109 protein-coding genes and 2 pseudogenes (2 of these 111 cut by a window edge) are annotated in these 110,671 nt (G+C 72.3%); 54 read left to right on the top strand and 57 right to left on the bottom strand.

The genetic code is table 11. The annotated features are described in order from the left end of the window. Nucleotides 1-27 carry the start of a methyltransferase gene (locus ABZ459_RS11940; protein WP_357969155.1) on the bottom strand. It extends 792 nt beyond the left edge of the window, so 27 of the gene's 819 nt are visible here — the first part of the coding sequence; it begins with the start codon at nt 25-27; its stop codon lies off the left edge, out of view. Between the two features lie 160 nt (nt 28-187). On the opposite strand from ABZ459_RS11940, the gene ABZ459_RS11935 reads away from it, so the two are divergent. From ABZ459_RS11935 to ABZ459_RS11895, 9 genes are all read left to right on the top strand, one after another. After that, nucleotides 188-616, top strand: coding sequence for a YciI family protein (locus ABZ459_RS11935; protein WP_357969153.1), 429 nt, complete (start codon nt 188-190; stop codon nt 614-616). A gap of 45 nt (nt 617-661) precedes the next feature. Next, the gene (locus ABZ459_RS11930; protein ID WP_357969661.1) at nt 662-1,918 is read left to right on the top strand and encodes an RNA polymerase sigma factor; all 1,257 of its coding nucleotides are present in this window, start codon (nt 662-664) and stop codon (nt 1,916-1,918) included. Between the two features lie 511 nt (nt 1,919-2,429). Continuing rightward, on the top strand, nt 2,430-3,770 hold the full coding sequence (locus tag ABZ459_RS11925) for an extracellular solute-binding protein (RefSeq protein WP_357969150.1): 1,341 nt from the start codon (nt 2,430-2,432) through the stop codon (nt 3,768-3,770). Between the two features lie 55 nt (nt 3,771-3,825). Beyond that, entirely contained in the window at nt 3,826-4,782 is a 957-nt protein-coding gene (locus ABZ459_RS11920; protein ID WP_357969148.1) for a sugar ABC transporter permease, read from the top strand. Then, the gene (locus ABZ459_RS11915; RefSeq protein WP_357969145.1) at nt 4,779-5,609 is read left to right on the top strand and encodes a carbohydrate ABC transporter permease; all 831 of its coding nucleotides are present in this window, start codon (nt 4,779-4,781) and stop codon (nt 5,607-5,609) included. The genes ABZ459_RS11920 and ABZ459_RS11915 overlap by 4 nt, the downstream gene beginning before the upstream one ends. After that, a complete protein-coding gene (locus tag ABZ459_RS11910) occupies nt 5,606-7,015 on the top strand; it encodes a GH1 family beta-glucosidase (RefSeq protein ID WP_357969142.1) in 1,410 nt (469 codons plus the stop codon). Before ABZ459_RS11915 ends, ABZ459_RS11910 begins: the two co-directional genes overlap by 4 nt. Continuing rightward, complete coding sequence (locus ABZ459_RS11905) at nt 6,996-7,994, top strand: LacI family DNA-binding transcriptional regulator (RefSeq protein WP_357969139.1); 999 nt, start codon at nt 6,996-6,998, stop codon at nt 7,992-7,994. The genes ABZ459_RS11910 and ABZ459_RS11905 overlap by 20 nt, the downstream gene beginning before the upstream one ends. A 54-nt stretch (nt 7,995-8,048) precedes the next feature. After that, nucleotides 8,049-8,876 (top strand): aldose 1-epimerase family protein, encoded by an 828-nt coding sequence (locus ABZ459_RS11900; protein ID WP_357969136.1) that lies wholly within the window; start codon nt 8,049-8,051, stop codon nt 8,874-8,876. A gap of 18 nt (nt 8,877-8,894) precedes the next feature. Next, nucleotides 8,895-9,887, top strand: a complete 993-nt coding sequence (locus ABZ459_RS11895; protein ID WP_357969134.1) for an aminoglycoside phosphotransferase family protein — start codon at nt 8,895-8,897, stop codon at nt 9,885-9,887. Here ABZ459_RS11895 and ABZ459_RS11890 read toward each other — a convergent pair. Continuing rightward, nucleotides 9,834-12,077, bottom strand: coding sequence for a M64 family metallopeptidase (locus ABZ459_RS11890; protein ID WP_357969131.1), 2,244 nt, complete (start codon nt 12,075-12,077; stop codon nt 9,834-9,836). The genes ABZ459_RS11895 and ABZ459_RS11890 overlap by 54 nt on opposite strands. 77 nt (nt 12,078-12,154) lie before the next feature. Here ABZ459_RS11890 and ABZ459_RS11885 point away from each other — a divergent pair, with 77 nt between their 5' ends. From ABZ459_RS11885 to ABZ459_RS11870, 4 genes are all read left to right on the top strand, one after another. Beyond that, the gene (locus tag ABZ459_RS11885; protein WP_357969128.1) at nt 12,155-13,102 is read left to right on the top strand and encodes a LysR family transcriptional regulator; all 948 of its coding nucleotides are present in this window, start codon (nt 12,155-12,157) and stop codon (nt 13,100-13,102) included. 101 nt (nt 13,103-13,203) lie between these two features. Next, entirely contained in the window at nt 13,204-14,400 is a 1,197-nt protein-coding gene (locus tag ABZ459_RS11880; protein WP_357969126.1) for an FAD-dependent oxidoreductase, read from the top strand. A gap of 68 nt (nt 14,401-14,468) precedes the next feature. Next, a complete protein-coding gene (locus tag ABZ459_RS11875; protein ID WP_357969124.1) occupies nt 14,469-15,806 on the top strand; it encodes a class II 3-deoxy-7-phosphoheptulonate synthase in 1,338 nt (445 codons plus the stop codon). Between the two features lie 153 nt (nt 15,807-15,959). Then, nucleotides 15,960-16,727, top strand: a complete 768-nt coding sequence (locus tag ABZ459_RS11870) for an SAM-dependent methyltransferase (RefSeq protein ID WP_357969122.1) — start codon at nt 15,960-15,962, stop codon at nt 16,725-16,727. Between the two features lie 37 nt (nt 16,728-16,764). On the opposite strand, the gene ABZ459_RS11865 is transcribed toward ABZ459_RS11870, so the two are convergent. Then, the gene (locus ABZ459_RS11865) at nt 16,765-17,616 is read right to left on the bottom strand and encodes a LysR family transcriptional regulator (protein WP_357969119.1); all 852 of its coding nucleotides are present in this window, start codon (nt 17,614-17,616) and stop codon (nt 16,765-16,767) included. Nucleotides 17,617-17,642: 26 nt separating this feature from the next. On the opposite strand from ABZ459_RS11865, the gene ABZ459_RS11860 reads away from it, so the two are divergent. Continuing rightward, nucleotides 17,643-19,076: an MFS transporter gene (locus ABZ459_RS11860; RefSeq protein WP_357969116.1), complete on the top strand. Its 1,434-nt coding sequence runs from the start codon at nt 17,643-17,645 to the stop codon at nt 19,074-19,076. Here ABZ459_RS11860 and ABZ459_RS11855 read toward each other — a convergent pair. Together ABZ459_RS11855 and ABZ459_RS11850 are read right to left on the bottom strand one after the other, a co-directional pair. Then, nucleotides 19,042-19,416, bottom strand: a complete 375-nt coding sequence (locus ABZ459_RS11855) for a thioredoxin family protein (protein WP_357969115.1) — start codon at nt 19,414-19,416, stop codon at nt 19,042-19,044. The two genes, ABZ459_RS11860 and ABZ459_RS11855, sit on opposite strands and share 35 nt — an antisense overlap. Before the next feature lie 151 nt (nt 19,417-19,567). Further along, nucleotides 19,568-21,265 carry an ExeM/NucH family extracellular endonuclease gene (locus ABZ459_RS11850; RefSeq protein ID WP_357969112.1) on the bottom strand — a complete coding sequence of 566 codons (1,698 nt, stop codon included), beginning with the start codon at nt 21,263-21,265 and terminating at the stop codon, nt 19,568-19,570. Nucleotides 21,266-21,371: 106 nt separating this feature from the next. On the opposite strand from ABZ459_RS11850, the gene ABZ459_RS11845 reads away from it, so the two are divergent. After that, nucleotides 21,372-22,742 carry a pentapeptide repeat-containing protein gene (locus tag ABZ459_RS11845; protein WP_357969109.1) on the top strand — a complete coding sequence of 457 codons (1,371 nt, stop codon included), beginning with the start codon at nt 21,372-21,374 and terminating at the stop codon, nt 22,740-22,742. A 53-nt stretch (nt 22,743-22,795) separates the two neighbouring features. Continuing rightward, a complete protein-coding gene (locus tag ABZ459_RS11840) occupies nt 22,796-23,980 on the top strand; it encodes a hypothetical protein (RefSeq protein WP_357969106.1) in 1,185 nt (394 codons plus the stop codon). Between the two features lie 43 nt (nt 23,981-24,023). On the opposite strand, the gene ABZ459_RS11835 is transcribed toward ABZ459_RS11840, so the two are convergent. The 3 genes from ABZ459_RS11835 to ABZ459_RS11825 are packed head-to-tail and all read right to left on the bottom strand — an operon-like array spanning nt 24,024 to nt 25,124. Beyond that, nucleotides 24,024-24,455: an SRPBCC domain-containing protein gene (locus ABZ459_RS11835; RefSeq protein WP_357969103.1), complete on the bottom strand. Its 432-nt coding sequence runs from the start codon at nt 24,453-24,455 to the stop codon at nt 24,024-24,026. Beyond that, entirely contained in the window at nt 24,448-24,774 is a 327-nt protein-coding gene (locus tag ABZ459_RS11830; protein WP_352351750.1) for a metalloregulator ArsR/SmtB family transcription factor, read from the bottom strand. Before ABZ459_RS11830 ends, ABZ459_RS11835 begins: the two co-directional genes overlap by 8 nt. Beyond that, nucleotides 24,771-25,124 (bottom strand): VOC family protein, encoded by a 354-nt coding sequence (locus ABZ459_RS11825; protein WP_357969100.1) that lies wholly within the window; start codon nt 25,122-25,124, stop codon nt 24,771-24,773. The genes ABZ459_RS11830 and ABZ459_RS11825 overlap by 4 nt, the downstream gene beginning before the upstream one ends. A 105-nt stretch (nt 25,125-25,229) precedes the next feature. On the opposite strand from ABZ459_RS11825, the gene ABZ459_RS11820 reads away from it, so the two are divergent. Beyond that, nucleotides 25,230-25,913, top strand: coding sequence for a permease prefix domain 1-containing protein (locus ABZ459_RS11820; RefSeq protein WP_357969098.1), 684 nt, complete (start codon nt 25,230-25,232; stop codon nt 25,911-25,913). On the opposite strand, the gene ABZ459_RS11815 is transcribed toward ABZ459_RS11820, so the two are convergent. Continuing rightward, nucleotides 25,905-26,252, bottom strand: coding sequence for a helix-turn-helix transcriptional regulator (locus ABZ459_RS11815; RefSeq protein ID WP_357969095.1), 348 nt, complete (start codon nt 26,250-26,252; stop codon nt 25,905-25,907). The two genes, ABZ459_RS11820 and ABZ459_RS11815, sit on opposite strands and share 9 nt — an antisense overlap. An 89-nt stretch (nt 26,253-26,341) precedes the next feature. Between ABZ459_RS11815 and ABZ459_RS11810 the strand changes: the two genes are divergently transcribed. From ABZ459_RS11810 to ABZ459_RS11775, 8 genes are all read left to right on the top strand, one after another. After that, nucleotides 26,342-27,511 carry a cytochrome ubiquinol oxidase subunit I gene (locus ABZ459_RS11810; RefSeq protein WP_357969092.1) on the top strand — a complete coding sequence of 390 codons (1,170 nt, stop codon included), beginning with the start codon at nt 26,342-26,344 and terminating at the stop codon, nt 27,509-27,511. A gap of 10 nt (nt 27,512-27,521) precedes the next feature. Beyond that, entirely contained in the window at nt 27,522-28,286 is a 765-nt protein-coding gene (locus ABZ459_RS11805; protein ID WP_357969089.1) for a cytochrome d ubiquinol oxidase subunit II, read from the top strand. A 7-nt stretch (nt 28,287-28,293) separates the two neighbouring features. Then, on the top strand, nt 28,294-30,030 hold the full coding sequence (gene cydD / locus ABZ459_RS11800; RefSeq protein ID WP_357969087.1) for a thiol reductant ABC exporter subunit CydD: 1,737 nt from the start codon (nt 28,294-28,296) through the stop codon (nt 30,028-30,030). Further along, nucleotides 30,027-31,706: a thiol reductant ABC exporter subunit CydC gene (cydC, locus tag ABZ459_RS11795; protein WP_357969085.1), complete on the top strand. Its 1,680-nt coding sequence runs from the start codon at nt 30,027-30,029 to the stop codon at nt 31,704-31,706. Before cydD ends, cydC begins: the two co-directional genes overlap by 4 nt. Before the next feature lie 81 nt (nt 31,707-31,787). Beyond that, complete coding sequence (locus tag ABZ459_RS11790) at nt 31,788-32,408, top strand: hypothetical protein (protein ID WP_357969084.1); 621 nt, start codon at nt 31,788-31,790, stop codon at nt 32,406-32,408. Further along, nucleotides 32,405-32,728 carry a transcriptional regulator gene (locus ABZ459_RS11785; RefSeq protein WP_352328377.1) on the top strand — a complete coding sequence of 108 codons (324 nt, stop codon included), beginning with the start codon at nt 32,405-32,407 and terminating at the stop codon, nt 32,726-32,728. The genes ABZ459_RS11790 and ABZ459_RS11785 overlap by 4 nt, the downstream gene beginning before the upstream one ends. Then, complete coding sequence (locus ABZ459_RS11780) at nt 32,725-33,618, top strand: ABC transporter ATP-binding protein (protein WP_357969082.1); 894 nt, start codon at nt 32,725-32,727, stop codon at nt 33,616-33,618. The genes ABZ459_RS11785 and ABZ459_RS11780 overlap by 4 nt, the downstream gene beginning before the upstream one ends. Beyond that, nucleotides 33,611-34,351, top strand: coding sequence for an ABC transporter permease (locus ABZ459_RS11775; protein WP_357969079.1), 741 nt, complete (start codon nt 33,611-33,613; stop codon nt 34,349-34,351). Before ABZ459_RS11780 ends, ABZ459_RS11775 begins: the two co-directional genes overlap by 8 nt. 70 nt (nt 34,352-34,421) lie before the next feature. Here ABZ459_RS11775 and ABZ459_RS11770 read toward each other — a convergent pair whose 3' ends face one another. The 9 genes from ABZ459_RS11770 to ABZ459_RS11730 form a co-directional block, all read right to left on the bottom strand. After that, nucleotides 34,422-35,657, bottom strand: coding sequence for a trypsin-like peptidase domain-containing protein (locus ABZ459_RS11770; protein WP_357969076.1), 1,236 nt, complete (start codon nt 35,655-35,657; stop codon nt 34,422-34,424). A gap of 414 nt (nt 35,658-36,071) precedes the next feature. Continuing rightward, nucleotides 36,072-36,287 (bottom strand): hypothetical protein, encoded by a 216-nt coding sequence (locus ABZ459_RS11765; protein ID WP_357969074.1) that lies wholly within the window; start codon nt 36,285-36,287, stop codon nt 36,072-36,074. A 48-nt stretch (nt 36,288-36,335) separates the two neighbouring features. Beyond that, the gene (locus ABZ459_RS11760; protein WP_357969072.1) at nt 36,336-36,602 is read right to left on the bottom strand and encodes a hypothetical protein; all 267 of its coding nucleotides are present in this window, start codon (nt 36,600-36,602) and stop codon (nt 36,336-36,338) included. Between the two features lie 92 nt (nt 36,603-36,694). Further along, a complete protein-coding gene (locus ABZ459_RS11755) occupies nt 36,695-37,183 on the bottom strand; it encodes a DUF5946 family protein (protein WP_357969069.1) in 489 nt (162 codons plus the stop codon). 270 nt (nt 37,184-37,453) lie between these two features. Further along, a complete protein-coding gene (locus tag ABZ459_RS11750) occupies nt 37,454-38,989 on the bottom strand; it encodes an AMP-binding protein (protein WP_357969068.1) in 1,536 nt (511 codons plus the stop codon). A 101-nt stretch (nt 38,990-39,090) separates the two neighbouring features. Further along, a complete protein-coding gene (locus ABZ459_RS11745) occupies nt 39,091-39,918 on the bottom strand; it encodes a MetQ/NlpA family ABC transporter substrate-binding protein (RefSeq protein WP_357969065.1) in 828 nt (275 codons plus the stop codon). Nucleotides 39,919-39,928: 10 nt separating this feature from the next. Further along, a complete protein-coding gene (locus tag ABZ459_RS11740) occupies nt 39,929-40,585 on the bottom strand; it encodes a methionine ABC transporter permease (protein ID WP_357969063.1) in 657 nt (218 codons plus the stop codon). Then, the gene (locus ABZ459_RS11735) at nt 40,582-41,544 is read right to left on the bottom strand and encodes an ATP-binding cassette domain-containing protein (RefSeq protein WP_357969061.1); all 963 of its coding nucleotides are present in this window, start codon (nt 41,542-41,544) and stop codon (nt 40,582-40,584) included. The genes ABZ459_RS11740 and ABZ459_RS11735 overlap by 4 nt, the downstream gene beginning before the upstream one ends. A gap of 297 nt (nt 41,545-41,841) precedes the next feature. After that, nucleotides 41,842-42,654, bottom strand: coding sequence for an SAM-dependent methyltransferase (locus tag ABZ459_RS11730; RefSeq protein WP_357969058.1), 813 nt, complete (start codon nt 42,652-42,654; stop codon nt 41,842-41,844). Between the two features lie 39 nt (nt 42,655-42,693). Between ABZ459_RS11730 and ABZ459_RS11725 the strand changes: the two genes are divergently transcribed. Next, complete coding sequence (locus ABZ459_RS11725) at nt 42,694-43,113, top strand: helix-turn-helix domain-containing protein (protein ID WP_357969055.1); 420 nt, start codon at nt 42,694-42,696, stop codon at nt 43,111-43,113. A 103-nt stretch (nt 43,114-43,216) separates the two neighbouring features. Here ABZ459_RS11725 and lon read toward each other — a convergent pair whose 3' ends face one another. After that, entirely contained in the window at nt 43,217-45,577 is a 2,361-nt protein-coding gene (gene lon, locus ABZ459_RS11720; RefSeq protein ID WP_357969053.1) for an endopeptidase La, read from the bottom strand. A gap of 176 nt (nt 45,578-45,753) precedes the next feature. On the opposite strand from lon, the gene ABZ459_RS11715 reads away from it, so the two are divergent. From ABZ459_RS11715 to ABZ459_RS11705, 3 genes are all read left to right on the top strand, one after another. Next, on the top strand, nt 45,754-47,217 hold the full coding sequence (locus ABZ459_RS11715) for a sensor histidine kinase (protein ID WP_357969051.1): 1,464 nt from the start codon (nt 45,754-45,756) through the stop codon (nt 47,215-47,217). Then, a complete protein-coding gene (locus ABZ459_RS11710) occupies nt 47,214-47,870 on the top strand; it encodes a response regulator transcription factor (protein ID WP_357969048.1) in 657 nt (218 codons plus the stop codon). Before ABZ459_RS11715 ends, ABZ459_RS11710 begins: the two co-directional genes overlap by 4 nt. A 1,181-nt stretch (nt 47,871-49,051) precedes the next feature. Next, complete coding sequence (locus ABZ459_RS11705; RefSeq protein WP_357969045.1) at nt 49,052-50,413, top strand: phenylacetate--CoA ligase family protein; 1,362 nt, start codon at nt 49,052-49,054, stop codon at nt 50,411-50,413. A 17-nt stretch (nt 50,414-50,430) separates the two neighbouring features. Here ABZ459_RS11705 and ABZ459_RS11700 read toward each other — a convergent pair whose 3' ends face one another. From ABZ459_RS11700 to ABZ459_RS11675, 6 genes are read right to left on the bottom strand one after another with little or no spacing between them, the layout of a single operon-like run. Further along, nucleotides 50,431-52,023, bottom strand: a complete 1,593-nt coding sequence (locus ABZ459_RS11700; RefSeq protein ID WP_357969042.1) for a fused response regulator/phosphatase — start codon at nt 52,021-52,023, stop codon at nt 50,431-50,433. Continuing rightward, nucleotides 52,016-53,698 carry an ATP-binding protein gene (locus ABZ459_RS11695; protein ID WP_357969039.1) on the bottom strand — a complete coding sequence of 561 codons (1,683 nt, stop codon included), beginning with the start codon at nt 53,696-53,698 and terminating at the stop codon, nt 52,016-52,018. The genes ABZ459_RS11700 and ABZ459_RS11695 overlap by 8 nt, the downstream gene beginning before the upstream one ends. Beyond that, nucleotides 53,685-54,686, bottom strand: a complete 1,002-nt coding sequence (locus ABZ459_RS11690; RefSeq protein WP_357969036.1) for an ATP-binding SpoIIE family protein phosphatase — start codon at nt 54,684-54,686, stop codon at nt 53,685-53,687. Before ABZ459_RS11690 ends, ABZ459_RS11695 begins: the two co-directional genes overlap by 14 nt. After that, nucleotides 54,674-55,057 carry an anti-sigma regulatory factor gene (locus ABZ459_RS11685; protein ID WP_357969659.1) on the bottom strand — a complete coding sequence of 128 codons (384 nt, stop codon included), beginning with the start codon at nt 55,055-55,057 and terminating at the stop codon, nt 54,674-54,676. Before ABZ459_RS11685 ends, ABZ459_RS11690 begins: the two co-directional genes overlap by 13 nt. An 8-nt stretch (nt 55,058-55,065) precedes the next feature. Then, complete coding sequence (locus ABZ459_RS11680) at nt 55,066-55,431, bottom strand: STAS domain-containing protein (RefSeq protein WP_221762408.1); 366 nt, start codon at nt 55,429-55,431, stop codon at nt 55,066-55,068. Further along, a complete protein-coding gene (locus tag ABZ459_RS11675; protein ID WP_357969033.1) occupies nt 55,431-56,267 on the bottom strand; it encodes an STAS domain-containing protein in 837 nt (278 codons plus the stop codon). Before ABZ459_RS11675 ends, ABZ459_RS11680 begins: the two co-directional genes overlap by 1 nt. Nucleotides 56,268-56,523: 256 nt before the next feature. Between ABZ459_RS11675 and ABZ459_RS11670 the strand changes: the two genes are divergently transcribed. After that, on the top strand, nt 56,524-57,174 hold the full coding sequence (locus tag ABZ459_RS11670; RefSeq protein WP_357969031.1) for a biliverdin-producing heme oxygenase: 651 nt from the start codon (nt 56,524-56,526) through the stop codon (nt 57,172-57,174). Here the strand turns inward: ABZ459_RS11670 and ABZ459_RS11665 are convergent. The 5 genes and pseudogenes from ABZ459_RS11665 to ABZ459_RS11645 form a co-directional block, all read right to left on the bottom strand. Continuing rightward, nucleotides 57,158-59,167, bottom strand: coding sequence for an APC family permease (locus ABZ459_RS11665; RefSeq protein WP_357969028.1), 2,010 nt, complete (start codon nt 59,165-59,167; stop codon nt 57,158-57,160). The two genes, ABZ459_RS11670 and ABZ459_RS11665, sit on opposite strands and share 17 nt — an antisense overlap. Before the next feature lie 22 nt (nt 59,168-59,189). Then, the gene (locus ABZ459_RS11660) at nt 59,190-59,468 is read right to left on the bottom strand and encodes a CrcB family protein (protein ID WP_357969656.1); all 279 of its coding nucleotides are present in this window, start codon (nt 59,466-59,468) and stop codon (nt 59,190-59,192) included. Continuing rightward, a complete protein-coding gene (locus ABZ459_RS11655; protein WP_357969025.1) occupies nt 59,465-59,857 on the bottom strand; it encodes a CrcB family protein in 393 nt (130 codons plus the stop codon). The genes ABZ459_RS11660 and ABZ459_RS11655 overlap by 4 nt, the downstream gene beginning before the upstream one ends. Beyond that, nucleotides 59,857-59,985, bottom strand: coding sequence for a hypothetical protein (locus ABZ459_RS11650; protein WP_357969023.1), 129 nt, complete (start codon nt 59,983-59,985; stop codon nt 59,857-59,859). Before ABZ459_RS11650 ends, ABZ459_RS11655 begins: the two co-directional genes overlap by 1 nt. Before the next feature lie 161 nt (nt 59,986-60,146). Next, nucleotides 60,147-60,551 (bottom strand): annotated as a pseudogene (locus tag ABZ459_RS11645) (ammonia channel protein); the annotation flags it as partial. Between the two features lie 255 nt (nt 60,552-60,806). On the opposite strand from ABZ459_RS11645, the pseudogene ABZ459_RS11640 reads away from it, so the two are divergent. From ABZ459_RS11640 to ABZ459_RS11630, 3 genes and pseudogenes are all read left to right on the top strand, one after another. Further along, a pseudogene (locus tag ABZ459_RS11640) lies at nt 60,807-61,505 on the top strand (urea transporter); the annotation flags it as partial. Nucleotides 61,506-61,793: 288 nt separating this feature from the next. Beyond that, entirely contained in the window at nt 61,794-62,393 is a 600-nt protein-coding gene (locus ABZ459_RS11635; RefSeq protein ID WP_357969653.1) for a TetR/AcrR family transcriptional regulator, read from the top strand. Nucleotides 62,394-62,449: 56 nt separating this feature from the next. Beyond that, complete coding sequence (locus ABZ459_RS11630; RefSeq protein ID WP_357969020.1) at nt 62,450-63,856, top strand: MFS transporter; 1,407 nt, start codon at nt 62,450-62,452, stop codon at nt 63,854-63,856. Here ABZ459_RS11630 and ABZ459_RS11625 read toward each other — a convergent pair. Continuing rightward, the gene (locus ABZ459_RS11625; RefSeq protein WP_357969018.1) at nt 63,846-65,075 is read right to left on the bottom strand and encodes a cytochrome P450; all 1,230 of its coding nucleotides are present in this window, start codon (nt 65,073-65,075) and stop codon (nt 63,846-63,848) included. The genes ABZ459_RS11630 and ABZ459_RS11625 overlap by 11 nt on opposite strands. A 136-nt stretch (nt 65,076-65,211) precedes the next feature. Between ABZ459_RS11625 and ABZ459_RS11620 the strand changes: the two genes are divergently transcribed. Next, the gene (locus tag ABZ459_RS11620) at nt 65,212-66,600 is read left to right on the top strand and encodes an FG-GAP and VCBS repeat-containing protein (protein WP_357969015.1); all 1,389 of its coding nucleotides are present in this window, start codon (nt 65,212-65,214) and stop codon (nt 66,598-66,600) included. On the opposite strand, the gene ABZ459_RS11615 is transcribed toward ABZ459_RS11620, so the two are convergent. From ABZ459_RS11615 to ABZ459_RS11590, 6 genes are read right to left on the bottom strand one after another with little or no spacing between them, the layout of a single operon-like run. After that, nucleotides 66,585-68,063, bottom strand: coding sequence for a HAMP domain-containing sensor histidine kinase (locus ABZ459_RS11615; RefSeq protein WP_357969013.1), 1,479 nt, complete (start codon nt 68,061-68,063; stop codon nt 66,585-66,587). The genes ABZ459_RS11620 and ABZ459_RS11615 overlap by 16 nt on opposite strands. Beyond that, a complete protein-coding gene (locus ABZ459_RS11610; RefSeq protein WP_357969010.1) occupies nt 68,060-68,752 on the bottom strand; it encodes a response regulator transcription factor in 693 nt (230 codons plus the stop codon). The genes ABZ459_RS11615 and ABZ459_RS11610 overlap by 4 nt, the downstream gene beginning before the upstream one ends. Continuing rightward, nucleotides 68,749-69,303, bottom strand: coding sequence for a hypothetical protein (locus ABZ459_RS11605; RefSeq protein ID WP_357969007.1), 555 nt, complete (start codon nt 69,301-69,303; stop codon nt 68,749-68,751). The genes ABZ459_RS11610 and ABZ459_RS11605 overlap by 4 nt, the downstream gene beginning before the upstream one ends. 23 nt (nt 69,304-69,326) lie before the next feature. Beyond that, on the bottom strand, nt 69,327-70,583 hold the full coding sequence (locus ABZ459_RS11600; RefSeq protein ID WP_357969005.1) for an ABC transporter permease: 1,257 nt from the start codon (nt 70,581-70,583) through the stop codon (nt 69,327-69,329). Continuing rightward, nucleotides 70,570-71,325, bottom strand: coding sequence for an ABC transporter ATP-binding protein (locus ABZ459_RS11595; RefSeq protein WP_357969003.1), 756 nt, complete (start codon nt 71,323-71,325; stop codon nt 70,570-70,572). The genes ABZ459_RS11600 and ABZ459_RS11595 overlap by 14 nt, the downstream gene beginning before the upstream one ends. Further along, nucleotides 71,322-72,416, bottom strand: coding sequence for a biotin/lipoyl-binding protein (locus ABZ459_RS11590; RefSeq protein ID WP_357969001.1), 1,095 nt, complete (start codon nt 72,414-72,416; stop codon nt 71,322-71,324). Before ABZ459_RS11590 ends, ABZ459_RS11595 begins: the two co-directional genes overlap by 4 nt. A 176-nt stretch (nt 72,417-72,592) precedes the next feature. On the opposite strand from ABZ459_RS11590, the gene ABZ459_RS11585 reads away from it, so the two are divergent. Continuing rightward, nucleotides 72,593-74,467, top strand: a complete 1,875-nt coding sequence (locus ABZ459_RS11585) for an efflux RND transporter periplasmic adaptor subunit (RefSeq protein ID WP_357968998.1) — start codon at nt 72,593-72,595, stop codon at nt 74,465-74,467. A gap of 117 nt (nt 74,468-74,584) precedes the next feature. Here the strand turns inward: ABZ459_RS11585 and ABZ459_RS11580 are convergent, their stop codons facing one another. The 3 genes from ABZ459_RS11580 to ABZ459_RS11570 all read right to left on the bottom strand — a co-directional run bounded on the left by ABZ459_RS11580 (nt 74,585) and on the right by ABZ459_RS11570 (nt 77,644). After that, entirely contained in the window at nt 74,585-76,129 is a 1,545-nt protein-coding gene (locus tag ABZ459_RS11580) for an alkaline phosphatase D family protein (RefSeq protein WP_357968995.1), read from the bottom strand. 106 nt (nt 76,130-76,235) lie between these two features. Then, on the bottom strand, nt 76,236-76,826 hold the full coding sequence (locus ABZ459_RS11575; RefSeq protein WP_357968994.1) for an HAD family phosphatase: 591 nt from the start codon (nt 76,824-76,826) through the stop codon (nt 76,236-76,238). Then, entirely contained in the window at nt 76,823-77,644 is an 822-nt protein-coding gene (locus ABZ459_RS11570; RefSeq protein WP_357968993.1) for a hypothetical protein, read from the bottom strand. The genes ABZ459_RS11575 and ABZ459_RS11570 overlap by 4 nt, the downstream gene beginning before the upstream one ends. Nucleotides 77,645-77,799: 155 nt before the next feature. On the opposite strand from ABZ459_RS11570, the gene ABZ459_RS11565 reads away from it, so the two are divergent. Next, nucleotides 77,800-78,066, top strand: coding sequence for a helix-turn-helix transcriptional regulator (locus ABZ459_RS11565; RefSeq protein ID WP_357968990.1), 267 nt, complete (start codon nt 77,800-77,802; stop codon nt 78,064-78,066). A gap of 20 nt (nt 78,067-78,086) precedes the next feature. On the opposite strand, the gene ABZ459_RS11560 is transcribed toward ABZ459_RS11565, so the two are convergent. Beyond that, nucleotides 78,087-78,866: a hypothetical protein gene (locus tag ABZ459_RS11560; protein ID WP_357968987.1), complete on the bottom strand. Its 780-nt coding sequence runs from the start codon at nt 78,864-78,866 to the stop codon at nt 78,087-78,089. 145 nt (nt 78,867-79,011) lie between these two features. Between ABZ459_RS11560 and arfB the strand changes: the two genes are divergently transcribed. Then, entirely contained in the window at nt 79,012-79,422 is a 411-nt protein-coding gene (arfB, locus tag ABZ459_RS11555; protein ID WP_357968984.1) for an alternative ribosome rescue aminoacyl-tRNA hydrolase ArfB, read from the top strand. A gap of 24 nt (nt 79,423-79,446) precedes the next feature. Here the strand turns inward: arfB and ABZ459_RS11550 are convergent, their stop codons facing one another. The 5 genes from ABZ459_RS11550 to ABZ459_RS11530 form a co-directional block, all read right to left on the bottom strand. Continuing rightward, nucleotides 79,447-79,980 (bottom strand): NAD(P)H-dependent oxidoreductase, encoded by a 534-nt coding sequence (locus ABZ459_RS11550; protein WP_357968981.1) that lies wholly within the window; start codon nt 79,978-79,980, stop codon nt 79,447-79,449. A gap of 96 nt (nt 79,981-80,076) precedes the next feature. After that, nucleotides 80,077-82,044, bottom strand: coding sequence for an AarF/UbiB family protein (locus ABZ459_RS11545; protein WP_357968979.1), 1,968 nt, complete (start codon nt 82,042-82,044; stop codon nt 80,077-80,079). A 44-nt stretch (nt 82,045-82,088) separates the two neighbouring features. After that, on the bottom strand, nt 82,089-83,012 hold the full coding sequence (locus ABZ459_RS11540; protein WP_357968977.1) for an acyl-ACP desaturase: 924 nt from the start codon (nt 83,010-83,012) through the stop codon (nt 82,089-82,091). Between the two features lie 85 nt (nt 83,013-83,097). Then, entirely contained in the window at nt 83,098-83,280 is a 183-nt protein-coding gene (locus tag ABZ459_RS11535; RefSeq protein WP_357968976.1) for a hypothetical protein, read from the bottom strand. 167 nt (nt 83,281-83,447) lie between these two features. After that, a complete protein-coding gene (locus ABZ459_RS11530) occupies nt 83,448-84,188 on the bottom strand; it encodes an HAD-IIA family hydrolase (RefSeq protein WP_357969651.1) in 741 nt (246 codons plus the stop codon). Nucleotides 84,189-84,288: 100 nt separating this feature from the next. Here ABZ459_RS11530 and ABZ459_RS11525 point away from each other — a divergent pair, with 100 nt between their 5' ends. The 8 genes from ABZ459_RS11525 (at nt 84,289) to ABZ459_RS11490 (ending at nt 93,214) form a co-directional block, all read left to right on the top strand. Further along, complete coding sequence (locus tag ABZ459_RS11525; protein ID WP_357968973.1) at nt 84,289-85,482, top strand: M20 family metallopeptidase; 1,194 nt, start codon at nt 84,289-84,291, stop codon at nt 85,480-85,482. Then, complete coding sequence (locus tag ABZ459_RS11520) at nt 85,482-86,447, top strand: zinc-dependent alcohol dehydrogenase family protein (RefSeq protein WP_357968970.1); 966 nt, start codon at nt 85,482-85,484, stop codon at nt 86,445-86,447. The genes ABZ459_RS11525 and ABZ459_RS11520 overlap by 1 nt, the downstream gene beginning before the upstream one ends. A gap of 170 nt (nt 86,448-86,617) precedes the next feature. After that, nucleotides 86,618-88,450 carry an ABC transporter substrate-binding protein gene (locus ABZ459_RS11515; protein ID WP_357968967.1) on the top strand — a complete coding sequence of 611 codons (1,833 nt, stop codon included), beginning with the start codon at nt 86,618-86,620 and terminating at the stop codon, nt 88,448-88,450. 3 nt (nt 88,451-88,453) lie between these two features. Further along, the gene (locus ABZ459_RS11510) at nt 88,454-89,461 is read left to right on the top strand and encodes an ABC transporter permease (protein ID WP_357968965.1); all 1,008 of its coding nucleotides are present in this window, start codon (nt 88,454-88,456) and stop codon (nt 89,459-89,461) included. Next, nucleotides 89,458-90,363 carry an ABC transporter permease gene (locus tag ABZ459_RS11505; RefSeq protein ID WP_357968963.1) on the top strand — a complete coding sequence of 302 codons (906 nt, stop codon included), beginning with the start codon at nt 89,458-89,460 and terminating at the stop codon, nt 90,361-90,363. Before ABZ459_RS11510 ends, ABZ459_RS11505 begins: the two co-directional genes overlap by 4 nt. A gap of 3 nt (nt 90,364-90,366) precedes the next feature. Continuing rightward, nucleotides 90,367-91,353 carry an ABC transporter ATP-binding protein gene (locus tag ABZ459_RS11500; RefSeq protein WP_357968961.1) on the top strand — a complete coding sequence of 329 codons (987 nt, stop codon included), beginning with the start codon at nt 90,367-90,369 and terminating at the stop codon, nt 91,351-91,353. Further along, nucleotides 91,350-92,360, top strand: a complete 1,011-nt coding sequence (locus ABZ459_RS11495; protein WP_357968959.1) for an ABC transporter ATP-binding protein — start codon at nt 91,350-91,352, stop codon at nt 92,358-92,360. The genes ABZ459_RS11500 and ABZ459_RS11495 overlap by 4 nt, the downstream gene beginning before the upstream one ends. Next, nucleotides 92,360-93,214, top strand: coding sequence for a GNAT family N-acetyltransferase (locus ABZ459_RS11490; protein WP_357968956.1), 855 nt, complete (start codon nt 92,360-92,362; stop codon nt 93,212-93,214). Before ABZ459_RS11495 ends, ABZ459_RS11490 begins: the two co-directional genes overlap by 1 nt. A 2-nt stretch (nt 93,215-93,216) precedes the next feature. Here the strand turns inward: ABZ459_RS11490 and ABZ459_RS11485 are convergent, their stop codons facing one another. Continuing rightward, a complete protein-coding gene (locus tag ABZ459_RS11485) occupies nt 93,217-94,329 on the bottom strand; it encodes a DUF1343 domain-containing protein (protein WP_357968953.1) in 1,113 nt (370 codons plus the stop codon). Nucleotides 94,330-94,386: 57 nt separating this feature from the next. Here ABZ459_RS11485 and murQ point away from each other — a divergent pair, with 57 nt between their 5' ends. The 3 genes from murQ to ABZ459_RS11470 are packed head-to-tail and all read left to right on the top strand — an operon-like array spanning nt 94,387 to nt 96,843. Beyond that, complete coding sequence (gene murQ, locus ABZ459_RS11480) at nt 94,387-95,286, top strand: N-acetylmuramic acid 6-phosphate etherase (protein ID WP_357968950.1); 900 nt, start codon at nt 94,387-94,389, stop codon at nt 95,284-95,286. Nucleotides 95,287-95,342: 56 nt separating this feature from the next. Beyond that, entirely contained in the window at nt 95,343-96,461 is a 1,119-nt protein-coding gene (locus ABZ459_RS11475) for a serine hydrolase domain-containing protein (RefSeq protein WP_357968948.1), read from the top strand. 4 nt (nt 96,462-96,465) lie between these two features. Continuing rightward, nucleotides 96,466-96,843 carry a VOC family protein gene (locus ABZ459_RS11470; RefSeq protein WP_357968945.1) on the top strand — a complete coding sequence of 126 codons (378 nt, stop codon included), beginning with the start codon at nt 96,466-96,468 and terminating at the stop codon, nt 96,841-96,843. Here ABZ459_RS11470 and ABZ459_RS11465 read toward each other — a convergent pair. Then, nucleotides 96,840-97,736 carry a TIGR03619 family F420-dependent LLM class oxidoreductase gene (locus tag ABZ459_RS11465; RefSeq protein ID WP_357968942.1) on the bottom strand — a complete coding sequence of 299 codons (897 nt, stop codon included), beginning with the start codon at nt 97,734-97,736 and terminating at the stop codon, nt 96,840-96,842. The two genes, ABZ459_RS11470 and ABZ459_RS11465, sit on opposite strands and share 4 nt — an antisense overlap. A 149-nt stretch (nt 97,737-97,885) precedes the next feature. Between ABZ459_RS11465 and ABZ459_RS11460 the strand changes: the two genes are divergently transcribed. Next, entirely contained in the window at nt 97,886-98,125 is a 240-nt protein-coding gene (locus ABZ459_RS11460) for a hypothetical protein (RefSeq protein ID WP_357968940.1), read from the top strand. A 67-nt stretch (nt 98,126-98,192) separates the two neighbouring features. Here the strand turns inward: ABZ459_RS11460 and ABZ459_RS11455 are convergent, their stop codons facing one another. Continuing rightward, entirely contained in the window at nt 98,193-98,507 is a 315-nt protein-coding gene (locus ABZ459_RS11455; RefSeq protein ID WP_357968937.1) for a hypothetical protein, read from the bottom strand. A gap of 43 nt (nt 98,508-98,550) precedes the next feature. Here ABZ459_RS11455 and ABZ459_RS11450 point away from each other — a divergent pair, with 43 nt between their 5' ends. Further along, entirely contained in the window at nt 98,551-99,405 is an 855-nt protein-coding gene (locus ABZ459_RS11450; RefSeq protein ID WP_357968936.1) for a phosphotransferase, read from the top strand. 59 nt (nt 99,406-99,464) lie between these two features. After that, on the top strand, nt 99,465-99,725 hold the full coding sequence (locus tag ABZ459_RS11445) for a zf-TFIIB domain-containing protein (protein ID WP_357968934.1): 261 nt from the start codon (nt 99,465-99,467) through the stop codon (nt 99,723-99,725). A 73-nt stretch (nt 99,726-99,798) separates the two neighbouring features. On the opposite strand, the gene ABZ459_RS11440 is transcribed toward ABZ459_RS11445, so the two are convergent. From ABZ459_RS11440 to ABZ459_RS11430, 3 genes are all read right to left on the bottom strand, one after another. Further along, nucleotides 99,799-100,788, bottom strand: coding sequence for a hypothetical protein (locus ABZ459_RS11440; protein WP_357968932.1), 990 nt, complete (start codon nt 100,786-100,788; stop codon nt 99,799-99,801). A 37-nt stretch (nt 100,789-100,825) separates the two neighbouring features. Next, nucleotides 100,826-102,445, bottom strand: coding sequence for an ABC-F family ATP-binding cassette domain-containing protein (locus ABZ459_RS11435; protein ID WP_357968931.1), 1,620 nt, complete (start codon nt 102,443-102,445; stop codon nt 100,826-100,828). A gap of 233 nt (nt 102,446-102,678) precedes the next feature. Continuing rightward, complete coding sequence (locus ABZ459_RS11430) at nt 102,679-103,206, bottom strand: CGNR zinc finger domain-containing protein (RefSeq protein ID WP_357968927.1); 528 nt, start codon at nt 103,204-103,206, stop codon at nt 102,679-102,681. Nucleotides 103,207-103,231: 25 nt separating this feature from the next. Between ABZ459_RS11430 and ABZ459_RS11425 the strand changes: the two genes are divergently transcribed. Further along, nucleotides 103,232-103,414, top strand: a complete 183-nt coding sequence (locus ABZ459_RS11425; protein WP_357968925.1) for a hypothetical protein — start codon at nt 103,232-103,234, stop codon at nt 103,412-103,414. 50 nt (nt 103,415-103,464) lie between these two features. Further along, nucleotides 103,465-105,222 carry a long-chain fatty acid--CoA ligase gene (locus tag ABZ459_RS11420; protein WP_357968922.1) on the top strand — a complete coding sequence of 586 codons (1,758 nt, stop codon included), beginning with the start codon at nt 103,465-103,467 and terminating at the stop codon, nt 105,220-105,222. Nucleotides 105,223-105,333: 111 nt separating this feature from the next. Here the strand turns inward: ABZ459_RS11420 and ABZ459_RS11415 are convergent, their stop codons facing one another. Then, on the bottom strand, nt 105,334-106,200 hold the full coding sequence (locus ABZ459_RS11415; protein WP_357968920.1) for an NAD(P)-binding domain-containing protein: 867 nt from the start codon (nt 106,198-106,200) through the stop codon (nt 105,334-105,336). Between the two features lie 111 nt (nt 106,201-106,311). Here ABZ459_RS11415 and ABZ459_RS11410 point away from each other — a divergent pair, with 111 nt between their 5' ends. Further along, on the top strand, nt 106,312-106,713 hold the full coding sequence (locus ABZ459_RS11410) for a MerR family transcriptional regulator (protein ID WP_357968918.1): 402 nt from the start codon (nt 106,312-106,314) through the stop codon (nt 106,711-106,713). 19 nt (nt 106,714-106,732) lie between these two features. Here ABZ459_RS11410 and ABZ459_RS11405 read toward each other — a convergent pair whose 3' ends face one another. From ABZ459_RS11405 to ABZ459_RS11390, 4 genes are all read right to left on the bottom strand, one after another. Further along, nucleotides 106,733-107,797: a glycoside hydrolase family 19 protein gene (locus ABZ459_RS11405; protein ID WP_357968915.1), complete on the bottom strand. Its 1,065-nt coding sequence runs from the start codon at nt 107,795-107,797 to the stop codon at nt 106,733-106,735. Between the two features lie 105 nt (nt 107,798-107,902). After that, nucleotides 107,903-108,964: an acyltransferase gene (locus ABZ459_RS11400; RefSeq protein WP_357968913.1), complete on the bottom strand. Its 1,062-nt coding sequence runs from the start codon at nt 108,962-108,964 to the stop codon at nt 107,903-107,905. Continuing rightward, entirely contained in the window at nt 108,961-109,581 is a 621-nt protein-coding gene (locus ABZ459_RS11395; RefSeq protein ID WP_357968911.1) for a TetR/AcrR family transcriptional regulator, read from the bottom strand. The genes ABZ459_RS11400 and ABZ459_RS11395 overlap by 4 nt, the downstream gene beginning before the upstream one ends. Nucleotides 109,582-109,691: 110 nt before the next feature. Then, nucleotides 109,692-110,671 carry the final stretch of a CehA/McbA family metallohydrolase gene (locus ABZ459_RS11390; protein ID WP_357968909.1) on the bottom strand. 1,183 nt of this gene lie beyond the right edge of the window, so 980 of the gene's 2,163 nt are visible here — the last part of the coding sequence; its start codon lies off the right edge, out of view — the gene reads right to left on this strand; its stop codon occupies nt 109,692-109,694.

Raw genomic sequence — 110,671 nt, 5'->3', positions numbered from 1 at the left:
GGGGGCGTCTTGTGCGGGTCGGGGCATGGGGCGAGGATGGCACATCGGCCAGGCGGCCGCACGACCGGTACGGTGCCCTGGGAACGGACGGGTCCGCGTGTCGATCCGGCCGGCGCCCGTTCGACGCTTCAGCGAGGCCGGCTCCGCCCGGGGGCCGCGGACGGAAGGGACGTGCAGGATGAAATTCATGATCGTCGGCAGGGGCAACGCGGAGACCGAGGCCGGGGCGCTGCCCAGCCAGGAGCTCGTCGACAACATGCACGCCTACAACGAGGCGCTGGCCAAGGCGGGGGTGCTGCTGGCCGCCGAGGGGCTCTACCCGAGCTCGCAGGGCGCGCAGATCGCCTACAGCGGCGGCCGGGCCACGGTGATCGACGGCCCGTTCGCCGAGGCCAAGGAGCTGATCGCGGGGTTCTGGCTGATCCAGGTGAAGTCCAGGGAGGAAGCCCTGGAATGGGCCATGCGGGTGCCCGTCCCCGAGGGCCACGACGGGACCGGGCTGCACGTGTGGCGGGTGTACGACGCCTCCGACGCGCCCGACGCGGCCTCGTCCGACCCGGCGGAGATCGAGCGGGAGAAGGCCATGCGCCGGCGCCTGGGCGGGCAGGAGAGCTGACCCCGGCTTGCGGACCGCGGACGGTGCTGGTGTCATGACCCGGTGATGGCTTCCGACACCCACCGGGCGATCGAGGCGGTCTGGCGGATCGAGGCGCCGCGGCTCATCGCCAGCCTGGCCGGGCTGGTCCGCGACGTCGGCCTGGCCGAGGAGCTGGCCCAGGACGCGCTGGTCGCGGCCCTGGAGCAGTGGCCGGGGTCGGGCGTGCCACGCAACCCGGGCGCCTGGCTGATGACGGTGTCCAAGCGCCGCGCCGTCGACCTGATCCGCAGGAACGAGCGGATGTCCCGCAACCTGGCCGAGCTGGGTCACCGGCTGGAGACCGCCGGGGAGCCGCCCGAGCCCGACGAGATCGAGGACGACCTGCTGCGGCTGGTCTTCACCGCCTGCCATCCGGCGCTGTCGATGGAGGCGCGGGTGGCCCTGACACTGCGGGTGCTCGGCGGCCTGAGCACCGACGAGATCGCCCGCGCGTTCCTGGTGCCCGAGCCGACCGCCGCCCAGCGCATCGTGCGGGCCAAGCGCACCCTGGCCGACCGGAAGGTCCCGTTCGAGGTGCCGCAGGGCGCCGAGCTGGCCGGACGCCTGTCGTCCGTGCTGGAGGTCATCTACCTGATCTTCAACGAGGGGTACTCGGCGACGGCGGGCGACGACTGGATGCGGCCCGGCCTGTGCGAGGACGCGCTGCGGCTGGGCCGGGTGCTGGCGGGGCTGATGCCCGCCGAACCCGAGGTGCACGGGCTGGTCGCGCTCATGGAGATCCAGGCGTCCAGGGCGGCGGCCCGGGTGGGGCCGTCCGGCGAGCCGGTGCTGCTGCTGGAGCAGGACCGCACCCGGTGGGACCGGCTGCTCATCGGGCGCGGGCTGGCGGCGCTGGCCCTGGCCGAGAGACTGGCCGAGGAGCGGGCCGAGGAGCCGGCAGGCGCGGCGGGGCCGTACACGCTGCAGGCCGCGATCGCGGCCTGCCACGCCCGTGCGTTCGACCCCGGCGACACCGACTGGGTGCGCATCGCGAGCCTGTACGAGTCGCTGGCCCGGCTGGCCCGCTCCCCCGTCGTCGAGCTCAACCGCGCGGTGGCGCTGTCGATGGCCTACGGCCCGGCCGTGGGCCTTGAGCTGCTCGACCAGATCGTGGACGAGCCGTCACTCAAGGGCTACCACCTGCTGCCGAGCGTCCGCGGCGACCTGCTGTTCCGGCTGGGCCGGCGCGGCGAGGCGCGGGCCGAGTTCGAACGGGCGGCCTCGATGACCCGCAACTCCCGCGAGCGCGCCCTGCTGCACGAGCGCGCCGCCGCCTGCTGAGCACCCCCTCCCCATCGACCGCGCGCCGCGCCCGGCCCAGGGCCGAGCACTGGGCCGGACACAGGGCCGAACGCCGCGCTGCGCGCTGTGCTGGGTGTGGGGCTGGGTGTGAGGGCTGAGCGTGGGGGCCGGGCGTGGGGGGCCGGGCGTCGGGGCCGAGCGTGGGACCGAGCGTGGGGGCGGTGCTGGAACGTGCCAAGCAGCCGTCACGCTGCGTGACAGACGGGCCTGACCGGGAGCAAGCCCGGAGGGTCCGGGCGACATGCCCTTGATGCGGCACGAAAGATGTCTCTTGAGGTGGGAGCGCTCCCAAACAGCCCTTCACGCCCTTTATCCCCTTAAATCCCGATCCAGGGCGGCAAAACGCACGATTGGTAACGGTTCCGTTTCGGCGGATTGACGGACACAGCCGGTAAGTGCACCCTTTGTGGGAGCGCTCCCAAAGACTCCCACCGCGGCGGAGCGCGTGCCGCGGTGCACCTCCCATCAGTCACCCGAGAAGGGGTCCCCCATGATGATCAGCAAGCGTCGCGGTCTGGCCGCGGCCTCAGCCCTGGCCGCGGCGGCGCTGACCGTCGCGTCGTGCGGCAGCGGCGACACGCCGACCGCCGGCAACAGCCCCGCCTCCTCCGCGGCGGCGGCCGAGCCCGTCACCATCCGGGTGCAGACCTTCGGCGGCGGCTCCAACTTCGGCTACAAGAACGCCATCGAGAAGTGGAACGCCGAGCACAAGGACATCCAGATCAAGGAAGAGCACCTGACCGACCAGTTCGAGCAGCAGTACTGGCCGCAGATGATCCAGTGGCTGCAGTCCGGCAACGGCGCGGGCGACGTCGTCGGCATCGACGAGGGCGGCATGGGCCTGGCCAAGGCGCACCCCGAGTGGTGGGCCGACCTGAAGGAGTACGGCCTTGAGGGCCGCAAGGCCGACTACCCCGCCTGGAAGTGGGAGAACGGCGTGACGGCCGACGGCAAGATCTTCGGCCTCGGCACCGACATCGGCGGCATGAGCCTGTGCTACCGCGCGGACCTGTTCAAGAAGGCCGGGCTGCCCACGGACCGCGAGAAGGTCGCCGCCCTGTGGCCGACCTGGGACGACTTCATGAAGGTCGGCCAGCAGTTCCAGGCGAAGGTGAAGGACACCAAGTTCACCGACGGCACCAACACGCTCTACAACGTGGTGCTGTACCAGGAGGCGGCCAAGAACGGCAACGTCGCCTACTTCGACAAGGAGAACAACCTCATCGTCGACAAGAACCCGGCGGTGAAGGCGGGCTTCGACTTCGCCTCCAAGCTCAGCCAGTCCGGCCTGACGGCCAAGCTGCGCAACTTCACCGACGAGTGGGCGGCGGGCACCCAGAAGGGCGCCTTCGCCACGGTCGGCTGCCCGTCCTGGATGCTCGGCGTGGTCTCGGGCAACGCCGGCGACGGCATGAAGGGCAAGTGGGACGTCGCCTCGGTGCCCGGCGGCGGCGGCAACTGGGGCGGCTCGTGGGTGGCCGTGCCCAAGCAGTCCAAGCACCCGAAGGAGGCCGCGCAGGTCGCCGACTACCTGACCAGCGCGCAGACCGAGGCGAGCATCTTCACCGACTTCGGCAACATGCCGAGCAACAGCAAGGCCCAGGCCGACACCGCCGTGCAGGGCGCGAAGAACGAGTTCTTCAGCGACGCCCCGATCGGTGAGATCTTCGCCAAGTCCGCGGAGAGCCTGCAGCCGGTCTTCCTCGGGGTGAAGCACGCGCAGGTCAAGAACGCGGTCGAGTCGGTCATCCAGGGCATGGACGACGGCTCGGTGGCCTACGACAAGGCCTGGCAGCAGCTGGTCGACGACGCGGTGAAGGCCGCGGGCTGATCTTCCCCCGCCCGGCCCGCGCCAGCGGGCCGGGCTTGCCGCTGAAAGGTCTGTTATGAGCCTCGACACCCTTCCGCGGGCGGCGCGGAACAACCATCGCCGCGACCGCCCGCCCGGCCGCCTCTGGCGTTCTCGACTCGACGTCAAGGCCATGCCGTACGCCCTGGTGTCCCCGTACTTCCTGCTGTTCGCCGCCTTCGGGCTGTTCCCGCTGGCCTTCACGCTCTACTACTCGCTCTACGACTACGACCTGGCCGGCGACACCAAGTGGGCCGGGCTGGGCAACTACGCCGCGCTGCTGGCCGACGAGGACTTCTGGAACGCCGTCACCAACACCGTCGGCATCTTCCTGCTCGCCACGGTCCCGCAGATGCTGATGGCCCTGTTCCTGGCCAACGCGCTGAACAAGAAGCTGCGCTGGCGGCTGCCGATCCGCATGAGCGTGCTGCTGCCGCTGGTCACCTCGGTGGTCGCGGTCGCGGTGGTGTTCACGCAGCTGTTCGCGCGCGACTGGGGCCTGGTCAACTGGGTCCTGGGCTGGTTCGGCGGGGACAAGATCAACTGGCGGGCCGAGCGCCTCCCGTCCTGGCTGGCCATCGCGGCGATGGTCGACTGGCGCTGGACGGGCTACAACGCCATCATCTTCCTGGCCGGCATGCAGACGATCCCCAAGGACCTGTACGAGGCGGCCGCCATCGACGGCGCGTCCCGGCGGCGCCAGTTCTGGCAGATCACGCTGCCGATGCTGCGCCCGACCATGATCTTCGTGGTGCTCAACTCCACGATCGGCGGCCTGACGCTGTTCTCCGAGCCGACCACCTTCTACAACGGCAACGTGGACGGCGGCTCCCAGGGCCAGTTCCAGACGGTGGCGATGTTCGTCGTCAAGCAGGGCTTCCGCGAGTTCGACTACGGCTATGCCGCGGCGGCCGCCTGGCTGCTGTTCCTGCTGATCCTCATCGGCGCGGCCGTCAACTTCCTGTTCGTCCGGCGGATCGGAGGCGCCAAGTGACCGGCTGGAAACCGACCGTCATGACGCGGGTCATGCTCGGGGTGGCCATCTTCCTGTCGGCGTTCCCGCTGTACTGGATGCTCGTCATCGCCTCGCGCACGAACTCCGACGCCGTGTCGGTGCCGCCGAAGTTCCTGCCCGGTGGCAACCTCGGCGAGAACATCGTCGCGGTGCTGGAGAACGAGGACGCGCACTTCCTGCTCGGCCTGACCAACTCCTTCGTCAGCGCGGCGATCGTCACCGTGTCCGTGGTGATCATCTCCACCCTGGCCGGGTTCGCCTTCGCCAGCCTGCAGTTCAAGGGCCGCAACATCCTGCTGCTGCTCGTGCTGCTGACGATGGCGGTGCCGCTGCAGCAGATGGGCGTGGTCCCGCTCTACCGCATGATGGTGAGCCTGGAGTGGACCGGCACGCTGAAGGCCATCATCCTGCCGTACCTGCTCAACGGGTTCGGCGTGTTCCTGATGACGCAGTACACGCGCCAGGCCGTGCCGAACGAACTGGTCGAGGCGGCCAGGGTCGACGGCGCGGCGACGCTGCGGATCTGGTGGAACGTCGTGCTGCCGGCCGTGCGTCCCGGCATGGCGGTGCTCGGCATCAACACCTTCATGCTCATGTGGAACGACTACATGTGGCCGCTGATCGTGCTGACCCCGGACAACCCGACCGTGCAGATCGCCATCAACTCGCTCAACGCGCGCTACTCGACCAGCTACTCGCTGATCTTCGCGGGTACCGCGCTGTCCATCATTCCGCTCATCGCGGTATTCGTCGCATTCGGCCGCCAGATCGTCGGCGGACTCATGGAAGGTGCGGTCAAGGCGTGACGACACAAGAGGAACAGATCCGTCCTGGGCTGCGCTTCCCTCCCGGTTTCGCGTTCGGCGCGGCCACCTCGGCGTACCAGATCGAGGGCGCGGTCACCGAGGACGGGCGCGGCCCGTCCATCTGGGACACCTTCACCAAGACCCCGGGGCGGGTGCTCAACGGGCACCACGGGGACGTGGCCATGGACCACTACCACCGCTACCGGCAGGACGTCGCCATCATGGCGGACCTGGGCCTGACGGCCTACCGCTTCTCGGTGTCCTGGCCGCGGATCCAGCCGACCGGCTCGGGCGCGGTCAACCAGAAGGGCCTGGACTTCTACAAGCGGCTCACGGACGAGCTCCGGCAGAACGGCATCGACCCCTGGCTGACCCTCTACCACTGGGACCTGCCGCAGGAACTGGAGGACAAGGGCGGCTGGCCCAATCGCGACACGGCCTACCGCTTCGCCGAGTACGCCACGATCGTGCACGAGGCGCTGAAGGACCACGTCCACACCTTCAGCACGGTCAACGAGCCGTGGTGCGCCGCGTTCCTCGGCTACGCCTCGGGCGAGCACGCCCCGGGCCGGCGTGAGCCGCGCAACGCGATCAGGGGCGCGCATCACCTCAACCTCGCCCACGGTTTGGCCGTCCAGGCGATGGACGCGCGCCGCGCCGGCGGCTGCGTCAACCTGTACGCGATCTCCCCCGAGACCGGCAGCGAGGCCGACCTGGACGCGGCCCGCCGCATCGACGGCCTGCAGAACCGGTTCTTCCTGGACGCGCTGCTGACCGGCCGCTACCCCGAGGACGTCCTGAACGACATCCCGATCGACGACGACCTGGTGCGGCCGGGCGACATGAAGATCATCAACGCGCCGATCGACGTGCTGCTGGTGAACTACTACAGCCGCTTCACGGTCTCCGGCGCGCCCGGCGGCAGGGCGTCGGCGGCGGCGGCCCCCACGGACACGGCCTCGCCGTGGGTGGGCAGCGAGCACGTCTCGTTCGTCAACGGCGGCCGGCCGGTCACCGCGATGGGCTGGGAGATCGACGAGGACGGCCTGGTGGAGGTCCTCACCCGGGTGGCGCGGGACTACCCGCCGATCCCGATGGTGGTCTCCGAGAACGGCGCCGCCTTCGACGACGTGCTGGCCGACGGCCGGATCCACGACGCGCAGCGGCAGGCGTACGTGGAGGCGCACCTCGGCGCGTGCCGGCAGGCGATCGACGCGGGCGTGCCCCTGCAGGGCTACTTCGCCTGGTCGCTGATGGACAACTTCGAATGGGCCTGGGGCTACGGCAAGCGTTTCGGCCTGGTCCACGTCGACTTCGACACCCAGGAGCGGCTGCTGAAGGACAGCGCGCACTGGTACTCGGAGATCATCCGGCACAATAGGCGACATGAACCGACCGACTCTTGAGGCAGTCGCGGCTCGGGCCGGTGTGGGCCGGGGCACGGTGTCGAGAGTCATCAACGGCTCGCCGAACGTCAGCGCCAAGGCCCGCGAGGCCGTCGAGCTGGCCATCCGCGAGCTGGGCTACGTGCCCAACAGGGCGGCGCGTGCCCTCGTCACGCGCCGCACGGACACCGTCGCCCTGGTGGTGTCGGAGTCCCAGTTCCGGGTCTTCGACGAGCCGTACTTCGCCGGCACCATCCGCGGCATCGGCTCGGCGCTGGCCGAGACCGGGCTGCAGCTGATCCTGGCGATGGCGCGCTCCCCCGAGGAGCACGAGCGGCTGGAGACCTACCTGACGGGGCAGCACGTCGACGGCGTGCTGCTGCTGTCGCTGCACGGCGCCGACCCGCTGCCGGGCAGGCTGGAGGAGATGGGCGTGCCGACCGTGCTCGGCGGCAGGCCCGTCGGCCTCGACCCCTACAGCTTCGTGGACATGGACAACAGGGCGGGCGCCCGGCAGGCGGTCAAACACCTGCTGGGCCTCGGCCGGGGCGCGATCGCCACGATCGCCGGCTCCCAGGACATGGGCGTGGGCGTCGACCGTCTGGCCGGCTACCGCGACGCGCTGCTGCCCTCGGGCCTGCCGGAGATCGTGGCCTTCGGCGACTTCTCCGAGGAGAGCGGCGCCACCGCCATGCAGGAGCTGCTGGAGAGCCATCCCGATCTCGACGCGGTCTTCGCCGCCTCCGACCCGATGGCCCTGGGCGCGATGCGCGTGCTCAAGGCCGCGGGCAAGGCGATCCCGCGCGACGTCGCCGTGATCGGGTTCGACGACTCCAAGGCCGCGCTGCACGCCGATCCGCCGCTGACCACCGTCCACCAGCCCACGGAGGCCATGGGCCGCCAGATGGCCGAGCTCCTCGTGGCCCGCATCAACGGCGAGGAGCTGCGCCAGCCCGTGGTGATCCTCGACACGCACCTGGTTCGCCGAGAGTCTGCCTGACCAGGCGTTATCCTGGCCCGGCTGCTCGCACGCCCGACGAAAGGACCTTCTCCCGTGCCCCAGCTCGAAGGCGGCGGCTACACCGCGCAGATCAGCCCGCGCGGCGCCGCGCTCAGGACGCTCAGGCACGGCGGGCGCGACCTGGTGACGACCTGGCCCGAGCAGGGCCCGGTCCCCTACTTCGCGGGCACCGTCCTCGCTCCCTGGCCCAACCGGGTGGGCGGCGCCCGCTACACCTTCCAGGGCCGCTCCCACCGGCTGGAGGTGACCGAGCCCGACCGCGGTCACGCGCTGCACGGCCTGGTCGCCGTGGTCGACTGGAAGGTGGCCGAGGCCGAGGCCGATCGGGCGCGCCTGACGTACGAGCTGGCCGAGGCGCCCGGTTACCCGTTCGCGCTGGCGTTGTCGGCCGAGCACCGGCTCGACGCCGGCGGCCTGACCACGACGGTCACGGCCCGCAACACCGGCGAGGCCGACGCCCCCTACGGCTGCGGGCCCCACCCGTGGCTGCTGGGCGAGGAGCTGGAGCTGCCCGCCGCCCGCTACCTGACGACCGACGACCGGCTGCTGCCGGCCGGCCTGGCCGACGTCGCCGGCACCCCGTACGACTTCAGGAAGCCGCGCCCGGTCGGCGACACCGTGATCGACCACGCCTTCACCGGGCTCGACCGCGGCGAGGTGCGGGTGGGCGCGGTGCGCGTCGGCTGGGACCCGGCGGTGCTGCCGTGGGTGCAGGTCTGCACGAGCCGGCAGCTCGGCTACGAGGGCGTCGCGGTCGAGCCGATGACGTGCCCGCCCGACGCCTTCAACTCCGGCACCGACCTGGTCGTGCTGCGGCCGGGCGACGAACACGTGGCGAGCTGGACGATCAGCGTCGCCTGAACCCGGAAGGGGCCTTGCGTGGACAGCAGGACCAAGCGCCGCTTATCGCCCGCCGAGCTCGACGCGCTGGCCAGGCGGGCCGTGGGGGCGGGCGTCTTCACGGCCACCGAGCTGACCGACGGCTACGCCAACGCCGTGTGGCGGCTGACCCTGGAGGACGGCCGCGAGGTGGTGCTCAAGCTCTCCCCCTCGCCCGACCTCGACCAGCTCAGCTACGAGCGCAACCTGCTGCGCATGGAGGCCGCCGCCTACGAGCTGGCCGCCGCGGCGGGCGTGCCGATGGCCGAGCTGCTGGTGGCCGGGTTCGACGACCCGGTGCTCGGCGGCGACTACCTGATGCTGACCGCGCTCGACGGCGTCTCCTGGAACGACGTCAAGCCCGAGGGCGAGCAGGCGCTGCGCCGGGAGCTCGGCCGCCACCTGGCCGCCTTCAACGCGGTGACCGGCGAGGTGTTCGGCTACCCGCACGCCGGGATCGTCGGCTCGACCTGGCGGGTGGCGTTCCTGGCCATGGTGGGCGCGCTGCTGGCCGACACCGAGCGCTACCCGGCGCCGCTGCCCCGCCCGGCCACCGAGATCATGGCGGTCTTCGAGCGGGCCGCGCCGGTGCTGGACGAGGTGACCACGCCGTGCCTGGTGCACTTCGACGTGTGGGCCGGGAACGTGTTCCTCGACCTGACCGGCGAGCCGCGCATCCAGGCGATCATCGACCACGAGCGGGCGTTCTGGGGCGACCCGATCGCCGAGTTCGTCACCCCGACGATCTTCGACGAGCTGCGCGAGGACGACCCGCTGCTGGCCGGCTACCGCGAGGTGACGCCGCTGGAGCTGACCTCCTCGGCCCGCGTCCGGCTCGACCTGTACCGCGCCTACCTCTACCTGATCCTGCTGGTGGAGAACGGACCCCGGCAGTACCCGGAGTCCGAGTACGCCAGGGTCCGCGATCTGGCCGTCAGCTCACTGGCGGACGTCCTGGACCGCCTCGTACGGCTTCCCCTTGACGCCCGCTGACAGCTTGCCGCACTGACCGCCGCCCGCGCCGTTCACCTGGTTCGGCACGCCGAGGTCGGCCGGCCCGGGGGTGTTGCCGGTGCAGGCGAGGGCGCCCTTGACCGTGGCGCCCGACAGGATCGGCGCGGTGTTGCCGGTGAGCACGGCCGCGCCGCGCAGCTCGGCGCCCACGACCGTGAGCCGGGCCGCGCCGGTGACGCTGAGCGCGCCGTCCACGCGAGTCCTGATCAGGTGCACGGCGGCGGGCCTGGCGGCGGTGAGCGTGCCGCTGATCCGGCCGCCGTCGGTCACCAGCGAGGCGCCTGCCTTGACCGTGACCGGGCCGGTGACCTGGGCGTCCTTCAGGCAGGTGACGCCGTCGGCCACGGTGAGCGGGCCCCGGTGCGCGCCGGTGACCGTGCGGTCGCAGGCGGGCGGCGGGGCGATGGTGGTGACGGTGAAGCTCCTGGCCTGCCCGTAGTTGCCGGCGGCGTCGATCGAGCGGTACTCGACGGTGTGCCGGCCGCGCGGCAGCTTGCCGTAGACCAGGGAGTCGATGACGGTGCCCTCCTCGGTGAACGTCCAGGGCAGCGCGGAGGAGGTGGGCCAGCCGAAGTAGTTGAACCAGCCGTCGCCGTCCACCCGGGACTCCGAGACCACGTAGCCGTCGCGGTCGTCGTCGCCGGTGAGCTTCATCGTGAACGGGCCGTTGTAGACGTAGGTGTCGCCGGAGCGGGCGAGCGGCTCGGACAGCTCGTACCCGGTGGTGGGCGCGGAAGCGTCGACCTGCCAGGTCAGCGTGGTGCCGCCGAGGGCGGCGGTGAGGGTGTGGGCGCCGGGCGCCAGATCGGCCGCGCCCAGGTCGAACTCGGTGCCGGTGCCCGCCTGCCGGCCGTCCAGCGTCCAGGTGACGGCGGGGACGGACGCCGCCGGGTGGGTGGTCTCGACGTACACGACGGCGTCGCGTCCGGCCGGGCGGTCCGTCGGCGTGGACGACACGATTGCGGCCTGGACGCCGTCGGGCGGCGTGGTGAGCGTGGTGTCCACGGTCCAGGTGCGGGTCCTGCTCATGGCGGTCCGGATCGCCGGGTCCCGGACGAACTCCGTGGGGTCGGCGACCGTGGCCGTGACCGTGTGCGTGCCCGCGGCCAGGCCCAGCGTGCGCAGGTCGAGGACGTCGCCGTCGCCGGGCAGGTTCTTGCCGTCCACGGCCCAGGTGGTGGTCAGCGAGTGCCCGGCCGGGCGCATCGGCTCGATCCAGAGCACCCGGTCGGCCCCGACGGGCGCGGCGGTGGGCGTGGAGTCCTGGATCAGCATGGTCTTGGCGGTGATGCGCTGGGTCATGACCTCGCGGCTGACCTGGTCGAAGTAGTAGCCGAGGGTCTTCATCATGGAGTGCCTGCTCGGCCGCCACACGCCGCTCGTGTAGTACATGCCGCCCTCGTAGCGGGCGATCGGGCCGCCGGACTCGCTGTCCTCGCCCAGCCACCGCCACCACTTCCGGCGCTGGTCGAGCATCTGCTGCTCGGTCAGCAGGCTGTGGTGCGCGCTGGAGGGCTCGGAACCGCCGTAGGTCCCGCCGGGGACGCCGCGCTGGTAGTAGTCGTACTCGTCCTGGAGGCCGCCGAGGGAGTGGCCGAGCTCGTGCGGGCTGATCAGGGCGGACATGGAGTTGCTGCCCGAGGCGGTGGCGTAGCTGCCGCCCGCGCCGCCGTAGGTGCCGCTGTTGGCCAGGGCGAGGATCTGCCGGTTGCCGGACGTCGTCCCGGTGACCAGGTTCGCGAACCGGGTGGCGGCGGAGTTGTCCATGGTGATCAGTCGCTGCACGCTGCCGGGGTTGCAGCCGCCCCAGAAGCCCATGCTCAGCGGGGTGGTACGGCGGGGCGCGTCCAGGCCGGGGTCGCAGCTCACGCCGGACTCGCCGGAGACGATGTCGATCCGGTAGACGTTGATGTAGTCGCGGTAGGTCTTGAACGGCTCGATCGACCACATCACGTTGAGGTGCCGGTCCACGTCGGCCCGGAACTTCGCCTGCTCGGCCTCGGTGTAGCCGTCGCCCATGACGATCAGGTTGAACCGCTTGGCCGGGGCGCCGGTGACCTGGACCGGCACGACCGTGGCCGCGCCGGGCCCGTCGGCGGCCGCCGACGCATGGGCGGATGGGACATATAGGACGGCGGCGGCCAGTACCAGGGCCGCGAATCTACGCATGTCATGCACTATCGGCCCGATGGATGCGGCAGTCTCATCCCATAAGGGCATAACTCCGGAGTGATAGCTTCTGCGGGATGCAGCTCGAACTGAGACATCTCAGGACGCTGCGCGCCATCGCCGACCACGGCAGTGTGACCAGGGCCGCGGCGGCGCTCGGCGTCTCCCAGCCCGCGCTCACCGCCCAGCTCGGACGGATCGAGCGCCTGCTCGGCGGGGCGGTCTTCACCCGCGACCACCGCGGCGTGGCGGCCACCGCGTTCGGGGAGTTCGTGCTGGCCAGGGCGCGGGTGGTGCTCGCCGGGGTGGACGACCTGCTGGCGGCGGGGCCGTACGAGCTGGCCGGGCAGGCGATCCGGGTGGGCGGCTTCGAGAACCCCGTCGTCGTGCCCCTCGTCGCGAACCTGGCCGGCGCGCTGCCCGAGGCGCGGATCACGCTGCAGACCGAGCACTACGTCCGGGTGCTGGTGGACATGGTGGCCAACGGGCGGCTCGACGTGGCGCTGGTGGCCGACTACCCCGACCACGAGCTGCGGCTCGGCCCTGCCATGGGGATGGGCGTGGTGGCGGTCGAGCCGGTGTTCGTGGCGCTGCCCGCCGCCCATCCGCTGGCCGGGCGTACCGAGGTGGAGCTGGCCGAGCTGGCGGGCGAGCCGTGGGTGCTGCCGCCGCCCGACGGGATGGGCTGGCCCGAGCACCTGCTGGAGGCGTGCCGGCGGGCCGGGTTCACGCCGCGGGGGCGGTACCAGCTCGTGGAGGCCGGGGTGCGGCGGGAGCTGATCGCGGCCGGGCACGCGGTGTCGGCCTGCCAGGCGCTCTACGACCCGGGCGAGCGGGTGTCGGTGCTGCCGCTGCGCGGGAACCCGCTGTGGATGCGTCAGGTGCTCATCTGGCGGTCGTCGTTCGCCGCGCACGCGCCGGCGCTGCTGGAGAGCGCCCGCGCGGCCCACGCCGCCGTGGCGGCCCGCAGCCCGGTCTACACCTCCTGGACCGCCCGCTACGGCCGCCCGCCCCTGCCCTCCTGACCCTCGCCCCCCACGGCTGCGACGCCTCTCCGGCATGCCGGAGAGGCGCGGGGGCTTGCTCATTTCCGGGGACGTGACACAATCTCATTGGGTGATGAATTATGACTTGTGTGATAGCCGGAGGCGGCCCCGCCGGGGCCGTGCTCGGACTGCTGCTGGCCAGGGCCGGCGTCGAGGTCACGCTGCTGGAGAAGCACGCCGACTTCCTGCGTGACTTCCGCGGCGACACGATCCACCCCTCCACCCTGCGCGTGCTGGCCGAACTCGGCCTGGTGGAGGACTTCCTGAAGCTGCCCCACCGCAAGGCCCACGAGCTGCGGCTGGTGACCGACACCGGCGACATCAGGCTCGCCAGCCTGCGCGGCCTGCCGGGCGGCTACGACTACATCGCGTTCGTGCCCCAGTGGGACTTCCTCAAGCTGGTCACCTCGGCCGCGAGCGCGTACCCGAACTTCCGGCTGCTGATGAACGCCGAGGCCCACGACCTGATCCGGGAGGGCGGCGCCGTGCGCGGGGTGCGGTACCGCGACCCGTCCGGCGAGCACGAGCTGCGGGCCACGCTGACCGTGGCGGCCGACGGACGGCACTCGGCGCTGCGCGCCCGCGCCGGCCTGGTCCCCCAGGACCTGCACGCGCCGATGGACGTCGTCTGGTTCCGGCTGCCCCGGCACGACGACGACCCCGACGACACGTTCCTGCGCATCTCCAGCGGCCACATGATGGTCGCCATCAACCGGGAGACCTACTGGCAGCTCGCCTACCTGATCCCCAAGGACGGCTTCGGGCGGCTGACCGAGCAGGGCATCGACGCCCTCAGGCGGCCGGTGGCCACGCTGCTGCCGTACCTGGCCGACCGGGTCGGGCAGATCGAGGGCTTCGACGACGTCAGCGTGCTCACGGTCGCGCTCAACCGGCTGCGCCGCTGGCACCGCCCGGGGTTCCTGTGCATCGGCGACGCGGCGCACGCCATGTCGCCGGTCTTCGGGGTGGGCATCAACCTGGCCGTCCAGGACGCGGTGGCCGCCGCCAACCTGCTGGCCGCGCCGCTCGCCGCGGGCCGGCCGATCCCGGAGTCCACCCTGCACCGGCTGCAGCGGCGGCGCATGCTGCCCACGCGGGTCACGCAGGCGGCCCAGCGGCTGGTGCAGAACCAGGTGATCACGCCGGCGCTGGGGCGGCGGTTCGACGCGTCCAGGATGCCGCGCGACGTGACCAGGATTCCGCTGCTCAACCGGCTGCCGCGGCGTTTCATCGGCCTCGGGGTGCTGCCTGAGCATGTGAAGTCTCCCGAAAGCTGATAAATGCATTCTCACAACGTGGACAAGGGGGTCGGTGGGGCCGGGTCAGTGGAATACCCTCGTATCTCGTGAGCAGCAATCTCGTGGATCTCGATTCCTGGCGAGCCCTTCCCGCGGCCCAGCAGCCCGACTGGCCCGATCGCGGTGAGCTCGACAAGGTCGTCGCCGAGCTCGGCGGCCTGCCCCCGCTCGTCTTCGCCGGCGAGTGCGACCAGCTCAAGAGGCAGCTGGCGGCCGTCTCGCGCGGGGAGGCGTTCGTCCTGCAGGGCGGCGACTGCGCCGAGACCTTCTCCGGCGCGACCGCCGACAACGTGCGCAACAAGCTCAAGACGTTGCTGCAGATGGCGATCGTGCTGACCTACGCGGCGAAGGTGCCGGTCGTGAAGATCGGCCGGGTGGCGGGCCAGTTCGCCAAGCCGCGGTCGAAGGGCACCGAAATCCGCGACGGCGTGGAGCTGCCGGCCTACCGGGGCGACATGGTCAACGGGTTCGAGTTCACCCCCGAGTCGCGCGAGCCCGACCCGTGGCGGCTGCTCAAGGCCTACCACTCCTCGGCGGTGACGCTCAACCTCGCGCGCGCCTTCACCAAGGGCGGCTACGCCGACCTGCGCCAGGTCCACGCCTGGAACCAGGACTTCGTGGCCGAGTCGCCCGCCGGGCGCCGCTACGAGCAGCTGGCCCGCGAGATCGACCAGGCGCTGGCCTTCATGCGGGCCTGCGGGGCCGAGCCCGAGGAGTTCCACACGGTCGAGTTCTACTCCTCCCACGAGGCGCTCATCCTCGACTACGACCGGGCGCTCACCCGCATCGACTCGCGCACCGGCCTGCCCTACGACGTCTCGGCGCACATGGTCTGGATCGGCGAGCGCACCCGCCAGCTCGACGGCGCGCACGTCGACTTCTTCGCCGGCATCCGCAACCCGATCGGCGTCAAGCTCGGGCCGACGACCTCGCCGGAGGAGGCGCTCGCGCTGATCCAGAAGCTCAACCCGGACAACGAGCCCGGCCGGCTCACGTTCATCACCCGGATGGGCGCGTCCAAGATCCGCGAGCACCTGCCCACCCTGGTCAAGGAGGTCACGGCCTCCGGCGCCCAGGTGGCCTGGATCTGCGACCCGATGCACGGCAACACCTTCGAGGCGCCGAGCGGGCACAAGACCCGCCACTTCGACGACGTGCTCGACGAGGTGGCCGGGTTCTTCGAGGTGCACCGCGCGCTCGGCACCCACCCGGGCGGCATCCACATCGAGTTCACCGGCGACGACGTCACCGAGTGCGTGGGCGGCGGCCACGAGATCGTCGAGGGCGACCTCGGCACCCGTTACGAGACGGCCTGCGACCCGCGGCTCAACCGCGGCCAGTCGCTCGACCTCGCCTTCCGCGTGGCCGAGCTGTACCGGGGCTGAGCCGTACCGCTGAGCGCGGCGTCCTTCCAGGGTGAGCCGGTTCCGCGCGGCGCGTGTTCGTGACGCGCCGCGCGGGCAACCGAACCGAATTCCGGTACGGGTGGGGACAGCGAGGCTATGATCACCCGAAGGACCGAAATTTCGGGAGAAATCGTGGACAGTGCCCCTGAGGGGGTCGACCCCAACGTCCCCAACGTCGCGCGGATGTACGACTACTACCTCGACGGCAAGGACAACTTCGCGGCCGACCGCGCCGCGGCGGAGCAGATCCTCAAGGTGTTCCCCAACACCAAGGAGGCCGCCCGCGCCAACCGGGCGTTCCTGCAGCGGGCCGTGCGGCATCTGGTGGACTCGGGGGTACGGCAGATCGTCGACCTGGGCGCCGGGCTGCCGACGCAGGGCAACACGCACGAGATCGCGCCCGAGGCCCGCGTGGTCTACGTCGACTACGACTCGGTGGTGTGCGTCCACGGCCGGGCGCTGCTGGCCCGTACGGACAACGTCGACATCCTGCAGGCCGACATCCGCGAGGTGGACGTCCTGCTGGACAAACTGGGCGCGCTGGTCGACTTCGACCAGCCGGTGGCCTTCCTCATGCTGGCGATCCTGCACTTCATCCCCGACGAGCAGGCCCACCCGATCGTGGCCCGGCTGCGCGAGGTCAGCGCCCCCGGCAGCCACCTGGTGATCAGCCACGCCATCGACGCCAGGCCCGACACCACCCCGCAGGCCGTGAAGGTCTACAACCAGGCCACGGCCGCGCTGAGCCTGCGGACCGACAAGGAGATCCTGGCCTTCTTCGAGGGCTACGAGCTGGCCGACCCCGGTCTGGTCTTCCCCCAGGACTGGCGTCCCACCGAGCCGGCCGCCCTGACGAACGGCACCGACGTCGGCTACGTCGGCGTCGCCCGCAAGCCCTGACGGACGGCCCGATCACGGCCTGCGGTAGGGGCCCCGGTCAGGGCAGGGCCGCCAGGAGCTGCCGCACCCGGGCCGTCGGCGGTCCGGCCGGCACGGCGAGGTAGGTGCGCACCTCGGGCTCGTCCAGGCCGGCGTAGGCCACGCCGCGGATCGGCGGCAGCTCGTCGAAGACCGGGTAGAACAGCGTCCACGACGGCGGGCCCGAGGCCAGGTCGATGAGCGTGTCGTGCAGGCCGGTGAAGGCCGGGCCGCGCGGCGGGTCCACGCCCGCCCCCGCCAGGGCCCCGGTGACCAGGTCATGGAAGGGCGGGTTGCGCTCGCGGGGGGCGAGCCGTACGGGCAGGTCGCCCAGTTGGGCGAGGCTGAGCGTGCCGGAGCCGGCCAGTGGATGGCCGGCGGGCAGCGCCACGACCAGCGGCTCGGTCCAGGCGGGGAAGAACTCCAGGCCGGGCGCGGCGTCCACGAGACGCACCAGGGCGGCGTCCAGGTCGCCGGAGCGCACCGCCGCCAGCCGCTCGGCCAGCCCCTGCTTGCTGAGCCGGACCCGCAGGCCGGGGTCGAGCCGGTCGAGCATCGGGTACAGGCGGGTGCCGGGCGCGGCCGACACGCCGAGCCGCAGGGTGGCCTCGGCCAGGTGGCCGGTGACCGCCCGGCGGGCCCGTTCGGCCGCGGCGAGCACCTCGCGGGCCTCGGGCAGCAGCCGCTCCCCCGCCTCCGTCAGCCGTACGTGCCGGGTCGACCGGTCGAACAGGCGCGCGCCCAGCTCGCGTTCCAGCCTGCTCACCTGCTGGCTGACCGCGGGCTGGACGATGTGCAGCCGCTCGGCGGCCCGGCCGAAGCCGCCCTCGTCGGCGACGGCGACGAAGTAGGCGAGCTGCCGCAACTCCACTGTGTCTCCATTCATCATGATCTGTGATGACTGTCCAGGAGAACGTCTCCTGGTTCGCCCGCTCTTCCCGCGATGGACTGACCCGCATGAACGGGAGTGGATCGATCGGGATCAGGCTGGGCGCGCTCTTCGGCCCGGCCGTGTTCGGCGTCACGGCGGCCGGGGTCGCCCTGCCGGACGTCGCCGCCGCCTTGGGGGCACGTCCTGGCGCGGTGGTGTGGGTGCTGACCGCGCACGCGCTGGCGCTGGGCATCGGGACGGCGCTGTTCGGGCGCCTGTCGGACGCGTGGGGGGTGCGCCGCACGCTGCTGCTCGGCTCGGCGGTGCTGGCGTCGGGCGCGCTGGCCTGCCTGGTGGCGCCGTCGCTGGGCGCGCTCGTGGCGGCGCGGGCGGTGCTGGCGGCCGGGTCGGGCGCGCTGTCGGCGGTCGCGCTGAACCTGGCGGCCACGGCCGAGCCGGAGCGGCGCCAGGCGGTGCTGGCCTGGTTCGGCAGCGCGATGGCGGTCTTCTCGGCGGGCGCGACGCTGGCCGGCGGGCTGGTCACCCAGGCGTTGTCGTGGCGGCTCACGCTCGCGCTGCCCGCGCTGGCGCTGGTGGCGGTGCCGTTCTGCCTGCCGGTGGCGCGGCGGGCGGGGTCGGGCGGCCGGGTGGACGTCGTCGGCGCGGGGCTGCTGGCGGCGGGGGTGTCGGCCTTCCTCGTGCTCGTCCAGTCGGCCAACCTGGGGCTGACCTGGCCGGTCGCGGCGCTGGCCGGGGTGGTGACGGTGCTCGCGGGGGCCGCGCTGGTCCGGCGCACCCGTACGGTCGCGGGCGGGTTCGTCCCCCGGGACCTGCCGGCCGACCGCGTCTTCCGCGGGGCCGCCCTGATCGGCGTCGGCGTGTACGGCGGCCTGTTCGCCACCATGTGGGCCGCTCCGCAGCTCCTGGCCGGCGTGCACGGGTGGAGCGTGCTGACGATCGGCGCCTGGCTGCTGCCGGGCGCGCTGGTGGGCGTGGTGCTGGCCAGGATCGCGGGCACCCGGTCGTGGCTGCTGCCCGCCGTGGCCGCGGCGTTCGCGCTCTGCCTGGTCGCGGCGGGGCTCGCCGGAGCGCTCACCGGCGGGCCGGGCGCGCCGGCGGCGTGGGCCGCGGTGCTGCTGGTGGTGGCCGCCTCGCTCGGGTTCCCGGCGTTCTCGCTGGCCCAGGTGGTGATCACGGCCCGGATGTCGGCGAGCTATCCGGTGGAGCGGCGCGGCGGCGCGATGGGCCTGCTGAACCTGACGTTCTTCGTCGGCGGCGGGATCGGGCTGGGCGTGGCGGGCGCGCTGTCACGCCTGGCCGGGCTGCCCGGCACACTCATGGTGATCGCGCTGTTCCCGCTGGCCGCCGCCCTCGCGCGGGCCGGGGGACGCGAGGGCCCCACCGTGCAGGCGGGGCCCGCCGGGGTCAGTTCTGCTCGGCGTTCTTCAGCTCCTCGCTGAGCTCGGCCCTGATCGCGTCCATGTCGAGGGCGCGGACCTGGCGGATGAGGTCGTCCAGGGCCGGGGCCGGGATCGCGCCGGCCTGGGCGAAGACCACGATGCCGTCGCGGATCGCCATCAGCGTGGGGATCGAGGTGATGTCGAAGCCCTGGGCGAGCGCCTGCTCCGCATCAGTGTCGATCTTGCCGAAGGTGATGTCGTCGTGCTTGTCGGAGGCCGCCTCGAAGATCGGCCCGAACTTCTTGCACGGCGGGCACCACGTCGCCCAGAAGTCGAGCAGCACGATGCCCTTGTCGGCGATGTCGTTGAAGTTCTTCTCTGTTACTTCGATGGTCGCCACAAGTGGCTCCTCGCTCCTCGGTGAAATTGCAACCGTGTCAACCACGTACCCCCCACCAGCATTCCATGCCCCTGGAGGCCCGCAAGCCCGCTGCGGCGGGCGATCCGGAACGCCGGAAGGCGCGGCCCGCGGGCCGCGCCTTCCGCGGGGGTCAGTGGCCGCCGGGCAGGGTCAGGCCGATCACCAGGGGGTCGTGGTCGGAGGAGCGGTAGGCGTCCGGCTGGTAGAGGCCGGGCGGGTTGAACTCGGTGTTGTAGTCGCGGATGCGCGGCTCGTCGGAGTTGATGTGCCAGATCGTGGTGCTGGTCACCCGCTTGAGCAGCTGCTTGCCGGCGAAGGCGTGGTCGAGCTCGCCGGCCAGGCCGTCGAACAGGTAGCTGTAGCGCTGCGCCTCGGGCACGAACCGCTTGGTGAGGCTGCTCAGGCCGCCGGCCTCCAGCGTGTCGATCGGGTCCTCCTCGCCGTAGGCGTTGAGGTCGCCGAGCACGAGCGGGTTGGGCAGGTCCTGGTCGCCGATGATCCCGAGCAGCGCCTGAGCCTGCTTGACGCGGGTGGGGTTCCAGCAGCTCTGACCGTCGCCCTGGTCGGCGTCGGGGCCGTCGGCCGGGCAGCTGCCCTTGGACTTGAGGTGGTTGACGATCATGGTGAACGGCTGGCCGCCGCCCTTCCTGCGGAAGGTCTGGATCAGCGGCGGACGGCTGAAGACGGGGTCCTCCGAGGCCCTGGTCTCGCCGACCGGGGTGAGCTTGCCCGGCTTGTAGATCAGGCCGACCTGGATGAGGTCCGTGCCGGGGTGGGGGTGGCTGAGCGCCGCGTACGTGCCGGCGCCGACCTCGGCGTTGACGGCGTCCACGAGCGCCTGCAGCGCGGTCTGGCCGTTGTTCTCGACCTCCATGAGGGCGACCGCGTCGGCGTCCAGGCCCTTCAGCGCGGCCACCAGCTTGGCGAGCTGGCGCTGCTGCTCGTTGGCGTTGCTCGCGCCGCGCGAGCCGATGGTGGTGAACCAGTTGAGGGTGTTGAACGAGGCCACCTTCACGTTGCCCACCACCGGGAAGGGGCGCGGCGTGCGCGGGTTGGCGTTCAGGTAGGCGATCGGCTTGGTGGGCTGGAGGCGGTACTCGCCGAAGCCGTACCCGAGCACGCCGGTGACGCCGGCGGCCACGGTGCCCGCCCGCGTGACGGGCGGCAGCGTCGCCGGGTTCTCCCGGTTGGAGCCGTCGTCGATGAGCAGCGAGCGGCGCGTGTCGGCGGCGGGGTCCACGCCGGGCCGGTCGGTGGGCTGGTACAGCCGGCCGTGCGCCGACACCGTGACCTCGCCGAAGCGGCCCAGGTTGTAGTTGTCGTCCACGGTGAGCGGCTGCGGGAAGGTGAGCAGCATGTTCTCGACGGCCTCCAGGCCGTCCGCGGCCGGGGGCAGCGTGTACGGCTGCGCCGCCACGCTGCCGGTGCCGCAGACGTCCACGGCGGTGACCGGGGACAGCTCGGTCCAGCCGTTGAACTCGGTGGCCTTGCCGGTGACCAGGACGCGGTCGCCGGTCTTGACGTCCTTGAAGGACTCGCGGGCGAAGACGAACAGGCCCTCGGAGGTCCTCGGGTCGGCGTCCGGCCGCGGGTCCTGGAGGAAGAAGCCGCTGAGCTGGTCGGTCCGCTGGAAGTCGCCGGTCACGACGCCTTCGACCCGTACGGTCTGGCCGGTCAGGGGGCCGGTGTCGCCGCTGCCCTGCACCTCGGCGACGCGGCGGTCGGCCGGGGTGTCACAGGGCGCCGCCGCCGTCTCGGCGAGGGCCGGGGTGGCGGTCAGGGCGCCCGCCACGAGGGCAGCGAGTACTGCTCGGGATAAAACGCGCATGACCGGCACTTTAGAGGGATTATTGCCCGCATATTTCCACACAAAAGTGGATAGAACATTAAATCATCGAACCTTGACATTGGCGGCACGCGGGTATGACCAGTGCATGGACTGGGTCACCTGCGCGTTTTCTGCTGCCTGCCCCGGAATCGCCCAACAGCCGTCCGGCCTGTGCCTGGCGCATCTGCCGGCCGAGGACCTGCCCGCCGTCCTCGCCCGGTTGTCCCCCGGCAGGCTGCTCGACCTCCGCGGCACCACCGTCGACGGCGACCTGCTGGCGCGGGTCCTGGAGGCGACGAGTTGCAGACCGGGCCGCGCCCGGCTCGACCGGGCCAGGTTCACCGGCGACGTCAGGCTGTCGGGCGTGACGTTCGCCGGGGACGTGTCGCTCGACGGGGCCAGGTTCGAGCGGCTCGCCTCCTTCTTCGGAGCTCGATTCGAGGGGAACGTGTCGCTGGCGGCGGCCAGGTTCACGCGCGAGCTGTCCTTCCACGGCGTACGCGTCCGGGGGCACGTCTCGCTCGACCGGGCCGTGATGTCCCGCGACGCGCTGTTCGGCCAGGCCGTCTTCGAGCACGGGCTCTCCTGCGAGGGCGCCCGGTTCGACGGGTACGCCACCTTCGACGACGCCCGTCTGGGCACCGGCGCCACGTTCCGCGGGGCCAGGTTCGGCCGGACCCTGTCCTTCCGCAAGGTGCGCGGGCAGGCGGGGTTCGACTACGCCCACTTCGCCGGGGACGCCTACCTGTCGGCCTCCGGCAGGCTCTCGGCCGCGCGGGCCCGCGCCGACGGCCTGCTCGACGTGACGGTCGCACGCTGCGGGGTGGACCTGCGGCGGGCCGAGGTCTTCGGGGCCGCCACCGTGCGGCTGACCGACTCCAGCGCCGACCTGGAGGGCGCCGTGCTGCACGGGCCCGCCTCGGTGACCGGCAAGGGCCTGTCGATGCTGAGCTCGCTGCGCCAGGTGGACGCCGCCAGCCTCACGCTGACCGGCCTCGACCTGTCGGGATGCGGCTTCGCCGGGCTCACGCACCCGTCCGGGGTGCGGGTCAGGAACTGCACGTTCGCGCTCACGCCGCGCGGCGTGCGGGTCAGCCTGCGCCGTCCGATGCTGCGCTGGATCTCGCGGCGCAGCGCGCTGGCCGACGAGCACGCCCTGCGCGGCTGGGACGCCTCCGGCGGCTCGCCCACCACCCCCGACCTGCTGGCCGCACTGTACGCCGGGCTGCGCGGCCGGATCGAGGACCGCGACACCTCGGCGGACTTCGCCTTCGCCGCCATGGAGATGCGCCGCCAGGCCGGTGAGCACTGGTGGCTGTCGCTGTCGTGGCTGCTGTGGGGGTACGGCATGCGGCTCGGACGCGCGGTGGCCTGGTGCACGCTGCTCGCGGCGCTGACGGCGGCGGCGGTGTTGTGGAGCTCCACCTCGCACGCGGCCCGCCAGGCGGTCCACCACAACCCGGTCGTGCACCAGTAGCCGGGCCGAAATGCGGTGGCAGGGGGCGGACCGGGCTCGCTAGGGTCGCGCCGGTGAGTACCGATCCGCTGCCGCTGCTCTGGTTGACCGGCCCCACGGGCGCCGGGAAGTCCTCGGCCGGGTGGGAGATCTTCGCCCGGCTCGGCCGGAGCGGCGTCAGGGCGGCGTTCCTCGACGCCGACCAGATCGGCCTGTGCCATCCGGCGCCGGAGGGCGGCACGCATCGCCTGCGGGCGCGCAACCTGGCGGCCCTGTGGCCCGGGTTCCGGCGGGCGGGGATGCGCTGCCTGGTGCTGGCCGGTTTCGTGGACACGCCCGAGGAGGTCGGCGAGTACACCGCGCTGCTGCCCGGCGCGGCGTTCACCGTGTGCCGGTTGCGGGTGCCCCACGCGGTGCTGAGGGAGCGGTTCCTGGGGCGGGGCTGGCGTCCCGACCTGGTGGAGGACGCCGTGGCCGAGGCGGTCGCGCAGGACCGCAGCCGCTACGCCGACCTGTGCGTGGACACCGGCGGCCGGACGGTGGCCGAGACGGCCCGGCTGGTGCTCGACCGGCTGGGCGGATGGCCGCCGGCCGCCCCCGGGCCGGTATCCGTGTCGCCACCCGTCCCGGCCGTTCCGGGCGCGTGGGACGACGGTGTCGCGTCCGGTGTGCCGGTTCCCCTGTTGTGGTTCTCGGGGGCGACGGCGGCCGGGAAGTCGACGGTCGGCTACGAGGTCTTCGGCCGCGTCCACCGGTCGGGCGTACGGGCGGCCTACGTCGATCTCCGGCAGATCGCCGCGCTGCGCCCGTCCACCGAGGAGGAGGGCCGCCGGCTCAGGGCACACGGCCTGGCCGCGCTGTGGGACGGGTACCGGGCAGCCGGGGCCGGATGCCTGGTCGTCTCCGGCGGGGCGGACTCCGACGAGACCGTCCGCGCCTGCACCCGTCTGCTTCCCGGCCTGACGCCGACCGTGTTCCGGCTGCACGCCTCCCCCGCCACGCTGCTGGAACGGGTGCTGCTGCGCGGCCGGGGGGGGCGGCCCGGCGACGCCCGGCGACGAGCTGCGGGGGCTCGGCCCGGCCGCGCTGCGGGCCGTGGCCGGACGGGCGGCGCGGGAGGCCGCCGCCCTCGACCGGGCGGGTGCGGGCGACGTGCGCCTGGACACCGACGGCCGCCCGCCGGACGAGGTGGCCGCGCAGGTCATGGCCCACCTCCGGCTTCCGTCGTAGTGGCCCCGCACATTCACTCAACCGCCTGAAGTTCCCGACCCCGACGCCACCCGGCACGGCCAGGAGCCCAGCTCAGAGGGTGGCGGCCAGGTCGTCGATGACGGTGAAGTGCCGGGGCCAGCCGCCGCCCATGATCCGGCGGGAGAGCTGCTGGGTCGGGTCGTCGGGGTCGAAGCCCTCGTGGTCGAGGAACAGCCGGGTGCCCCGGCCCTCCGGCACCAGCCGCCAGGTGACCGTCCAGTCGGCCTGCTTGCGGTCGCTCCAGCTGATCCGCAGCAGCTTCTCCGCCTCGAACTCCAGCACCTGGCAGTGGACCGTCCCGTCGAACCCCACCGCCTTCCTCGGCTGGGTGGTGAACGTGAACCGGTGGCCCACCTCCAGCCGGAAGTCGTTGGGCATCAGCCAGCGGGCCATCAGCTCGGGATCGGTCAGCGCCCGCCACACCTTGGCCGGCGGGTGCTTGAGGAACTCGTCCAGCCTGATCGCGGTCCGGTCTTCAGCCATCGTCCTCTTCCATCTCGTCGAGCAGTGCGGAGAGGCCGGTCAGCTTCTCGCGCCAGAACCTCTCGTACGGGGTCAGCCAGTCGCGGATCTCCATGAGCGGCTCCGCCTCCAGCTGGTAGTGCCGTTCCCGCCCCTTGCGGGCCTCGGCCACGAGCCCGGCGTCCTTGAGCACCTTGAGATGCTCCGAGACGCTGGGCCGGCTCATGTCGAAGCGCTCGGCCAGCCGCCCGGCGGGCTGGGGGCCCTCCTGGAGCAGCAGGCGCAGCAGCTCGCGCCTGGCCGGGCTGGCCAGCGCGGTGAAGACGTGGTCGGCGGTCATGCCTGGCTGACCACGAACCCGTTGCCGAACGGGTCCTGGAAGAGGAGCTGGCGTCCCCACGCCTGCTCGCTCGGCCCCTCGAAGGCGACGTCGTTCGCGGCGAGCCGGGCGGCCAGGGCGTCGAGGTCGGGCGCGGCCACCACGAGCCCGCCGACCGGGGCCATGTCAGGGAACCAGGAGGCCAGCAGGAGCGCGGTCGCCGCGCCCTTGGGCGCGACGGTGAGCCAGCGGCCCATCGGGAACGGGTTGTCGGTGCGTACCTCGAAGTCGAGCACGCCGGTGTAGAAGTCGAGCGCCCGCGCCTGGTCGACGACGGGCAGGGTGACGGTGAGGATCCCGGAAATCAGCATGTCGAACACTATACGTAGGATTTTTCCGACATATCAAGTCGCGGGGCGAAATATCGGGGACTTCCCTGATAGGCCATCGGTGGCGCACTCCGTAAACTGGGGATCATGCGGATCGACGACTACGTGGCCGACCTCGATCGCGCGCTCTCCGGCCCGTCCGGCGCGAAGCGCGACCTGGTCGTCGAGGCCCGCGACAGCCTGTCCGACACCGCCGACGCCCTGGAGGCCGACGGCCTCGACCGCGCCGAGGCCGAGCGGCTGGCGGTCGCGGAGTTCGGCCCGGTCACCGAGATCGCGCCCGGCTACCAGAGCGAGCTGACCGCCGTGGCCGGGCGGCGGCTGGGCCTGCTGCTGTTCATCAGCGTCCCGCTGACCGCGCTCATGTGGTCGATGGTGTGGCGCACCTACCCCGCCGATCCGGCGCTGTGGGTGGGCCGTCCGGCCTGGTACCACCTGGTCTCGAAGCTGCTCGACATCTGCCAGCTCGCCACCGGCCTGTACGGCGGCATCGCCCTGCTGGCGCTGGGCCGGGGCGCGCGCTGGATCCGCCGCCCGCACCTGGTGACCAGGTCGCTGGGCATCGTCGTGTGGGGCATGCTGCCGGTCGGGGGCGCCATGAGCCTCGTGCTGTCCTACAGCGCCCCCGGGCCGGGCACGATGACCGGCTACCTGCCCGCGTTCCTGGCGAACCTGGTCACGACCGCGTTCTGGGGCCTGCAGATCTACGGCGCGACGCGCTGCCTGCGGGTCAGCCGCACCCGCCGGCCCGCCACGGCCGCGTCAGCCTGAGGCCCGCGTGTCGGCCCGCGCGTCGGCCTGGAGCACGCCGCCGATCACGCTGGTGAACTCCCGCCAGGCCGACCGCTCCCCCTCGAGTTGCTTCCTGCCCGAGTCGGTCAGCCGGTACGTGCGCCGCTTGCGCCCGCCCACCGTGGCCCACTCGCTGGCCAGGTAGCCGACCCGCTCCAGCCGCCGCAGCGCCGGATAGACGGTGCCGGTGGGCACGCTCAGCGCGCCCCCGCTGCGCTCCTGGAGCGCCTCGATGATCGCGTAGCCGTGCAGCGGCTCCCGCTCCAGCACCGAGAGCAGCAACGCGTCCATGTGTCCGCGCAGCGCGTCTGGATTCATGTTCCAGATCCTAGACAACCGTTCGCCATGTAGCCAGTCTACATGTAGGCTGCCTATATGTAGATAGACACAACAACGGAGTCGATCGAATGGACGTACTCGAACTCGCCCGCACGCAGTTCGCCGTGACGGGAAGCCTGCACTTCCTGTTCGTCGTGCTCACGCTCGGGCTGGCGCCGGTCGTGGCGCTCATGCACACCCGCCACGTGCTCTCCGGCAGCGCGCTGCACGGCGGCATGACGCGGTTCTGGGGGCAGATCTACGTCATCAACTACGCCCTGGGCATCGTCACCGGCCTGGTGATGGAGTTCCAGTTCGGGCTGTCGTGGAGCGGGCTGTCCCACTACGCCGGAGACGTGTTCGGCGCGCCGCTGGCCATGGAGACGCTGGTGGCCTTCTTCCTGGAGTCCACCTTCCTCGGGTTGTGGATCTTCGGGTGGGGGCGGCTGCCCAAATGGCTGCACCTGGCCTGCATCTGGCTGGTGACGCTGACCGCGTACGCCAGCGCGTTCTTCATCATGGTCGCCAACTCCTTCCTGCAGAACCCGGCCGGCTCGGTGGTCAGGAACGGCCGGCTGGAGCTGGTCGACTTCGGCGCCCTGCTCACCAACAAGACGCTGGTCTTCTCCTTCCCCCACGTCATCGGCGCCGGGCTGCTGACCGGCGGCCTGGTGCTGGCCGGGGCCAGCGCGTACCAGCTGCGGCGGCGCACCCGCGAGACGCTGTTCTTCGCCAAGTCGCTGCGCACGGGGGTCGGCGTGGCGGCGGTCGGCGCCTTCCTGGCCCTGGGCTTCGGGTACGCGCAGTTCGGCGGCATCCAGGAGGGCAAGTTCGACGGCGACACGGGCGCCGGGGTGCCGCTCGGGCTCATGATCGAGATCGGCCAGCTCCTGGGGTTCGTGCTGCTGTTCCTGCTCCTGCCGCTCATTTACTGGCTGCCGCGCTGGCGGTGGACGCACCCCGTGCTGATCGTGATGACCCCGGTGCCGTTCGTGCTGGCGATCCTGGGCTGGATGGCCAGGGAGATCGGCCGCCAGCCGTGGATGGTCTGGCACAAGCTCACCGTGGCCGACGCCCTGACGCCCGGCCTGACCTCGGGCATGGTCACGGCCTCGCTGATCGGGTTCGCCGGCGTGCTGGGGCTGCTGGCGGTCGTCGACTACGTCCTCATCGCCCGGGTCGTCCGGCGCGGCCCGCGCGACCTCGACCTCGGGGCGCTCCCCGCCGGCGCCGAGCCCGCCCCCGCGATGAGCTACTAGGAGTGCTGACATGGAAGTGATCTGGTTCCTGTTCTTCACGGTGCTGCTGGCCGGGTACTTCGCCCTGGAGGGCTTCGACCTCGGCGTCGGCCTGCTGCTGCCGGTGCTGGGCAGGACGCGCGGCAACCGCGACCGCATGGTGGCCGCGATGGCGCCGGTCGTGCTGGCCAACGAGGTGTGGCTGGTGGCGGTGGCCGGGACGCTGTTCGGGGTGTACCCGCGCCTGGAGGGCGAGGTGCTGTTCGGGCTGTACCCGCTGGTGGTGGCCATGCTGCTGAGCTGGATCGTGCGCGACGCCGGGCTGTGGTTCCGGCGGCGGCTGGACGGCGCGAGGTGGCGCGGCTTCTGGGACGCGATGATCGCGTTCGGGTCGCTGGGGCTGTCGTTCGGGTGGGGCATGGCGCTGCACGCCGCCGCCACCGGGTTCGCCTCCTCGCCGGTGCATCCGGTCGGGGTGCTGCTGGGCGTGCTGGTGACCCTGCTGTTCGCCTTCCACGGCTGGACGTTCCTGGCCTGGCGGGAGCCGGGCGCGTTCGGGGCCGTGCGGTCGGGGCGGGCGCTGCTGCTCTCCGGGCTGGTGGCCGCGCTGCCCGCGATCGGCCTGCTGGCGGGGGCGATGCCGTACTTGCTGGAGCACAGCGCGCCGGCGGCTACGTTGAATGTGCTCAGTGTCATGGCGTTGCCGTTCGCGCCGATCATGTTGGGCGCGCAAGTATGGGTATGGCGGACTTTCCGGCCAGGTAAGGGCGCCGTCCCACTCCCCTCGTTCTTCTGAAGGCCACGTGCACAAGGATCTTCTGCGGCTCATGCGGGCCGAGCGCTCGGTGCGCCGCCACCTGACCGTCACCATGGTCGCGGCCGTGCTGGCCGGGCTGCTCGTGCTCGCGCAGGCCGAGCTGCTGGCCGGCGTGCTGTCGGGCCGGTTCACCGCCGCCGCGCTGGGGGCGCTCGCTGCCGTCGTGGGCGTACGGGCGCTGCTGGCCTGGACGCAGGGCGTCTTCGCCGGGCGCACCGCGACGGGCGTGAAGTCCGCGCTGCGCCACCGGCTGCTGGCCCGCCTGGGCGAGCTGGGCCCGTCCAGGCTGACCGGCCACCGGTCGGGCGAGCTGGTCACGCTGACCGGCCGGGGCCTGGACGGCCTCGACGCCTACCTGACCGGCTACCTGCCCTCGATCGCGGTGGCGGCCGTGGTGCCGGTGGCCGTGCTGGTCCGGCTGTTCACCGCCGACCTGGGCAGCGCGGTGATCGTCCTGGTCACGCTGCCGCTGATCCCGGTCTTCGGCGCGCTGGTCGGCATGACGACCAAGGCGGTCACCGAGCGGCAGTTCCACGCCCTGTCGCGGCTCGGCGGGCACTTCCTCGACGTGGTGCGCGGGCTGCCCACGCTGCGCGCCTTCGGGCGGGCCCGCTACCAGGCGACGGTCATCCGGCAGGTCGCCGACGCCCACCGGAGCGCGACCATGCGCACGTTGCGGGTGGCGTTCCTGTCGTCGCTGGTGCTGGAGCTGTGCGCGTCGCTGTCGCTGGCGCTGGTGGCGGTCCCGATCGGGCTGCGGCTGCTCGGCGGCTCGCTGGACCTGACGACGGCGCTGCTGGTGCTGCTGCTGGCGCCGGAGGCGTACCTGCCGCTGCGGGCCATGGGGACCCGCTTCCACGCCTCGATGGAGGGGGTGGCCGCCGCCGACGCGGCCTTCGCCGTCCTTGACGAGGCCGCCGGCGACCCGCCCGGCCCGGCCCGCCCGTACGACGGGCACGGCGCGCCGGAGATCCGCCTGGAGAACGTGACCGTCCGCTACCCCGGCAGGGACGAACCCGCCCTGGAGAACGTGACGCTCACCATCGCGCCCGGCGAGCGGGTGGCGCTGGTCGGCGAGAGCGGCGGCGGCAAGAGCACGCTGCTCCACCTGGTCCTGGGCTTCCTGCGCCCGTCCGAGGGGCGCGTCCTGGTCGACGGCGCCGACCTGCGCGAGCTGGACCTGGACAGCTGGCGGGCGGCCCTGGCGTACGTGCCGCAGCGGCCCCACCTGTTCACCACCTCCGTGGCCGACAACATCCGGCTCGGCGCGCCCGGCGCCACCCTGGAGGACGTCCGGCGGGCGGCCGCCGCCGCGCACGCCGACTTCGTGGACGACCTGCCCCAGGGGTTCGACACCGTGGTCGGCGAGCGCGGCGCGAACCTGTCGGCCGGCCAGCGGCAGCGCGTGGCGCTGGCCCGGGGCTTCTGCCGCCCGGACGCCACGGCGCTGCTGCTCGACGAGCCCACCGCCCGTCTCGACGGCCGCAGCGAGGCCGCCGTCGTGGCCGCCACCGCGCAGCTGGCGCGGGGGCGCACCGCCGTCATCGTCGCCCATCGGCCGGCGATGATCGACCTCGCCGACCGGATCGTGCGGGTGCACGAGGGCCGCGTCGTCTCCGACACCACCCGCGACCGGCCGGCCCGTCCGGACGGCGGCCACGACGGCGACGGTCACCGGGAGCCGCAGAGCGTGGCCTCCCTTCCCGAGGGGAGCACGCGATGAACCGGCGCATGGGCACCCGGCTGGCCTGGGCCGTGCTGGCCGGGGCGGCCGCCGACCTGGCCGGGCTGGGGCTGATCGCGGCCGCCGCCTGGCTGATCACCCGGGCGGCGCAGCAGCCGTCCCTGGCCGCGCTGTCCGTGGCCATCGTGGCGACCAGGGCGTTCGCGACCGGCAAGGGCGTCTTCCGCTACGCCGAACGGCTCACCGGCCACGACGTGGCCCTGCGCGCCCAGGCCGGCACCCGCGAACGGCTGTACCAGGCGCTCGTCCCGCCCCAGCGCCCCCGCCACGGCGGCGCCGACCTGCTCAGCCGCATGGTGGACGACACCGAGGCCGTCCAGGACCTGCTGGTCCGCGCGCTGCTCCCGGCCGCCGCCGCGCTACTGACCGGGCTGGCCGCGGTCGCCATCGGGCTGTTCGTGCTGCCGCTGACCGCGCTGGTGCTGGTGGCCGGGCTCGTGGTGGCGGGCGTGCTGCTGCCCGCCGCGACCGCCGCCGCCGCGCGCCGCTGGTCGGCCCGGATCGCCCCGGCCAGGGCCGCGCTGGCGGCCCGCGTGGCCGACCTCGTGCACGGTTCGGCCGACCTGGCCGCCTACGGCGCGGGCGAGCGGGCGCTGTCCGGCGCGCTGGCCGCCGACGAGGCGCTGGCCGCGCTGGAGCGCCGCCAGTCGCGCGTGCACGCCGCCGCCCTGGCGGTCGGCACGCTGGCCCAGGGGCTGACGGTGGCCGCCATCGTGCTGCTCGCCCAGGGGGCGGGCGCCGGCTCCGTCGCCACGGCGGTGCTCGCGCTGACCGCGCTGGTGTCGTTCGAGCCGGTGCTGCCGCTGGCGGCGGCGGGCGAGCGCATGGCCGGGATCACCGCCGCGATCCGGCGGCTGCGCGAGGTCCGCGCCGCGGCGCCGGCCGTCACCGAGCCCGCCGCGCCCGCGCCCGTGCCGTCGGCTCCCCTGACGGTCGAGGTCGACGACCTCGTCGTCCGCCACCCCGGCGCCGCCAGGCCCGCCCTCGACGGCGTCTCGCTGCGCCTGACCCCCGGCCGCCGGGTGGCGATCGTGGGCCCGAGCGGCGCGGGCAAGAGCACGCTGCTGGCCGCGCTGATGCGGCTGGCCGAGCCCGAGTCGGGAAGCGTGCGCGTCAACGGGACCGACCTTCGCGACCTGTCCGGCGACGACGTCCGCACGCTGATGACCGGCCTCACCCAGGACCCGTACATCTTCCGCACCACCCTGCGGGACAACCTGCGCCTGGCCGGGCCGGACGCCGGCGACGAGCGGCTGGCGGCGGCCGTGCGGGAGGCCAGGCTCGGCCCGTGGGTCGAGCGCACCGGCTGGGACGCCGAGCTCGGCGAGGACGGCAGGACCGTCTCCGGCGGCCAGCTCCAGCGCCTGGCCCTGGCCAGGGCGCTGCTGTACGACCCGCCCGTGCTGCTGCTGGACGAGCCCGCCGAGGCGCTCGACGAGGAGACCGCCGACCGCCTGATGGCCGACCTGCTGGACGTCATCCGCGACCGCACCACCGTGCTGGTGACCCACCGGCTCAAGGGCCTGGAGTCGGTGGACGAGGTCGTGGTGCTCGACGAGGGCCGCGTCGTCCAGCGCGGGCGGCACGACGAGCTGGTGGCGGTGCCCGGCTACTACCGCGACCTGTGGGAGTCCGAGGCGCTGACCAGGCGCTAGCCGATCCTTTCGCCCTCGTGTTGAGTTTGCGTCGCCATCAGGTTTATGATGCAAACCTGTTTGCAGGTAAGAGGAGTTGGCATGGTGGACGACGATCGAGCGCGCACTCCCGAGGAGACGCTGCGGCTGATCGAGCAGCAGCGCACCGCCACGGTCCGGCGCCTGCACGGCGACCCGGTGCTGCTCTACGTGCCCTGGGGCGTGGCCTGGCTGCTCGGCTTCACGGCGCTGTTCCTGCACTACGGCCTCGACGGCGTCCCCTACGCGCCGATCTCCCACCCGCAGGCGGTCACGGTGCTGTTCGCGGGCATGTCGCTGGCCGGGGCGATCGCGATCTTCGGCATGGTGAAGATGGGGGCGCAGGTCCGCGGCGAGACCTCGGCCAAGGGCATGATGTACGGCTACGCCTGGATGGCCGGCCTGGTCTCCATGACGGTGCTCGCCATCCGCTTCAGCCCCCAGCTCCCCGCCACCGAGAGCGGCCTGCTGTGGGGCGGCGGATTCATGATGCTCGTCGCGCTGCTCTACATGGCCGGCGGCGCGATCTGGACGTACTGGCCGATGTTCTTCGTCGGCGTGTGGACGGCGGTCGTCAACGGGGTGGGCGTCATGCTCGGCGCCGGCTGGCACGCGCTGCTGACGGCCGTGCTGACCGGCGGCGGCTACATCGCGGCCGGCGTCGTGCTGCGGCGGCGGATGTGAGCCCCGACGGGGCCGTCCCCGAGCTCGACCCGGTGATCCACGCGCAGGCCAGGCTGCGGGTGGTCGCCACGCTCAACACCCTCGGCGGGCGCGACGAGATCGCGTTCCCCTCGCTGAAGGACCTGCTCGGGATGACGGCCGGCAACCTCTCGGTGCACCTGACCAAGCTGGAGGACGCCGGCTACGTCCGCATCACCAAGACCCACAAGGGCCGCACCCCCGTCACGTACGTCGCGCTCACCCAGCGCGGACGGCTGGCCTTCGAGGACTACACCAAGGCGATCCGCGCCTTGCTCGACAACGCTGGAGGAACCCCATGACGGCCCTGGCCAGAACGGTGGAGGTCACCCGCCGCTACGGGGACGTGCTCGCGCTCGACCGCGTCTCGCTCGACATCCGGGCGGGCGAGCTGGTCGGCCTGCTCGGCCCGAACGGCGCGGGCAAGTCCACCCTGATCAACCTGTTCGTCGGGCTGCGCCGCCCGACCTCCGGCACGGTCGAGCTGTTCGGCGGCTCGCCCCAGGACCCCGTGACGCGCCGGGGCATCGGCGTCACCCCGCAGGAGACCGGCCTGCCCGAGTCGCTGCGGGTCGGCGAGATCACCGACTTCGTGCGCGCCCACTTCCCCGACGCGCTCGGCAAGGACGAACTGCTCGACCGCTTCGGCCTGAGCGACCTGGTCAAGCGGCAGGTGGGCGGGCTGTCCGGCGGGCAGAAGCGGCGCCTGGCCGTGGCGCTGGCCTTCGCCGGCCGCCCGCGCCTGGTGTTCCTGGACGAGCCGACGACCGGCCTCGACGTCGAGGCCAGGCGCACCCTCTGGGACGGCATCCAGGCCTTCCACGCCGAAGGCGGCACGGTCGTCCTGACCAGCCACTACCTGGAGGAGATCGAGGCGCTGGCCGAGCGCGTGGTCGTCGTCGGCCAGGGACGCGTCCTGGCCGACGACACCGTACGGGCCGTGCGCGACATGGTGGGGGTGCGGCGCGTCTCGCTCGACGCCGAGGACCTGCCCGAGCTGCCCGGCGTGCTCAGCACCGAACGCCAGGACGGCCGCGTCAGCCTGCTGACCACCGACCCCGACCGGCTGGTGGTCGAGCTGGTGCGCAGCGGCACCCCGTTCTCGGGGCTGGAGGTCAGGCCGACCACGCTGGAGGAGGCCTTCCTCACCATCACCTCGACCTCGCCCCCCAAGGAGAGCGCGCATGTCTAGCCTGATCGTGGCCCACACCCGGCTGCAGCTCGTCGAGCAGTTCAGGGTGCCCATCGGGATCCTGGCCAGCTCCATGTTCCCGGCCATCTCGATGCTGGCGTTCGTGGTGCCGTTCGCGGGCGGCGACCCGGCGGCGGCGACGTCGGCGACGGGGGCGCTGATGTTCTTCGGCGCCATGTCCTCGGCGGTGATCGGGCTCAGCGCGTCGGTCTCGCAGGATCGCGAGCAGCCCTGGGACCCCTACACCCGCACGCTGCCCGCCGGACCGTTCCCGCGCCTGGCCGGGCGGATGGTCTCGACGGTGGTCCTCATGCTGCTGTCGGTGGTGCCGGTGCTGGTGGTCGCGGCCCTGCTGACCGAGGCGGTCATCACGCCGGTCCGGCTGGCCCTGGGGCTGGCCGCGCTGGTCGCCGGAGGGGTGCCGTTCATGCTGATCGGCCTGTTCCTCGGCCTGACGCTGCCGTCGAAGGCGGCGCTCGCGGTGGCGCAGATCGTCTTCTTCCCCGTGGCCATCGTGGGCGGACTGATCCTGCCGCCGCAGATCCTGCCGGACATCGTGGAGGCCGTCTCGCCGTACGTTCCGTCCAGGGGCGCGGCCGAGCTGATCTGGGCGGCCATCTCGGGGGCCCGCCCGGACGGGATCGCGCTGATCATGCTGGGCGTCTGGACGGTGATCGCGGCGGCCGCCGCGACGTGGGCCTACCGCCGCGACGAGGGCCGGCGTTTCGCCTGATGGGGGGGTGTGCCGCCGAGTCCGCAGCGATCTCAACGGCACACCCGTCTCCGGGAGGGGGTCCTTGTGTTTACTTCTTCTCTTGGAGGGTGACGGTGGCCTCCGCGGACCGACCGTCCCTCATATATGTGATCTTGACCTGTTGGCCCGGTTTGAAACCTCTGACCTGTCCAACAACCGTATCGCCTGAGTCAACAGGTGTGTCCCCAATCTTGGTGATCAGGTCGCCCTCCTGCAGCCCGGCCTTGGCCGCCGGGCTGTCCGCGGTCACCTGCCGGATCAGCGCGCCTGGCACGTCGCCGGTGGCGTCGGTGACGCTCACGCCGAGGAAGGCGTGGCTGACCTTGCCGCTCTTGATGAGCTGCTCGGCGACCTGCTTGGCGGTGTTGACCGGGATCGCGAAGCCGACGCCGCCGCCGGCCGCGTCGGAGGCGATGGCGGTGTTGATGCCGACGAGCGCGCCCGCCGCGTTCACCAGCGCGCCGCCGGAGTTCCCGGGGTTGATCGCGGCGTCGGTCTGGATGACGTCGCCGATGGTGGTGCCCTCCACCGGGCTCTGCTGCTGCTCGCCGCCGAAACCGGGCGGGAGCTGCTGACGCTGCTCGCCGCCCAGCTTGAGCGTACGGTTCAGGGCGCTGACGATGCCCCTGCTGACCGACCCGTCCAGGCCGAGAGGGCTGCCGATGGCCAGCACGTCGTCGCCGACCTTGAGCTGGTCGCTGTCGCCCAGCGTGGCCTTGGTCAGCCCCGAGACGTCCTCGGCCTTGATGACCGCGAGGTCGGTGGCCGGGTCGGTGCCCACGACCTTGGCCTTGGCCGTCTTCCCGTCACTGAACTTGACCGTCATCTGACCCCCGCCCTGCGAGGCGCCGACGACCACGTGGTTGTTGGTGAGGATGAGGCCGTCCTCGGAGAGCACGACCCCCGACCCCTCGCCCGTCTGCCCCTGGATCATGACCACCGACGGCTGCACCCGCTCGGCCACCTCAGCGGTGGACAGCTGGTTGGAGGCGGCCCTGAGCACCGGGCTCGGCGCGCTGACCACCTGCTGCGGCTCGGGCTGGAACGCGGTCGCGACGGCGGCTCCCACGACACCGCCGCCGATGGCCATCGCGGCGAGCGCGAGCCCGGCGACGGCCTTCTGCCCGGCGTTGAGCCGCGCCTTGACGGGGGTGGACGGCGGAGGAGGAGGCGGCTGCTCCATGACGATCGTGTCCCGCCGGGGGAAGCCCCCGGCGGCCGGCGGGGTGGCGCCGAACTGGCTCCACCCACCGGTGCCCTGCTCGCGAGGCTCGTTCGCGTTCATCTGTCATCTCCCTCAAGTCCCTATGGCTCAAGGGTGCCAAGAGGGGCGTAAGAGCTGGTTAAGGCGCTGATCGGAACTCTGTGAGACGACTCACTCACACCTTATCTGCGCTGCTCACGGGCCGGACTTATCTGCCCAAAAGGAGAAAAGAATCTACAAACCACTTGCCTCGCGACCACGGACCGCCAACCCGCAGGAGCGGCTGAGCTGGAATCGACCGGGCACCGCTTGGGCGCACCCCCTCAGGAGGGGGTGGGTTCACCGGCGGCCGCGGTTGAGCAGCCTCACCGCGGCGACCACGATCCCTCCCACGACCAGCGCCACCACGACGAGGACGACCAGCAGCGCGAGGATCACGGTGGGGCCGAAATGCATGACCGACTCCTGGTTGGGCAAGCGGACGGTGTCCTACGGCTACAACGGCGGGATGACGCCGAGTGCCCGCAGGGCTCCTACCGCCATGGCGACGGGGATAATCATCATCATCGCGACGAAACGGATCTTCCGGTACAGGCGCGCCATCCTGCGCACCTCACGCCACTCCCGCTCGCGAGCCCGCCGAGCCCGTAACTCCGCGATCTGCCTCCTGCTGGTGACCTTGAGCCTGCTCCGGTCGATCTCCTGGCGCATGACCCCATTCTGGGGTTCTCCGCGGTCTTCGTACACCGGCAGGTCCGGTCAGCGGCGGGCGCGGACGGCCGCTTCGATGCGCAGGGCGAAGCCGCCCAGGGCGATCACCAGATAGACGAGCAGCCACGCGGTGGGCTCGTCCTGCCACGGCCTGACGATGGTGAGCACCGCCAGCACCAGGCCCAGGCAGACGGCGACGGTGCCGGTCGTCCGTACCGCCGAGGCGGGGTCGCCGTCGCCCGCGTCGGACGCCTTGAGTACAGGGACTTGGACGGGGACACGGTCGTCGGCGTGCTCGCCTGCTGAAGAGGTCACGGGTCGAGAGGCTGCCATCCCGAGATCAAGATCCGACAGCGATCGGGTCCACGATCCGTTAACGGGCGTCACGGCCTCCGCCTGGTACGGGGTCAGGTCTGGAGGGATCTCCAGGACTCCACCGTGGCTTCGGCGATCGTCTCGATGCGGTGGCCGTAGGCCTGATGGCCGTCGGACACGAAGCTGCCGTCCCGGAACGGGAGGTCGCGGAAGGTGGCGCGGAAGTGCCGGGGCGGCCCACCCGGCGGAAGCGGCGCGTACGCCGACAACGGCTCCAGGTCGTGGACCGGCCGCCTCCCGTGCCTGTTCCCGGCCACCTGGCGGGCTCCCACGCGAAGCAGCGCGTCCAGGCCCCGGTCCAGGCAGAGCTGCAACTGGCGGAACTGGCCGTCGAGGTACTTCGGGTGCGCCCCGGACGGATGCTGCAGGAAGTACGCGCAGACCACCAGCGCGTGCCACCTGTACATGCCGGGATCGGCCTGCTCCTCGGACAGGACGGCGTGGTAGTAGTCCGCGCAGGTGCCCAGCGGTCCGGCGGCCGCCCCGCACTCACACCGGCCCACGGCCGAGCGGTCCGTCATGCCCCGCACCCTAGGCGGCCGGAGCCGCGTTGTCGAGGAGGCGTCCCGCGCCGGGGCTACCGCCGGCCGCGGTTGGCGAGCCGCACCGCCACGAACACGATGCCTCCTAAGATCAACGCCCCGAGGGCGAGGATCACCAGAAGAGCGAGGATCTCGGGCACTCCGATATTGGTCATGCTCGTCTCCCGTCCAGCTCGGTGAGGGGCCGGCACGTCCGCCCCCGGCCCGCGGCAGGGCCGGGGGCACCACCAAGCCTCCCCCATCGATTGGTCAGGTGCGGGCGGGCCAGTATTCGTCCCTCAGGAGGCGTTTGTAGAGTTTGCCGGTCGGGTGGCGCGGGAGCTCGTCACGAAAGTCGACCGACTTCGGGCACTTGTAGTGGGCCAGGTGCTCCCGGCAGTACGCGATCAGCTCCGCCTCCAGCGCCGGCCCCGCCTCCGCCGCCGTCATCGCCTGGACCACGGCCTTGACCTGCTCCCCCATCTCCTCGTCCGGTACGCCGAACACGGCCACGTCGGCCACCTTGGGATGGACCGCCAGCACGTTCTCGGCCTCCTGCGGGTAGATGTTCACCCCACCCGAGATGATCATGTACGAGCGGCGGTCCGTGAGGTACAGGAAACCGTCGGCGTCGAGGTAGCCGATGTCGCCGAGGGTGGTCCAGCCCCGGCCCTTCGGGTCCTGCACCGAGCGGGTCTTGTCGGGGTCGCCGTGGTACTCGAAGCGGGCGCCGTTCTCGAAGTAGACCGTGCCGTGCTCGCCCGGCGGCAGGTCCTCGCCCTCCTCGTCGCAGATGTGCACGACGCCGAGCAGCGAGCGGCCGACCGTGCCCTTGTGCTCCAGCCAGTCCTGGGAGCCGACGTAGAGGAAGCCGTTGCCCTCGGTGCCCGCGTAGTACTCGTGGATCACCGGCCCCCACCAGGAGATCATCTGCTCCTTGACCGGCACGGGACACGGCGCAGCCGCGTGGATGGCGCAGACCAGCGACGACAGGTCGTACTTCTTCCGGGTCTCTTCCGGCAGTTTCAGCATCTTGATGAACATCGTCGGCACGAGCTGCGAGTGCGTCACCCCGTACCGTTCGACCAGCCGCAGGTACTCCTCGGGGTCGAAGCGTTCCATCACCACCACCGTGGCGCCGAGCCGCTGGAAGGACAGGCAGTAGCGCAGCGGCGCGGCGTGGTACAGCGGCGCGGGCGAGAGGTAGACGCTGTCGGCCGACGGCGCGAACAGCGCCTGGATGAGCCGGACCAGCGTGTTCGACTCGGCCAGCGGCGCCAGCGAGGCGGCCACCTTGACGCCCTTCGGACGGCCGGTCGTGCCCGAGGAGTAGAGCATGTCGGCGCCCTGGCACTCGTCGGCGATCGGGGTGACCGGGCAGCCGGCCACCGTCTCCTCGTAGGAGGCGAAGCCCTCGGCGACGCCGTCGAGCATGAGCCGCAGCTCCACGCGCGGCGTGGCGTCGGTGATCGAGGTGGCTACCTCGGACAGGTTCGCGCTGGAGATGAAGACCCGGGCGCCGCAGTTGTCCACGATGTAGGCGAGTTCGTCGGTCTGCAGGCGGGAGCTGATCGGCGTGTAGTACAGGCCGGCGCGGTGCGCGGCCCAGGCGATGGCCAGGAAGAGCGGGTGGTTGGCGAGCATGAAGGCGACGTGGTCGCCGGGCTTGAGCCCGGCCGCGCGGAAGGCGTGGGCCAGGCGGTTGGACTCCTCTTCGAGCTCGCGGTAGGTGAGGACCAGCCCGGAGCCCGCCATGATCACAGCGGGCTTGTCGGGGGTGACGGCTGCGATGGCTCCCGGGTACATATTAGAACAGTATTCGGTCGCTCGGCGGCGGCGCTAGGGCGCGCCGAAGCCGCGGCTCCCCGGATGGAGGGCCGCGGCTTCGGCGTCGATCGACGCCGGGGTCACTCGGCGGGGATCACCGAGCCCTCGTACTTCTGCTTGATGAAGTCCTTGACCTTCGGGTCCTGGAGCAGCTTGCCGAGGGTGACGATGTTGGCGTCCTTCTCGTGGCCGGCCTGGACGACGAGCCCGTTGACGTACGGGTTGCCCTCGGTCTTCTCCAGCACCAGCGCCTGGCTCGCGGGCTTGAGCCCGGCCTCGATGGCGTAGTTGCCGTTGATCACCGCGGCGTCCACGTCGTCGAGCGAGCGCGGGAGCTGGGCCGCCTCAAGGGGCTTGAACTGCAGCTTCTTGGGGTTGTCCGTGACGTCGCGCTCGGTGGCCGCGGTGCCCGCGCCGTCCTTGAGCTTGACCAGGCCGTTGTCGGCGAGCAGCTTGAGCGAGCGGCCGAGGTTCGTGGCGTCGTTGGGGACGGCCACGGTGGCCCCGTCCGCCAGCGCCGACAGCGAGGTGATCTTCTTGGAGTACAGACCGAGCGGCTCCAGGTGCACCGGGGTGACGAAGCTCAGCTTGGTGCCCTTGGAGGAGTTGAAGTCGTCCAGGTAGGGCTTGTGCTGGAAGAAGTTGGCGTTCAGCTGGCCCTCGTCGAGCTGCACGTTCGGCTGGACGTAGTCGGTGAACTCGACGATCTCCAGCTTCAGCCCGGCGGCCGGGGCCAGGTTGTCCTTGACGAACTTCAGGATCTCGCCGTGCGGGACGGGGCTCGCGCCCACCTTCAGCACCGTGTCGGCCGACTCGGCGGCAGGAGTGGTGGTCGCGGACTGCGACGTACCGCATGCGGCGAGCAACAGGGACAGCGCAGCAGCACCCAATATCGAGCGAATCTTCATGATTTTTCCCTTACTTATGTGAAATGCGCCGAGCGACCCAGTCGCCCAGACTCTGCAGAATTTGCACGATGACGATGAGCAGGACGACGGTCACGATCATCACGAGCGTCTCGAACCGCTGGTAGCCGTAGCGCACGGCCAGGTCGCCGAGCCCGCCGCCGCCGACGGTGCCCGCCATGGCCGAGTACCCGATGAGCGCGACGATCGTGACGGTCAGCCCCGACACCAGGCCCGGCAGCGCCTCGGGCAGCAGGACCTTGCGCACGATGGCGGTCCGGCCGGCCCCCATGGCCTGCGCGGCCTGGACGACGTCGGTGCCGACCTCGCGCAGCGCCGTCTCGACCAGCCGGGCGAAGAACGGCACGGCCCCCACGGTCAGCGGCACCACCACGGCCGCGGTGCCGATCGTGGTCCCGATGACGAGCCGGGTGAACGGGATGATGGCGATCATCAGCACGATGAACGGCAGCGACCGCCCGATGTTGACGACGATCCCCAGCACGGACTTCAGCGCCGGCAGCGGGCGCAGCCCGTCCCGGTCGAAGGCCACCAGCGCCACGCCGAGCGGCAGCCCGAACAGCACGGTGAACAGCGTGGCCCACCCCACCATCTGGGCGGTCTCCCACGTGGCCGGCCACAGCAGCGGCGCGATCTCTTCCCAGGTCATGCGGCCTCCCCCGCGACTTCGACGAGCAGCCCCGACTCCCGCAGGAACGACAGCGCCGAGGACGACTCCGCGCCGGTCAGCGCCACGCGCAGGCGGCCGACCGAGCCGCCGGCCAGGTCCTCGATCGAGCCGCCGAGGATGTTGACGTCCACGTCGAACTTGCGCGCCATCTCCGAGACCAGCGGCCGGCCCGGGTCGCCGGTGAAGGTGAGCGTGACGGAACCGGCCGGAGCGGGCTCGGGCAGCGGGAAGATCTCTCTGGTCAGGCGGGATCCGGGGGTCCTGATGAGGTCGGCGATCGCCCCCGACTCCTCGATGCGGCCTCCGGTCATGATGGCGACCGAGTCGCAGACGCTCTTGACGACGTTCATCTCGTGGGTGATGAGCAGGATCGTCAGGCCCAGCTCGGCGTTGAGCCGCTTGAGCAGGGCCAGGATCGACTGGGTGGTGGCCGGGTCCAGCGCGGAGGTGGCCTCGTCCGACAGCAGCACCGACGGGTTGCCCGCCAGCGCCCTGGCGATGCCGACGCGCTGCTTCTGGCCGCCGGAGAGCTGGTGGGGGCGGTCGCCGCCGCGTCCCTGGAGGCCGACGAGGTCGAGCAGCTCGGCCACGCGCCGCTGCCGTTCGGCCCTGGGCACGCCCATGACCTCCAGCGGGAAGGCGACGTTGCCGGCCACCGTGCGCGAGGACAGCAGCGCGAAGTGCTGGTGGATCATGCCGATGCGCTGCCTGGCGCGGTTGAGCTCGCGGCCGGGCAGGGCGGTCAGGTCCTGCCCGGCGACGGTGACCGTGCCCGCGGTGGGGCGTTCGAGCAGGTTGACGCAGCGCAGCAGCGTGCTCTTGCCGGCGCCGCTCTGGCCGAGCACGCCGTAGATCTCGCCCTCGCGCACATGCAGGTCGACGCCGTCGAGCGCGACGGTCTGGCCGTACTGCTTGCGCAGGCCGGAAGCCTGGATCACGAAATTTCCCCACGACTGAGAGCGGCCGGATGGCGGGCCGCTTCCTTACACGAACATCACCGTCGGAGCGGTGGGATCTAGTGGCTGCCCGGAGGGAACGGCAGGTGACTCAGCCTGCGCAGCACGAAGCAGAAAGTGTGGATCATGGTGACCTTCGAGGAGAACGGGCGGGATCTGGTCTCTAACGGGCCGGCATTCGCCCCATACGCATGCGACAACACATGGCGTCCCGGTGGGCGCGGTGGTCGTTCGCGTATGCCTCGTTCACGCCGGTGCTAACGCCGCCTTTACATACTCCTATTCCGGGGAATTGCGGTGATCTGCGTCACTCAGCACCGCGGTGAGGAATCCGCCGCGGGGGGCGGGGCGGCCGTACCGGGTGGCGAGGGTGGAGGCATCGACCGTACGCACCCGCCAGCCGCGGGCCGTGAGCCGGGCGACGGCGTCCTCTCCCGGGCCGCCCTTCCAGAGCGTGGCGATCCGCCGCAGCTCGGGCATCGTGCGCGCCCGCTCGGCGAGCAGGGCGGCCGCGGCCGGGTCGTACTCGAAGGCGAGCCTGCTGCGCGCCGCCGACAGCGCGCGGACGCCGTCGAGGAGCCGCCCGGCCTCGGCCGGGCTCAGGTAGATCAGCAGGCCCTCGATCAGCCAGGCCGTCGGCCGCGCCGGGTCGAACCCGGCCGCGCGCAGGCTGCCCGGCCAGTCCTCGCGCAGGTCCACCGGCACCGGGACGCGCTCGCACCTTGCCGTCGCGGCCAGCCCGCGCAGCACGCCGTCCTTGAACGCCAGCAGCTCGGGCAGGTCGAGCTCGAACAGCCGCACGCCCGGCGGCCAGTCGAGCCGGAAGGCGCGGGCGTCGAGCCCGGCGGCCAGCAGGACGACCTGGTCGCAGCCGGAACCGCTCAGGTGGTCGTCGAAGAACCTGGTCCTGAACACCAGGTGGTCGCTGAAGAGATCACCGGCCCCGCTCCCCAGCCCGGCATCCGGCGGCCCGGCGTCCGCCGCCGCCACGAAGGCGCCCGCGTACGGGTCCTCGAACAGCCGGTCGGGCCGCTCGCTCTCGCGCGCCCGTAACCAGGCCGCGCCCACCGCCGTCCTCGCCACCCCATTCATATCGCTGACGATACATCTCCAGCGATACAATCGGCCACCATGAACGTGGCACGACTGCGAAGGCTCGGACGACGGCTGGTGGAGCTGTCGAAGACGGCGGCCGGCGAGACCAAGGGCCCGCCCCTCACCCCCGGCGAGGAGGCCGTCTTCGAGGACGTGCTGCGCCACCCGGGCGGCACCGTCGGCGAGATCCAGGCCAGGACGGGCTTCGTCCAGAGCCACGTGTCGGCCTCGGTGGCCCGGATGCGCGAGCGCGGCCTCGTCAGGACCGAGCCCGACCCCGCCGACGGCCGGCGCACCCTGGTCACGCTGACCGAGCCGGCGCTGGCCGCGGTCCACCGCCGGGCGGCCAGGCCGGTGGAGGAGGCGGTGCGCGCGGCGGTGGGCGACGACCCCGAGCGCGCGGCCCGGGTCGTGGCGCTGCTGGAGGAGCTGGAGGCGCTGCTGGTCACCGGCTGACCCCGGCGCGGGCCTGGCACGCCGGTTCGTTCAAACCCTCGCACACGAAGCCGCCCCGCCGCGTCCGGAAGGCCGGGTGCGGCGGGGCGGTGCCGGGCGCGGGTCAGGCCGCGACCGTGGAGGCGACCTCGGCCGGCGTCAGCGCGATGTCGAGGACCTCGCGCACGTCGCTGACCGCGTGGATGGTCAGCTCGTTGCGCACCTCCGCGGGCACGTCGTCCAGGTCGGGCTCGTTGCGGGCCGGGATGAGCACCGTGGTGATGCCCGCCCGGTGGGCGGCCAGCAGCTTCTGCTTGACGCCGCCGATCGGCAGGACCCGCCCGGTCAGCGAGATCTCACCGGTCATGGCCACGTCGGCGCGGACCTGGCGGCCCGACAGGAGCGAGGCCAGCGCGGTCGTCAGCGTCACGCCCGCCGAGGGACCGTCCTTGGGGACGGCGCCCGCGGGGAAGTGCACGTGGACCGAGCGGTCCTTCAGCGCGGTGACCGGCAGCTCCAGCTCCGCGCCGTGCGAGCGCAGGTAGGACAGCGCGATCCGGGCCGACTCCTTCATCACGTCGCCGAGCTGGCCGGTCAGGGTCAGGCCGGTCTCGCCGGTCTCCGGGTCGGCCAGCGACGCCTCCACGTAGAGCACGTCGCCGCCGGCCCCGGTCACCGCCAGGCCCGTGGCCACGCCCGGCACGGAGGTGCGCTGGGTGGACTCGGGCAGCGACGACTCCGGCACGAACCGCGGCCTGCCGATGTAGCCGACCAGGTCGTCCGGGCCGACCGTGACGGGCAGCTCGTCCTTGGCCGCCACCTTGCGCAGGATCCTGGCGACCGCCCGCTCCAGCGAGCGCACCCCCGCCTCGCGGGTGTACTCGCCGGCCAGCCGCCGCAGCGCGCCGTCGTCGACCTTGACCTCCTCGGAGGTCAGCCCGGCGAGCTCCAGCTGCCTGGGCAGCAGGTGGTCGCGGGCGATGGCGACCTTCTCGTCCTCGGTGTAGCCGTCGAGGGTGACGACCTCCATGCGGTCGAGCAGCGGGCCGGGGATGGCCTCCAGCACGTTGGCCGTGGCCAGGAACAGCACGTCGGACAGGTCGAGCTCGACCTCGAGGTAGTGGTCGCGGAAGGTGTGGTTCTGGGCCGGGTCGAGGACCTCCAGCAGCGCCGCCGTGGGGTCGCCGCGGTAGTCGGCGCCGACCTTGTCGACCTCGTCGAGCAGGACGACCGGGTTCATCGAGCCGGCCTCGCGGATGGCCCGGACGACGCGGCCCGGCAGGGCGCCGACGTAGGTGCGCCGGTGGCCGCGGATCTCGGCCTCGTCGCGTACGCCGCCGAGCGCGACCCGGACGAACTTGCGGCCCATCGCGCGGGCCACCGACTCGCCCAGGGACGTCTTGCCGACCCCGGGAGGCCCGGCGAGGGCCAGGACGGCGCCGCTGCGCCGGCCGCCCACCACGCCGACGCCCTTGTCCTGGCGGCGCTTACGCACGGCCAGGTGCTCGATGATGCGGTCCTTGACGTCGTCGAGGCCCGTGTGGTCGGCGTCGAGCACGGCCCGCGCACCCGCGATGTCGTAGTTGTCCTCGGTACGCTCGTTCCACGGGATGTCGAGCACCGTGTCGAGCCAGGTGCGGATCCAGCCGCCCTCCGGGGACTGGTCGGAGGTGCGCTCCAGCTTGTCGACCTCCTTGAGCGCGGCCTCGCGCACCTTCTCCGGCAGGTCGGCGGCCTCGACGCGGGCCCGGTAGTCCTCCTCCTCGCTCTCGGCGGTGTCGCCGTTGAGCTCCTTCAGCTCCTTGCGGACCGCGGCGAGCTGCTGGCGCAGCAGGAACTCACGCTGCTGCTTCTCCATGCCCTCCTGGACGTCCTTGCGGATCGTCTCGGCGACGTCGAGCTCGGCGAGGTGCTCGCGGGACCACTCGATGAGCCTGGCCAGGCGGTCGGCCGGGTCGGCGGCCTCCAGCAGCTCGACCTTCTGGGCGGTGGTCAGCCACGGGGTGTAGCCGGAGCTGTCGGCCAGCACCGAGGGGTCGTCGATCTGGTTGACCTGGTCGACGACCTGCCAGGCGCCGCGCTTCTGCAGGATGGTGGTGGCCAGGGCCTTGTACTCCTTGGCCAGCTCCTGGGCGCGCTCGCCGGCCGGAACCGTGTCGATCGTGTCGGCCTCGACCCACAGTGCGGCGCCGGGGCCGGTGGTGCCGGTGCCCACGCGGACGCGGTTGACACCGCGGACCACGGCGGCGGGCTCACCGCCGGGCAACCTTCCGACCTGCTCGATCACGGCCTGCACGCCGACGGCGCCGTAACGGCCGTCGATCCGGGGAACGAGGAGGACCCGCGGCTTGTTACCACCGGACGCGCGGGCCGCGTCGATCGCAGCACGCACCTCGGAGTCGGACAGGTCCAGCGGAACCACCATGCCCGGCAGGACGACCTCGTCGTCGAGCGGCAGGACCGGGAGGATCAAGCTCTCACTCATGCGAACTCCAAAGGGTTGAGTTATACCGACTCAATTCATTGGAGCGCGCCGTTGTTCCCAACCTTGCCGATGTTCGCTCACGGCGATCGTAATGTTGTAAGTGATACCTGAGGGTGACATCAGGATCAGACCTTGGTCTGACGCCCGGCCGCCCGCCCTTCCGTATCCTTGACCAGGTGAATCACCGTGCCCGGCGCTCCGCGCCCCTCGCCTCCCAAGGCGACGCGCGCACCGGCCGTCCGGAGTCGTCCGGAGGAGCGGCCGGGCGGTTCGCCGTGGCGCTGTGGCGGGCCTTGCTGGCCGTGCTGCGGCCCTTCACGCTCGCGTTGCTGACGGGCAGCGCCGAGCCCCCATCCCGGCCGCGTTCCCGGTGGCTGCGGATGCCGGTGCCCGGATGGCTGGCGGCGCTGGTCCCGGTCAGGACGTTCAGCCTGTTGCAGATCGCCGAGCTCCTGCTGGGCGTGGAGCTGTTCGGCGTGACGCTGTCCACGACCCAGGAGTGGAACGAGCAGGCCGCCGCCACGCCCGGCGATCCCGCGCCGCTCTGGGGCGGCGTCGTCGTCCTCGGGGCCCTGGCCGCCGGCCTGCCCGTGGTGCTGCGCAACCGGTGGCCGCTGGCGGCCTGGCGGGCGGCGGCCGTGCTGACCCCCGTCGCCGTCTTCGTCAACCTCACGATCGGGCGCGACGAGGGCTACGCGCCCTACCCGGTCGCGGTGGGGGTGGCGTACCTGCTGGCGCTCTATTCCGTGGGCGTGCGCTGCGAGCGGCGGATCACGCTGGGGGCCGGGATCCTCACGGTCCTGGTGTGCCTGGCCGTCGACGTCGACTCGACGCCGGTGGTGGCGGGCGTGGCCGTGGTCGTCCTGCTGTTCGGCTACAACGTGCGCGCCCGGCGCAACGCCACGGCCATGCTCATCGAGGAGGAGCGGCGCACCCGGCAGGCCGAGGGCGCGCAGGCGGTGCTGGAGGAGCGCGCCCGCATCGCCCGCGAGCTGCACGACGTGGTGGCCCACCACATGTCGGTGATCGCCATCCAGGCGGAGGCGGTGCCGCTCAGGGCCGCGGGCGACGCGTCCCAGCTGGAGGCGGGGCTGGCCGAGATCCGCGCGTTGTCCCTGGAGGCCATCAACGAGCTGCGCCAGGTCCTCGGCGTGCTGCGCGATCCCGAGGGCCGTACCGACACCGCGCCGCAGCCCGGCCTCGACCGGCTGGAGGAGCTGGTGGCCAACGCCCGCAACGCGGGGCTGACCGTGGCGGTCGACCGGCGGCCGGTCGGGCGGCTGTCGCCCGCGGTGGGGTTGTCGGCGTACCGGATCGTGCAGGAGTCGCTCAGCAACGCGATGCGGCACGCGCCGGGGTCGAGCGTCGCCGTGGACATCACCGCTGACGCCGGCACGCTGCGCCTGCGCGTCGCCAACGGCCCCGGCCGGTCCCCCGCGGCGGCGCCCGGCGCGGGGCAGGGGCTGGTGGGCATGCGGGAACGCGCGGCGCTGCTCGGCGGCACGCTCGACGCCGGGCCCACGCGGGGCGGCGGCTACCAGGTGAGCGCCGCGTTGCCGGTGGAACCTCAGGAGCCGGCAACCGGATCGACGATCGGGTCGCCGATCGAGGAGATCGAGGAGAGGGAGGGCGCCGCGTGATCCGCGTGCTGATCGCCGACGACCAGGGGATGGTCCGCACGGGGTTCACCGTGTTCCTGAGCGGCCAGCCGGACATCGAGGTCGTGGGCGAGGCGGCCGACGGCCGTGAGGCGGTGACGCGGGCCGTCGCGCTGAGCCCCGACGTGGTGCTGATGGACGTGCGCATGCCGGTCATGAACGGGCTGGAGGCGACCCGTGAGGTGCTGGCGGCGTGCCCGGCGTCGAAGGTGCTCATCCTGACCACGTTCGACCTCGACGACTACGTCTACGAGGCGCTGCGGGCGGGGGCGAGCGGGTTCCTGCTCAAGGACGCCTCGGCGGCCCAGCTCGCCGAGGCCGTCCGCGTGGTCGCCGCCGGCGACGCGCTCATCGCGCCGGCCGTCACGAAGCGGCTGATCCACGAGTTCGCCCGGCTGGGCGGTCCGCGTCCGCCGTCGGGGAGGCGTCCGGAGGAGCTGACCGAGCGCGAGACGGAGGTGCTCATCCTGGTCGCCCAGGCCATGTCCAACCAGGAGATCGCCCAGAAACTGTTCGTGGCCGAGCAGACGGTCAAGACCCATGTGGGCCGCGTGCTGACCAAACTCGGGCTGCGCGACCGTGCCCAGGCCATCGTCTTCGCCTACGAAACCGGCCTCGTCCGCCCCGGCGAGTAACCCCACCCCCGAACCCTCCGCCCCCGGGGCAAGAGAGGCGGAGACAAGGCCGGGGCAGCACCGAGCGCCACAGGACGACGCCACAAGAGCCCAGCGTACGAGTACGGTGCCGCCAAGCTCCGGGGAATCTCTGGGGACGGCGTAGCCGCCGGACAGGGCGAGCCTGCAAGCACCTGGGACGCCGCCCCCACCGGGACGAGAAGTACGGCGGTACGGCGACGACCAGGTCCCGCAGGCGCAGGAAGACGGCGGGACGAGGGCACCACGAGGACGGCGCAGCCGAGAGGCACAGCCCGCCGAAAGGCCCCTGGCACACCACGCTCACCAGGACGGGCGTACGGCGGTACAGCAGCGACCAAGCCCAGGGACCTGGGGGCACAAGCTTGCTGCGGAATGAGCGACACCACGGGGCCGGCATAGCGGAGGGGCACAGCCCCCGAAACCCCGGGAACACCGCACTCACAGCCACGGGACGTACAGCGATACAGCAACGACCAGGCAGGCAGGAGGCACGGCAGGACGAGGGGGACGGACACAGGGACGGCATCGAGACGCCAGCGGAACGGCGTAGCCGAGGGTCACAGCGAACCCTCAAGCACCTGGGCCGCGGCGCTCCCCGGACGGGAAGTACGCGGTACGGCGGGAACCAGGTCGGCGCGCACGGGAACGGCACGCAGGGAGGTACGGCAGGCATAGGGGACGACGCGGCCAGCGGCACGAGGGGGCCAGGGACGCCAGCGGGTAAGACAGATCCCCGGCACGCCAGCCGGTAGACAGGTCCGCGGAACACCAGCGGGGCAGGAGCGCAGTGGTAGCGCGGGGTAGGGGGCGGCGGGGCGTGTAGCGCGCTTACGGGACAGGGCGCTACACATTGCACCGGCACGGCGGCGGAGACGCTCTGCGCGGCACAGGGCGAATGGCCCCTACGGGACAGGGCGCTCCACACGGCACCGCCACGACGCACGCAGACGCTCTGCACAGAACCGGCGAATGGCAGGACCGGCGGGCGCTTCATACGGCATCGGCGCGGCGCGGCGCGTGGAGATGGTCTGGGTCGGGAGGGGTGGCGGGGATGGGGGGTGGTGTCACCATGGGGGCTGGAGACGATCAATTCTTGGAGGGAGGAGGCGTGGGGGCCGGTCCGGGGCTGAGGGCTGCGGGCGGTCGGCCGCGCGTACCCCATGGATCCCCTTGAGCTCTTCCATCAGGTGGCCGCCACCGTGCCCGCCTACCGTTCGTTCCTGGCCGAGCACGGTGTCGAGCCGGCGAGCGTCACCAGTCTGGAGCGCTTCAGCCGGCTGCCGATGACGTCCAAGGACACCTACATCCGCCGTCACCCGCTTCCCGACCTCTGCCGGGACGGCGTGATCGGGGACATGATCGCCGTGTCCTCGGGATCGACGGGGACGCCGTCGTTCTGGCCGCGTACGGTGGCGGACGAGCGGGTGATCGCCGCCCGCTTCGAGGAGGTCTTCCGGGACTCCTTCGGGGCCCGCGAACGCCGTACGCTGGCCGTGGTCTGTTTCGCCCTGGGCACCTGGGTCGGCGGCCTGTTCACCATCGAGTGCTGTCGTCACCTGGCCGAACGCGGCTACCCGATCACCGTCGTCGCGCCGGGCACCGACCGCAGGGAGATCGCGCGGGTGCTGCCGGAGCTGGCGCCGCACTTCGACCAGGTGGTCCTGCTGGGCTATCCGCCGTTCCTGAAGAACGTCATCGACACCGAGCCGCTCCCCTGGGCCGACTGGAACGTCAAGCTGGTCACGGCGGGCGAGGTGTTCAGCGAGGAGTGGCGCACGCTGGTGGCCGAGCGGGCCGGGATCGCCGACCCGGTGCGCGGTATCGCCTCCCTGTACGGCACCGCGGACGCCGGGGTGCTGGGCAACGAGACGCCGCTCTCGGTCGAGCTGCGCCGTTTCCTGTCCGGCCGCCCGGACACGGCCAGGGAGCTGTTCGGGGAGTCCCGGTTGCCGACCTTGGTGCAGTACGACCCGCGGGTGCGCTTCTTCGAGGAGCACGAGGGCACGCTGCTGTTCTCCGGCGACAACGGTGTACCTCTGATCCGGTACCACATCGCCGACGAGGGCGGGGTGATCCCGTACGAGCGCATGCTGGGGTTCGCCGAGCGGCACGGTTTCCGGACGGACGTCGCCGGCCCACGCCATCCGTTCGTCTACGTGTTCGGCCGCAGCCATTTCACGCTGTCCTACTACGGCGCGAACGTCTACCCGGAGAACATCGCGGTGGGGCTGGAGCAGCCGGAGGTCAGCGGATCGGTGACGGGCAAGTTCGTGATGGAGGCGGCGGAGGACGCCGACCACGACCGGCACCTGACGGTCACGGTGGAGCTGATGCCCGGCGAGAAGCCCACCGACGAGGTCGCCCAGGCGGTGGGCGCGTCGATCCTGGCCCAGCTCCTGCGGCTGAACAGCGAGTTCGCGAACTATGTTCCGGTGGCGCAGCAGATGCCGTTCATCCGGTTGCGCGAGGCCGGGGACCCCGAGTACTTCCCGCCCGGGGCCAAGCACCGCTACACCCGCTGAGGCCCAGGTACGCCCGTTCAGGCGCCGGCGGAGTCCGCGTCGAGGGTGCGGCGGACGACGACGAGCGCCACGTCGTCCTCGCGCGCCCCGAACGCCCCCAGCATGCGTTCGGCGAACTCCTCCAGGTCGTCCTCGACGGTCTCGGCGAGCTGCCTGGCCTTCTCCATGCTGTCGTCGAGCAGGATGTGCCGGTCCTCCAGCAGGCCGTCGGTGAACAACATCATCGTGCCGCCGGGCGGCAGCTTGAGCCGGTCGACCTGGTACCGCTCGGGCACCGCGCCGAGCAGCAGGTTGCCCAGCGTGTGGTACGAGCTGCCGGGCCCGGCGAACAGCGGCGGCATGTGCCCGGCGTTGGCCAGCTCGATCTCGCCGGTGGCCGGGTCGATGAGCATCAGGCACACGGTGGCGGTCAGGCCCCGGTGGTAGCGCCGCATCATCTGGTTGAGCAGGTCGAGGGAGGCGCTCAGGTCCACCTGGGCGATGAGCGAGGCGCGCAGGGCGTGGCGCACCTCGGCCATGACGGTCGCGGCGTGCAGGGAATGGCCCTCCACGTCGCCGACGGCGACCAGGACGCGTCCGTCGACCTGCAGCACCTCGTAGAAGTCGCCGCCGACCTCGACGTTGTCCACGGCGGGCTGGTAGCGCAGCGCGACCTGCAGGCCCGGCACCTCGGGGATGCGGCTGGGCAGCAGGCTGCGCTGCAGGGTCAGCGCGATGTCGTGCTCCTCGGTGTAGGCGCGCAGCGCGCCCAGCGCCAGGGCCAGCTCCTGGCCGAGCTGGCGCAGCAGGTTCACCTCGTCGGCGTCGAGCGGCGAGACCGCCTCGACGCCCAGGTAGACCGGCGACGGGGAGTTCTTGGTACGGCAGAGCACGCCGGTGGTGGAGTGCTCGGCGCGCACGTCGGGCAGCAGGCCCGCCCACTCGCTGGTGGCCAGGGTGAACACCCGGGCCCTGGCGGCGTCCTTCAGCGTCCGCTCGGACAGGCGTTCCAGCACGTCGGAGGCGGCGGGCTGGGCGCCGCCGGCCGGCTCGCCGGGACGGGCGCGGAAGCGCCGGACCCGCCCGTCGGGCAGCATGGCGAGCGTGCCGCTGTAGCGGCCGAGCACCTCGGCGGTGCCCTCGACGGCCACGGTCAGCAGCTCGTCGAACGTCTCGGCCTCGTTCATCCGCAACGTCACCTCGGCGAGCTTGGCCAGGCGCTCGGCCATCAGCTCGGCCCGCCAGCGCGCCCGGTAGTAGCGCAACATGGCCTCGACGGTCGCGGCGAACTCGGTGGGCTCGATGGGCTCGCTCAGGTAGGCGTCGGCGCCGCGTTCCAGCCCCTCGGTGCGGTCGGCGGGGGTGATCGCGTTGGCCGACACCTGGATGACGGGGATGGAGGCGGTGGCCGGATTGGCCTTGATCAGCTCGCAGACCTCGTAGCCGTTGATGTCGGGCAGGCGGACGTCGAGGACGACCAGGTCGACCTGGTTGGCGGCGAGCATGCCGAGGGCCTCCTCGCCGCCCCTGGCCTCCAGCACCTGGTGCCCGGCCCGTCGTAGCCAGCTCGACAGGATGTAGCGCTTGGTGGGGGTGTCGTCCACCACCAGCACGCGTGCGGACTCAGACATCCTGGTCCTCTCCAGCACCGCCGTTCTCGCCCTGGCGGGCGCTGCGGATGGCCTGCAGGAGTTGTTCCCTGCGCAGCCCGTGCTTGGACAGTACCGGCCGGTTGCCGGGGGCGTGTTGCGGGGCGATGGTCACGATGACGACCGGGATGTCGCTCAGCCGCTCGTCCTCGGCCATCTGGTGCAGCAGCACGTGGCCGTCCACGCGGGGCATGAGCAGGTCGACCAGGATCACGTCGGGCGGGGAGGCGGCCATGACCTCGAGCGCGGCGGCGCCGTCGGCGGCCTCGTCCACGTGGACGGTGAAGCCGTAGAGCATGCGGCGGGCGCTGGCGCGGAAGACCTCGTCGTCGTCGGCGATCAGCACGCGCTGCACCTCGGGCGTGCCGCTCTGGTGCGGCAGCCGCAGCGTGGCGGTGGTGCCGTCGCCCGGCGTGCTGGTCAGCTCCAGCGTGCCGCCCAGCGCCTCGGCGAGCCTGCGCGCGTACGGCAGGCCGAGGCCGGTGCCCCTCGCCCTGACCTGCAGCGAGCCGGGAACCTGGTAGAAGTCCTCGAACACGCGACTCAAGTGTTCCTCCGAGATGCCGATGCCGCTGTCCGTGACCGTGATGACGATCTCGCTCTTGGCTTCGTCGGCATGCGCGGCCAGCACTACCTGCCCGCTTTGAGTGAATTTGAGCGCGTTCGACAGCAAATTGCGGAGAATTCGCAGCAACATGCTCTCGTCGGCGTACAGCTCGGTGGCCTCCGGCGTGATCTCGTGGCTCAGCGTCACGCCGGCGCGCTCGCTGGTCGGCCGCATCGTGACGTGCAGCTGCCCGGCCATCCGCGCCAGGTTGACCAGCGTGGGCTGCGGGTCCAGGCGGCCGGACTCGGCCTTGGCCATGTCGAGCAGCTCGCTGACGAGTTCGAGCAGCGTCTGCGCCGAGTCGCCGATCAGCCCGATCTGGTGGGCCTGCTCCTCGGTCAGCGGCTCGCCGCCCTGGCCGGTCAGCAGCCGGACCAGGCCGATGACGGAGTTCAGCGGGGTGCGCAGCTCGTGGCTGACGGTGGCCCAGAAGCGGTTGCGGGCCTCGATCGTCTCGCGGAGCTGGGCGGACTTCTCGTCCAGCTCGGCGTACAAGGCGACGACTCCCCTGTTGGTCTCCTCCAGCTCGGCCGAAAGCTGGTTGTACATGGCCAGCACGCCGGTGTTGGTCTCCTGCAGCTCGGAGTTGAGCCGCAGCACGTCCTCCAGGGTCTCGGCCAGTTCCCTGTTCTGCTCGCGCAGCTCCTCCAGCGCGCTGATCGGGGCCAGCTTGGCGAGGTCGGCGCGGATGGCCTCCAGCGGGACGGCGCTCACCCGCGGCCGCAGCCGCTTGGTGATCGTGATGTGGCCGTCGCCGTGGGCGATGTCGTCGACGAGCCGGCCGGCCAGCGTCACGCCTTCGGAGCGGTCCAAACCGGACGGCCTGGTGTGGCGGATGGTGATCAGCAGCACGTCGTGGCCGAGGGTGATCACGGCGGCGGCGCCCTTGCCGAAGGCCTCCCTGCCCACCTCGCTGAGGGCGGTGGCGACCCTGATCTGGTCCTGGGACTCCAGCCCGACCAGCTCGGCGGCGGCCCGGCCGAGGCGGCGCAGGACGAAGACGTCCTGGTCGGTGTCGAGCCTGACCCTGATGAGCTCAGTCGCCGCCATTGCCGGGCCTCACCGTCACCACGCAGGCGTCGTCACGCCTGCTGCCCGCCTCGCGCAGCAGGCCCGCGGCGATGACCGCGGGGGTGCGCGCGAACAGCCCCGGCACGTTCCCGGGGTCCCATCGGTCGGTCAGGCCGTCGGAGTGCATCACGACGGTGGCGTACGGGGGGATCTTGTACTCGTACTGGCGGAGGGTGCGTCCCTGGTGGCCGGCGATGCCGGGCAGCGAGATCATGCCCTGCCGGCCGCCGGCGTCGGCGACCCAGCCGGAGACGTTGCCCAGCCCGGCGTAGGTGACGGTGTCCCGGCCGACCCGGGCGACCGCGACGGCGCCGCCGCGGGTGCCGCTCAGCCCCCGGTGCAGGTGTTCCAGGATCGACAGCGGCTCCTGGTCCTGGACCTGCGCGAACAGCTCGACGGCGGTCTGCGCGGCGATGGCGGCGATGTGGCCGTGGCCGAGGCCGTCGCACAGCAGCACCGTGGTGCTCTCGCCGTTCTCGGCGATGGCGTAGCCGTCACCGCAGCTCACCTCGTCGCCGATCGGCCGGGTCAGGCCGCTGGCGCGCAGCGCGGGACCGGGCGTGTTCTCGGCGGTGAAATGCATGACGAGCACAGTGCCCATGCCGGGCACCGAGTGAACGTCGTATCCGGTGGCGATGCGGGCGATGGCCCCCATCCCGATGCCGAGCGTGCCGGAGGTGGAGTAGCCGTCGCGCAGGGCGCGGGCCACGTCGGCCATGCCGGGGCCCTTGTCCACCGCGACGAGCTCCACGCTGGCCGGGGCCTCGGGGTGCGGCCGGACCAGGACGACGCCCTCCACGGCATGCTTGACCAGGTTGGAGACGGCCTCGCTGACGGCCACGGCCGTCTGCCCGGTGCGGGTGGTGTCGAAGCCGGCCGCCTCGGCCAGCTCGACCGCCCGCCGCCGGACGGCGCCGACGGCGCTCGGGTCCTCGGCGCGCACCCAGGCCGGGCTCACCTCGCCCATTTGGTCACCGTCACGGTCGTGCCCTTCCCGGGGGCGGAGAGCAGGTCGAACTCGTCGACCAGCCGGCGGGAGCCGCCGAGGCCGAGGCCCATGCCGCCACCGGTGGTGAAGCCGTCGGTGAGCGCCTTGTCGAGGTCGGGGATGCCGGGGCCCTCGTCGCTGAAGACCAGCTTCAGGCCCCGCTTCCTGCCGTTCTCCACGAGATCGATGCGCACGTCCCCGCCACCGGCGTAGACGAGCGCGTTGCGGGCCAGCTCGCTGGCCGCCGTGACGATCTTGGTCTGGTCCACGAGGGAGAGCCCGGCCTCGATCGCGAGGGTCCGCACGATCTGCCGGACCACCACGACGTCCGCACTGCCCGCGATCGTCATCGTCTCGGTCACGTGGCGGCGCCCCTGACGTGGTCGAGGAGCGCCACTCCCTTCTCCAGGTTCAGCGCCGTGCGCACGCCGCCCAGCGACAGGCCCAGCTCCACCAGGGTGATCGCCACCGCGGGACGCATGCCGACGACCACGGTCTGGGCGTCCAGCATGCGGCACATGGTGGCGATGGTGGCCAGCATGCGGCCGATGAAGGAGTCGACGATCTCCACCGCGGTGATGTCGATGATCACGCCTCTGGCCCCGGTGGCGACGACCCGCTCGGCCAGGTCCTCCTGGAGGGCCAGCACGCTCTGGTCCTCCAGGTCGATCTGGATGGACACGATCAGGATGTCGCCGAGCTTGAGTACGGGCACCCGGTCCATCAGGCGCCCTCCGCCCGGACGGCGATGCGGGCGTGCTTCGCCTGGCTCACCTGCACGCCGCTGCGCCTGAAGGCGTGGGCGAGGGCGTCGGCCAGCGACGCCTTGGTGACGATGTCGCCGAACTCGATGCCGAGCGTGACGATGGTGTGCGCGATCTGCGGGCGGATGCCGGAGATGACGCACTCGGCGCCCATCAGCCTGGCGGCCACCACGGTCTTGAGGAGGTGCTGGGCCACCTGGGTGTCCACGGCGGGCACGCCGGTGATGTCGATCACAGCGTGCTCGGCGCCGGTGTCGACCAGGGTCTGCAGCAGCTTCTCCATCACGACCTGGGTCCTGGCGGAGTCGAGGGTGCCGATCAGCGGCACGGCGACGATGCCCTCCCAGAGCTTGACCACCGGGGTGGACAGTTCGAGCAGCTGCTCGGCCTGGTCCAGGATGATCTTCTCGCGGGCGTCGGAGAACGTCTCGAAGGTGAGCAGGCCCAGGTCGTCGATGAGCCGGGAGAACCAGATGAAGCCGCGCAGGGCCTCAGGCTCGCCATCGGCCTCCACGAGCTCGTACAGGGCCTCCTTGAGACCGAAGACGGCGCGGGCGGTGTCGGCGGGCGCGTGGCCCGCGCGGGCGCGGGTGCGGGAGAGCTCGGTGAGCAGGCCCCTGACGTCGGCGAGGTCTCCCATGCCCTGATCGAGCGCGGACCGCAGGGCCCGGTAAATGTCGAGGAGCTCTCCCGACGGGGCCTTGGCGAGCTGCACCCAACGGGCGAGGACCTGCTCCTCGTGCTCACGGAGCAGCTCTTCGATGCGTCGCCTGGCGACGTCGGCATGGACGGTCAAGGATCACTCCTGGGTTGACTGGCGAGTGACGGTGTCAACGTATGTTAGAGCGATTTTTCCAGGTAGCGGACCGTTTGACGTCCACCACAGTGCGCGACGGACGTCCCCGCCAGGCATGCCCCCTTGAGTCCCGCCTTCCTGGGTAGATGAACGGCGGAGGCGAGTTTTGCTGACATGCTGTCGCCATCGCCTTGACGGAGCCTCCCCAGGGTTGTGACACTGTGTCAGAAACATTCGCACGAGTTGGGGAAGTGCTGTGACGACGTCGTTCTCCGAGACCTTGAGGGCCGCCACCTGGGGCGACCACGAGTCGGCCGAGTCCGAGGGCTACCTCGCCGAGCTGATGGGCGGCCGGTTGAACGAGCACGAGTACGGCGAGATGGTCGCCCAGCACTACTTCGCCTACCTCGCGCTCGACGGCGTCTCCAAGGAGCTGGCCGCCCACCCGGTCGCCGGCCGTTTCGTCTTCCCCGAGCTGTACCGCGAGCCCGCCCTGGAACGCGACCTGGCCACCATCTACGGCCCCGCCTGGCGCGAGCGCGTCGCCCCCTCCAAGGCCACCCGGACCCTCCAGGCCCGCATCCACCAGATGACCGACTGGCCCGGCGGCTACGTCGCCCACCACTACACCCGTTACCTCGGCGACCTGTCGGGCGGCCAGTTCATCCGCATGGAACTGCAGAAGATCTTCGGCTACCAGGCCGGCGGCGGCGTCGACTTCTACATCTTCGACGAGGTGGGCAGCCTGCCGCGGTTCAAGACCGAGTACCGCGCCCGGCTCGACGCCCTCGGCGCGCAGCTCGACGAGCGCGAGCGCCAGCGGATCATCGGCGAGGTGCGGCTGGCCTACCAGCTCAACACCGAGGTCCTGGCCGAGCTCATGCACGTCGTCAGGGCCGCGGCGTAGCCGCCTGCGCCCGGTCGTCGTCGCCGTCCGGCCGCCGGGCCAGGACGGCCAGGCGCGTGGGCAGCCGCGGCGGGCGCTCGGCGCGTTCTTCGCCCGAGGCCAGCCGGTAGGGCACCAGGGTGACCATGACGCCGGGGAGCAGCAGCAGCCGGTCCCGCAGCCGGGCGGTCAGCCGGTTGTGCAGGGCCGGCTCCCACCAGCGGCCGGTGACGTAGTCGACGATGTAGACGGTCACGATCTGGTCGGGGTGCAGGGCCAGCCGGTCGCGTACGTGCCGCAGGATCGGGCCTACGGCGGTCCGGTAGGGCGCCTCGATCATCCTCAGCGGCACGGAGGAGGGGGCGTAGTGCTCCCAGCCCTCGCGCAGTTCGCGGGTCGTCTCCTCGTCGGTGCACACGTGCACGGCCTCCAGACCGGCCGGGCGGGTGGCCGCGGCGTAGGCGACCGCCTGGAGCGCGGGGCTGCCCAGCCGGGAGACCAGCACCATGGCATGGGCGCCGCCGGGCAGCTCGACGGGCGTGTCCGGTGTGGTGGCCGCCCGTACCTGGTCGTAGTGCCGTCTGATGCCCTTCATGAGCGCGAACAGCCCCGGGATGGCCAGGCAGACCAGCCAGGCGCCGTTCGCGAACTTGGTGACCAGCACGATCACCAGGACGGCGGCGGTCACCGTCGCGCCGATCGCGTTGACGGCCTGGCGCCGCCGCACGCCGGGCGAGCGCGGGACGGTCCGCTGCCAGTGCCGCACCATGCCGGCCTGGCTCAGCGTGAAGGAGATGAAGACGCCGATGATGTAGAGCTGGATGAGCCGTGAGCTGTTGGCGTCGAAGACGACGAGCAGCACGGCCGCGGCCGTCGCGAGCAGCAGGATGCCGTTGCTGAAGACCAGCCGGTCGCCGCGCTTGTGCAGCTGCCTGGACAGGTAGGAGTCGGCGGACAGGATCGAGGCCAGCATGGGGAAGCCGTTGTAGGCGGTGTTGGCCGCCATGATCAGGATCGCCGCGGTGCTGGCCTGGAGGAAGGCGTACAGGACGCCGCGGCCGAGGACGGCGTCGCCGATCTGGGCCAGGGCGGTGGGCTCGACGTACCCGGCGGGCATCCCGGCGAGCCGGCCGGGGTGGTCGGGGTCGGTCATCCGCACGTGGGTGAGCAGGGCCAGCACGGTGATGCCGGAGAACATGGTGACCGACAGCGCGCCCATGATCGCCAGGGTGTTCGCCGCGTTCGTGCTCTTGGGCCGGCGGAAAGCGGGCACGCCGTTGCTGACCGCCTCCACCCCGGTCAGCGCCGTGCAGCCGGAGGCGAACGCGCGCAGCACCAGGAAGACGGCGATGAAGCCGACGGGCTGGTAGAGCGGCTCGATGGTGAAGTCGGCGCTGACCGCGCGGGGATGCTCGCCGGTCAGCAGCCGCCAGGCGGCGACCAGGAACATCAGGTAGACCGCGGCGATGAAGGCGTAGGTGGGCACCGCGAAGCCGCGGCCGGACTCGCGGGTGCCGCGCAGGTTGACCAGGGTGAGCAGCGCGACGCAGGCCACGCTCAGCGGCGCCGACCAGCGTTCCAGGCCGGGCGCGTAGGAGGTGATGGCGTCCACCCCCGCGGCGACGGAGACGGCGACGGTCAGCACGTAGTCGACCAGCAGCGCGGCGGCGGCGACCAGGCTGGCGTTGACGCCCAGGTTCTCCCGGCTGACGACGTACGCGCCGCCGCCGCCCGGGTAGGCGTAGCAGGTCTGCCGGTAGGACACGATGATGATGATCAGCATGGCCACGATGGCCAGGGCGATCCAGCCGGTCACGTGCAGCAGGGCGAGGCCGCCCAGGGTGAGGGCCATGATGATCTGCTCGGTCGCGTACGCCACCGACGAGATCGGGTCGCTGCAGAAGACGGGCAGCGCCAGCCGTTTGGGCAGGAGCTGCCGTTCCAGGTGCTTGGTCCGCAGCGGCCGGCCGACCAGGGCCCGCTTGGCCCGCTCCCATGGGGAGGCGGTGGTCATCGGCGTTCCCGCCTCCTTCCGGTCAGCCGGCGATCGCCCTGCCGAGCAGGTAGCCGAGGCTGACGACGGCCAGGCCGAGCACCAGGTTCACGGCGATGTCGGCCGGCGCCCGGCCGGTGGACCCGGCGGCCAGCATCTTCCAGGTGTCGGTGCTGAAGGTGCTGAACGTGGTGAGCGCGCCGCAGAACCCGGTGCCGACCAGCGACAACACGACCGGCGGCAGGGAGCCGCGGGAGGCGATGCCCGTCAGGACGCCGAGCCCGGCCGAGCCGATGACGTTGACGGCCAGCACGAGGATCATCGGCGGCCGCCCAGCCGCAGGCCCGCCCAGACGGCCGGCAGGCCCAGGACGACGCTGAGCACGAGGCAGAGCACCGCCCAGCCGGCCGCGCCGCCCACGGTGAGCTCCCGGACGCCGTCCACCAGGTGCGAGAAGGTGGTGAAGCCGCCCAGGAAGCCGGTGCCGAGCAGCGCCTTGACCGGCATGCGGTGCAGCGGGTGGCGGGTCAGCTCGCCGGTGAGCAGGCCCGTCAGCAGGCAGCCGAGGACGTTGACCGCCAGCGCGGGCCAGGGCAGCGGGTGGTCGGCGCCCATCAGGGTCTGGGTGAGCAGGTGGCGGGCGACCGCGCCGCCGCCGCCGCCCACCCCGATCAGGACGAGGGCGCGGGCCGGATGCCGGGTGACGGCCATCAGTCCTCCGGCCCGAGCTGCGCCGCGGTGCCGGCGAGCTGTTCGGCCTCGGTCTCGCGCAGCCGGCACAGCCGGTCCACGACGCGGCCGATGAGGTAGGTGACGATGAAGGAGCAGAGGCCGACCACGACGATCGCGGCGAGCGCTTGAGCAGCACCTCGATCGGGCCGCCGTAGAGCAGGCCCTTGGTCCTGGTGGCGCTGACGCCGGTCGCCAGCAGGCCGACGAGGGCCGTGCCGACGACCAGGGCGCCCTCGGCGTTGACGAAGGCGCACGAGGGCGTGATGGCCACCAGCCCGGCCAGCGCGCCGGTGGCCGGGCCGAGCCGGGTGAGGTGCCGGTGCCGCAACCACTCCAGGACGAGCCAGGTCAGCGTCCCGGCGGCCCCGGCGATCATGGTGGTCAGGAAGGCGTTGACCGCGATGCCGCCGTCGGCCATGCCCGAGTTCAGCTCGACGACCAGGCCGCCGGCGAAGTCGAGCACGCCCCACCGGCTGATCCAGCCCTGCCGGTCGAACACCCAGTGCGCGATCGGGAAGTACACCAGCGTCACCCAGACGACGGAGAACACGATCCACGGTCCGAGCCGGGTCCTCCGGCCGGCGACCGAGCCGCTGATCAGGGCCACCGTGATGATGGCGAAGGTGAGCTGGAACAGCGCGAAGGCGTAGGTGGGGACGCGGCCGTGCAGCATAGTGGGCGTGATGTCGGCGAAGCGCAGGTCCCCGAAGCCGATCACCCCGGCGCCGTTCTGGGCACGGACCATGCCGCCGTAGAAGAAGGCCGGTCCGGGCGTCATGAGCAGCACCATGGCGGCGCTCACGAGCACCCAGGCCGAATCCCCGGTGTTGAGCCCTGGCGGCATCGCCCGGCCTCCCTTCCTGTCCCCAGACAGAGATGATCGGGCGAACCGAGGGCAAAACTCCCTGGTCAAGCGCCTTTGCCGGGCATGTGCATTGTTGAGGCGCTCTTAGTGCTCGACGGCTTTCGCAAAGCATGTCCATCGAACCGCCGCCGCGTGGCCCGCCGGCCGCGCAGGAATGTTGCCGCTCGTCCACCCCGGTCCCGGCGAGAGAGACAGGCGGGCCAGGCCCGGTGGATCACGCTGCTGCTGGTCGTCGTCGGCGCGATCATGGGCAGCGTCCTGACGTCGGCGCTCAAGACGCTGCTCGGGCCGCACGACATGCCGTGGCTCACCGCGCCGTTCTGCGCGGTGGCCACGATCATGGCGGTCGGCGGCCCGGCCCACGAGCGGGTCTGGCGCGGGCACGTCCTGGCGGCGCCGCCGTCGGCGACGTCCCCGGGGACCACGGTGACGTTCGCCGACCTGTGGCAGGGGCTGCTGAACGGCGTCGGCCAGGTGTTCTTCCAGGGCAAGTGGTACGTCGGCCTGATCTCCCTGATCGGCCTGGCGTTCGCCGGGTGGCGGGTGGCGGGGGCGGCGCTGGCCGCCGGCGCCGTCGGGATCCTGGTGGCCGTGCTGCTCGGCGCGCCCGCGGCCGACATCGGCGCCGGCCTGTACGGCTACAACGCGGTGCTCACCGGCATCGCGCTGTGCTGCGCGTTCGTCGTGCCGACCGTCCTCGGCCTGCTGTACGCCCTGGCCGGCGTGGTGGCGGCGACCGTGCTGACGGCGTTCGTCGGCTACCTGTTCGCGCCGGCACTGGCGGAGGCGGCGGGCCGGCGGGCGGAGGCGGCGGGCCGGCGGGCGGGGCCGGCACGCTGCCGAACGGGGCGGGCGCCTGGGTCAGGCTGCTCGGGCCGGAGTCGCCGCCCGTCCTCGCCGCCCTGGACCGCCTGTGGGACCTCGCCCGGCGCGCCGTCACCGGCCACCCGGCCCCGGACCGGCGCAAACCCTGAGCCCGCCCCGCGACGGCGCGGGTCTCGCGGGGACGGTCACGGGTGCGCCGGCGGCGATCCGGCCTACCATGGGCCCATGCCCCGCATCTCGGCCGCCACGATCGGCGAGCATCGCGCCCAGACGCGCGACCGCATCCTGCAGGCCGTCTCGCGCCTGTCCAGGGCCCAGGGCATCGACGCCATCTCCCTGACGGACGTGGCCCACGAGGCCGGCATCACCCGCACGGTCCTGTACAACTACTTCCCCGACAAGGCCGCGCTGCTGCTGGCCTTCACCGAGCGCGTCACCAGCTACTTCATCGAGAGCTACGAGCGGGAGCTGCCCGAGGGGGCCTCGCCCGCCGACCGCTTGCGGGCCTTCGTCCGGCTGCAGCTCGCGGGGCTGCTGGCCCACCCCCACCCGGGCGCGGCCGACCTCGGCGCGGCGCTCGGGCCCGACGCCTACCAGCAGCTCGCCGAGCACGTCGCGCCCATGCAGCGGGTGCTGGTGGGGATCCTCGACGACGGCGTGCGGGCGGGCGACTTCCAGGTGCCCGAGGTGGGCGCGACGGCGCGGATGGTGCTGGCCGTCATCGGGGCCGAGCGGGTGCCGCTGATCAGCGGCGAGGTCACGGTCGAGACGGCCGAGCAGGCCGTGTCGGGTTTCGTGCTCCGGGCCCTCGGCGCCCGCCCGTAGGGCCGAACGCCGGGGTGGCCGCCGAAGTCCGCCGGGGCCGGTGACAAGATTGACGGATGGGACAGAACGGTCACGTCCAGGTGAAGTCGGCGCGAGGGCGGTGGATCCTGAGCGCGACCGTGCTCGGCTCCGGCCTGGCCCTGCTCGACAGCACCGTGGTCAACGTCGCGCTGCCGTTCCTCGGCAGGGAGCTGAACGCGGCCATGGACGGCCTGCAGTGGACCGTCAACGCCTACACCCTCACCCTGGCGGGCCTGATCCTGCTGGGCGGCTCGCTGGGCGACCGCTACGGGCGGCGCAAGATCTTCCTGATCGGCACGGTGTGGTTCGCCGTGGCCTCGGCGCTGTGCGGCCTGTCGCCGAACATCGAGTTCCTGATCGGGGCGCGCGCGTTGCAGGGCATCGGCGGCGCGCTGCTCACCCCGGGGTCGCTGGCCATCATCCAGGCGTCGTTCGTCAAGCAGGACCGGCCGCGGGCCGTCGGGGTGTGGTCCGGACTGGGCGGCGTGGCCAGCGCGATCGGGCCGCTGCTGGGCGGCTGGCTGGTGCAGACGGCCGGCTGGCGGTGGGCGTTCCTGATCAACCTGCCGTTCGCGCTGATCGTGGTGCTGGTGACGCTGCGGCACGTGCCGGAGAGCCGTGACGAGCAGGCGGCCGGGCGGTTCGACGTCCTGGGCTCGATGCTGGCCGCGCTGGCGCTGGCCGGGATCACGTACGGGCTGATCGAGAAGGGCGCGCCGGTGCCGCTGATCGCGGGGGCGCTGCTCGGGGCGGCGTTCGTGGTGACCGAGCGGCGCAGGTCGCCGCAGGCGCTGGTGCCGGTCGCCATCTTCAGGAACCACGTCTTCACGGCGGTCAACGTCGTCACGCTGATCATGTACGCCGCCATGGGCGTGGTGTTCTTCCTGCTGGTGATCCAGCTCCAGGTGGTGTCCGGGTTCTCGCCGATCGCGGCCGGGCTGTCGATGTTGCCGACCACGATCCTGATGATGCTGCTGTCGTCGCGGGCCGGGGAGACGGCCCGGCGGTTCGGGCCGCGCTGGCCGATGACGATCGGGATCCTGCTGGCGGGGGCCGGGTTCGTGCTGATGAGCATGATCGGCCCGCACGCCTCCTACCCGCTGCTGGTGCTGCCCGCGGTGACCGTCTTCGGGCTCGGCCTGTCGGCGGCCGTCGCGCCGCTGACCGCGACGGTGCTGGCCACGGCCGACGAGCGCTACGCCGGCACGGCCAGCGGCGTCAACAACGCCGTGGCCCGCACCGGGAGCCTGCTGGCGGTGGCCGCCGTGCCGCCGCTGGTCGGCCTGGTGGGCGACGCGTTCGAGAACCCGCCGGTGTTCAACGCCGGGTTCCGGGCGGCCATGCTGATCAGCGCCGTCATGATGGCGGTCGCCGCGGCCATCACGTTCCTCACCATCAGGACGAACGTGCTGGCCGGGGAGCCGGAGACGGCTAGTACGTGAACGCCTGACTGCGCACGCTGTTGTCGAAGTTCGACAGCAGCAGCTCGGGCTCGCCGACCGAGCGCACGCCGGGCAGCCGGGTCAGCAGCTCCCGGAACATGGTGCGCATCTCCTGCCTGGCCAGGTTGGCGCCGAGGCAGAAGTGCGGGCCCGGCCCGCCGAACCCGACGTGGGGCTTGGTGTCGCGGGTGATGTCGAAGGTGTCGGGGTCGGGGAAGACCGACTCGTCGCGGTTGGCCGAGCCGTAGAACAGCACGACCTTGTCGCCCTGCTTCAGCTCCAGCCCGCGCAGCGTGCAGTCTTCTGTGACCGTGCGGCGGAACTGCATGATGGGCGAGACGTAGCGGACCATCTCCTCGATCGCGCCGTTGATGTGGGCGTCGAAGTCGGAGGTCAGCAGCTCGCGCTGGGCCGGGTTCTCGGTGAGCAGCCGGATGCCGTGGGCCATGGTGTTGCGGGCGGTCTCGTTGCCGGCCACCAGCAGCAGCGAGAAGAACGAGCCCAGCTCCTTGTCGGTCAGCTTCTCGCCGTCGGGGTTGGCGTTGACCAGGAGCGAGACCAGGTCGCCCTTGGGCTCGGCGACGCGCTCGTGGCCGAGCTTGATGACCATGCGCTGCAGGGCCAGCAGGGCCAGCATGTTCTGGCCGGCCATCTGGACGCTGCGGGCCAGGCTGGGACGCACGCCGGTGTAGGCGGTGGAGATGTCGACGTGCTGGTGGACCTTGGCGCGCAGCTCCTGCGGGATGTCGAGCATGTCGCAGATGACGTGGATGGGAAGCTTGGCGGCCACCTGCGTGACGAAGTCGCGCGGGCCCTCCCTGACGACGTCGTCGACGATGCGGGCGCAGGCGGCCTGGATGTCGCCCTGGAGCCCCGCCAGCATCTTGGGGCTGAACGAGCGCGTCACGATGCGGCGCAGGCGGGCGTGGCGGGGGTCGTCCATGTTCACCATGGACTCGCCGAACACCTGCTTGACCCAGCCCGGCGGCTCGGGGTTGGTGACGGCGGGCTCGCTGGAGAAGATCTTGGCGTTGCGGCTGGCCTCGACCACGTCCGCGTGCCGGACCAGGGCGTAGAAGCCCTTGCCGGAGCGGAGGAAGGGCACCTTCTTCTCCGGGAAGAACACCGGGTGCTCCAGTTGCCGGAGCCGGGCGAATGCCTCATTCCGCTCTTTGAGCGGTTTGCGCCAGAAGTCCAGATCAGCGAGGTCGATGTCCACCCGTCTATCCTGGCACGCTCCCACGCCCCGCCGGACGGGCCGAAAGTCCCTTCCGAAGCGGATGTGCATCGTGCCCTCCTGGCCCGTTCTCGTGGCGTTAAGTCCGGGTTCGACGTGGATGGAGATGACTGTCGGTATGAACGCGTTGCTCGCCGCCTGCCTGGTCGTCCCCCTCGTCTCCGGGCCCGTTTCCGCCGCCGGGCCCGCCGCCCGCGCGTGCGGCGGGCACCCCCTCGACTTCGACGGCGACGGCCGCGCCGACATCGCCGTCGCCGCTCCCTACGACGACTCCAGGGCCGGTTCGGTGACCGTCATGTACGGCTCGGGCCGGACCGTCGAGCTCACCCAGCCCGGCGCGGAACCCGGGGACGCCTTCGGCTCGGCGCTGGCCGTCGGCGACTTCGACGGCGACCGCTGCGCCGACCTGGCGGTCGGGGTGTCGGAGGAGTTCGCCGGGGCGCGGGTGCCCGGCGCGGACGGCAACGGGGTCGTGCAGATCTTCGACGGCTCCCCCGCCGGGCTGGTCGCCGGCGAGGAGCTGGCCCCGGCCCGGCGGGGCAGCGACCGGTTCGGCGCGGCGCTGGCGGCCGGCGACTTCGACGGCGACGGCCGCGACGAGCTGGCCGTGGGCTCCCCGAGCCACGCGTCGGGCGGTGCGGTCACCGTCTACGGGATGAAGGGCCGCAAGGCGTACCAGATCACCCAGAAGACGTCGTGGGTGCGGCAGCCGGCGAACGTCACCGACCAGTGGGGCGCGGCGCTGACGGCCGGCGACTTCGACGGCGACGGCCGCGACGAGCTGGCCGTCGGCGCGCCCGCCGACAGCGTGCGCCTGGACGGCCAGGGGTCGGTGACCGTGCTCGACCCGCGCGCCCGCCGGGCCCGGCTGCTCACGCAGAGCTCGCCGGGGATCGCCGGCGCCTCGGAGAAGTGGGACGCCTTCGGCGCGGCCCTGGCCACCGGCGACCTCAACGGCGACGGCCGCGACGACCTGGCGATCGGCGTGCCCGGCGAGGGCCTCAGCGAGAACCAGCGGGCCATGGACTACGGCGACGGCACCGTGGACGTCCTGTACGGCTCGCGTGCCGGCCTGCGCACCCACGGCAGCGAGGCGTGGTCGCAGCGCTCGCTGAAGGGCGAGCCGCGCTACTACGACCGGTTCGGCGCGGCGCTGGCCGCCGGGGACTTCACCGGCGACGGCAAGGACGAGCTGGCCATCGGCGTGCCCGGCGAGCACGCCGTCCAGGTGCTCCAGGGCCGCGCGTCGGGCGGCCTGACCCGGAAGGGGAACCTGCTGGTCAAGGGCAAGGGGCGCGACTTCGGCGCCGCGCTGGCCACGCTGCCCGGCGGCGGCGGCCGCTACCGCGCGCTCACCGCCGGACGCCCCCTGGACGGGCTCCTGGTCGCCGCCCCCGACCAGGGCCTGGTCATGTACGCCCCCGGTGTCCGCGAGACGGGCCTGCGCCTGGGCCGCCTCCGCCAGGTCTCCCAGGGCACCGGCCTGTACGGCTACACCTTCGGCTGAACATGCCCCGGGCTCTCAGCGGGTGGCAGCAGCACGCGGAACAGGGCGCCCTTGCCCGGCTCGCCCTCGGCCATGATGACGCCGCCGTGCGCCTCCACCAGCGTCGCCGCGATCGACAGGCCCAGCCCGGCCCCGCCCACCCCGCGCGCCGGATCGGCCCGGTAGAACCGCTCGAACACCCGCTCGGCCACCTCCGGCGGGAACCCCGGGCCCTCGTCGGCCACCTCCACCACGGCCCGCTCGCCGTCCACCCCGACGCGCACCTCGAACGGCGTCCCCGGCGGCGTGTGCTGCAGCGCGTTGCTCACCAGGTTCCCGACCACCTGGCCGAGCCGCGACTCGTCGCCGGTCACCAGCACCTCGCCCTCGCCGCCGTCCGAGCGGACCAGCTCGATCCGCCGGTCGGGGGCGAGCGTCTGGGCGTCGATCACGGCGGTCGCGGCCAGGCTGAGCAGGTCCACCGGCCGCCGCGCCAGCTTCCGCCGCTGGTCCAGCCTGGCCAGCAGCAGCATGTCCTCCACCAGCAGGCCCATGCGCGCGGCCTGCCCCTCGATCCGGCTCAGCAGCCGCACGGCCTCGGCCAGGTCCTTCTCCTCGCCCAGCCGGAACAGCTCGGCGAACCCCCTGATCGAGGTCAGCGGCGTGCGCAGCTCGTGCGAGGCGTCGGCCATGAACCGGCGCATGACCTCCTCAGAACGCCGCGCCGCCGTCGCCGACTCGCGCGCCGACTCGGCCGCCGCCTCCCGCTCGCGCACCGCCGACTCGATCTGGGCGAGCATGCCGTTGAGCGAGCGGCCCAGCTTGCCGACCTCGGTGGTGCTCGCCCACATCGGCACCCGGCGCGACAGGTCGCCGCCCGCGATGTCCTTGGCGGTGCGGCCGATCTCGCGCAGCGGGCGCAGGCTCCGCCGTACCAGCCAGTAGCAGGCGAGGCCCAGCACGACCAGCGTGCCGCCGCCGGCGAAGGCCACGATGAGGGCGAGCCTGGCCACCGTGCCCTCGACGTCGCCGAGGCTGATGGCGATCACCCGGCTGACGCCGTCGCGGCCAGGGACGGCGACCACCCGCCAGTCCGGCCCGCCGGGCGCGCGGGACTCGACGGTGAACGGCCGCCCGCCGCGCGCGGCGACGTCCGCGCCGGTCAGCCGGGGCAGCCTGGGCGTGTGCTCCTCGGTGGACTCGCTCATCACCCGTACGGTGGCGCCGCCCGCGTCCACCAGCACCGAGTGGAACAGCCCGAAGAACCGCTGCGGCTGCCGCCCGGCCGGCCACGCCTCGGGCGGCGGCGGCAGGTCGCGCGGCGCGGCGGCCGCCACCAGTTGCCGGTCCACCCGCTCGACCAGGTATCCGCGCAGCAGCCGCACGGCGAACAGGCCGGTCACCGTGATGGCGAGGGTGACCAGCAGCAGCGTGGCCGAGACCAGGCGCAGCCAGAGCGGGGCGCGGGCGAGGTGTTTCCTCATATGCGCGGCGGGCGCAGGATGTAACCGACCCCGCGCAGCGTGTGCAGGTACTTCCGGTCACCGGTGTCGATCTTGCGCCGCAGGTACGACACGTACGACTCGACCAGGCCCACGTCGGTGCGCCAGTCGCCGTTCCAGACGTGGTCGAGGATCTGCGTCTTGGACAGCACCCGGCCGACGTTCAGCATGAAGTAGCGCAGCAGCCGGAACTCCGTGGGCGACAGCCGCACCGGGACGCCGTCGCGCCAGACCTCGTGGCTCTCCTCGTCCAGCTCCAGGTCGGCGACGCTCAGCCGGTGGGGCGGCGGCGCGCCCCTGCGGGTCCTGCGCAGCACCGCCCGGATCCGGGCGATGACCTCCTCCAGGCTGAACGGCTTGGTCACGTAGTCCTCGCCGAGGCCGAGACCGGTGATCCGGTCCTCCGGCGTGTCCTTGGCGGTCACGAACAGCACCGGGACCCGGCGGCCGCGGGACCGCAGCCTTCCCGCGACCGCCAGGCCGTCGATGTCGGGCAGCATCACGTCGAGCATCACCAGGTCGGGCGTGCTCTCCTCGGCCACCCGCAGCGCCTCCCGCCCGTCGGCGGCGGTCAGCACCTCGAACCCGGCCATGCGCAGGCTGGCCGAGAACAGCTCCCTGATGTTGGGCTCGTCGTCGACCACCAGCAGCCTGGCCTCGGGCGCGTTCATCGCGGGCCGCCTCCCTGGGTGCCCTGGGTGATCGCGGTCGCGGTGACCGAGCCGTCCCCGGACTGCTGCCCGCGCACGACGACCGTGGTGCCGGCGGCCAGGTCGGCGACCTTGCCGGGCTTGGAGATCTGGACCGTGGTCTGGTCGCTGGTGGTGACCGTCACCGTGGCGCCGTCCATGGTCCTGACGTAGATCTTGTCGCCGTCGACCTTCTCGACGGTGCCGACCGTGCCGCCGCCCATGCGCTGCCCGAGCCCGCCGTTCTGGGGCCCGTTCTGGGTGCCGTTCTGGGTGCCGTTCTGGGTGCCGTAGCCGCGCTGGCCGTAGCCGCCGCCGGGGAACGGGCCGTCCGTACGTCGGAGCTGCGCGGCGGCCGGCGCGGCGTCGGACGTGCCGAACAGCCTGCCCGCCTGGATCCCGATGAGCACGCCCGCCACCAGCACCACCCCGGCGGCCAGCCCGAGCGTCAGCTTCGAGACGCCCCCGCGCGGCTGGACGGCGAGCTCCTCCCCCAGGTCGTCGGGGAAGGGCGAGGAGTCGAGCCTGTCCATGTCTTTCTCCTTACTCATGCCGCCTACTCGTGCCGCAGGGCCTGGATCGGCCGGAGCTTGGCCGCCCTGTTGGCGGGATAACTGCCGAAGAACAGCCCGATCCCCACCGACACGCCCAGCGCCAGCGCGACGGACGACGGCACGAGGACCGGCTCGATGCCGGCCACGCTGAACCGGGTGCCGACGAAGGCCACCAGCACCCCGAGCAGCCCGCCGACCAGGCTGAGCAGCGTGGCCTCCATCAGGAACTGGCCCAGGATGGCGCTGCGCGGCGCGCCGATCGCCTTGCGGATGCCGATCTCCCGGGTCCGCTCGGTCACGGTGACGAGCATGATGTTGGTGATGCCGATGCCGCCCACCAGCAGCGAGATCGCCGCCACCGCCCCGAGCAGCACGGTGAACGTGCCGGTGGCCTCGCTCACCGTCTCCTGCAGGGTGGCCTGGTTGAGTATCCGGTAGTCGGGGTTGCCGTCGGTGATCCCGTGCCGCTGGTTGAGGACGGCGGTCACCTCCGACTGCGCCGCCGTGGTGGCCTCGGCGCCGGTGGCCTGCACGACGATCGAGTCCAGCGAGCCGAACCCGCTCAGGCTCTGCTGCACGGCGGGCAGCGGCGCCACGGCCACGTCGTCGGCGTCCTGCATGCCGGTGGAGCCGCTCTCCTTGAGCACCCCCACCACCGTGAACGGCACCCCCGACACGCTGACCTGCCGGCCGATCGGGTCCACCGCGCCGAACAGCTCCTCCACCACCGTCTGCCCGAGCACCACGACCTTCCTGGCGGCCAGCACGTCGTCGTTGAAGAAGTACGTGCCCTTGGCCACGGGCTTGTTCATGGCCTCGAAGTAGCTGGGGTAGGTGCCGACGAACTGCCCGATCGTGTGGCTTGCGGCGCCGTACGCGGCGGTGGCGGAGTTGGCGCCGACCACCGGCGAGACGGACCTGACCGACGGCGCCAGCGTCCGGTCGGTGAGCGCCTTGGCGTCGGCCAGGCTGAGCTGCCTGGCCTGCGTGCGTGGCCCGGTGTTGCCGCCGCCGCCCGGCGCGCGCCCGCCGAAGCCGCCCCCGCCGCCTCCGCCCGAGAAGGACGGGGAGATCGTCAGCGTGTTGGCGCCGAGGCGCTGGATGTTCTTCTGGATGCTCTGCGAGGAGCCCTCGCCGACCGCCACCAGCAGGATGACCGCGGCGACGCCGATGAGGATGCCCAGCGTGGTCAGGGCGCTGCGCATCTTGTTGGCCAGCAGGCCGCGCAGCGCGAAGCGGAGGATCTCAAGCTGGTTCACTGGCCGCCGTCCTCGGGGGTGGTCCGTCGACCGGCGCCTGGCGGCGGTCCTCCACGATCTCGCCGTCCACCAGCCGGATCACCCGTCTGGCGTGCGCGGCCACGTCGTCCTCGTGGGTGATGAGCACGATCGTGCGTCCCGACTCGCTGAGCCGGTCGAGGATCTGCAGCACGTCGCGGGTGGAGGCGGTGTCCAGGTTGCCGGTGGGCTCGTCGGCCAGCAGCAGCGCGGGCGCGGTGACCAGCGCCCTGGCCACGGCCACGCGCTGCTGCTGGCCGCCGGAGAGCTGGTTCGGCTCGTGGCGCACGCGGTCGGTCAGCCCGACCTGCTCCAGCGCGGCCAGGGCGCGCGAGCGCCGCTCGGCCGGGCCGACGCCGCCGTACACGAGCGGCAGCTCGACGTTGGCCAGCGCGCTCATGCGCGGGATCAGGTTGAAGGACTGGAAGACGAACCCCACCCTGCGGTTGCGCAGGACCGCCAGCTGGTGCTCGGCCAGCCGTCCCACGTCCGCGCCGTCGATCTGGTACGTGCCGGAGGTGGGCACGTCGAGGCAGCCGAGGATGTTCATCAGGGTGGACTTGCCGGAGCCGGAGGCGCCCATGATGGCGACGTAGTCGCCGCGCTCGACGTCCAGGCTGACGCCGCGCAGGGCGTGGACCTTGGCGTCGCCCTCCCCGTACTCCTTGACGAGGTCCTTCACCCGCAGGACCGGGGCCGCCGTCGCGGTGGCGGAGGCCGTCATCGCCCGCCTCCCGGCATGCCGCCGCCGCCCGGGAACCCGCCGCCGAACCCGCCGCGCTGGTTGGTGCTCTGCGTACCGGTCGCCGGAGGCACGAGCTGGTCGCCCTCGGACACCCCGGACCTGATCTCGGTGAGCGCCGTGCCCCGGACGCCGACCTCGACCGGGGTCCTGACCTGGCGGCCGTCCCTGAGCAGGGTGACCGTGGTCTGGCCGCCGCTGGTGGAGACCGCGGTGGAGGGGACGGTGACGACGTTCTCCGCCCTGCCGACGACGACCTCGACGGTGGCGGTCTGGCCCAGCCTGACCGTGGCGGGGACCTTGGTGAAGGTGACCGTGACCGGGTACTGGACGACGTTGTTGCTGGTGGAGGCGACCGGCTGGATCTGCGTGACCTTGCCGTCGGCGGTCACCCCCGGCAGGGCGTCGAAGGTGACGGTGGCGTTCTGGCCCTGTTCGAGCTTGCCGACGTCGGACTCGGTGAAGGTGCCCACGAGCTGGAGCCGTCCGGTGTCGGCCAGGTCGACGAACCCGCCCGAGCCGGTGTTGTTGCCGCTGCTCTGTGACTGGCCCTGTGACTGGCTCTGTGACTGGCTCTGGCTGCCGCCCGAGCCGGAGGCGGTGCCGCCGACGGATCCGTTCACCGCCGTGACCGTGCCCTTGAACGGGGCCCGCAGGACGGTGGCCGCGACCGTGCGCTCGGCCTCGCGGTAGGCGTTGCGCGCCTTGACGTAGGAGGCGTAGAGCGCGGCCGTGCCGGTGCCCTCGTCGATCGCGCTCTGGTACGTGGCCTTGGCCGCCGACAGGCTCTCCTGCGCGGCGGCGTCGTCGAGCCTGGCCAGGATGTCGCCCTTGTCGACCTTGTCCCCCGCCTTGACGTAGATCCGCTCGACCGTGCCGCCCGTGCCGAACGACAGGGCCCTCGTCCTGGAGCTGGCCACCGCGCCCGACGCGGACACCGACGCGGACACCGAGCCGCGGCTCGCGGTCACCGTGCGCACGGCCGTCTCGCCGGCCGCGCGGTCCGTGCCGAGCTGGACGTAGGCGAGCGTGGCCCCGCCCAGCAGGAGCACACCCAGCGCTCCGTTGGTCATCAGCGCTCTGCGCCTTGTCGACACCTTCACAGCCGGTGACCCTTCCACACCAGCCTGCGCCACAGCCGTGACGGAGCTGAACGTTCGCTGACAACCCGGGCCCGCGCGGGGTCACACAGCGAACTCTCAGGCTGCTCGCAGGCTGCCGTGAAGCTGGTCGGCCAGGATGGGCGGCCATGAGACCGACTTTCGCGCTGGGCGGGCTCGCCCTGGCCGTGCTCGTCGCCGGGTCGGGCCTGGCGCTGGCACTCCGCGACGACGAACCGCCCGCCGTCCGGGTACGGCTCGCCGCCGCCCAGCGGGGCCCGGTCACGGCCCTGGTCAGCGCCGCCGGCAACACCGTGGACGGGGCCCGGCGGGACCTGGCGTTCGGCTCGTCCGGCCCGCTGACCAAGGTGTACGTCAAGGCCGGGACCAAGGTGACCAAGGGCCAGGTGCTGGCCAGGATCGACGGGCGCGGGGCCCGCGAGGCGTACGAGGCCGCCAAGGCCGACCTGACCGCCGCCCAAGAAGCCCTCACCACCGCCGCCACCGCCCCCTCCAGCACCCCCGCCACTTCCACCGGCAACCCCGGCTCGCCGAACGGCGCCACCTGCCCCACCCCGCCGGTCAGCTCGAAGCCGACCCCGACCGCCGGTGGCACCCGCCCTGCCACCTCCCCCACCTCGTCCCCCGGCGCCGCTGCCACTCCCGGCACCGCTGCCACTCCCGGCAGCGCCGCCACCCCTGGCAGCGCCGCCGTTCCGGGCGCGACGGCGGGCTCGGGCACGGCCGTCGGTGGAGGTTCGGCGGGTGAAGGCGTCTTCGGCCCGACCACGCCGCCCACGACCACCCCGCCCACGACCACTCCGCCCGTGATCACCCCGCCCGCCACCGCCACGTCTTCCGACGCCCCCGCCGCCAAGGCCGCCAAGGCCGCCACCACCGCCACTCCGGCCTCCACGCGGACCTCCGGCGCGTCCCCGGCTCACAGCCGGCCCCCGACGGCGCCCGCCACCCCCAGCAGGCCCCCCTCCCCCACCCCCACTCACGAACCCCAGCCCACGGTGACGGTCACCGCGACCGCCACGGTGACGGCGACGGTGACCGTGACGGCGACCCCGCCCGGCGGCGGCACGCCTGGCGGCGGTCACACCTCCGCGCCCGGCACACCGTCCACCCCTGGCGAACCGTCCACGCCGGGCGGCCCGTCCACGCCCGAGCCGCCCGCCACGGCCAGGCCCTCGACCACCGCGCCCCCGTCCGCGACCGCTGAGCCCACCACCAAGCCCACCGCCAAGCCGCACGCGACGACCTCCGCCCGTCCCACCGGCTCCTGCTCCCCCGGCACGACCTCCCGGGACACCACCACCAGGACCGCCACCACCCCCAAGGACGGCGGCACCACCGCCAGGGGCGGGATCACCGAGGACCAGGCCGCCGCGAACGTGGACCGCGCCGAAGCCGCCCTGGAGGAGGCCGCCGACGCCGTGCGCGCCACCCGTATCGTGGCCCCCACCTCGGGGACCGTCCTGTCGGTGGCGGGCCGGGTCGGCGACACGGCCGGCACCGGCACCTTCATCAGCCTCGGCAACCTGAACGAGCTCCAGGTCCAGGCCATGGTCACCGAGTCCGACGTCAACCGGCTCAAACTCGGCCAGCAGGCCGCCATCACCCTCGCCACCCGCCCCGGCGAGCGCCACGGCGGGACGGTCACCGCGATCGCCCCGACCGCCACCGTCGAGGACCAGCTCGTCCGCTACTCCGTCACTCTGGCCTTCGACGAGCCGCCCGCCGGGCTCATGCTCGGCCAGACCGCCACGGTGTCGGTGACCACCGCCGAGGCCAAGGACGCGATCTACGTCCCGGCCGCCGCCGTCCGCAGCCGTTCCGACGGCGCCCAGGTGGTCACCGTACGCTCGGGCGGGCACGACGCCGCGAAGGTGGTCGGCACCGGCGTCCGCGGCGACCAGTACCTCCAGATCACCTCAGGTCTGGACGAACGCGACCAGGTCGTCATGTCCGGCACCACCACCGGCGAGTTCCCCGACGCGACCTGGCCGGGCGCCTGACCGCCCGCCCCCGGCTCCCAGCCGCCCCTCAGCCCCCTCCCAGCCAACCTTCAGCCGACGAGGACCGCGCCCCCTCGCCGTCCCACGGCCGACGAGGACCGCAGCCCCCGCCGTCCCTCAGCCATGGCGCGGCGCGGCCCGGCCGGCGGACGAGCGCGGCGGTTCGGCCGGGATCGTGAGCCGGTGGGCGGTGCGGGCCAGCGCGCCGCGGCGGGAGATGTAGTCGAGCGTGCGGAAGTCCACCGACAGCTCGTCCCTGGTCAGCCGGGCCATGAGGTAACCGCGCCGCTGGTCGATGTAGGAGATGTGCGGGTTCTCCTGCAGGGCCTCGGCGATCCACGTGCGGTCCCGGTAGCCGTCGCCGTCGCTGGCGATCGACGACGTCACCAGCTCCCTCGCCACCACCGGCGAGTCCGGGTCGTCGAAGTCGGTCTTGAGGTCGGCCAGGTGGTGCATGTGCGCGTCCCCGGTCAGGACCACGGGGTTCGAGGTGGCCGACAGCGACCCGAGCAGGCGGGTGCGCTCGGCGGCGTAGCCGTCCCAGGAGTCGAGGTTCACCTCGCGGCCGGGCCCGGTCCGGTAGTCGCGCTGGGCCATCAGGATCTGCTGGCCCAGCAGGTTCCACCGGGCGCCGGACCCGCTCAGCCCCTCCTCCAGCCACCGCCACTGGGCGGACCCGAGCAGCGTGCGCCCGTCGGCCAGCCGTTCGTCGCAGCCGGCCCGCACCCCGTCCAGGCATGCCTGGTCGTCGCGGAACTGGCGGGTGTCCAGCAGGTGGAAGCGGGCCAGCGTCCCCCAGGAGACGCGCCGGTTGATGCGCAGCACCGCTCCCTGGAGGCTGGCGCGGCGCAGCGGCATGTTCTCGTAGTACGCGCGGAAGGCGTCGGCGCGGCGGCGGTCGAAGCCGGGCGCGCCGGTGCTGGAGACGGGGCCGGCCCAGTTGTTCTCCACCTCGTGGTCGTCGAAGGCCACCAGCCAGGGCGCGACCGCGTGCGCGGCCTGCAGGTCGTGGTCGCTCTTGTACTGGGCGTGCCGGAGGCGGTAGTCGGCGAGGGTGGCGCACTTGCCCGGCGTGTGCGTGCGCACCCGTCCGGCCAGCGCGGTGTAGCCGCTGGGGCCGTACTCGTACATGTAGTCGCCGAGGAAGACGACCAGGTCGGGCTCCTGCTCGGCCAGGCGGCGGTAGGCGGTGTAGTAGCCGTGCTCGTAGTGCGCGCAGGCGGCCACGGCGAAGGTGAGCGGGCTCTCCCCGGCGGGCGTCGTCCGGGTGCGGGCGGCGGGTGAGAGCCTGCCCTGGCTCCTGAACCGGTAGAAGTAGTCGCGGCCGGGCTCCAGCCCGTCCAGCTCGACGTGCACGCTGTGGGCGTCGCGCGGCCGGGCGGTCGCGGTGCCCGACCGCACCACCGAGGAGAAGCGTTCGTCGGTGGCGACCTGCCAGTCGACCTCGACGTCGCGCGCGGGCATGCCGCCGCGGCCGTCGCCGCTGAGGGGGTCGACGGCCAGCCGGGTCCACAGGACGAAGCCGTCGGCGGAGGGGTCGCCGGAGGCCACGCCGAGGGTGAACGGGTCGGATCTGAGTGTGGTGGCGGAGGCGGGCGAGGTGACGGCGCGGGGCGTGACGAGGCCGGCTGCCGCCGCTGTCAGGAACGTTCTGCGGTCCACGCTCCAGGTATGTCCGCCCGCGCTGACCCCGTCGTGGCCCCGTCGTGACAGCGGAGTCAAGCGTGGGTGAACAGCGCCGGTCGCCCGGCGGGAGGCCGGCGGGAGGTCAGCGGGGCAGCTCGCGCAGGGACTTGCGGAGCGCGGCGGCGCTGGTGAACAGCACGCCGGTCATGCCCGCGCGCTCGGCGCCCTCGACGTTCTCGGCGCGGTCGTCGATGAAGACGATCTCGGACGGGTCGGCGGCCAGCTCGCGGGCGACCTCGTCGAAGATCTCCCGGTCGGGTTTGACCAGGCCCATCCTGCCGCTGTAGAAGCGGTGGCCGATGGCGGCGATCCAGGGCAGCTCGTCGAGGCCGTCGGCGATGCAGACGGGCGCGTTGGACAGCAGCGCGACGCCGTCGCCCGCGTCGAGGATCTCACCGAGGACGGCGACCGTGCCCTCGTCGGGGTAGGCCCAGCTCGCGACGTCCATGGCCACCAGGCGGGCGACCTCGGACGGGGTGACGGACCGGCCCAGCACGGCCGCCCAGTAGTCGACGGGGCTCAGGCTCGCCCGGTCGAACTCCAGGCGGTGCTCCCAGTAGCGGCGCAGGAACACCTCGGGCTCCGCGCCGACGGCCCGCGCCATGGCCTCGGCGTCGGCCGCGGGCTGGGGCAGGGACAGGACATTGCCGTAGTCGAACACAATCCACGTCATGCAAGGAATGGTCGCAGATGCGGGTCGAGCGCCGGGCAACCCAGGTATTTCTCGGCCGTGTGGAAGTCGATCCAGTCGAGGTTGACCAGTTCCTCGACGTCCACGCCGGTGAAACTGGCGCGCAGCGCGGGCGGGATGGCGGCGATGTCGTCCTTGTCGGCGATGTTCACCCAGCGGGCGACGTTCTTGGGGCGTTCGCCGAGGCCGTTGACGGGGGCGGGCAGGAGGCGTTCGAAGACGACGTTGCGCATGCCGAGCGGGCTGCCGAGCGTCAGGAGCAGGTCGACGGGCAGGTCGGGGTTGGCCCACAGGGCCTCGTAGGCCACGACGCTGCCGAGCGAGTGGGCGATCACCACCCGCGGCCGGTTCCTGCGGATGGCGTCGGCCACGGCCTGCCGGCATCGCTCGCGCCGCTCCTGGTCGGTGAGATAGACCGCGACCTCGGGCGCGAACAGCTTGGCGAACGCCGCCGACCTGCTGTCGAGCTTGCCGAGCAGCCATCCGGTGAACGACTTGAGCGCGCCGGTGACGTGCTCGCCGAGCCCGAGGTCCCGCGCCCATTCGACGAGCACCTGCTGCGTGGCGGCCTCGACGCGGGCCGCCGCCTGCGGGGAGCTCTCCCCGGGCTTGGGGTCGCGCAGCAGGTGGGAGAAGTAGGCGACCTCGCTGAAGTAGGCGGCCGTCTCACCGCCGAGCGCCGCGTGCAGGTAGCGGTCCCACTTGAGCCGCATGGCCGCGGCGGCCCCGGTGGCCGACCCGCCGGCCTCCAGGTAGTAGTTGTACTTGCCGATCCCGTGCACGCCCACGATGGCCGTCACAGCGCCTCCCCCTGACCGCTCGATCTTTCCGCGGATATTGGCATACGCCGCCCGTCTCCGCCCGTCAAGAGCCGCCCGAGTTTAGGCTTGCCTAAAGGTTTAGGTAGAGCTAAAGTGGAGTCACGAGGACGGACAGCGTCGAGAGCGAGACCGAGATGGCCTTTCGCCGGAACCCCCGTGAAGAGGTGGGCGGTCTCGCCCAAGAGGTCGTCGACGAGATCACCTGGTACATGCGGGAGCACAAGATCACTCGCGCCGATCTGGCCACGTCGCTGGGCGTCTCGCCCGGCCGGGTGAGCCAGATACTCTCCGGCGACGAGAACCTCACGTTGCGCACGCTCGGAGCGGTCGTCGACGCGCTCGGCGCCCGCCTGGAGCTCACGCTCGGCGACGCCGAGGACTCCCCCGCCGCCCTGACCTGAGCGCCGGCCGCCACTCCCGGTCAGCGGGCGCGGGCGATGTGCTCGCCGCCGCGGGCCCGTGACGGCGGCACGTACCCCTGGAGCGAGCGGTAACCGGCCCGGTAGGCCGCGGCCAGCAGGCGCAGCACGTCGTTCTCCGCGTCGTGCCGCAGCACGCCGTGCAGCCGGTTGAGGTTGCCGAGGTAGCGCTCGTACCTGGGGATCCTGGTGTGGCGGGAGAGGGTGAGCGCGGTGGCCACCTTCGAGCGGGCGGCGCCGTCCTCGATCAGGGCGGCCACGTCGAGCCTGCGTTCGACGGCGTCCAGGCGGGCGTGCACCCGTTCGCGCCGCCGGTCGTCGGCCGACAGGCGATCGCGGATGCGCTCGTGGTAGCGGGCCGCGGCCAGGCTCAGCTCGTAGACGTTCCAGGACGGGTCCACCCGCTTCTCGCACCAGACGCGCTCGTCCTCGGCCATCGCCTGGTCGAGCCGGGCCAGCAGCGACACCAGCCAGAACGTGGCCGCCTCCCGGGCCAGCGAGCGCCGCTCGTCCTGCCTGGCGCGCATCTGGCCGAGCCACAGGCCGCTCGGCGCGGCCGCGCCCAGGACGGTGGCCAGCGAGTCGCTCAGCAGCGCGTGCCCGGCCAGCGCGACGCCGGCGGACAGGCCGCCGGTGAGCAGGCTGACGGCGACCGCGAGCCGCCGCCCCGCGGGCCCGAAGGGCCGCCCCTTCCCCTGGCACCTCAGCAGCAGGAAGACGACGGCGGAGACCACGGCGAGTCCAACGGTCAGCGCCGCCTGAGCGACCCACTTCGGGTCCATGGAATTAGCCCTTCCCGCGAAATGTTCTCTCCATATTCGCAGCGAGGACAGTGATTGAAAATGCCGTTGCGGACGGCATATGTCGCTCATATACGGTGACACTCATCTGAGCAAGGCGCATTCCCCCGGAACAGGAGCTCCCACCATGCCCGGCCCGCTGGTCGTCAACGACTCGATCGTCATCCCCGACGCCGAGCTCGTCTGGCGTTTCTCCCGTTCCTCAGGTCCGGGCGGCCAGGGCGTCAACACCACCGACAGCCGGGTGGAGCTGATCTTCGACGTGGCCGCGAGCACCGCGATCCCGCCCGCGCTCAAGGCCCGCGCGCTCGACCGCCTGGGCGCCACCACGATCACCGTCGTGGCCTCGGAGTACCGGTCCCAGCTGCGCAACAGGGAGGCCGCCGGTCACCGGCTGGCCCAGCGCGTCAGGGAGGCCGTCGCGCCGCCGCCCAAGCGCCGGCGTGCGACCAAGCCCAGCCGGGGCGCCGTCGAGCGCCGCATCGCGGGCAAGAAGCACCGTTCCGACGTCAAGCGCCTGCGCCGCGACCCCCACTGAGCCCGCCCCGGCAGCACGCCCGGATCAGAGCGAGAACGCCGGCTCCCTGACCCCCGCCGGGCAGAGCTGCCCGATCACCGCGCGCACCTGGCCGCGCAGCACGGGATCGGTGAGGTGGCCGTCGTCGTCGAAGTGCGGGCAGGCCGGCGAGATGACCAGCTCGGCGCCCATCACGACCGCGTCCGCGCCCTGGAGCTGCTTGTAGAGCTCCGCCTGCGCCCACATCGCGCCGCACGCCCGCGCGCTGGCGCTCATCACCGCCACGTGCTTGCCGGACAGCACGTCGCCGGCCGAGAGCCACTCCAGCGTGTACGTCAGCTCCAGCGGCAGCAGGCTGTGCTCGGGAGCCGTCAGCAGCACCGCGTCCGCCCCGGCGACCAGCCCGAGCAGCTCCCTGGCCGCCACCGGCACCTTGCCCGGCTGGTACGGCGGGACGTCGCCCATCCCCGTCCAGATCTCGAACCGTACGCCTTCCGGCAGTTCGCCGCCCGCTGCGTCCAGCAATCTGTTGATGAAAGACCCCGCGTGGAGACTGGCGGCGATCCCGATGATTTTCACCTACTGCTCCCCAGGCGTTCCGGTGTCACCTGGAAACTTCCCGATGCCTCGGATGTCCAAGACCAGCCCGAGGTCAAAAGCAGCTCAGTCTTCGCCTCAGTGCCGGTGACGCTCCTGGTCAGGCGGGCGACGGAAGATCAGCGCGAGCACCCGCAGCACCATGATCGAGGCGATCACCAGCAGGTTGTAGCCGAGGAGCTGGTACAGGCTCGTGGTGCCGACCACGATGGGCCCGCCCTCGATGCCGAGCAGCAGCACCGCCATGAGCCCGGCCGTGGCGCCGAGCACGGTGAGCAGCACCTGGTGGACCAGCCCGGTGACGTAGCGGCGGTCGCGGTCGTCGGCCAGCAGCCGGACGTTCAGGCTGAACCTGCCGTGCTCGGCGGCGCTGGCGATGCGCTCGACCCGGCGGGGCAGGCGGCGCAGCATCGGCAGCAGCGCGGCCAGTTCCTGACCCACGGCCTCCTTGACGGACTCCGGCCCGGCCCGCTCGGCCAGGTAGCGGCCGGCGAACGCGCGGGCCTCGCCGATCAGGTTGAAGCCGGGCGACAGGCGCACGAGCGTGCCCTCCAGCGTGGCCAGGGCCCGGAAGACGGCGGCCACCTCGGGCGGGATGGACAGCCCGTACTCCGAGACGATCTTGAACAGGTCGGTGAACATCTGCACGCTGTCCATGCCGGGCCCGAGGTGCCTGGCCATGAACTGGCCGAGCGCCCGCTCCAGCGCGGCCTCGTCGATCTCCTCCGGCCGCGGGACGACCTCCAGCAGCGCGTCGGTGACGCCGAGCGGGTCCTGCCGGTTCATGGCGAGCAGGAAGCGCTGCAAGGCCGAGCGGACGGAGGCGTCCAGGCGGCCGACCGAGCCGAAGTCGAGCAGGCCGAGCGTGCCGTCGTCGAGCAGCATGAGGTTGCCCGGGTGGGGGTCGGCGTGGAAGACGCCCTCGACGAGGATCTGCCTGAGCAGACAGTCGAGCAGGTCGCGGGCCAGCGCGGGCCCCTGTCCGGGGGCGGCCGCGGTGACCGGCCCGCCCGACAGCCGCCGCATGACCAGCACCTGCTCGGTGCAGAGGGCGGGGAACGGCTCGGGGTAGGTGACGCCGCCGCTGCCGGAGGCGGCCACGGCGGCCATGTTGGCGGCCTCGACGCGGAAGTCCAGCTCCTCGCGGATGGCGACGGCGAACCCCTCGGCCAGGTCGCGCAGCCCCAGCGAGCGTCCCCACCGGGTCCTGGACTCCAGCGTGGCGGCCAGCCGGCGGACGATGTCGAGGTCCTGGGCCACCACGCCCTCGATGTCCGGCCTGCGTACCTTGACCACGACGTCCTCGCCGGTGTGCAGGCGGGCGGTGTGGGCCTGGCCGATGGAGGCGGCGGCCAGCGGCGTACGGTCGAAGGCGGCGAACACCTCCTCGACCGGCCCGCCCAGCTCGGCCGCGAGCACCGGCTCGACGCGCTCCCACGGCGCGGGGACGACGTGGTCCTGCAGGCGGCCCAGCTCGTCGATGAACTCGGCCGGCAGCAGGTCACGCCGGGTGGACAACACCTGGCCGAGCTTGACGAAGGTGACGCCGCCGTCGTCGAGCGCCTGGCGCAGCGACCTGGCCAGGCGCACCTTGCCCGACCTGTCCTCCAGGCTCTCGCCGCGGCCCCGCAGGTAGGGGCCGAGGCCGTGCCGGAAGGCGATCCTGGTGATCTGCGAGTAGCGCCGGGCCCGGCGGATCCGGCCGCGCAGCGAACGCAGCACCTCCAGCGGCCCCGGCACCGAGCCCGGTGGAACGAGCGCCTCGGCGAGCACCAGGATCACCATGGGGATGAGCACCATGCACATGGCGATCAGGAGCAGCAGCCCGAGCGCGCCCGCGTCGGGTGTGGTCTCCGGGTCGACCGGCCCGAACGAGGCGATCACCGGCGTCAGCATCGGCTGGGCCAGGCCCCAGGCCACCATCGCGGCCAGGAAGGTGCGTAACGCGCCGAACCTTACCCCGAGCAGGCGTTGGGCCGCCGTCGCCAGCAGCAGGATCATCACCAGGATGGCGAGCGAGACGAACAGCGTGCCCAGGAACTCCATGAGGAGGGATCATCCCACGGCCGCGCGGCGGCGGCGGCCGGGAGTCAGCCCCTGGCGGCGGCGCGGGCGCGGCGCTCGTCGCGGCGCTCGACGAACCGGGCCGCGGTCACCTCGGTCCTGGCCAGGAACGCCGACAGCTCCTCGCGGGCCTGCTCGCCCTCGGCGTCGAGCCCGGTCTTGTCGAAGACCGCCCACTGGCGCAGCACCGGCATGAGCACGTCGTCGAGGTGGAGGCGCAGGTCGTAGATGCCCTCGTGGGCGATGATCATGGCCTTGCGGGCGAAGCCCTCCATGCCCGTGCCGGGCATCTGGAAGGTGGTGACGACGTCGGTCACCGCGCGCATGGTCTGGTTGGGGTCGAGCTCGAAGGCCGCCTTGAGCAGGTTGCGGTAGAAGAGCATGTGCAGGTTCTCGTCGGCGGCGATGCGGGCGAGCAGGCGCTCGCAGCCCTCGTCGCCGGAGGCCCTGCCGGTGTTGCGGTGGGAGATGCGGGTGGCCAGCTCCTGGAAGGAGACGTAGGCCAGCTGCTGGAGCATGGTGTTGTACTCGGTGACGAAGCCCTGCTCCATGTGGTGCATGCGGGCCCGCTCCAGCGCGACCGGATCGACCGCGCGGGTGACGGTGAGGTAGTCGCGCAGCGCGGTGCCGTGGCGGTCCTCCTCGGCGGTCCAGCGGTGGACCCACGTGCCCCACGCGCCGTCACGGCCGAACGTGGTGGCGATCTCGTGGTGGTAGCTGGGCAGGTTGTCCTCGGTGAGCAGGTTGACGATCAGCGAGATGCGGGCGGCCTCGGGGATCTTCGAGTCGCCCTCCTGCCACGCCTGGCCGCCGTAGATGCCGTCGAAGTCACGCCCTTCGCTCCACGGGATGTACTCGTGCGGGAACCACTCCTTGGCCATCGAATTGTGGCGATCGAGCTCCACGCCCACGACGGGTTCGAGCTCGTGCAGCAGTTCCGTCTGAGACATCGCCATAAAGATCTTCTCCTTCAGGTTACGGGACCGTAGGTTAGGCTACCCGAAGGCCATGTGATGCGGTGTCGACCTCGTTGTCCTAAATGCCGGCGCGTTGCAACAGCCGGTCCAGTTTGATGTTGAGGTCGAGGATCTCCGAGCGCAGCGAGTTGAACTCCTCGGCCATCGCCGTCCTGACGAACCGCAGTTCCTCGGTCACCTCGACGCGCAGCGCCGCCAGCTCCGCCTCCGCGCCCCGCTCCCCCGGCTCCTCACGCCACACGGCCGCCTCCTCGCATTCGGTAAGTCACCTTCCGCTACCAAGGATCGCAGCCGGACGCGAGCCGCGCCGCCGGACGGCGGACGCCGGGAGTGGTTTTCTTCTCCCGGGCCACGATCCTTCGCGCCCCGGAAGAAGACTTGTCATCCCGGGTGGGCGGCCCGCCGGGCTCAGATCAGGTCGACGAGGTCGGCGACCGAGTCGACGACCAGGGAGGGCCGGTAGGGGAAGCGGTCGATCTGGTCGCGCTGGGTGACGCCGGTCAGCACCAGGATCGTGAACAGCCCCGCCTCCATGCCGGAGACGATGTCGGTGTCCATGCGGTCGCCGATCATGGCGGTGGTCTCGCTGTGGCCCTCGATGGCGTTGAGCGCGCTGCGCATCATGCGGGGGTTGGGCTTGCCCACGAAGTACGGCTCGACGCCGGTGGCCTTGGTGATCATCGCGGCCACCGCGCCGCAGGCGGGCAGCGAGCCCTCGGTGGAGGGGCCGATCGGGTCGGGGTTGGTGGCGATGAAGCGGGCCCCGGCCTCGATGAGCCGGATGGCGCGGGTGATCTGGGTGAAGCTGTAGGTGCGCGTCTCGCCGAGCACGACGTAGTCGGGGTCGAGGTCGGTCAGGACGTAGCCGACCTCGTGCAGGGCCGTGGTGAGGCCGGCCTCGCCGATCACGTACGCCGACCCGCCGGGGCGCTGGTCGTCGAGGAACTGGGCGGTGGCCAGGGCGGAGGTCCAGATGGACTCGGCGGGCACGTCGAGGCCGGCGCCGGCCAGGCGCACGGACAGGTCGCGCTGGGTGTAGATGGAGTTGTTGGTCAGGACCCGGAACTTCTTGTCGGACTCCTTGAGCCGTTTGATGAATTCGTCCGCACCGGGGATCGGCCGCCCCTCGTGGACGAGGACGCCGTCCATGTCGGACAACCAGGAGTCGATCCGCTTACGCTGAGTCACCCGTTCATGGTATCGAGCGTGCCTTGTCGACTTCTCGCCGCACACGTGAACAATGTTCCTCATGTCGTTCACTGAATCCGCCCTGGACATGCGGGACGAACTCATCCAGCTCCGCCGCTCCCTGCACACCACCCCCGAGCTCGGCCTGCAGTTGCCGAGGACGCAGGAGAAGGTGCTGGCCGCGCTCGACGGGCTCCCCCTGGAGATCACCACCGGCAAGACGCTCAGCTCGGTCACCGCGGTGCTGCGCGGCGGCCGGCCGGGCCCCGCGGTGCTGCTGCGCGGGGACATGGACGCGCTGCCGGTGGCCGAGCGCAACGACCTGTCCTACATCTCCCGGACGCCGGGGCAGATGCACGCCTGCGGCCACGACCTGCACACCGCCATGCTGGTCGGCGCGGCCCGGCTGCTCAGCGCGCGGCGCGAGGACGTGGCCGGTGACGTGATCTTCATGTTCCAGCCGGGCGAGGAGGGGCACGACGGCGCCAAGCACATGATCGGCGAGGGCGTGCTCGACGCGGCCGGCGCCCGGCCGGTGGCGGCGTACGGGATGCACGTGGTGTCGGCCATGCTGCCGCCGGGGTTGTTCGCCTCGCGGGGTGGCCCGATGATGGCCGCGGCCGACGTGTTCTGCGTGACGGTGAAGGGCAGCGGCGGGCACGGGTCCAGCCCCCACCGCGCCAAGGACCCGATCGCGGCCGGCTGCGAGATGGTGACGGCGTTGCAGACGATGGTGACCCGCACGTTCGACGTGTTCGACCCCGTGGTGATCACCGTGGGCACCTTCCACGGCGGCTCGGCCGACAACGTGATCCCCGACGAGGCGCGCTTCGAGGCGACCGTGCGCACGTTCAGCAAGGAGCACCGGGTGCTGGTCAAGCGGCGTCTGGTGGAGGTGGTCGAGGGCATCGCGGCGGCGCACGGGCTCGCGGTCGAGACGTCGTTCGGCATGGGTTACCCGGTGACGGTCAACGACCAGGGCGAGGCCGGTTTCGTCTCGGCGACCGCCGACGAGCTGTTCGGGCCTGGCCGCTACTTCGTGGCGCCGCAGCCGGTCATGGGGTCGGAGGACTTCTCGTACGTGCTGGAGGAGGTGCCGGGCGCGTTCGTCTTCCTGGGGGCCTGCCCGCCCGACCGCGACCCGGCCACGGCGCCCTACAACCACTCGCCGGACGCCGTCTTCGACGACTCCGTGCTGCCCGACGGCGCCGCGCTGTACGCCTCGCTGGCCTACGAGCGCCTGTCGAGGGCGTGATGCGCGCCTGGGTGGTGGACCGGCCGGGGCCGATGGCGACCGGCCCGCTCGTGCGGGTCGAGCGGGACGTCCCCGTGCCCGGCCCCGGCGAGGTGCTGGTCCGGGTGGAGGCGTGCGGCGTGTGCCGGACGGACCTGCACCTGGCCGAGGGCGACCTCGCGCCGCGGCGGCCACGGACCACCCCCGGGCACCAGGTGGTGGGCCGGGTCGAGGGCTCCGGCGAGCGGGTGGGGGTGGCCTGGCTGCGCTCGACGTGTGGCCGGTGCCGCTACTGCCTGCGCGGCACGGAGAACCTCTGCCCGGACTCCGCCTACACCGGCTGGGACGCCGACGGCGGCTACGCCGAGTACGTCGTGGCCCCCGCCGGCTACGTCTACCCCCTGCCGGCCGACGTGCCGGCCGAGCGGCTGGCGCCGCTGCTGTGCGCGGGCATCATCGGCTACCGGGCGCTGGCCCGCTGCGACCTGCCGCCGGGTGGCCGGCTCGGCATCTACGGCTTCGGCTCCTCGGCCCATCTCACCGCGCAGGCGGCCATCGCGCAGGGCGCCACGGTCCACGCCGTGACCAGGTCGGACGCCTCCAGGGAGCTGGCGCTGGAGCTGGGCGCGGCCTCGGCGGGCGACCGGCCGCCCGAGCCGCTGGACGCGGCGATCCTGTTCGCGCCGGTCGGCGACCTGGTGCCGCCCGCGCTGGAGGCGCTCGACCGCGGCGGGACGCTGGCGATCGCCGGCATCCACCTGACCGACGTGCCCGCGCTCAACTACGAGCGGCACCTGTTCCAGGAGCGCACGCTGCGCAGCGTGACCGCCAACACCAGGGCCGACGGCCGGGCCTACCTGGAGCTGGCGCTGGCCCATCCGCCGCGGGTGGCGACCACGCTGTACCCGCTGGAGGCGGCCGGCCGGGCGCTGGCCGATCTGGCCGCCGACCGCGTCAGCGGCGCCGCCGTGCTGGTCGTGGACTGAAGGCCCGCTCCGTCGCACGATGGAGATTGGCGCCACGGCGGACCTCTATGAAGGAAAGTTACATTACACTCACAACATCTGGAGATTATTGACGCTGCCTGCTGGCGACCGTAGGGTCCGGTCAATTCCCTACAGATCCTCAACAGGTCCGACATCCCCCGGAGCGGCAGATGAAGCGACTGGCAGCGGTAGTGGCGTTGCTGGGCCTCGCCACCGCCACAGCGGCGTGCAGCGGTGGTACTAACAACAAGTCCGGCGGCTCGAGCGGTGGTGGTGGCGGGCTCTTCACCACGATCGACGTCAACAGGCCCGGCCTGGAGGCCACGGCCCCGGCCAACCCGTACAACCCGAAGGGCAACTCCTTCCCCGGCTACACGGCGATGAAGCTGGGCTGGGTCAAGAACCACCTGACCGACCCCAACCAGGCCCTCCCCGGCATCGCGGCGAGCTGGGAGATCGCGCCGGACAACTCGGCGATCACCCTGAAGCTCCAGCCGAACGCCAAGTGGTCCGACGGCAAGCCGGTCACCGCCGAGGACGTCAAGATGTCCATCGGCATCGCCTACACCCAGGGCAGCACGGCGTTCTCCATCACGCCGGGCGCCGCGGGCGCGGCGGCGGACGTGACCGTGGTCGACGACCACACCCTCAAGATCACCCAGGACATGGCGAACCCGAGCCCCAAGTTCGCCCGCGGCGTGCTCGACACGTTCGTCCTGCCCTCCCACGTGTGGAGCAGCGTGCTCCCCGCGGACTTCTGGGACCAGCTCAAGGCCTCCAGGGGCGAGGGCGCCGAGGCCGACAAGGCCCGCGAGACCATCACCGGCCTGGGCGAGAAGGTGCTCACCTTCGCCCCGCCGAAGGACACCTCGGCCGGCCCGTTCGTGCTGGAGCGGGTGAACCCGTCCGAGGCGCTGCTGGTCAAGAACAAGTACTTCTACAACGCCGCGAACGTGGCGCCGGCGCAGGTGAAGTTCCTCAACTACACCGGCAACGAGCAGATCTGGAACTACCTCACCGCGGGCAAGCTCGACCACGCCGGCTTCACCGCCGCCCCGTCCGACGTGATGAACCGGATCAAGGCGGCCGCCGGCAACGAGGTCATCAAGGGCTACTCGCCGGTCGCGGTGAGCATGGCCTTCAACCAGTCCAAGAAGCCGTACGACAACGTGCACGTGCGCCGCGGCCTGGCCTACCTGATCAACCGCGAGGAGGTCACCAAGGTCGCCTCGCCCGAGGGCGGCACGGCGGCGGTCACCACCAGCGGCATCCACCAGAAGGCCGCGCAGGCGTGGATCCCCGACGAGCTGCCCAAGCTGGAGCCGTACGCGCCCGACGTGGCCAAGGCCGAGGCCGAGTTCAAGGAGGCCGGCCTCACCAAGAAGGACGGCAAGTGGACGCTGGCCGACGGCTCGGCGTGGAAGGTCTCCATGCACGCGCCCTCCGGCTTCTCCGACTGGCTGTCGGCCCAGGAGAACATCAAGAGCCAGCTCGTGAAGGCCGGCGTCGACGCCGAGGTCGTCACGACCGCCGACTACCCCCTCTACCTGGAGGAGCTGGCGGCCGGCAAGTACGACGCGGGCTTCTGGCTGATGGCCCTCGGCCCCGCGCCGTACGACATCTACCAGCGCCTGTACGGCGCCTCCAACGGCTGGACCAACGTCGCGGGCAAGGTCAAGCACTCCGAGCCCGGCAAGGCCGGCAACTGGATGGGCGGCCCCGAGGAGATCGAGGTCGACGGCGCCAAGATCAACCCCGGTGAGCTGACCGGCAAGCTGAACTCGGCCACCGAGGAGCAGGCCAAGCCGATCATGGCCCAGCTCGCCAAGGCCGCCAACCAGGACCTCCCGGTCATCCAGCTCTGGGACTACGTCAACACCCAGTTCGTCAACAACAGCCGCTTCACCGGCTGGCCGCACGACGACGAGATCCTGCGCATGGGCGCCGGCGTCCTGCCCTCGGGCGTCTGGATCCAGCTCGGCATGATCAAGGCGAAGTCGTAGTTCATGGCGCTCATCGCACGACGACTCGCGGGCCACCTGGCCCGCGGGTTCGTCATGATCCTCGTAGTCGCGACGATCAGCTTCTTCATCATCAACAACATCCCCGGCGACCCGATGGCCGCCCGCTACGAGAAGCTGGTCGAGCAGGGCATGTCGCCCGAAGCCGCCGCGCAGGCCGTCAAGGTCCTGTACGGCTTCCTGCCCGACGGCACGCTCTGGCAGCAGTACACCGACTACATGACCGGCCTGCTCCACCTCGACCTCGGCATGTCGGTCAGCAGGCCCGGCACCTCCGTGGTCGACGTGCTCACCGACGCGGCCAAGTGGACCGTTCTACCGGTGCTGGCCGGCACGCTGCTGAGCTTCATCGTCGGGATCCTGCTCGGCGTGTACGCCGCCATCAAGCGCACCGGCAAGCTGGGCGACGCGCTGGCCATCTCCGGCTCGCTGCTGCACGGCATCCCGCAGTACGTGCTGGCGATGCTGCTCGTGGTGATCTTCGCGACGCTGCTCCCGATCCTGCCGGCCGACGGCTCGGTGGACATCCTGTTCGAGCCCGGCTTCAACGCCGGCTACATCGGCTCGCTGGTCGAGCACGCGGTGCTGCCGGTGGCCACGTACGCGCTGTCGGCCTACGGCGGCTGGATCCTGGCGATGAAGTCGAGCGTGGTCACCGTGCTGGGCGACGACTTCATCCTGGCCGCCGAGCTGCGCGGCATGAAGCGCTCGATCGTGTTCCGCTACATCGCGCGCAACGCGATCCTGCCGCTGTTCACCATGCTCGCCCTGTCGCTGGGCCTGCTGCTGGGCGGCGCGGTCTTCATCGAGAAGATCTTCAACTACCCGGGGCTCGGCTGGCTGCTGATCAGCGGCGTCCAGGACCGCGACTACGGCCTGATGGGCGGGGCGTTCCTGCTGATCACGGTCGGCACGATCATCGCCAACATCGTCGCGGACCTGTTCTACACGGTCATCGACCCGCGGGTGCGCAGCGGAGAGGAGGGCTCGTGAGCGCCACGCTCATCCCGGAGGCCGCGCCGGCCGCCTCGGCCATGCGCCGCAACTTCTGGCACGGCGTATGGCGGGTGATGAAGCGCAAGCCCAGCCGCATGGCCGGGGTCGTCATCATCGCCGGTTTCATCGTCATGGCCGTGCTCGGGCCGATGCTGCTGCCCGAGCACCTGCCGGGCAACGCGAGCGCGATCACCCAGCCGCCGAGCTGGGACCACTGGTTCGGCACCGACCCGCAGGGCCGGGACGTGATCGCGCTGGTGATCAAGGGCTCGCGGTACGTCCTGCTCACCGCCCTGGTCACCGCGATCATCACGGTCGTCGCCGGCACCGCGATCGGCCTGTTCTCCGGCTTCAAGCGGGGCCGCTGGGACACCGTCCTCATGCGGCTGACCGACATGAAGCTCACCATCCCCGGCCTGCCGCTGCTGCTGGTGCTGGCGACCGTGTGGAAGTTCGGCAACCCCTTCCAGATGGGCCTGGTGCTCGGCCTGCTCGGCTGGGGCGGCGTGGCGCGGGCGGTGCGCTCGCAGACGCTGTCGCTGCGCGAGCGCGGGTTCATCGAGGCCGCCCGCGGGCTCGGGCTGTCCACCACGCACATCATCGGCAAGGAACTGCTGCCGAGCATGGCGCCCTACATCGCGATGAACATGCTCATCGCGGTCACCGGCGCGGTCTACTCGCAGGTGGGCCTGTTCTTCCTGGGCGTGCTGCCGTACGAGTCGGACAACTGGGGTGTGATGCTCAACCTCGCCGTGTTCCAGGCGGGCGCGATGATCACGCCGAACGCGCTGGGCTACCTGCTGGCGCCCCTGCTGGCGATCCTGCTGCTCACGCTCGGCATCGTGCTCGTGGTGGACGCCATGGACGAGATCTTCAACCCCCGGCTGCGCGAGGAGTAGCAAGTGGCCGAACAAGCGCCGGGAGTGCGCATCGACGGCCTGACGGTCGTCTACAAGACCCCCGCGGGCGAACTGCCCGCCGTCCGGGACGTCACGCTGACGCTGGAGCCCGGCACGATCACCGGCATCGTCGGCGAGTCCGGCTCGGGCAAGTCCACGCTGGCGCTGTCGCTGCTCAACGCGGTGCAGCCGCCGGGCAGGATCGCCGCGGGCAGCGTCGAGATCGACGGTCTCGGCGACGTGACCGGTTTCGCCGGCGAGGAACTGCGCAAGGCCCGCGGCCGGCACATCGGATACGTCTTCCAGGCCGCCCAGAACTCGCTCAACCCGCTCAAGACGGTCGGCAAGCAGCTCCTCGACCTGGGCCGCTCGCACGGCGTGGAGGACCTGCCCGGCCTGGTCCGCGAGGCCAAGGAGCTGCTCGGCCGGATGGGCCTGGACGGCGCGCGCGTGCTCGACTCGCACCAGCACGAGCTGTCCGGCGGCATGCGCCAGCGGGTCGGCATCATGCTGGCGCTGGTGCTCAACGCCCACCTGGTGGTGCTCGACGAGCCGACGACCGCCCTGGACATGATCACCCAGGCGAACATCCTGAAGATCGTCCGCGAGGTGCACGCCGAGCGCGGCCTGACCACGCTGGTCATCACGCACGACATCGGCGTCGTGGCCGAGGTCGCCGACCGCCTGGTCGTCATGTACGGCGGCCGCCTGGTCGAGCAGGGCCCGACCCGCGACGTGCTCGGCTCCCCCAGTCACCCCTACACCCGGGGCCTGATCAGGGCCATCCCCCGGCTCGTGGGCGACATCGCCGAGGCCCAGGCGCTGCCCGGCCGGCCGCCGACGCTGGCCACGGTGCCGAAGGAGGGCTGCGTGTTCAGGGAGCGCTGCGCGCTGCGCATGGACGTGTGCGACACCGCCGACCCGCAGGCCGTGGCGCATGGATCGAGGGTCGTGGCCTGCCACGCCGTGACCGTGAAGGAGCACGCGTGATCACCGGGACCGGCATCGTCAAGACGTACAAGCAGCGCGGCAACGTGCTGGCCGGGCGGGAGGTGCGGGCGCTGCGCGGGGTGGACTTCTCCATCCCCAAGGGCGGCGCGGCCTCCTTCATCGGCGAGTCCGGCTGCGGCAAGACCACGCTGGGCCGGATCATCGCCGGGCTGGAGACCTACGACGAGGGCGAGATCGTCATCGGCGACGTGTCCATGTCGGGGCTCAAGCAGAAGAAGCGCCAGCCGTACTTCCGCAGGATCCAGATGATCCACCAGGACCCGTACTCGGCGCTCAACCCGACCCGGACCATCCACCAGACGCTGTACGCGCCGCTCAGCCTGCGGGCCGGGCAGACCGGGCGGTCGAAGGAGTGGATCGAGGAGCGGGCCGCCGAGGTGCTGTCGATGGTGGGCCTCGACCCGGGCTCGGTGCTGGCGCGCTACCCGCACCAGCTCTCGGGCGGCATGCGGCAGCGGGTGGTCATCGCCCGCGCGCTGACCGTCGACCCGGAGATGCTGGTCGCCGACGAGGCCGTCTCGATGATCGACGTCTCGCTCCGGCTGGGCATCCTCGCGCTGCTGAAGGACCTGCGCGAGCGGCTGGGCGTGAGCGTGCTGTTCATCACCCACGACGTGGCCACCGCCCGCTACATCGGCGACGACGGCGAGCTCTACGTCATCTACCGCGGCCAGGTCGTCGAGCGCGGCCCGGTGGACACGGTCATCGCCGACCCGGTGCACCCGTACACGCAGTCGCTGCTGTCGGCCATCCCCGTGCTGCACGGCCTGGAGGAGCCCGGCGCGCAGCCGGTGTCGCCGCTGGAGTCGCTGGACGAGAGCAAGGCCGACGAGGGCTGCCTGTTCGCCCGCCGCTGCCCCTTCCGCGGCGAGCGGTGCACGGGCGAGCGGCCGCTGCTGCAGATCACCGAGGGCGTGCCGCAGCAGCACGCGTGCTTCTACCCCGAGCGGCGCGACGTGATCGCGCGCCCGATGAGCGAGGTGTGATGTCGCCCACCGTCCGCGGCGCGGACCTGGCCGAGGCGGCCCGGGTGGCCGCCGCCGCGCTGACGCTGGACGCGCCCGAGGCCCCCGGCCTGGTCCGGCGCCTGGCCGAGCCGCCCGCCGAGCGCCGCTGGACGGCGCTGGCGACCGACGGCGGGGTGGTGATGACGTCGGTCTCGTCGAAGGATCCCCAGGTCGGGCACCTGGACCTGCTGGCCGTGCACCCCTCGGTCCAGGGCCGCGGGCACGGGCGGGCGCTGGTGGCGGCGGCCGAGGAGTGGCTGCGGGGGCACGGCGTGCGGCAGGCGCGCTTCGCCGGGAACCCGCCCTGCTACGCCTGGCCCGGCATCGACGTGCGGTACACCGCCGCCGCCTGCCTGGCCGAGAGCCTCGGCTACGAGCGTTACCACGTCGCCTGGAACATGACCGCCGACCTGCGGGCCGATCTGTCCGTCGAGGACGACCTGGCGCGGCTGGAGCAGGCGGGGGTCACGGTGCGGGCGGCGGGCGCCGACCGCTCGGCGGTGGCCGCGTTCGTCGAGGAGCACTGGAACGAGCGGTGGGCCTGGGAGGCGGCCAACGCGACCGGCCTGCACTACGCCGAGCGCGACGGGCGCGTCCTGGCCTTCGCCGCCTGGGGGGCGCGGCCGGCCTGGTTCGGCCCGATGGGCACCGCTCCGGACGCCCGCGGGCTCGGCCTCGGCGGGGTGCTGCTGCGCCGCTGCCTGGCCGAGCAGCGGGCCGCCGGTCAGGAGAGCGCCGAGATCGGATGGGTGGGGCCGTTGCGGTTCTACTCGCGCGCCGTGGGCGCGCGAGCCGAACGCGTCTTCTGGCTCTACCGGCGCGACCTGGCGTGATGTCAGCTGTAGAGCAGATGTCCTTCGGGACGGCCGGGCGGCGGGCACAGCTCGCGCGGGTCGTCCCCGGCCTCCAGGCAGCGCGTGAGCGCGTCGGAGCCCCAGAGCAGGTCGAGGAACAGGTCCTCGCCCTTCCAGACCAGGTCGTCCGGGTAGAGGACGCGGGCCGTGTGCAGCATCGACAACCCGGTCAGCACCGGCCGGAAGGCCCGCGGGTCGTGCACGTGCAGCTGCACCCCGCGGACGGGGACGCCCGCGTGCTTGTGGAACGTCGGCGTGAACCAGGTGTCCCTGAACCGCACGCCGGGCAGCTCCAGCCCGTTCAGGGCGGCCGCGTAGCGCTCGTCCGCGTACGGCGCCCCGACCAGCTCGAACGGCCTGGTCGTGCCGCGGCCCTCGGAGAAGTTCGTGCCCTCGAACAGCCCGGTGCCCGGGTAGACCAGCGCGGTGTCGGGGGTCGGCATGTTGACCGAGGGCATCACCCAGGGCAGGCCGGTCTCCGCCCAGCTCATGTCCCGCCGCCAGCCCTCCATCGTGACCACCCGCAGGTCGGCGTCGAAGCCGAACAGCGCCGCCAGCTCCCCCGCGGTCCTGCCGTGGCGCACGGGCAGCGGGAAGCGGCCCACGAAGCTGGCGAACGCCGGGTCCAGCAGGGGGCCCTCCTCGACGGTCCCGCCGAGGGGGTTGGGCCGGTCCAGCACCACGAACGACAGGCCCAGCCGGGCGGCCGAGGCCAGCAGGTCGTACATGGTCCACACGAAGGTGTAGAAGCGGGCGCCCACGTCGGCGATGTCGAAGATCAGCGTGTCCACGCCGGAGGCGGCGACCACGCGGTCGAGGTCGTCGCCCGACAGCTCGTGGGTGTCGTGGACCGGCAGTCCCGTCGCGGGGTCCACCGCGTCGTGCTCGCTCGATCCCGCCTGGGCCGTGCCGCGCAGGCCGTGCTCGGGGCCGAACAGCGCGGTCAGGGGCAGGCCCGCGGCCAGCAGGGCGTCGGTCGTGGGGGTCAGGTCGGGCAGGACGCCGGTGGGATTGGTGATCAGGCCGAGACGGGCTCCGCCGGCCAGCGCGGGGTCCGCGGCCAGCCGTTCGGCTCCGGTGCGTACGTGTGACATGGATCCATTCTCTGAAAGATATTTACAACTGAGAAGTAAAGGGTGGAAATTAGCGTCATGATTGATCCGCTGCCCGAGCTGTCCACCGAGCAGAGCGATCCCCGCTACAGCCAGATCGACCGGCTGCCGACGGAGCAGATCGCCCGACTGATGAACCAGGCCGACGCCGAGGTGCCCGTGGCCGTGGCCGCGGCCGTCCCGGCGATCTCGGCGGCCATCGACGCGATCGCCGCCCGGATGGCCGAGGGAGGCAGGCTGCTGTACGTCGGCGCCGGCACCTCGGGACGGCTGGCCGTGCTCGACGCCAGCGAGTGCCCGCCCACGTTCGGCACCGACCCCGCGCTGGTGCAGGGCGTCATCGCGGGCGGGTCCGAGGCGCTGACCCGGTCCATCGAGGGCGCGGAGGACGACGCCGAGGCGGGCGCGGCGGCCATGAAGGACCTGGAGGTGGGCGCGCTCGACTCGGTGGTGGGCGTGTCGGCCAGCGGGCGGGCCCCGTTCGTGCTGGGCGCGCTGGCCGAGGCCGCCGGCCGGGGGGCGCTGACCGCGGGGCTGTCGTGCAACACGGGCGCGCCGCTGTCGGCCGCCGCCGAGCACGGGATCGAGGTCGTGGTGGGGCCCGAGGTGGTGGCGGGCTCGACCAGACTGAAGGCGGGCACGGCGCAGAAGCTCGTGCTCAACATGATCTCGACGATCTCCATGGTCAGGCTGGGCCGGACCTACGGGAACAAGATGATCGAGATGTCGGCCATGAACAGCAAGCTCGCCTCCCGCGCGCTGCGTATGGTGAGCGAGATCACCGGGGCCGACGCCGCGACCGCGGGCGCGGCGCTGGAGGCGGCCGGCGGGCAGGCGAAGACGGCCGTGGTGATGATCCAGCACGGGCTGGACCCCGACGCGGCCCGCGCGCTGCTGGAGTCGCACGGAGAGCGGCTCAGCGACGCGCTCAGCGGCTGACGTACCGGACGGGACGCCCCGGGGGACCATCGGGGACTGACGAGGGGGGAACGGGGATGTCGGACCGGCTGGAGCGCCTGCTGGCCGCCGCGGTGCCCGAGGTGTGCCCGGCGGCGGTCGCGCTGATCGCGGTGCACGGCACGGTGACCGCCGCCGCGGCGGTGGGCGAACTGGTCAGGTACACCGACGCCGTGCCGGGCGGCACGCGGGACGGCGACTCCGACGGCGGGCGGGACACCGGGGCCGGGGGCCCGGGGACGCTCGCCGCCGATCGGCCCTCCGCGCGCCGCGACTCGGTGTTCGACCTGGCCTCGGTCAGCAAGCTGTGCACCACCGCGGTGGTGCTCTCGCTCGCCGAGGAGGGCCTGCTGGACCTGGACGAGCCGGTCCGGACGTGGATCCCCGGGGCCGACCCGCGGATCACGCTGCGCCGCCTGCTCACCCACACCGCGGGCCTGACGCCGACCCGCCGGATCGACCTGGAGCTTCCGCAGGCCGGGCCGGACGAGCGCATGGCCGCGATGCTCGGCACGCCGGTCACCGGCCCGGTCGGCGGCCCCTACCTCTACAGCGACGTCGGCATGGTGATGGCCGGCCGGATCGCCGAACTGGCCGCATCCGCCCCGCTCGACGCCCTGGTCCGCGCCCGGATCACGGACGTGCTCGGCCTGCCCGGCACCGGCTACCGCCCGGTCGGCGGCGGCGGGCGGGCCGAGCGCGTCGCCGCGACCGAGTTCAAGCCCGAACGGCCGGGCCCCGGCTGCGTGCGCGGCGAGGTGCACGACGAGACGGCCCACGCCCTGGGCGGGGTGGCCGGGCACGCGGGCCTGTTCGCCCCGGCGGACGACCTGCTGGCGTTCGGGGAGGCGCTGCGGCTGGGCGGGGGCGCGATGCTGAGCCCGGCGAGCGTGGCCGAGATGACCCGCGACCAGGGGGCGGAGGGGGCGGCGTTCCGGCACGGGCTCGGCGTGCGGATCGGCGACCCCGGCATCGTGGGCCCGCTGAGCGGCGCGTACGGCCACTCCGGGTTCACCGGGACGTCGCTGGTGGTCGATCCGGCGCGCGGGCTGACCGTGGTGCTGCTGACCAACGCCGTCCATCCGGTGCGCGGGCGGCCGGGGATGCGCGAGCTGCGGTGCGCGGTGGCCGCCGAGGCGCTGCGGCACGTAGCGTGAACGCATGCCCGTGCAGCTGAACCACACCATCGTCGCCGCCACCGACCGGGACGCCACGGCCGACTTCCTGGTCGACGTCCTCGGTCTGGAGCCCGCGCCGGTCTACGGCCCGTTCCGGGTCGTGACGCTGGCCAACGACGTCTCGCTCGACGTGATGCAGGCCGAGGGCGAGGTGACCCCGCAGCACTACGCCTTCCTCGTCGGCGAGGAGGAGTTCGACCAGATCTGGGGCCGGATCAGGAGCCGCGGCCTGACGTTCTGGGCCGATCCGGGGCACACCAGGCCCGGCGTGATCAACACCCACGACGGCGGCCGCGGGCTCTACTGGTCCGGCCCCGACGGGCACAACCTGGAGATCATCACGGTCCCCTACGGCGGTTAGGGCGCCAGCGCCTCCAGGGCCTCCTCGGCCCGGCGCATCGCCTCCCCGGCGTCGGCGGTGACGATCTCCCGGTCGAAGTTGAGGTCGTGGAAGACGTCCGTGACGCCCTCGGCGGCCAGGGCGGCGACGTCCTGCCTGATCTGCTCGTAGGTGCCGGTCAGCGGCTGGCGGACGTCCTCGGCGCCCGCGGGCCGCACCTGCGTGACGCCGCGGCACACGAAGCGGAACGCGGCCGCGTCGCGCCCGGCGCCGTCGATCGTCTCGTTGATCAGCCCGATCCGGCCCGCGACCGCCGACAGGTCCTCCCTGCTGGAGCTGATCCAGCCGTCGGCCAGCCGGCCGGCCCGGCGCAGCGCGACCTCGGCGGTGCCGCCCAGCAGCACCTGCGGCGGGCCCGGCGCCGGCTTGGGGTCGATGTGAGCGGCCGGCACCCGGTAGAACTCGCCGTCGTGCTCGACGACGTCGTCCGTCCACGCCTTGCGCAGCAGCTCGACGAACTCCTCGCCCCTGCGCCCGCGCCGCTCCATGCCGACGCCCGCGGCCTCGAACTCCTCCGGCACCCAGCCGAGCCCGACGCCGGCGCTGACCCGGCCGCCGGAGAGGGTCTGCAGGGTGGCGAGCTGCTTGGCCAGCACGACCGGCTGCACGTACGCGTTGACCACGGCCACGCCCAGCCGGATCGTCCCGGTGACGCCGGATAGGTGCGCCAGCGTGACCAGCGGGTCGTGGACGCTGCGGTAGGTCGGCCCCATGGGATGGCCGACGGGGTACAGCAGCCGCTGGAACGTCCAGAGCTCGTGGTAGCCCAGTTCCTCGGCCCGCGTGGCGACGCGGCGCATGTTCTCCGGTGTGGCCCAGGGCCCTGACTGGGGTACGGCGAAACCGATTCTCATGGTCCCAGTCTGACCGACCCCGGTTCGCGATCTCCCACCACCCGAAAGGTACAAGATCGACAAAAGGGGCATCTTCATGATCAAGAAGCGTTACCGTGGGAATGATCAACGCGGCGCGCCCGCGCCGTGCCCACGAGGAAGGACGATGCATGCGACAGAAGTCCGCACGGCTCGGCATGGCACTGGCCATGGCCGGGACCATCGCCGCCGGCACCCTCTCCGTCGCCGCTCCGGCCGCCGCTTCGGCCACGAGCTGGACCCCGTACCAGGCGTACCGCACCCTGCAGAACTGCGTGTCGGCGGGCACCACCCTGCTCGTCACGAAGGGGTACAAGGAGTACGAGTGCCGCTGGGACAGCCCGTACTACATGCTCTGGCTGAGGAAGTAGCCGCGGTCAGGCCCTGTAGCGCCTGACGGCGGCCCTCGTGAGGGCTCGGGTGGCGTCATCCGTCATGTCACCCGTGCCCCCGCTCCCGCCGCGCCCGGGCCCGCGCCCGCTCCAGCGAGGTGGCGCGCGCCAGCGCCGCACGCGCCCGCTCGATCTCCTCCTGGCCCGGACCGTCCGTCGCCTCCGGCTCGACCGCCCACCGCGCAGGCTCCTGGGCGGCCTCACCGTCCGCGCGCCTCGCGCGCCGGCCCGCCGCCGGCCGCCGCTCCCTGCGGCGCCGGGCGGCCTCCTGATCCTGCTCGCGCATCGCCTGGGCGGCCCGCGGCGAGCTCGCCCTCAGCCACTCGCGCGCCAGCGCCGCCCACTCCCTCGCTCCCGCCATCACAACGGCATTTACCCCCAACACTGCCCAATACTCTGTACGAGTGGGTCTAGAGGAGGAGCTGGCGGGCATCGCCGCGGCGTACGGCGGCACGGGCGAACCCGTGCGACACCAGACACGCACCGACGTGGTCGTGTTACGGATGGGCGAGGTGGTGGTCAAGGCCCACTCCGCCCGCGACGAGGTGGAGCCGCTGCGCGCCCGCCTCAGGGCCGCCGCCGCGGCCGCGGTCAACGGCGTGCTGCTGGCCCCGCTGGAGGCCGAGGTGCTGACGGCGGCGGGGCGCGCGGTCAGCGTCTGGCCGGCCGGTCGCCCGGTCCCCCACGACGATCCCGGGTCCGCCCCCTGGGAGGAGGGCGCGCGGCTGCTGGCCCGGCTGCACGCCGTCCCCCTGACGCTGGTGCCGGCGATGCCGCCCGCCGGAGGCCCGGCGCGGGCCGCCCGCGCGGTGTCCAGGATGAGCGGCGACGGCCCGGTCGAGCAGCTCGTCAGGCACGCGTTCAAGGAGCTGCCCGAGCCCGCCCCGGTGCCGGGCCTGCTCACCCATGGCGACTGGCACCTGGGCCAGCTCGTCTGCCGCGACCGGTGGCTGCTCATCGACGTCGACGACCTGGGCGTCGGCGACCCGGCCTGGGACCTGGCGCGACCGGCCGCCTGGTACGCGGCGGGCCTGCTGGAGCCGGCCGTCTGGGAACGCTTCCTCGGCGCCTACCTGGCCTCGGGCGGCCCCGCGCTCGGCCAGGGCGACGATCCCTGGCAGCGGCTCGACCTGCCGGCCAGGGCGCTTACCGTGCAGCTGGCCGCCGTGGCCGTGTTCAACGCCGAGCGCGAGAACCGGGAACTCGACGAGGTGGAGCACGCGTTAATCGAATCGTGCAGCAGAATCGTCCGAGCGTGACGGGGGCCGCACGCGGTAGGTTTCAGCCTGAGACCCCGGATCCAAGGAGAGCGACTTAGATGCAGTGCCCGAAGTGCCGCGGCAACATGCGGACATATGAGCGCAACGGCGTCCACATCGAGCAGTGCGACAACTGCCGTGGGATCTTCCTCGACTATGGCGAGCTGGAGACCCTGACCCGCATGGAGTCGCAGTACCACACCGCTCCGCCGCCGCCCCCCGCCGCCCCCGGGCCGGCCTGGGGCGCTCCTCACCACGGCGGCCACCACTACGGCCACCACCGCCAGCGCAGCTGGGTGGGCATGCTGTTCTCGACCTGATCGCCCCGGCAGCCGGAAAAGGGCCGCGCCTTCGCGCGGCCCTTTCGCGTGTGCGGGTTCGGCTCCGGAGGGGTCAGCTCGGGAAGTCCTCGGGGTTGACGGGCGCGGTGCGGGCGTTGCCGCCGGAGATGGCGTGCAGGGTGACCCGCCAGTCGTGCCAGAGGATCTGGGTGGCGGTGACCGTGGTCTTGAACTTCACCGACTTCTGGAACCGCTCGAAGCTGCACTGGCGGCTGAAGGACCGGCTCTTGCCGTCCCAGTCCACGCCGTGGGTGAAGTAGATCTTGTACGAGCCGTCGGGCACGCCCCTGACCTTGAACTTGGTCTTCTTGCGCACGTACACGCTGAACGTCTTGCCGCCGCCCCTGACCGCCGTGACGACGGCGTCGCGGGTGCCGCCGTTGTCGACCTCCAGGGAGCTGCGGCCGCCGAGGGAGGTCCGGCGGACGAACGCGCCGTTCTTCAGCCGCCGGTTCTGCTTGCCACCGGCCTTGACGGTGACGACGTCGGCCGGGTAGTCGCCGGCGCTCTGCAGGGCCTCGCCGGCCTTGTTCAGGGCGGTGAGCTTGGTGTTCAGGTCGCTCAGCACGGCCGAGGAGGTGCACAGCTCGCGGCTGCCGACCTTGCCCGCCGTGGAGCCGAGCTCGGTGGCGAAGTCGCGCAGGCTGGTGACGTACGCGTCGTGCTGGGCGCGGATCTCGGCGGGCGGGGCGATCGCGGACAGGGCGTCGGCGGCGCCGCTCAGCGCCTGCTCGGCCTTGTCCACGCGCTGGTTGAGCGCCTGGACCCCGCGCGCGCCGGCCAGCCCGCTGATCGCGCCGGTCATCGCCTTGTGCCTGTTGTCGAGCTCGCCCTTGTACGCCTCCGGCGTCAGGGCGCTGACGCTGGGACTGGACCCCGACGTGGGGTCCCCGCCGGGGTCGCCGGCGGGAGCTCCGCCCTTGCCGTCCGCCACGCCGCTGACCTTCGGCTCACCGCCGGTCAGCGGTGGCGGAGAGGAGCAGGCGGCGAGCGTCACCGTCGCCAGGGCGAGAACGCAGGAGATCAACCGGGGTGAAGCCACCTGCCCCACTATTGCCCGGTTGATCCCCACACGTCAATTACGATTCGGCCAGTCCCGCGTCCCGATCCTGTCGCAGCCACCGGGTGATCCCCAGCGTCTCCAGGAACGGCACGTCGTGGCTGGCCACGACGAGCGCGCCCCGGTAGGCCGCCAGCGCCTGGGAGAGCTGGCGCACGCTGGACATGTCCAGGTTGTTCGTCGGCTCGTCCAGCAGCAGGAGCTGCGGCGGCGGATCGGCCGACAGCAGCGCGGCCAGGGTGGCGCGGAACCGCTCGCCGCCCGACAGCGTGCCCACGGGCTGGTCGGCCCGCGCGCCGCGGAACAGGAAGCGGGCCAGCCGCGCCCGCACGTCGTTGACCGAGGCCGCCGGCGCCACGGCCCGGACGTTGTCCACGACGCTCAGCGCGTCGTCGAGCACGTCGAGCCGCTGCGGCAGGTACCGCACCGGGACGTGCGCGCCGTGCTCGACGATCCGGCGCAGCAGGGTCGTCTTGCCCGACCCGTTGGGCCCGAGCAGCGCGATGCGTTCGGGGCCGCGGACGACCAGCCGGTCGAGCGCCTTGAGCCCGTCCCGGCCGGGCGTGCCGTCAGGGTCGTCGGGGCGGTCGGGGCGGTCGGGGCGGTCGAGCGGCAGCGTCAGCAGGGTCCGGCCGGCCGGGACGGCGGTGCCGGGCAGCTCGACGCGGATCTCGGCGTCGTCGCGCACGGCCAGCTCCGCCTCGGTCAGCCTGCCCCTGGCCTCGGCCAGACGCTCCTGGTGCAGCGCGCGGTGCTTGCCCGCCGACACCTGGGCCTTCATCTTGAGCCCGCCGGCGACGATCTTGGGCACCTTCTTGTTCTCGAACGCCTTCCGCGCGTTGCGCCTGCGCCGGTCGAGCCTGGTCCTGGCCTCGATCAGCTCGCGCTGCTGCCGCCGCACCTCGCCCTCGGCGGTCCTGACCGTGCGCTCGGCCGCCTCCTGCTCGGCGGCGACCTGCTCCTCGTAGTCGCTCAGGTTGCCGCCGTACAGGCGCACGGCGGCGTCGCGGAGCTCGGCGATCTGGTCCACGAGGTCAAGCAGCGCCCGGTCGTGGCTGACCACCACCAGCACCCCCGGGTACGCCGAGACCGCGGCGTAGAGCCGCTGCCGGGCGTCCAGGTCGAGGTTGTTGGTGGGCTCGTCGAGCAGCAGAACGGCGGGACGCTTGAGGATCTGCGCGGCCAGCGCCACCATGACGGCCTCGCCGCCCGACAGCGTCGCGACCGTGCGGTCGAGCCCGACGTGGCCGAGCCCGAGCCGGTCGAGCTCGGCCCGCGCGCGTTCCTCGACGTCCCAGTCGTCCCCGATGGCGGTGAAGTGCTCCTCGGCGACGTCGCCGCTCTCGACGGCGTGCAGCGCGGCCCGCTTCCCGCTGATCTCCAGCAGGTCGGACACCGTGCGGCCGCCCTCCAGCGGCACGTTCTGCGGCAGGTACCCCACCTCGCCGGTGACCGAGACCGAGCCCGATCCCGGGGTCAGCTCCCCGGCGATGACCTTGAGCAGGGTGGACTTGCCCGACCCGTTCGCCCCGATGAGCCCGGTACGCCCGGCGGGGAAGGCGGCGTCGAGACCGTCGAGCACCATGGTCCCGTCGGGCCAGCCGAAGGACACCTGATCGACGACAATGGAAAAAGACATAAGGCGGCTCCCATCACAAAAACCGAAATTTCGTGACTTGGCGGGAACACCGCTGCGCGCGCGACAACCAGGCAGCCTGAGCTGGAAAAAACCGGGGCGAAGAGGTCGCCGAGGTCGAGGTGTGCGCGCGACGGAGCCCGTGACCGGGCGGGTAGGCGCGGTGCCCGCGGCCTCAGATCCTCACGTCAACAGCCCCCAGGGGTCGGCGATACGACCCCGACATACTACCCAAATCACGACCGACGGGCAACGTCCCGGGCGCGATGGGCGGCCACGTTGACCCGGTTCGCGCAGGTCAGCGAGCAGAACCGGCGCCGCCCGTTGCGCGAGGTGTCCACGTAGACGATCTCGCACCCCGTCCGGTCGCACCGCCCGAGCCGCCGCCCGTCGGAGAAGCACACGGCCATGGCCAGCCCGCCCGCGGTGGTGTCCTTGGCCCTGGAGACGATGTCGGCCTCGGTGGAGAAGAAGTGCAGGTGGGGCTCCAGGCCGTCGTGGGTGCTGATGTGCGGCTTGGAGGCGGTGACCTCCAGCAGCTCGTTGATCAGCCGCACCTGGACGCCGAGATCGGGCTCCCCGAAGACGGGGGCCAGCCGGCGGGCCCAGGCGGCCAGCTCCGCCGCCTGGGCCGGGGTGACGTCCGTGCGCCACATGGCGTTGGCCGTGAGCGTCTCCCGCAGCGCGGCCGGGCTGAAGTCGCTCGCGTTGACGAGCGCCGCGGCGAGTTCGGCGCCGTTGCCGCCGTAAGTGTTGAAATGCACAAGGCCATTACACCAGGTTGGAGTCATGCATCCCGGAGAGCCGCACGACCCCTTCGCCCTGACCCTCGTCTCCTCCCACCGCACCTCCGAGGGCCTGGTCTCCTACCTGCGCTGCGCCTGCGGCGCGTGGGAGGTGCGCACGTCCAGGACGGTCGCGTGCGCCGGCCCGCCCCCGGCCGGCGGCAGGTCGATCACGGCCATCGACTGATCCGGCGCACTCGTCCTAGAGTCGGCAGCACACCCCTCAGGAGGTCAGGCATGTCCAGCATTCCCTCCCTGCTGCGCGACCGGATCGCGGCCACCCCCGACGCCGAGGCGTACCGGGTGCCGTCGGGCGAGGCGTGGACCTCCCTGTCGTGGAGCGAGGTCGGCGAGCGCGTCCGCAGGCTGGCGCTGGGGCTGTCCGGGCTCGGCGCGGGGCCCGGCAGGCGCGTGTCGATCCTCTGCTCGACCAGGCTCGAATGGATCCTCGCCGACCTGGCCGTGCTCTCCACGGGCGCGGCCACCACCACCATCTACCCGTCGAACACGGCCGCCGAGTGCGCCTTCGTCATCACCGACTCCGGCAGCACGATCGTCATCGCCGAGGACGACGAGCAGGTGGCCAAGCTCAGGTCCGTGCAGAAGGAGCTGCCCGACGTCACGTGCGTGGTCGTCGTCGACGGCTCGGCGAGCGACGACGGCTGGGTGGTCACCCTCGACTCGGTCAGCCGCGCGGAAGGCGACTACGACGCCCTGGTGGACGCCATCGCCCAGGACGACCTGGCCACGCTCATCTACACCTCCGGCACCACCGGACGCCCCAAGGGCGTCGAGCTCACCCACGACAACTGGCTGTTCGCGGCCGGCTCGGTCCGCGAGATCGGCCTCCTGTCCCCCGCCGACCTGCACTTCCTGTGGCTGCCGCTGTCCCACTCGTTCGGCAAGCTGCTGGAGGTGGTGATGATCGACATCGGCGTGCCGACCGCGATCGACGGCCGCCTCGACCGCATCGCCGACAATCTGGGGGCGCTGCGCCCGACCGTGATGGCCGCCGCGCCGCGCATCTTCGAGAAGATCCACAACACGGTCGTCGCCACCGTGCGCCGCGAGGGCGGGGCCAAGCTGCGCATCTTCGAGTGGGCGCGGGAGACCGGCCTGCGGGTCAGCAGGGCGCGGCAGCGCGGGGCGGCCGTCCCGCTCACCACCCGGGTCGAGCACGCGCTGGCCGACCGGCTGGTCTTCGCCAAGCTGCGGGCGCGCTTCGGCGGCCGGATCCGCTTCTTCATCTCCGGGGCCGCGCCGCTGTCGCGGGACGTCGCCGAGTTCTTCGACGGCGCCGGCCTGACGATCCTGGAGGGGTACGGTCTGACCGAGTCGTCGGCGGGCAGCTTCCTCAACCGTCCGGAGTCGGTGCGGTTCGGCACGGTCGGCCCGCCGCTGCCGGGCACCGAGGTCCGCATCGCCGACGACGGCGAGATCCTCATCGGCGGGCGCGGCGTCATGCGCGGCTACCACGGCCTGCCCCAGGAGACGGCCGAGGCGCTGGCGGACGGCTGGCTCCGCACCGGCGACATCGGCGAGCTCGACGACGCGGGCCGGCTGCTGATCACCGACCGCAAGAAGGAGCTGATCAAGACCTCTGGCGGCAAGTACGTCGCCCCCACCCACCTGGAGGGCCGGATCAAGGCCGCCTGCCCGTTCGCCTCGCACGTGTTCGTGCACGGCGACCGCCGCAACTACGTGACGGCGCTGGTCACCCTCGACATGGACGTCGTGCGCCCGTGGGCCGAGGCCGAGTCGCTGCCGGCCGACCCCGAGGCGCTGCGCGGGCACCCGCGCATGCGCGAGGAGGTCGACAAGGCGATCCGGCAGGTCAACGCCGACCAGGCCAGTTACGCCACGGTCAAGAAGTTCGCGATCCTGGCCGGCGACTTCACCGTGGAGACCGGCGAGCTGACGCCCAGCCTGAAGATCAGGCGCAAGGCCGTCGAGGAACGCCACGCCGAGGTCCTCGACGGCTTCTACGCCGACTGACGACGCCGACCGATGACGGCGCCTGACGACGGCGCCTGACGACGCCGACCGACGGCGACGGGCCCGAGGACCCGCCGCCGTCCGGCGAGCCCGGTGCGGGGGCCCGCCGTCTCACTCCCGGCCGGAGGGCTTGCGGAACTGCTCGATCAGCGCCGTGTAGCCCTCGCCGCCGTGACCCGCCGCGACGGCCCGGCCGGCCAGCTCTCTGATGAACCGCGGCAGCGTGGCGTCGACGCTGTGCGACTCGCTCTCGTGCACGAGGTGGTCCATGGCCGCCACGTGCGTGTCGAGGGTCGAGTCGGTGGCCGGGTGCGCGCCCTCGTCGATCTGCCGCGCGTAGTCGGCCAGCCAGCCGGCCACGGTCTCGACGCCGTTCCGCGCGACCGGGGCGAACGCCGCGGCCTCCACCCCGGCGGCCCCGAGCAGCGCGGCGCCCTGGAGGAAGCCGTTGAGGATGTTCCACATCAGGCTCAGCACCCCGACGTCATAGAGCGCCGACAGGCCGTGGTCCGCGCCGAGGAACGTCGTCGCGCCGCCGAGGCTGCGCAGCGCCGGTTCGTGCAGGTCGAAGGCCGTTCGCGGGCCGCTGTAGAGGAGGGCGGCCGCCGGGGTGCCGATGGCGGCGGGGGTGGTCATGATCGCGCCGTCGAGGTAGGCGCCGCCGTGCCGGGCCACCCGCGCGGCGGTGTCGCGGGCCTCGGCGGAGGTGCCGGAGGTGAGGTTGACCAGCACCCGGCCCTCCAGGGCGTCGCCCAGCGGGTCGAGCACCTCGCGGACGGCGTCGTACCCGGTCAGGCAGACGATCACGAGCGGGGCGGCGCCCACGGCGTCCCGCGCCGACCCGGCCGGCACGGCACCCTGCCCGGCCAGCCGGTCGGCCTTGGCCGCCGTACGGTTCCAGACGGTCGTCGGCCGGCCGTCGCGCAGGAACGCCCCGGCCAGCGCCTCCCCCATCAGCCCCAGTCCCAGGACGGTCACGGGGGTACGGCTTTCCTTCGTCATCACAGTCGCTCTCCCAAAAGAGGTGGTTCAGCAGCTATGGGAGAATCGTCAACGTTCAGACCGGTATGAAGGTCAAGGGGGACGGCCATGCTGATCGGTGACCTGAGCCGGCGGACCGGCGTCCGCCCGCACCAGTTGCGCTACTACGAGGCCCAGGGCCTGCTGGAGCCCAGCCGCCGCGCCAGCGGCTACCGCGAGTACGACGACGGGGCCGTGCTGACGGTGGCCCAGATCAGGAAGCTGCTCGACGCCGGGCTGTCGACCGACGAGATCGCGTACCTGCTGCCCTGCGTCACGGGCCCCGACCCCGATCTGGTGCCCTGCCCCGAGCTGCTGGACACGCTGCGCACCCGGCTGCGCGGCCTCGACGAGCAGATCGACACGCTCACCCGCTCCCGGCACGCCCTGCGCGGCTACCTGGAGACCACCGAACGGCTCGCGCCGGCCGATCAGGCCGGCCACGCCCCCGCGGGAGCGCGGCCGGCCTGATCGGGCGCCGGGGAGGCGGTCAGCAGGACAGGTTGCCGCCGGGGGCGACGCCGAGGATCTGGGTGAAGCGCTGGTAGGCGTTGACCCGGCTCTGCACCTGGCCCGGGTTGCCGCCGTTGCACTCCAGGCTGCCGTTGATGCTGCGGATGGTCTCGCCGAACCCGCGGCTGTTGACCATGGCGTCATGCGGGGTCATGGTGCCGGGGCCGTTCTGGGTCATCCAGTACCACAGCGCGGTCTTCCAGGCCACGGACGCGTTCCGTTCCACCTGCCAGGGGTCGTTCAGCAGGTTGATGCCGAGGGCGTCGCCGGCGGCCTTGTAGTTGAAGTTCCAGCTCAGCTGGATGGGCCCGCGGCCGTAGTAGGCGGCCTGCCCGGCCGGGCAGCCGTAGGGCTGGCTCGCGTCGCAGTAGTGCGGGTAGTTCGCGGTGTTCTGCTCCACGATGTAGACCAGCCCGCCGGTCTCGTGGCTGACGTTGGCCAGGAAGGCGGCGGCCTCCTGCTTCCTGACGGTGGCGGAGCCGGTCCCGGCGAAGGCGGGGAAGGCGGCGATCGCCGTGGTCAGGCCGCTGTAGCTGTAGAAGGAGTTACGGCCGGGGAACATCTGGTCGAACTGGGCCTGACTCACCACGAAGCCTCCCGGGTCCGGCGGGTCGGTGGGCCCGCCGCCGCCGTCGCACGCGTACGGGTCCCAGTACCAGGTGCTGATCACGGGGTCGTAGCCGGGATTGTCGTGGACGGCGATGTAGTAGTTGCCGTCGGTGTATCGCACGATGCTGCCGGTGGCGTAGTACCGGCCGGCCACCCAGTTCGGGTGGTCGCAGCCGGGCGTGGGGGTACCGCCGCCGCCGCAGGCGCCCTGGTCGGTCCAGACCGCGGCGGTGCCGGGGGTCTCGTTCTGCGTCCACCACCTGGCCGACCAGTTGTGCCCGCCACGGGACACCACCGCGCCGCCGTTGTAGGCCGTCGAGGCGTTCCACGGCGTCGCGCACGTGGCCGCCCCGGCCGGCGGGGCCGGCACGACGGCCGACAGGACGCCCGCCACCAGCAGCGCGGCGGCGAACAGCGTCAGGCTCCGGCGCACCCCGATCACTTCCCTTCACGAAATCTCTTAGGAAAGTTTCCTAAGAGTTAGCGCGATGGTGGCACGCCGCCGAGGGCCCGGCAAGGCCCAAAGTCAAGCCCGCGGTCAGAGGATCCGCCTGGCCCCCGGCAGCGACCGGACCGCGTACGCCAGCCCCCAGCACAACGGCAGCGACACCGCCAGCACGAGGGCGAACTTGACGACCGCCGCCGCGTGCAGCCCCCGCACCGCCCAGGCCACGGCGACCAGCACCAGCGGGTGGATGACGTAGACCGCGTAGGCGTTGCCGGACAGGAACCTGCCGCGCGGCCCCTGCCGGGCGAACCGCTCCCTGAACAGCACCACCAGGCCGACGATCATGCCGACGGCGAACACGGACTCCCACAGCGCGGTGACCGCGACCGCGACCAGGCCGGTGGTCAGGGCCGCCGGCGGCAGCAGCACCACGCTCGCCACGCCCGCGACGACGAACCCGGCCCGCCCGGCCCGCCCGGGCAGCGCCTCGAACCAGCCGCGCCGGAAGGCGACCACGCCGGCCGCGAACATCGCCGCGTACTGCGGCAGGAAGTAGGGCGTGGGCAGCCCGAGCACCGGCACGTACGTGCCCTGCGGCACCGGGATCCGCCACAGGACCGTGACCGCCGCCAGCCCGAGAGTGAACAGCACGACCCCCTTGAGGCTCGGCGCCCCGGCCGCCTGGCCGCCGGACCGGCCCGCACGCCGCCACCACGCGTAGAGCAGGGCGAAGACGATCAGCACCTCGACGAACCACATCGGCCCCGGGTCCCACGAGACGATGTACCACTTCCAGAACGGCATGCCGTGCTCGCCGATCGTGAGCAGCGGCCGCAGCAGCACGAGGAAGACCAGCAGCGGCACCCCGAGCCTGACCAGCCGGTCGCGGACGAACGCGCGCCCGCCCTTGCGGTCGTGGGAGCCGGGGGTGAAGAAGCCGGAGATGAGGAAGAAGAACCCCATGAAGAACGCCTGGTTGAAGACCACCAGGATGTCCAGCGCCGTCCCGGAGGGGTCGGCGGCCGGCTCGGTGTAGTACCACAGCGGGATGTTGCCGTACGTGACGGCGACGTGATGGGCGACGACCAGCACGGTCAGCAGCACGCGCAGGTTGTCGACGGCTAAGAGTCTGGTACCGGTCTCGGTCTTCATCGCCTGCATGCCCTCTCGAACAGGTCGGCCAGCTCCGCGGCGTGCGCGTCGAGGTCGTGGTCGGGGTTCGCCACCCAGTAGGCGAACATGTCGTCGATGGCGGAGAAGTGGGTGATGGCCATGACGCGGCGGTCGAAGTCGCGGAACTCGCCGCTGGACTGGCCGTAGGCGTAGATCTGCTCCATCACCTGGTAGAGCTCGTCGTTGGCGTTGACGCCGTAGCGCGGCTCCCCGTCGGCGGTGCGCAGGTTGTAGAAGATCTCGCCGAGGGCCTTGAGCCGGGTGCGGTGGTCGCGCATGTGCTCGGCCACCGCGAGGATGTGCGTGCGCACGATCGCGGTGGGCCCTTCGACGCCCTCGATCCGCGCCATGACGTGTGCGGCGATCTCGCCGTAGACGCTGTTGACCACCTCCTCCATCAGCTCTTCCTTGCCGGCGAAGTGGTAGGAGATGACGCCCTTGCTGATGCCCGCGTGCCGGGCGATGCGCGCCAGCGACGCCTGGGCGAACCCGACCTCGGCGATCACCTCCACGGCCGAGGCGATGATCTGCGCCCGCCTGGCCTCCTCGATGAACGAGCGCGCCTTCTGGCCGCCCGACTGATTTTCTGACCGCATGGCCAAAATCTAGCACAGGCGGCCAGAATCCTGCGGGGGCCGGGCCTCGTGCGTCGCTCAGGGACCGCGCGGGGTCAGGCATCGCGCGGGCGGACGGGAACCGCGGGAGGTCAGGACAGGCGGCCCCGGTAGACCTCCCTGGCCTGGTCCAGCAGGGCGACGTGGTCGGCGAGCTGGCCGGGGGCGGTCAGGCGGGCGTGCGACCTGATCAGCTCCTCCAGCAGGTCCAGCCACTCCAGGCACCAGCGCACGTCGTCCCGCCTGGCCACCCGGCGGCCGGCCATGTCCACGTAGACGGGGCTGGTCAGGGCGTAGCCGGTGCCGGTCATGGTGCGCGGGTGCGGGTCGCACACGACCTCGGCCACCACGTACGTCGGCTCGTCCACGCGCAGGTCGGCCGTCACGGTCAGCCGCTCCTCGCCGTCCGGGCGCCGCTCGTCGGCCGGGAGCCGTTCCGCGCCCGCGCGCACGCCCTCGGCCGTACGGACGCGCACGGCGGCCACCTCCGGGCCGATCGCGGTGGCGGTGACGCGGACGTGGTCGCCGGGGCGGGCGTCGATGACGTGGCCGGGGCCGTGCCCGTCCACCGTCAGCTCCAGCCAGGGGCCGGTGGTGGCGAACGTGCGGCCCGCCCGTACCGCGTCGGCGAACGCGCGGGCGGTCAGCTCGCCCTCCACCCGGGCGTAGACGCGGGCCCAGCCGGGCGGGTTGGACTGGTTGTCCGAACGCGTGAAGGAGATCATCGAGTCGGTCCCGGCGGTGACGGCGAGCCGGTTGCCGGCGCCGATCAGCCGCCGGTAGACGGCCGCCGTGGACGGGATCGAGGCGTGGGTGAGCACGTCGAGGCTGTCCACCAGACCGAGCGCGGCGTCGGCGACCAGCTCGCGGGCGGCGCAGTTGCGCGGCACCGGGGAGACGACTGCCCTGGGCGGATCGCCGTCGGCGAGCGGCGTGGCGAAGGGGTGGCTGTAGCCGAGGAGCGCGCCGAGGCCGCGCAGCTCCCGCAGCCCCTCGGCGTTCGGCGGCCAGTCGGCGTCGCCGGCGAACCCGGTGTGGAAGCGGCCCGGCGCGCGCTCCGGGGCGAAGGCGT

The organism is Nonomuraea sp. NPDC005692, assembly GCF_040631115.1.
Lineage (GTDB): Bacteria > Actinomycetota > Actinomycetes > Streptosporangiales > Streptosporangiaceae > Nonomuraea.
This window is presented reverse-complemented; position numbering and strand designations above follow the sequence as displayed.

Excerpts from the sequence above, each read along its gene's own strand:
- ABZ459_RS11935 (WP_357969153.1), top strand. The coding sequence starts at position 188 with ATGATCGTCGGCAGGGGCAACGCGGAGACCGAGGCCGGGGCGCTGCCC.
- ABZ459_RS11930 (WP_357969661.1), top strand. The coding sequence starts at position 662 with ATGGCTTCCGACACCCACCGGGCGATCGAGGCGGTCTGGCGGATCGAG.
- ABZ459_RS11925 (WP_357969150.1), top strand. The coding sequence starts at position 2,430 with ATGATGATCAGCAAGCGTCGCGGTCTGGCCGCGGCCTCAGCCCTGGCC.
- ABZ459_RS11920 (WP_357969148.1), top strand. The coding sequence starts at position 3,826 with ATGAGCCTCGACACCCTTCCGCGGGCGGCGCGGAACAACCATCGCCGC.
- ABZ459_RS11905 (WP_357969139.1), top strand. The coding sequence starts at position 6,996 with ATGAACCGACCGACTCTTGAGGCAGTCGCGGCTCGGGCCGGTGTGGGC.
- ABZ459_RS11890 (WP_357969131.1), bottom strand. The coding sequence starts at position 12,077 with ATGCGTAGATTCGCGGCCCTGGTACTGGCCGCCGCCGTCCTATATGTC.
- ABZ459_RS11885 (WP_357969128.1), top strand. The coding sequence starts at position 12,155 with ATGCAGCTCGAACTGAGACATCTCAGGACGCTGCGCGCCATCGCCGAC.
- ABZ459_RS11880 (WP_357969126.1), top strand. The coding sequence starts at position 13,204 with ATGACTTGTGTGATAGCCGGAGGCGGCCCCGCCGGGGCCGTGCTCGGA.
- ABZ459_RS11860 (WP_357969116.1), top strand. The coding sequence starts at position 17,643 with ATGACTGTCCAGGAGAACGTCTCCTGGTTCGCCCGCTCTTCCCGCGAT.
- ABZ459_RS11850 (WP_357969112.1), bottom strand. The coding sequence starts at position 21,265 with ATGCGCGTTTTATCCCGAGCAGTACTCGCTGCCCTCGTGGCGGGCGCC.
- ABZ459_RS11845 (WP_357969109.1), top strand. The coding sequence starts at position 21,372 with ATGGACTGGGTCACCTGCGCGTTTTCTGCTGCCTGCCCCGGAATCGCC.
- ABZ459_RS11835 (WP_357969103.1), bottom strand. The coding sequence starts at position 24,455 with ATGGCTGAAGACCGGACCGCGATCAGGCTGGACGAGTTCCTCAAGCAC.
- ABZ459_RS11830 (WP_352351750.1), bottom strand. The coding sequence starts at position 24,774 with ATGACCGCCGACCACGTCTTCACCGCGCTGGCCAGCCCGGCCAGGCGC.
- ABZ459_RS11825 (WP_357969100.1), bottom strand. The coding sequence starts at position 25,124 with ATGCTGATTTCCGGGATCCTCACCGTCACCCTGCCCGTCGTCGACCAG.
- ABZ459_RS11820 (WP_357969098.1), top strand. The coding sequence starts at position 25,230 with ATGCGGATCGACGACTACGTGGCCGACCTCGATCGCGCGCTCTCCGGC.
- ABZ459_RS11815 (WP_357969095.1), bottom strand. The coding sequence starts at position 26,252 with ATGAATCCAGACGCGCTGCGCGGACACATGGACGCGTTGCTGCTCTCG.
- ABZ459_RS11810 (WP_357969092.1), top strand. The coding sequence starts at position 26,342 with ATGGACGTACTCGAACTCGCCCGCACGCAGTTCGCCGTGACGGGAAGC.
- ABZ459_RS11805 (WP_357969089.1), top strand. The coding sequence starts at position 27,522 with ATGGAAGTGATCTGGTTCCTGTTCTTCACGGTGCTGCTGGCCGGGTAC.
- cydC (WP_357969085.1), top strand. The coding sequence starts at position 30,027 with ATGAACCGGCGCATGGGCACCCGGCTGGCCTGGGCCGTGCTGGCCGGG.
- ABZ459_RS11790 (WP_357969084.1), top strand. The coding sequence starts at position 31,788 with ATGGTGGACGACGATCGAGCGCGCACTCCCGAGGAGACGCTGCGGCTG.
- ABZ459_RS11780 (WP_357969082.1), top strand. The coding sequence starts at position 32,725 with ATGACGGCCCTGGCCAGAACGGTGGAGGTCACCCGCCGCTACGGGGAC.
- ABZ459_RS11775 (WP_357969079.1), top strand. The coding sequence starts at position 33,611 with ATGTCTAGCCTGATCGTGGCCCACACCCGGCTGCAGCTCGTCGAGCAG.
- ABZ459_RS11770 (WP_357969076.1), bottom strand. The coding sequence starts at position 35,657 with ATGAACGCGAACGAGCCTCGCGAGCAGGGCACCGGTGGGTGGAGCCAG.
- ABZ459_RS11765 (WP_357969074.1), bottom strand. The coding sequence starts at position 36,287 with ATGCGCCAGGAGATCGACCGGAGCAGGCTCAAGGTCACCAGCAGGAGG.
- ABZ459_RS11755 (WP_357969069.1), bottom strand. The coding sequence starts at position 37,183 with ATGACGGACCGCTCGGCCGTGGGCCGGTGTGAGTGCGGGGCGGCCGCC.
- ABZ459_RS11750 (WP_357969068.1), bottom strand. The coding sequence starts at position 38,989 with ATGTACCCGGGAGCCATCGCAGCCGTCACCCCCGACAAGCCCGCTGTG.
- ABZ459_RS11745 (WP_357969065.1), bottom strand. The coding sequence starts at position 39,918 with ATGAAGATTCGCTCGATATTGGGTGCTGCTGCGCTGTCCCTGTTGCTC.
- ABZ459_RS11740 (WP_357969063.1), bottom strand. The coding sequence starts at position 40,585 with ATGACCTGGGAAGAGATCGCGCCGCTGCTGTGGCCGGCCACGTGGGAG.
- ABZ459_RS11730 (WP_357969058.1), bottom strand. The coding sequence starts at position 42,654 with ATGAATGGGGTGGCGAGGACGGCGGTGGGCGCGGCCTGGTTACGGGCG.
- ABZ459_RS11725 (WP_357969055.1), top strand. The coding sequence starts at position 42,694 with ATGAACGTGGCACGACTGCGAAGGCTCGGACGACGGCTGGTGGAGCTG.
- lon (WP_357969053.1), bottom strand. The coding sequence starts at position 45,577 with ATGAGTGAGAGCTTGATCCTCCCGGTCCTGCCGCTCGACGACGAGGTC.
- ABZ459_RS11705 (WP_357969045.1), top strand. The coding sequence starts at position 49,052 with ATGGATCCCCTTGAGCTCTTCCATCAGGTGGCCGCCACCGTGCCCGCC.
- ABZ459_RS11700 (WP_357969042.1), bottom strand. The coding sequence starts at position 52,023 with ATGTCTGAGTCCGCACGCGTGCTGGTGGTGGACGACACCCCCACCAAG.
- ABZ459_RS11695 (WP_357969039.1), bottom strand. The coding sequence starts at position 53,698 with ATGGCGGCGACTGAGCTCATCAGGGTCAGGCTCGACACCGACCAGGAC.
- ABZ459_RS11690 (WP_357969036.1), bottom strand. The coding sequence starts at position 54,686 with ATGGGCGAGGTGAGCCCGGCCTGGGTGCGCGCCGAGGACCCGAGCGCC.
- ABZ459_RS11685 (WP_357969659.1), bottom strand. The coding sequence starts at position 55,057 with ATGACGATCGCGGGCAGTGCGGACGTCGTGGTGGTCCGGCAGATCGTG.
- ABZ459_RS11680 (WP_221762408.1), bottom strand. The coding sequence starts at position 55,431 with ATGGACCGGGTGCCCGTACTCAAGCTCGGCGACATCCTGATCGTGTCC.
- ABZ459_RS11665 (WP_357969028.1), bottom strand. The coding sequence starts at position 59,167 with ATGACCACCGCCTCCCCATGGGAGCGGGCCAAGCGGGCCCTGGTCGGC.
- ABZ459_RS11660 (WP_357969656.1), bottom strand. The coding sequence starts at position 59,468 with ATGATCCTCGTGCTGGCCGTCAACGTCATCGGCTCGGCCGGGCTCGGC.
- ABZ459_RS11655 (WP_357969025.1), bottom strand. The coding sequence starts at position 59,857 with ATGGCCGTCACCCGGCATCCGGCCCGCGCCCTCGTCCTGATCGGGGTG.
- ABZ459_RS11635 (WP_357969653.1), top strand. The coding sequence starts at position 61,794 with ATGCCCCGCATCTCGGCCGCCACGATCGGCGAGCATCGCGCCCAGACG.
- ABZ459_RS11630 (WP_357969020.1), top strand. The coding sequence starts at position 62,450 with ATGGGACAGAACGGTCACGTCCAGGTGAAGTCGGCGCGAGGGCGGTGG.
- ABZ459_RS11620 (WP_357969015.1), top strand. The coding sequence starts at position 65,212 with ATGAACGCGTTGCTCGCCGCCTGCCTGGTCGTCCCCCTCGTCTCCGGG.
- ABZ459_RS11615 (WP_357969013.1), bottom strand. The coding sequence starts at position 68,063 with ATGAGGAAACACCTCGCCCGCGCCCCGCTCTGGCTGCGCCTGGTCTCG.
- ABZ459_RS11610 (WP_357969010.1), bottom strand. The coding sequence starts at position 68,752 with ATGAACGCGCCCGAGGCCAGGCTGCTGGTGGTCGACGACGAGCCCAAC.
- ABZ459_RS11605 (WP_357969007.1), bottom strand. The coding sequence starts at position 69,303 with ATGGACAGGCTCGACTCCTCGCCCTTCCCCGACGACCTGGGGGAGGAG.
- ABZ459_RS11595 (WP_357969003.1), bottom strand. The coding sequence starts at position 71,325 with ATGACGGCCTCCGCCACCGCGACGGCGGCCCCGGTCCTGCGGGTGAAG.
- ABZ459_RS11590 (WP_357969001.1), bottom strand. The coding sequence starts at position 72,416 with ATGACCAACGGAGCGCTGGGTGTGCTCCTGCTGGGCGGGGCCACGCTC.
- ABZ459_RS11585 (WP_357968998.1), top strand. The coding sequence starts at position 72,593 with ATGAGACCGACTTTCGCGCTGGGCGGGCTCGCCCTGGCCGTGCTCGTC.
- ABZ459_RS11575 (WP_357968994.1), bottom strand. The coding sequence starts at position 76,826 with ATGACGTGGATTGTGTTCGACTACGGCAATGTCCTGTCCCTGCCCCAG.
- ABZ459_RS11565 (WP_357968990.1), top strand. The coding sequence starts at position 77,800 with ATGGCCTTTCGCCGGAACCCCCGTGAAGAGGTGGGCGGTCTCGCCCAA.
- ABZ459_RS11560 (WP_357968987.1), bottom strand. The coding sequence starts at position 78,866 with ATGGACCCGAAGTGGGTCGCTCAGGCGGCGCTGACCGTTGGACTCGCC.
- arfB (WP_357968984.1), top strand. The coding sequence starts at position 79,012 with ATGCCCGGCCCGCTGGTCGTCAACGACTCGATCGTCATCCCCGACGCC.
- ABZ459_RS11545 (WP_357968979.1), bottom strand. The coding sequence starts at position 82,044 with ATGGAGTTCCTGGGCACGCTGTTCGTCTCGCTCGCCATCCTGGTGATG.
- ABZ459_RS11540 (WP_357968977.1), bottom strand. The coding sequence starts at position 83,012 with ATGTCTCAGACGGAACTGCTGCACGAGCTCGAACCCGTCGTGGGCGTG.
- ABZ459_RS11530 (WP_357969651.1), bottom strand. The coding sequence starts at position 84,188 with ATGGACGGCGTCCTCGTCCACGAGGGGCGGCCGATCCCCGGTGCGGAC.
- ABZ459_RS11525 (WP_357968973.1), top strand. The coding sequence starts at position 84,289 with ATGTCGTTCACTGAATCCGCCCTGGACATGCGGGACGAACTCATCCAG.
- ABZ459_RS11520 (WP_357968970.1), top strand. The coding sequence starts at position 85,482 with ATGCGCGCCTGGGTGGTGGACCGGCCGGGGCCGATGGCGACCGGCCCG.
- ABZ459_RS11515 (WP_357968967.1), top strand. The coding sequence starts at position 86,618 with ATGAAGCGACTGGCAGCGGTAGTGGCGTTGCTGGGCCTCGCCACCGCC.
- ABZ459_RS11510 (WP_357968965.1), top strand. The coding sequence starts at position 88,454 with ATGGCGCTCATCGCACGACGACTCGCGGGCCACCTGGCCCGCGGGTTC.
- ABZ459_RS11490 (WP_357968956.1), top strand. The coding sequence starts at position 92,360 with ATGTCGCCCACCGTCCGCGGCGCGGACCTGGCCGAGGCGGCCCGGGTG.
- ABZ459_RS11485 (WP_357968953.1), bottom strand. The coding sequence starts at position 94,329 with ATGTCACACGTACGCACCGGAGCCGAACGGCTGGCCGCGGACCCCGCG.
- murQ (WP_357968950.1), top strand. The coding sequence starts at position 94,387 with ATGATTGATCCGCTGCCCGAGCTGTCCACCGAGCAGAGCGATCCCCGC.
- ABZ459_RS11475 (WP_357968948.1), top strand. The coding sequence starts at position 95,343 with ATGTCGGACCGGCTGGAGCGCCTGCTGGCCGCCGCGGTGCCCGAGGTG.
- ABZ459_RS11470 (WP_357968945.1), top strand. The coding sequence starts at position 96,466 with ATGCCCGTGCAGCTGAACCACACCATCGTCGCCGCCACCGACCGGGAC.
- ABZ459_RS11465 (WP_357968942.1), bottom strand. The coding sequence starts at position 97,736 with ATGAGAATCGGTTTCGCCGTACCCCAGTCAGGGCCCTGGGCCACACCG.
- ABZ459_RS11460 (WP_357968940.1), top strand. The coding sequence starts at position 97,886 with ATGCGACAGAAGTCCGCACGGCTCGGCATGGCACTGGCCATGGCCGGG.
- ABZ459_RS11455 (WP_357968937.1), bottom strand. The coding sequence starts at position 98,507 with ATGGCGGGAGCGAGGGAGTGGGCGGCGCTGGCGCGCGAGTGGCTGAGG.
- ABZ459_RS11445 (WP_357968934.1), top strand. The coding sequence starts at position 99,465 with ATGCAGTGCCCGAAGTGCCGCGGCAACATGCGGACATATGAGCGCAAC.
- ABZ459_RS11435 (WP_357968931.1), bottom strand. The coding sequence starts at position 102,445 with ATGTCTTTTTCCATTGTCGTCGATCAGGTGTCCTTCGGCTGGCCCGAC.
- ABZ459_RS11425 (WP_357968925.1), top strand. The coding sequence starts at position 103,232 with ATGCATCCCGGAGAGCCGCACGACCCCTTCGCCCTGACCCTCGTCTCC.
- ABZ459_RS11420 (WP_357968922.1), top strand. The coding sequence starts at position 103,465 with ATGTCCAGCATTCCCTCCCTGCTGCGCGACCGGATCGCGGCCACCCCC.
- ABZ459_RS11410 (WP_357968918.1), top strand. The coding sequence starts at position 106,312 with ATGCTGATCGGTGACCTGAGCCGGCGGACCGGCGTCCGCCCGCACCAG.
- ABZ459_RS11400 (WP_357968913.1), bottom strand. The coding sequence starts at position 108,964 with ATGAAGACCGAGACCGGTACCAGACTCTTAGCCGTCGACAACCTGCGC.
- ABZ459_RS11395 (WP_357968911.1), bottom strand. The coding sequence starts at position 109,581 with ATGCGGTCAGAAAATCAGTCGGGCGGCCAGAAGGCGCGCTCGTTCATC.